Origin of the sequence: Serratia sp. 4542 (genome assembly GCF_016805595.1) — a bacterium.
GTDB classification, from domain to species: Bacteria; Pseudomonadota; Gammaproteobacteria; order Enterobacterales; family Enterobacteriaceae; genus Serratia; species Serratia nevei.
In genome coordinates this window covers 113,978-229,320 of record NZ_RXKV01000010.1, presented here as the reverse complement: position 1 = coordinate 229,320, position 115,343 = coordinate 113,978, and the positions used below count along the sequence as shown (strand labels likewise).

Genomic DNA, 115,343 nt, shown 5'->3' with positions numbered 1-115,343 from the left:
CAGCATGCCCCAGCACGGGAAGTTGAAGGCGTTGATGTGCAGCGCCACGCCGGGGCGCGAGGTCAGCACGTGGCGGGCGGCGAACTGCGCCTGTTTCGACAATGGGATCAGCTCGTCTTCCGGCCACAGGGTATCGTCCGGCAGATCGCGGCCGGCCATGCCGGCATAGGCGAACAGCGTGGCGATACCGCCCTCAATATCAACCCAGCCGTCGCTGCGCGTCGCGCCGGTTTGATAGGAAATCTGATACAGCGCCTCTTTGTGCGCCAACAGGTGTTTCGCCACCGCTTTCAGCATCTGGGCGCGCTGCTGGAACGTCATGTGCGCCAGCGCCGGGCCGCCGTGGCTGCGCGCATAGCTCAGGCTCGCCGCCAACGGCAGGCCGTCGGAGCAGACCTGGTACAGCGCCTCGCCGGTCACGGCGTGGCGGATCTCGCGCCCCTCTCCCTGCCCGTACACCCAGGCGCCAGAAAGATAACTGTGTAACTGCTGCATGTGCCCTCCAAAATTCATAAATTTTCACCCTATAGCTTAATTACGTATCACATAAATACCAGTCCGCGCCAAACCAAATTTTAACAAAAAGAAAACAAAAGACGCTTTCAGGGCATTTAACCTGCTATAAACAAGGAATCAATCACTTTATTTATCAAATAAAATCAACAAAATAACAAATAACCTTGTGAGTAACCTCGCAAAACCACATGAATTACGTTTGATCTTTTTGTTATCAGTTTGTAGCCTTATGGTTAGTTAAAGTGATTCACATTTTTATGTTTAATGTGAAAAATACGAATCACCAAGAGGCAAGCATGACAACTGACGCACAGTATCAGCAGCATTTCGACGACAAGATCGCGGCGGACATCGCCATTGAGGCCAAAGACTGGATGCCGGACGCCTACCGTCAGAACCTGATTCGGCAGATTGGCCAACACGCCCACTCGGAAGTCATCGGCATGCTGCCGGAAGCCAACTGGCTGACGCGCGCCCCCACGCTGCGCCGCAAGGCGGTGCTGCTGGCCAAGGTGCAGGACGAAGCCGGCCACGGTCTGTACCTCTACAGCGCCGCCGAGACCCTCGGCTGTTCGCGCCAGGACATCTACCAAAAGATGCTCGACGGCAAGATGAAGTACTCCTCTATCTTCAATTACCCCACGCTCAACTGGGCGGATATCGGCGTGATCGGCTGGCTGGTCGACGGCGCCGCCATCGTCAACCAGGTGGCGCTGTGCCGCGCGTCCTACGGCCCCTATGCGCGGGCGATGGTGAAAATCTGCAAAGAGGAAAGCTTCCACCAGCGCCAGGGCTACGAGGCGGTGATGGCGATGGCCAACGGCAGCGACACGCAGCGCGCCATGTTGCAGGACGCTATCGATCGCTTCTGGTGGCCGGTGCTGATGATGTTTGGCCCGAGCGACGCCGACTCCCCCCACAGCGCCCAGAGCATGGCGTGGAAAATCAAACGCCACAGCAACGATGAGCTGCGGCAGAAATTCGTCGACAACACCGTGCCGCAGCTTGAGGCGCTGGGCATGACGGCGCCGGACCCGAGCCTTACCTGGGACGAGGCCGCCGGCCACTATCGCTTCGGCGAGATCGACTGGAGCGAACTGCATGAGGTGATCAAAGGGCGCGGTCAATGCAACCACGAACGCCTGCAGGCCAAACGCCGCGCCTGGGAAGACGGCGCCTGGGTACGCGACGGCGCCATGGCCCACGCCGCGAAAAACGCCGCCTCCGCCGCATAGCCAACATAAGGAACCGAGATCATGAGCCACGTTGAATGGCCGCTGTATGAAGTGTTTATCCGCAGCAAACAAGGGCTGGCGCATCGCCACGTCGGCAGCCTGCACGCCGCCGACGACCAAATGGCGCTGGAAAATGCCCGCGACGCCTATACGCGCCGCAACGAAGGCTGCTCGATCTGGGTGGTGCAGTCGCGCCATCTGATCGCCTCGCAGCCGGAAGATCGCGGCGCGTTCTTCGATCCGTCCGAAGACAAGATCTACCGTCATCCGACGTTTTACACCATTCCCGACGGCATCAAGAACATGTAGAGGCGACCATGACGGTTAACGATCCGCGCATCAGCTATTTGCTCCGCCAGGGCGACACGCCTCTGATCCTCGCCCAGCGCCTGTGCGCCTGGTGCGGCCACGCGCCCGAGCTGGAAATCGATCTGGCGTTGGCCAACATCGGGCTCGATCTGCTCGGCCAGGCGCGCAACTTTCTGGGTTACGCCGCCGAACTGGCCGGCCCGCCCTGCAGCGAAGACAGCCTGGCCTTCGGCCGCGACGAGCGCCAGTTTCATAACCTGCTGTTGGCGGAGCAGCCGAACGGCGGTTTCAACGACACGCTGGTGCGTCAGTTCCTGCTCGATGCCTACCACGTACAGCTGCACCAGGCGCTGAGCCGCAGCCTCGATGTGCAGATCGCCGCCATCGCCGCCAAATCGTTGAAGGAGGCCGATTATCACCTGCGCTTCAGCCACGGCTGGATGATCCGCCTGGGTGACGGCACCGACGTCAGCCACCGCAAGATCCAGCAATCGCTGGATAACCTGTGGCGGTTCACCGCCGAGCTGTTCCACGCCGACGCGCTGGAGCTGGAACTGGCAGAACAAGGCATCGCCGTCGATCCGCGCGAACTGCAGGCCCCCTGGCAAGCGCAGGTGGAAGAGACGCTGCGCCAGGCGACGCTGGCGCTGCCTGCCGAGCAGGCGTTCCGGCACGGCGGCAAGCAAGGCCGGCACAGCGAACACCTCGGCCCGCTGCTGGCGGAAATGCAGTTCCTGCAGCGCGCCTATCCAAACGGTCAATGGTAGGAGGCCACGATGAACGTCACCCGTTTGCAACCCGCCGAAATCCCGCAGATTTGGCACTGCCTGCAGCAGATCAGCGATCCCGAACTGCCGGTGCTGTCGATCACCGATTTGGGCATGGTGCGCGACGTAGCGCGCGACGGCGCGGGCTGGCGCGTGACCTTCACCCCAACCTATTCCGGCTGCCCGGCCACCGAATTTTTGCTCAACGCCATCGAGCAGCGGCTGGCGGCCGCCGGCTTCAGCCCGGTGCAGGTGGACATTCGCCTCAGCCCGGCCTGGACCACCGACTGGATGAACGCCGACGCCCGCGAGCGGCTGCGGCAATACGGCGTAGCGCCACCGCAGGGGCACACCTGCGATCGGCCGCACGCCCACGGCCCGGTAGCCTGCCCGCGCTGCGGCAGCACCCACAGCGAGAAGATCAGCGAGTTCGGCTCCACCGCCTGTAAAGCGCTGTACCGCTGCTGCGACTGCCGGGAACCGTTCGATTATTTCAAATGCATATAGGAGCGCTGACACCATGACGGTCTTTCATCGCCTGAACGTCGCCGCCATCGAGCGCGAAACGCCGGACGCCGTAGCCATCACCCTGCGGGTGCCCGAAGAGCTGCAAAACCAATACCGCTATACCCCCGGCCAGCACCTGACGCTCAAGGCGTTGGTCAACGGCGAAGAGCTGCGGCGTTGCTACTCCATCTGCAGTTCGCCGCAGGAAGGCCTGCTGCAGATCGGCGTGAAGGCGATTGACCAGGGGCGCTTCTCCGGCTTCGTCAACCGCATGCTGAAGGTCGGCGACGCGCTGGAGGTGATGGTGCCTCAGGGGCGCTTCGGCTACCAGCCGCAGGCAGAGCGCCACGGCAACTACCTGGCGATCGCCGCCGGCTCAGGCATCACGCCGATGCTGTCGATCATCAAGGCGACGCTGCTGCTCGAACCGGGCAGCAGCTTCACCCTGATCTACGGCAACCGCAACAGCCGTTCGATGATGTTCAAAGAGGCGCTGTCGGATCTGAAAAACCGCTACCCGCAGCGTTTTCAGCAGCTGTATCTGTTCAGCCAGGAAAGTCTCGACAGCCCGCTGCTCAGCGGCCGCATCGACCGTGAACGCCTGACGGCGATCGGCGGCGCGCTGCTGGATTTCCGCGACTATGACCACGCCTTTATCTGCGGGCCGGAATCGATGATGGACGACGCACAAACCGTGCTGGAACAGGCCGGCGTCCCGGCCAACCACATCCACAGCGAACGCTTCAACACCAGCGGCCTGGTCGCCCGCCCGCGAAGCAGCGGCGATCGCAACGCCACCCGGGTGGCGATCTTGCTCGACGGCCGCCGGTTGGATATCGAGGTCGGCGAACAGGACGACAGCATTCTCGACGCCGCGCTGCGCCAGGGCGCCGACCTGCCCTACGCCTGCAAAGGCGGCGTATGCGCCACCTGCAAATGCCGTCTGAAGGCCGGCCAGGTGGAGATGGGCGTCAACTACAGCCTGGAGCCGGATCAGCTGGCGGCAGGCTACGTATTGAGCTGCCAGTCGTGGCCGAAAGGCGACGGCGTGGTATTGGACTTCGACGTCTAGGAGCCGCGATGGACACCCCCTTTATTTTGCATCAGCAGCAGCACCGCGTGGTCACGCTGACGCTGCATCGCCCGGAGGCGCGCAACGCTCTGAGCACGCCGTGCCTGGAACAGCTGGTTGCTCGCCTGGAGCAGGCCGACGCCGACAGCGGCGTGGGCGCCGTAGTGATCGCCGGTGCGGTGCGCTTCTTCGCCGCCGGCGCCGATCTGCGCGAACTGCAACAGCAGGATCTGCCGGCCGCGCTGGCGGATCGCCGTCCGCAGCTGTGGCAGCGGCTGGCGCAGTTCAGCAAGCCGCTGCTGGCGGCGGTGAACGGTTATGCCCTGGGCGCCGGCTGCGAGCTGGCGCTGGCCTGCGACATCGTCATCGGCGGCGAAAGCGCCCGCTTCGGCCTGCCGGAGATCACCCTCGGCCTGATGCCGGGCGCCGGGGGCACCCAGCGTCTGATCCGCTGCGTCGGCAAGTCGCGCGCCAGCCAGATGGTGCTGACCGGCGAGCCCATCGACGCCCGCACCGCGCTGCAGGCCGGCCTTATCAGCGAAGTGTGCGTCGATGCCCTGACGCTGGAACGCACGCAGCAGATTGCCGATCGCATCAGCCGTCAGGCGCCGCTGGCGCTGCGCGCCGCCAAACAGGCGCTGAAACAGGCCGAGGAAATCGGCCTTAGCCAGGGGCTGACGATGGAGCGTCAGCAGTTCGTCACCCTGGCCGCCACCGACGATCGCCGCGAAGGCATCGCCGCCTTTTTCGAAAAACGTACGCCAAACTATCAGGGGCGCTGATTTATGGATAACGCATTGATTCTCAGCCATCTCGACGCCGGCGTGTTGACGCTGACCCTCAACCGGCCGGATCGGCTCAACAGCTTTAACGACGAGATGCATCGCCAGCTGAGTGAAGCGCTGACGCAAGCCGAGCGCGACGACAGCGTGCGCTGCCTGCTGATCGCCGGCGCCGGGCGCGGTTTCTGCGCCGGGCAGGATCTCAACGATCGCAACGTCAGCGCCGATCAACAGGCGCCGGATCTCGGCCTGTCGGTCGAACGTTTCTACAACCCCCTGATCCGTCGCCTGACCGCCCTGCCGAAGCCGGTGGTGTGCGCGGTCAACGGCGTGGCGGCCGGCGCCGGCGCCGCGCTGGCCCTGGCGTGCGATATCGTCATCGCCGCCGACAATGCCAGCTTCATTCAGTCGTTCTGCCGTCTGGGGCTGGTGCCTGACTCCGGCGGCAGCTGGTTCCTGCCGCGGCTGGCCGGCCACGCCCGCGCGATGGGCATGGCCATGCTGGGTGACAAAATCAGCGCCCAACAGGCGCTGGCGTGGGGCATGATCTGGCAGGTAGTGCCGGCGGATGAATTGGCCGACCGCACGCAAACGCTGGCGCGCCATCTGGCCACCCAGCCGACCTACGGTCTGGGGCTGATCAAGAAAGCCCTCTACAGCTCGGCCACCAACAGCCTCGATCAGCAGCTCGATCTGGAGCGCGATCTGCAGCGCCTGGGCGGCCGCAGCGACGACTATCGCGAAGGCGTCAGCGCGTTCTTTGCCAAACGCACGCCAAACTTCAGCGGGAAATAGCCATGAACGCGCCCCTTCTTAACGGCCAGGTGGCGGTGATCGGCGCCGGCACCATGGGCATCGGCATCGCCCAGGTGGCCGCCGCCGCCGGCTACCCGGTGCGGCTGTTCGATATCGCGCCCACCGCCGCCCAGCACGCGATCGACGATCTCGCTCGCCGCCTGCGCCAGCGGGTCGACGACGGCAAGGCCGACGCCGCGCCCACCGAAGCCCTGCTGGCGCGCCTCGAATGCGCCGACTCGCTCGAGCAGCTGGCCGACTGCACGCTGGTGATTGAAGCGGTGGCGGAAAATTTGGCGATCAAACAGGGCCTGTTCCGCGATCTGGAGGCGCTCTGCTCGCCCACGACGCTGTTCGCCAGCAATACCTCTTCGCTGTCGATCACCGCCATCGCCGGGGCACTGCAACACCCGGCCCGCATGGCCGGGCTGCACTTCTTCAACCCGGCGCCGCTGATGAAGCTGGTGGAGATCGTCAGCGGCCTGGAGACCGGCGCCGAGACCCTCGCCGCGCTGCAGGCCCTGGCACAGCGCTGGGGTAAGCAGAGCGTCGTGTGCCGCTCGACGCCGGGATTTATCGTCAACCGCGTGGCGCGGCCGTTCTATGCCGAAACCCTGCGCGCGCTGGAGGAACAGGTGGCCGACGCCGCCACGCTGGATGCGGTATTGCGCGACGCCGGCGGCTTCGCCATGGGCCCGCTGCAATTGACCGATCTGATCGGCCAGGACGTCAATTACGCCGTGACCGAATCGGTGTATCAGGCCTTCTATCAGGATCCGCGCTTCACGCCCTCACTGGTGCAGCAGGAGTTGGTGGCCGCCGGGCACCTCGGCCGTAAATCCGGCCGCGGTTTCTACCGCTACGACACGCAGATCCCCACCGCCGAGATCGCTTTTGCTCCACCGGCGCAGGCCGCACTGCCGCAACGCGTTACGCTGCACGGCGACTGGTCTTCGCTGGCCGATTTGGCGCAGCTGTTAAGCGAAAATGCGGGGGCGATCAAACAACCTGGCCAGACCAGCCCACACGTCACGATCGACGACGTTACACTGATGTTAACCAATGGTAAAACCGCCGGCCAACTGGCCGACGAACGTGGAACGCCCGTGGTGCTGTTCGATCTCTGTGCCGACTATGCGCACGCCTCCGCCATCGCCATCAGCTGCGCGGCGCAAAACGATGCGCAACACAATGCCAAAGCGATTCGCCTGCTGCAGTCCCTCGGCAAGCAGGTCATTCCGTTGCCGGATTACCCCGGCCTGCTGACGATGCGCACCCTGGCCATGCTGGCCAACGAAGCGCTCGACGTGGTGAACAAAGGCGTCGCAAACGCCGAAGATACCGATCTGGCGATGCTGCGCGGCGTCAACTATCCGCGCGGGCCGCTTGCCTGGGGCGCCGCGCTCGGCTGGCGCCACATTCTGGCGACGCTGGAAAACCTGCAACGCTATTACGGCGAAGCGCGCTATCGCCCGATGCCGCTGCTGCGCCGCTACGCTTCCCCCGCCTCTTTTCCAGGAGCCGAACGATGAACGCCAATACGCCGCGCGCGCTGGCTCAGCGCTGCGCCGAACAGATGTTCCAACAAGATACCTGCGCTCAGGCGATGGGGATGCACATCGATGCCGTCGACGCCGGGTACGCTCAGGTCAGCATGACCGTCGGCCCGCAGATGCTCAACGGCCACCAGACCTGCCACGGCGGCCAGCTGTTCAGCCTGGCGGACACCGCCTTCGCCTACGCCTGCAACAGCCAGGGGCTGGCGGCGGTGGCCTCCGGCTGCAGCATCGACTTCGTCCGCCCGGCGCTGGCCGGCGATCGCCTCACCGCCAGCGCGGAGATGCGCCATCAGGGCAAAGCCACCGGGCTGTATGACGTCGAAATCGTTAACCAACGGGGCAAAACCGTCGCCTGGTTCCGCGGCCGCGCACACCGCCTCGGCCACAGCATTTTAGGAGATCAGGCATGAATCAGGCATTTATCTGCGACGGCGTGCGTACCCCGATCGGCCGCTATGGCGGCGCGCTGGCCCAGGTGCGCGCCGACGACCTCGCCGCCCTGCCGCTGCGCGTGCTGTTGGAACGCCATCCGCAGGTCGATTGGGCGCAGCTGGACGACGTGATCCTCGGCTGCGCCAACCAGGCCGGGGAAGACAACCGCAACCTGGCACGCATGGCGCTGCTGCTGGCCGGCGTGCCGGTCGGCGTGTCCGGCACCACGGTGAACCGCCTGTGCGGTTCGGGCCTGGATGCGCTGGCGATGGCGGCGCACAGCATCAAGGCCGGTGACGCCGGGCTGCTGCTGGCGGGCGGCGCGGAATCGATGACCCGCGCGCCGCTGGTGATGGGCAAGGCAGACAGTGCCTTCAGCCGCCAGGCGCAGCTGTACGACACCACCCTCGGCTGGCGCTTCGTCAACCCGCGGATGCAGGCCGAGTTCGGCACCGATTCAATGCCGGAGACCGCCGAAAACGTCGCGGCGCAGTTCAACATCAGCCGTGCCGATCAGGACGCCTTTGCGCTGCGCAGCCAGCAGCGCGCCGCCCGGGCGCAGGCGCTGGGCCACCTGGCGCAGGAGATAGCCCCGGTCAGCCTCACCGGCAAAAAAGGCGCAGTGATGCTGTTCAGCCAGGATGAACACCCGCGCCCCGACACCACCTTTGATCAGCTGCAGGCGCTGAAAACCCCGTTCCGTCAGCCCGGCAGCGTCACCGCCGGCAACGCCTCGGGCCTGAACGACGGTGCGGCGGCCCTGATCGTCGCCTCCGAAGCGATGGCGGCGCGCCAGGGGCTGACGCCGCGCGCGCGCATCGTTGCCACCGCCACTTGCGGCGTGGAGCCGCGGCTGATGGGCATCGGCCCGCTGCCGGCCACCCGCAAGGTGCTGGAAATCGCCGGGCTGAGCCTGGCGCAGATGGACGTTATCGAACTGAACGAAGCGTTCGCCGCCCAGGCGTTGGCGGTGATGCGCCAGCTTGGCCTGCCGGACGATGCCCCGCAGGTCAACCCCAACGGCGGCGCGATCGCCCTGGGGCATCCGCTGGGCATGAGCGGCGCGCGCCTGGCGCTGGCCGCCCTGTTTGAACTGGAACGGCGAGCCGGCCGCTACGCGCTTTGCACCATGTGCATCGGCGTCGGCCAAGGCATCGCCATGATCATTGAGCGTGTCTGACCCCTGAGGCTAACCATGACAATAAATCCACAGCCCCTCGAAACGATCGAATTCGCCTCGCGCGATGAGATTGAAGCGTTGCAGCTGACGCGTCTGAAGTGGACGCTGCACCACGCCTACGACAATGTGCCGATGTACAAACGCAAATTTGACCAGGCCGGCGTGCACCCCGACGATCTCAAACAGCTGAGCGATCTGGCGCGCTTCCCCTACACCACCAAGCAGGATCTGCGCGACAACTACCCGTTCGACACCTTCGCGGTGCCGATGGAACAGGTGGTGCGCATCCACGCCTCCTCGGGCACCACCGGCCGCCCGACGGTGGTGGGTTACACCCAGCGCGACATCGATAACTGGGCCGATATCGTCGCCCGCTGTCTGCGCGCCGGCGGCGCCACCGCCAAAGATAAGGTGCACGTCGCCTACGGCTACGGCCTGTTCACCGGCGGCCTGGGCGCACACTACGGCGCAGAGCGGCTCGGCGCGACGGTGATCCCGATGTCCGGCGGCCAGACGGAACGCCAGGCGCAGCTGATCCTCGATTTCAAACCCGACATCATCATGGTGACGCCGTCCTATTGCCTGACGCTGATCGACGAGCTGGAGCGCAAGATGGGCGGTGACGCGCGCGGCTGCTCGCTGCGGCTCGGCGTGTTCGGTGCTGAACCCTGGACCGAAGCCCTGCGCCACGAGATCGAAACCCGCATGGGCATCAAGGCGCTGGATATTTACGGCCTGTCGGAAGTGATGGGGCCGGGCGTGGCGATGGAGTGTCTGGAGAGCGGCGGCGGCCCTACCATTTGGGAAGACCACTTCCTGCCGGAGATCATCTGCCCGGAAACCGGCATCGCCCTGCCGGACGGCGAACATGGCGAACTGGTGTTCACCACCCTGACCAAAGAGGCGCTGCCGGTGATCCGCTACCGCACCCGCGATCTCACCCGGCTGCTGCCGGGCGACGCGCGCCAGATGCGCCGCATGGGCAAGATCACCGGCCGCTCTGACGATATGCTGATCATCCGCGGCGTCAACGTTTTCCCGTCGCAGGTGGAAGAGCAGATCATGCAGTTCGAGCAGCTGTCGCCGCACTACCAGCTGCAGGTCAGCCGCAGCGGCCACCTGGACACGCTGGCGGTGCGCGTCGAGCTCAAGGAGTCGGCGCTCAGCCTCAGCCACCAGCAGCGTTGCGACATCTGCCACCAGCTACGCCACCACATCAAATCGATCGTGGGCGTCAGCACCGACGTCAGCATCGCCAACTGCGGCGATATTCCGCGCTCGGAAGGCAAAGCGCAGCGCGTGGTCGATTTGCGGCCGCGCTGAGGCGCACGGCGTCACGGATGACGCCGCCCCAAATTAGGCGTAATGTTATGGCTCATCGAAGGCTAACCCATGGAAAAATATGGAACATAAACTGGATGAGTTCATTCGCCATGCCGTCGACGCGCAGCCGATCAGCGGCACCTCGCTGATCATTTCGCTGTACGGCGACGCGCTCAGCCACCGCGGCGGCGAAGTGTGGCTCGGCAGCCTGAGCGCGCTGCTGGAGGCCTTTGGCTTCGGCGATCGCTTCGTGCGCACCTCGGTGTTCCGCCTGCAGAAAGAGGGTTGGCTGGCGGTGGAGAAAATAGGCCGCCGCAGCTTCTACCGCGTGACCGAGCAGGGGATGCGCCAGTTCCGCCACGCCGAATCGAAAATCTATCTGCGCGAGCAGCCCGCCTGGGACGGCAAGTGGGAGCTGTTGCTGCTGGAAAGCGCCGAAAAAAACGAGCGCGCGCGGCTGAAAAAAGAGCTGGGCTGGCTCGGGTTCGGGCAAATCGCCAGCAACCTGATGGCCGCCCCCACCCATGCGCAAACCGACGTGACGGCGCTGCTCGGCGAGCTGAACGCCAGCGAGCAGGTGATTTACTTCCGCGCCGATTATCCCTATAACCGCTCCGAGCAAACCCTGCAGAACTTGGTGGCCGACTGCTGGTCGCTAAACGAGGTGGCGGCCGGCTATCACGAGTTTATCGTCTCCTTCCGGCCGCTGATGGCGCTGCTGCGCGAAGTCGATCCGGCGGCGCTGACGCCGCTGCGCTGTTTCCAGATTAAGCTATTATTGATTCACTTCTTCCGTCGCGTGGTGTTGAAAGATCCACTGCTGCCGGACGCGCTGCTGCCCGCGCAGTGGGAGGGCCAGATCGCCCGCAACCTGTGCATCAATCTTTATCAGCAGGTCGATCGCGCCGCGACGGAGTATGTCAGCGCGCTGGCGGAAACCACCATCGGCGCCCTTCCCGCGCCGGCCGCCGGCTACTATCGGCGCTTCGGCGGCCTGCCGCGCGACCCTACATTTTAAGGAACTCACGCTATGCCTGTGTATCAGATTGACGGCCTGACGCCGGTCGTCGACCCCAGCAGTTACGTGCACCCGACGGCGGTGCTGATCGGCGACGTGATCGTCGGCAAGCACGTGTACATCGGCCCGAATGCCAGCCTGCGCGGCGATTTTGGCCGCCTGGTGATCTGCGACGGCGCCAACATTCAGGATAACTGCGTGATGCACGGCTTCCCGCAGCAGGACACGGTGGTGGAAGAAGACGGCCATATCGGCCACGGCGCCATCCTGCACGGCTGCCGCATTCGCCGCAATGCGATGGTGGGCATGAACGCGGTGGTGATGGACGGCGCGGAGATCGGCGAGAACACCATCGTCGGTGCGATGGCGTTCGTCAAAGCCGCGGCGGTGATCGAAGCCAACAAGCTGGTGGTCGGCAGCCCGGCGCGCGTGCTGCGCGATCTGACCGAACAGGAATTAGCCTGGAAGATCGCCGGCACCCGCGAGTATCAGGATCTGGTACAGCGCTGCAAATCCTCGCTGCACGAAGTGGCGCCGCTGACCGAAATCGAACCGGGCCGCCAACGCCTGAGCTTCGGCGACCACCTGATCCCGAAAAGCCAGCTGTAATCCCCGGGGCTGAGGCACGCCTCAGCCCCTTCCCTTATTACTCCACCTCCGGCGCCTTGAACGGCGACGGCACGGCCGCGCGGCGGCTCTGGACGTGATAAGCCACCACCAGCAGCAAGGTGAACGGAATACCGAACCACAGCGTCATGCGGAAGAATTCGGTAAACGCCGTCGAGATCATCAGCGCCGCCATCAACCCGGCACCCAGCAAGGTGGTATACGGGAACCCCCACATGCGGAACTTCAGGTGGGTCTGCCGATGCCGGCGGCGGAAGAACAGGTGGGTGACGAAAATCATCAGCCAGGTAAAGCAGGCGCCATATACCGAAATAGACATCATGGCGGCGAACGACGTTTCCGGTGCCACCAGGCTCAGCACGATAGACACCACGATGCCGATGCACGACATCGCCAGCGCATTGACCGGAATGCCGCGCCGGCTGACGCGCCCCAACGCCGCCGGTGCCTGCCCGGCGCGCGACAGCGAGAACATCATGCGGGTGGTGATATACAGCTGGCTGTTCATCGCCGACAGCGCCGCCACCAGCACGATAAAGTTGAAAATACCGGCGGCGGCGGGCAGATGGATCACGTTCATCGCCATCAGGAACGGGCTTTCGCCGGTGCCGGACTGCCGCCAGGGTACGATGGCCAGCATCAGGGCGATCGACAGCATGTAGAAGATGAACAGCCGCACGATGGTGCCCTTGAACGCCGCCTTCACCGCAATCACCGGATTTTTCGCCTCGCCGGCGGCCACCGCGATCATTTCAATGCTCAGATAGCTGAAAATGGACACGATCACCGCGAACCACATGCCCTTGACGCCAAACGGCATGAAGCCGCCGGCGGTCAGGTTGCGCAAGCCGTAGGCCGGGTTGCCCGAGAACGCCAGAATGCCGATGCCGATCAGAATGAACGCCACGATCGCCGTCACTTTGACGGTGGACAGCGCGTATTCCACCTGGCCGAACGACTTCACGCCGATCACATTGATGACGATCACCGCCGCCGAGAACAGCAGCACCCACGGCCAGGTCGGCGTCGCCGGGAACCAGAACTGCATGTACATGCCGATGGCGGTAACTTCGGTGCCCACCGCCAGCACCACGCAAGACCAGTAGGAATAACGCACCAGAAAACCGAACAGCGGGCCAAGATAGAATTCGGCGTAGTCGCCGAACGAGCCGGGCGTCGGGTGTTCGGAGGTCATTTCCGCCAGGCTGCCCATCAACAGCAGCGCAATAACGCCGCCGATCAGGTAGCTCAGCAATACCGACGGCCCCGCCATCTGAATGGCGTAGGCGCTGCCGAGAAACAGCCCGGTGCCGATGGCGCCGCCGATCGCCAGCATCGACATCTGCCCGGCGGTAAGATGCTTGTTCAACCCGTCCTGACGGCGGGCGATATGCTCAAAATCATTCATCTGTGGCATGGCTGTGTTCCCGAGCGAAGTTAGGCGGTACGGGTGACGTCGAGAATGGCGGCGGTCACGTAGTCGATATTGCCGGGGTTGAGCCCCGGCAGGCACATGCGGCCGGGCGAAACCAGATAGATGGCATAGCGCTGCCGCAGGGTCTGCAGCTGCGCTTCGTTCAGGCCGGTATAGCTGAACATGCCGCGCTGATCGCGTATGCGCCGGTGATCCAGCGAAGAACCTCCCCGCGCCAGGCCGGCGGCCAGCTGCTCACGCATCTGCTTGATGCGCACGCGCATTTCCGCCAGCTCATTGCGCCAAAGCTCACCGAGTTCGGCGTCGCCGAGCAGGGTTTCCACGATCTGGCTGCCGTGCGTCGGCGGGCAGGAGTAGCTGCGGCGGATCAGCGTTTTTAACGCGCCTTTGACGTTAGCGGCGTTTTCCGCATCGGCGCAGCGCACCGACAGCGCGCCCAGCCGCTGGCCGTACAGCGCCACGTTTTTGGAAAACGAGTTGCAGACCAAAAACGGCAGATCGGTTTTCAGCGCTTCGCGCAACGCCAAGCCGTCCTCCTCCAGCCCGTCGCCGAAGCCCTGATAGGCGATATCGAACAGCGGCAGCAGCTTACGCCGCTGCAGCACGGCGAGCGTGGCGCGCCACTGCTCCGCCGTCAGATCGGTGCCGGTCGGGTTATGGCAGCAAGGATGCAACAGGACTACGCTGCCGGGCGGCAGGCTGTCCAGCGCGTCGAGCATGGCGGCGAAACGCAGGCCGCCCGCCGCTTCGTCAAAGTAGGGATAGGTATTCACCCGCAGCCCGGCGCCTTCAAATATCGCCCAGTGATTGGCCCAGGTGGGATCGGACACCCAAATGTCACCGCGCGCCAGAAAGTGGCGCAAAAAATCCGCCGCCAACTTTAGCGCACCGGAGCCGCCGACGGTCTGCACCGTGGCGATCTCGGCCGCCTGTTGCTCGCCGAACAGCAGCGCCTGCACCTGGTGAGCGAACTGCGGCGAACCTTCGATCGGCGGATAACCGTGCGGGCGACGCAGCGCCAGCAACCGCTGCTCGGCGGCCTCCACCGCCTGCATCAGCGGAATATTCCCCTGCCGGTCGTAATAGAGCCCAATGCCTAAATTCACTTTTTTCGGATTGGGGTCCTGCAAATAGGCTTCCATCAGCGACATAATAGGATCGGCTGCAGAAGGTGCAATCTGTTTAAACATGACGCATCCTTAACTCGTTATTGAATTAATATGAAGACGGACTTAATAAAAATTAAATCAGGCGATGGCGCTGACGGTGATTTCTATTTTCATTCCCGGCACCACCAGTTTTTCGACAATAACCGTGGAGCGATTGGGATAAGGATAATTAAAGTATTTCCGGTAAATATCATCGAGCAATTTAACGTCGTTGACGTCGGTAAGATAAACGATCACCTGCAGTACCTTATCGCTGTGGCTGCCCGCCGCCTTCAACGTCTGCGCCAGGTTATCGAAGGTTAACGCAATCTGTTGCTCCGGCGCGCCGGTCTCGATGCTGCCGTCCGCCCGCACCGGGCCATGGGCGGTAAACAGCATGCCGCCGCCCCGGGTGGCCCAGGAAAAAGGCTGGCCGATGTCCGGCAGCCCGGTCTCTACGATCTCGCGCATGTCAGTGGTTCCCGTGGTGGTCAAGTTGGCGAAGCAGCGCGCCGTCGGCGGCGAACAACGCATCCAGAATGGTGAAATGATTGGCGCCGGGCACCGCGACCAGTTCGGCCGGCAACCCGCGTTGGCGCAGCGCCGCGTGATAGTGTTGCGACTGACCGATCAACTCCGGCAGCTCAGCTGCGCCGTAATACAGCGTGAGCGGCTTACTGCGCGCCGGCGGGTGGCGCGCCGGGCTTAGCGTTTCAATCTGCCGCTCGGTCAGCTGCAGCGCCCGATTGACATAGCTCTCTTGCAGCGGCGCCAGTTCGAACAGGCCGCTGATGGGAAAGACCGCCTCCACCAACGCATGCTGCTGCCAAAACGCCGCCAGATGCCCGCCGGCGGAATGGCCGCACAGATGCACCGGATGGGCATAGTGCGGCGGCAGACGGCGCTGAATAGCATCAAGCGCCGCCCCCACCTGGCGACAAATAGCGTCAAGATTAACCGCCGGCGCCAGCGCATATTCCACCAGCACCACGTCAAAACCCAACGCCAACGGCCCGGCGGCGATAAAGGCGAAATCCGCCTTATCGCAGAATTGCCAATAGCCGCCGTGAATAAAAATTAACGTCCCCTGGTGCTGCTTTGCAGAATAGAGCCAATCCATCGTCTCGCGTTCGCTTTCGCCATACGCAATATTCTTTTCATGTTTCGTCTGATGATAAATAGCCGCACTGCGGGTCTGAAATGAAGCCAAAATAGCGTCTTCATTATCCACCGCAGCGCCGTTGTCATAGCTCCCCGCAAGTTGTTTCATATATTAAACTTCGTTTATTATTTAAAATATGAATTAACTATTAGCACCGGCAACATTATTGTCAAGACGGGTCTATCAGCAATGCGCGCCCGGTAAAATAAAACAACACCGGCAGCGAAAAAGTTTAACCCATGAAACTTTTTGCGCTTATTTTCCCCGCCCGTCCGGCTGAATTTGCGGCAATGCGCTTAGCCGCTCAAACGCATAATCCCAAAAGGCACGCACCTTCAGCGGCATGCGCTGCGCCTGCTGTGCCACCAGCTGCACCGGCATCGGCAACGGTTCATGGTCCGCCAGCAGCCGCACCAGCGTACCGGCGGCCACATCGTCCGCCACCTGATACGAGAGCAGGCGGGCGATGCCTTTGCCGGCGCGCACCGCCAGCAGTTGCGCTTCCACATCGTTGAGCAACAGTCGGGGGGCCAAGCGCACCCGCTCGCCGTTTTCCTGCGGGCCGAAGCGCCATTCACGCAGCGACGGCCGCTGAGTGCCGACGATGGTGGCATGCTCCGCCAGCTGCGCCGGTGAGCGCGGCTCGCCGCAGCGCGCAAGGTAAGCCGGGCTGGCGACCGTCACCCGGCTGACCTGCCCCAGCCGCCGCGCCACGCGCGAAGAGTCCTGCAGATGGCCGATGCGCACCGCGATATCCAGCCCTTCGTCGATCAGATCGAGATTGCGATCGTTCAACACCATTTCGATCTGCATCTGCGGGTAGTCATCGAGAAACGCCATCACCACCGGCGCCACGTATCGGCGGCCGAACTGCACCGGCGAAGTGACGCGCAGCAAGCCACTCAGCTGCGCTTCGGCGGTATCCTGCACCACCGCCTGATAATCCTGCAGCAGCTGTTGCGCGCGCTCCAGCAACCGCACGCCCGCCTCGGTGGGCGCCAGCCGCCGGGTGGTACGTTCCACCAGCCGGGTGCCGAACCGCTGTTCCAGCGCGGCGATCGCCCGGGTGATCGCCGGCGCCGAACGCCGCAGTTTGCGCCCGGCGGCTGCCAGGCTGCCCTGCTGCACCACCGCCACGAAGATGGCCAACTCGTCTAACCGATCCATAGACTCTTCCGATAAGTGAAATTATCAATTTCCACATTGCCGGATTCCGCTCATTCACCGCAAGAGTATGCTGAAAAAAAACACTGAGGAGAAATGCCATGTCCACCATCACCCTCTACGGCACCCCGCTTTCCGGCCACGTTCACCGCGTGGCGTTGCTGCTGCGCATGCTGGCGCTGCCCTATGAATGGGTAGAGGCCTCGGCGGACGTGCGGCAGAGCGCGGCCTTTCGCCGGCTCAACCCGTTTGGCCAGATCCCGGTCTTGCAGGACGGCGATCTGACGCTGGCCGACAGCAACGCCATTCTGGTTTATCTGGCGAAACGCTATGCGCCGGACAGCCACTGGCTGCCTGAACAGCCGGCGGCGGCGGCGCGGGTGCAGGCCTGGCTTTCCAAAGCCGCCGGCGAAGTCCGCTACGGCCCGGCCTCCTGCCGATTGATCGCCCAGTTCGCGGTGCCGGAGGATTATCAGGCGGCGCGGGCAATCAGCGATCGTTTTCTGCCGCAGATGGAACAGCACCTGAGCGAGCGCGGCTATCTGGCCAGTGAACAGGCGACCATCGCCGATTTGGCCTGCTACAGCTATGTGGCGGTCGCGGCCGAAGGCGGCATTTCGCTGGCGCCTTACCCCGCCATACGGCGTTGGGTGGCGAGCATCGCGGCGCTTCCTGGCTTCTTCGCCATGCCGGCCCTGCCGGCACCGGCGGCGAGCTGACGCCATGATCCCGCAACGGTTCCACCCCGATGAGCTGCGCGCGCAGACGCTGGCCGGTTTCGATCGCGTAGGCGGAGGCATCTACCCCGCGATGCCAGATCAGCACCGTGCGTTTTTTGCCGCACTGCCCTACCTGTTCGTCGCCACGCTGGACGACCAGGGCTGGCCCATCGCCACCCTGTTCAGCGGCCCGCCCGGATTTTTACGCACGCCGGACGACACGCACCTGCGCATCAGCGCGCCGCGCCGCAGCGACGATCCCGCCCAGGCGCTGTTGCTGCCCGGCAAACCGGTCGGCGCGCTCGGGCTCGACTTCAGCAACCGGCGGCGCAACCGCGCCAACGGCACCGTCGGCCGCACCGACAAAAACCGGGTGGAGATCGTCGTTCACCAAAGCTTCGGCAACTGCCCGCAGTACATTCAGCGCCGCGAACTCTACCCGGTGGAGAGCCGGCCACAGCCGGTTGAGCATTTAGCGTCGCTCGATGCGGCGGCGCAGGCGCTGATCCGCACCGCAGACACCAGCTTCGTCGCCAGCGGTGCGCACCTGGAACTGACGCAGGGCGGCGTCGATATTTCCCATCGCGGCGGGCGCCCCGGCTTTATCCATCTGGAAGGCGACACGCTGTGGATGCCGGACTTTCGCGGCAACCGCTATATGAATACGTTGGGCAACCTGCTGGCCGAACCGCGGGCGGCGCTGCTGTTCATCGATTTCGATCGCGGCGACGTGCTGCACCTGCAAGGAAAAACGCAGATCCTCTGGCAGGCGCAAGGGGATCCCGGCGTTGAAGGGGCGGAACGCTATTGGCGGTTTGACGTTCACCGCGCCTGGCGTTTTGCGGCGGCGCTGCCGTGGCGGGGACGCGATCTGGAGTATTCACCGGCGACGCTGGCGACCGGAGTGTGGCACCGCTGAAATGAAAAGCCCCGCTGCGGCGGGGCTGAATCGGGAAATTACAGGCTGTGTTCGGCCGCCGCTGCGGCCTGATAAAGCTGACGAAAATAACTCAACCGCGCAAAGAACAGGCGGCTTTGCTGTTCCGACATATTGCCGGCCACCTGCCCGGCGTCAATCTGCCGCCCTTGCCATTCCATCAGGGCGATACTCGACGCCAAAAAATCCATTTCGCTGCCGTAGGCCGCGAGATGTCTGTCCACTGATCTCATCATTCGCACACTCCTTTTAATCACATCGAAAAGGGTCATATGCCTGCTCTTTCAGTATCGGCCCGACGGCGGATATTTTTTGTACAGAAGGTGCGCATGAAGAAAACGCTCATCTTGTCGCCACGCTGGCAAACGGCGACGGCAAAGTTTGCTAGGGTAAAGGGTAGCCGTATGGGATAGACCATTCTGTTGAACTCAGCAAAGGAAGAGACCAATGAGCACCAGCATCAGCGCTACCCTCAAGGACCCCACGCTGTTCCGCGAGGCCAATTACATCGACGGGCAATGGTTGCCGGCCAAAGCAGGCCACGCGATCGCCATCCATAACCCCGCCAACGGCGAGCTGGTTGGCCATGTGCCGGCCTTCGGTGCCGAAGAAACCGCACGCGCCATCGCCGCCGCCAAAAAAGCGCTGCCCGCCTGGCGTGCGCTGACCGCCAAAGAACGCGCCGGCAAACTGCGGCGGCTGTTTGAGCTGATGATGGAAAATCAGGAGGATCTGGCGCGCATCATGACGGCGGAACAGGGCAAACCGCTGGCTGAAAGCCGCGGTGAGATCGCCTATGCCGCCTCCTTTATCGAATGGTTCGCCGAGGAAAGCAAGCGGGTCTACGGCGACACCATTCCGCAGCCCCAGGCGGGCCGCCGCATCATCGTGCAGAAAGAGCCGATCGGCGTGTTCGCCGCCATCACCCCGTGGAACTTCCCGGCGGCGATGATCACCCGCAAAGCCGGCCCCGGCTGGGCCGCCGGCTGCACCGGGGTGATCCGCCCCGCCAGCCAGACCCCGTTCTCGGCGCTGGCGATCGCCGTGCTGGCGGAGCGCGCCGGGCTGCCCGCCGGGGTGTGCAACGTGATCACCGGCCCCAGCAAAGGCATCGGCGGCGAGCTCACCGCCAACCCGGACGTGCGTAAACTCTCCTTCACCGGCAGCACCGAAGTCGGCGCGCAGCTGCTGGCCCAGTGTGCGCCCACCATCAAGAAAACCAGTATGGAGCTGGGCGGCAACGCGCCGTTTATCGTGTTCGACGACGCCGATCTGGACGCCGCCGTGGCCGGCGCGGTCGCCTCGAAATACCGCAACGCCGGCCAGACCTGCGTCTGCACCAACCGTTTTCTGGTGCAGGACGGCGTGTACGACGCCTTCGCCGCCAAACTGAAAGCCGCCGTCGCCAAGCTGAAAGTCGGCAACGGCCTGGATGACGGCGTCACCATCGGCCCCTTGATTAACCCGGACGCGGTGGAGAAAGTGCGCGAGCATATCGCCGACGCCGTCGAGCACGGCGCCTCGGTGCTGCTGGGCGGCAAGCCTGACGCGCTGGGTGGCAATTTCTTCACCCCGACCATCCTGACCGACGTACCGCGCACGGCGAAAATCTTCCGCGAGGAAACGTTCGGCCCGGTGGCGCCCCTGATCCGCTTCAACCAGGAAGCGGAAGCCATCGAACTGGCCAACGACACGCCGTTCGGCCTGGCCGCTTACTTCTACAGCCGCGACATCGGCCGGGTGATGCGCGTGGCCGAAGCGCTGGAGTACGGCATCGTCGGCATCAACGAAGGGCTGATTTCCACCGAGGTGGCGCCGTTCGGCGGCATGAAGCACTCCGGTTTGGGCCGCGAAGGCTCAAAATACGGCATCGAGGACTATCTCGAGATCAAATACCTGTGCCTTGGCGGTTTGGGCGCTTGATGCGATCGGCCTCCGCGTCTGCGGGGGCCCTGTCTGGCGGATCCGGGAAGCCTTTGCTACCTTTAGGCCTCTCGTTCGAACGGTTAAAAGGAATTTCCAGTATGCAACCTCTCGTGGTACAGCTACCCGGCTTTTACGTCGCCGGCCAAACGGTCAGAACCACCAATCAGGACGAAACCCAGCCCGAGACGGCAAAAATCCCGGCGCTGTGGTCAGACTTTTTCGCCACCTCGCCCGCCACGCCGGTCTATGTGGTCTACTCCAACTACGCCTCCGACGCCGGCGGGCCGTTTGACGTCACCGCCGGCAGCGCGGCAGAGAGCGGTTTGCACATCCAACCCGGCCGCTATCTGGTGTTCCAGGCCCGTGGCGCCATGCCGGCGGCGGTTATCGCAGGCTGGCAAGCCATCTGGGCCTACTTCGAGCAACACCCGGAAATCGAACGCCGCTTCCTGACCGACTTCGAAGCCTATACCGGCCTCGAGGCGGTCGATATCCATATCGGCTGCCGCTAACGTAACAGTGAGATCGACGATGATCACCTTCTCCCCTGCCATTCCGATCCTGCGCATTTTTGCGGTCGACAAGGCCAAAGAGTTTTATCTGGACTTTCTCGGCTTCACGCTGGAGTGGGAGCACCGTTTCAGCGAAGATCTGCCGCTGTACATGCAGGTGAGCCGCGCCGGATTGACGCTGCACCTGAGCGAACACTATGGCGACAGCACGCCCGGCGCCGCTATTTTCATCCCGGTGCACGATATCGACGCGCTGCACCGGGAGCTCACGGCCAAAAACTACCGCTATGCCCGGCCGGGGTTGGAGGTTGTCGACTGGGGCAAAGAGCTGAACCTGACCGATCCGTTCGGCAACCGCCTGCGGTTTTGCGAGCAGAGCCACGAGGCCTGAGCGGCCTTATTGCCGGTACTCCGCCTCGCTGACCGGCTCCAGCCAGGTCACCGGACTGCCGTCCACCGCTTCGGCGATGGCGATATGGGTCATGGCGGTGTCCGGCGTCGCGCCGTGCCAGTGTTTGACGCCTGCCGGGATCCAGACGATATCGCCGGGGTGCATTTCCTGCGTGGTCTCGCCCCACATTTGGATCCACCCGCGCCCCTGGGTGACGATCAGCGTCTGGCCGAGCGGATGGGTATGCCAGGCCGTGCGGGCGCCGGGTTCAAAGGTGACGGTCGCGCCGCCCACCCTGGCCGGCGCGCCACCGGCGAACGGCGCGTCGATGCGTACCTGCCCGGTAAAATATTCTGCCGAACCGCGCTGTGAAGGGATCGAACCGCTGCGTTGTATTTTCATCTGTTGTGTCCTCCGCGCCGGCTCTCACCGCCGGTGCTGATCGTCATGAGTCAGTGATGCCAAGATAGCGCCATGCTTTTCCGGCGACTAGCGGGTAAAATGCGCAAGGAGCTATGAGCTCAATTCATAAATCTACGCGCGACAGTGCGCTCACCTTCCTCTTCGGTGCCGGTATGTTGAAAGAAAACTTTAACGATCTGATCGCTTTCCTGATGGTGGCCAGGGAGCGCAGCTTCACCAAAGCGGCGGCGCAGCTTGGGGTTTCCCAATCGGCGCTCAGCCACGCCATTCGCGGGCTGGAAGAGCGCCTGGCGCTGCGTTTGCTCACGCGCACCACCCGCAGCGTCGCCCCCACCGAGGCCGGTGAGCGGCTGCTCAACAGCATCGGCCCGCGCTTGGCGGAGATTGAAAGCGAGCTGAACGCGCTGGGTGAAATGCGCGATCGGCCCGCCGGCAACATCCGCATCACCGCCGGCGAACACGCGGTGGATGCGGTGCTGTGGCCGGTGCTGCGCACTTTTCTCGTCGATTACCCGGATATCAACGTGGAAATCACCGTCGACAACAGCCTGACCGACATCGTCGCCGGGCGTTTCGACGCCGGCATCCGGCTGGGAGAACAGGTGGCGAAGGACATGGTCGCGGTGCGCATCGGGCCGAACATGCGTATGGTGCCCGTCGCCTCCCCTGACTATTTCTCCCGTTACGGCCTCCCTGCCACGCCGCAAGCGCTGCAAAACCATCGCTGCATCAATATGCGGCTCCCCACCCTCGGCGGGCTGTATGCCTGGGAATTTGCCCGCGATGGCCGGGAGATCAAAGTGCGGGTGGAGGGGCAACTGACCTTCAACAGCCTGCGCCAGCGGATCGACGCCGCGCAGCTCGGCCTCGGCATCGCCTTCGTGCCGGAAGATACCGTCGCCGAGCCGCTGGCCGACGGCCGGCTGCAGATGGCGCTGGACGACTGGTGCCCGCCGTTTCCCGGCTATTACCTCTATTATCCGAGCCGCAGGCAGCACACCACCGCCTTTGCGCTGCTGATTGAGGCGCTGCGGCGCGGGGCTTAACGCCCGACGTTTTTCTGCAGATGCGCCGGGTAGCGATCGCCGATCACGTCGATCGCGCAGAGCGCGCGCTCAATCTCGCCCAGTTCGTCCGCTGCCAACGCGACCGCCGCCGCCGCGAGGTTTTCTTCCAGCCGATGACGCTTGGTGGTTCCCGGGATCGGCACGATCCACGGTTGCTGCGCCAGCAGCCAGGCCAGAGCGATCTGCGCCGGCGTCACGCCCTTGCGCTGCGCTATCTGCCCCAGCACATCCACCAGCGCCTGGTTGGCCCGGCGCGCCTCGGCGCTGAAGCGCGGCACCACGTTGCGAAAATCGCCGCTGTCGAAAGTGGTGTTCTCGGTAATGGCGCCGGTGAGAAAGCCCTTGCCGAGCGGGCTGAACGGCACCAGACCGATGCCCAGCTCTGCCAGCGTCGGCAAGATTTCACGCTCCGGCTCGCGCCACCACAGCGAATATTCGCTTTGCAGCGCCGTGACCGGCTGCACCGCGTGAGCTCGCCGAATGGTTTGCGCACCGGCTTCCGACAGGCCGAAATACTTTACTTTCCCTTCGCGAATCAGTTGCTGCACCGTACCGGCCACCTCCTCGATAGGCACCTCGGGATCGACGCGGTGCTGATACAACAAATCGATCGTCTCTATCCGCAAGCGCTTCAGCGAACCCTCCACCGCCCGGCGAATATGCTCCGGACGGCTGTTCAACACCTGTTGCCCCGCCGGCTGCGGCAGATCGAAACCGAATTTGGTGGCGATGACGACCCGATCGCGCACCGGCGCCAGCGCTTCGCCCAGCAGCTCCTCGTTCGTGAACGGACCATAAATCTCGGCGGTATCGAAGAGCGTCACCCCCTCGTCAACCGCGGCGCGGATCAGTTCGATCGCCTGCCGTTTGTCGGTGGCCGGGACGTAGCCAAAACTCAGCCCCATGCAGCCCAACCCCAACGCCGATACTTCCAGCCCTTCGCGCCCCAACTTGCGTGTTTGCATCTTCACTCTCCCGCTGATTGATACCGGCCCCGCCTGGCGCGGAGCCGCTCCGGTGTGGTGACTGTAAAACGCAACCGCCGCCATGACTATGGGGCGAAATACGCTTGGGCTTATGAGCCAGGCTCATGAATCAGAGACTCTCGTTAAGCGCTTGCCCGATCTTCGCCTCACACAGCAGGATGTTGTGGTGATGACAAGCCAGCGGGATAACCTGCAGCCGCTCGCAGGCGGCGCCAAGCCCATTATCTTCCACCGCCAGCAGCGGCGCCGTGACCGCTTCCGGCAACTGCGGGTTACCCTCCATCGCCTTGAACAACGTCACCTTCGTGGTTTGCAGCCTGCGGCTCAGACTCCCCTCAGACAGCCGTCGCTCCGCCTGCCCTGCGGCCATGGCGCGTGTCGCCGCCTCGCCCTCGATGCCCAACGCCGGCAACAGCTGCTCCAAAGGCAACTCCGCCGTGGCCTGCCGGTAGAAGCTGTCCAGCAGATACAGTTGCACGTTACGGCAGCCGCGCGCCTCCAGCCGGGCGGCAATCTCCAGCGCGATGATGCCCCCCAGCGACCAACCGAGAATGCGCACCGGCCCGGCGCCTTGCAGCAGGCCGGCGGCGATCATGTCGTTCAGATACCGTTCGGCCAGATCGCCGAGCGAGTCGATGGCCGGTTGATGGTAAAGGTTATGGTTGTCGACGCCGTAACAGTTGAATCGCCCCTGCAACGGCTGAGCGAAAGCGTGAAACGCTTCCGCCCCCACCAGCGCCGGGTGGATCATCCATACGACGGGCGCGCCCTCTGCCCAACGGTTAAGCGGCAAGACCAGGCGGCGTTCGTTGGCGGCCAGCAGGTTTTTCAGGGTGCGGCTTTGCAACAGCTGCACCACCGGCACCGGCGCGGCCATCAGTTCCCCCATGCCGACACACAGGGAAATGGCCTTGATCGAGGTGCCGCCCAGCAGGAAGAAATCGTCCGTCATGCCGACCTGCCCGCACTGCAGCGCCGCCTGCCACAGCGCGCACAGCTGCTGTTCCAGCTCGTTCGCGGGAGCGACATAGGCCTGCGGTTCGCTCGCCGCCGGCGCAGGCAACGCCTTGCGATCCAGTTTGCCGCTGGAGTTATATGGCAGAGCGTCCAGCCGCATCAGCGCCGCAGGCAGCATGTACAACGGCAGTTGCCCGCTCATAAAGGCCAGCAGCGCCGATTCATCCAGCGGCGCCTCGCTGACGTAATACAGCGCCAGGCGCTGCCGATGCGCCTCCGACAGCACGACCGCGCAGCAGGATTTGATCGCGCCGAACGCCAGCGCACATTGCTCGACCTCTCCCAGCTCAACGCGGTAGCCGTTGATTTTCACCTGAAAATCCATACGGCCGAGGAACTCCAGGTTGCCGTCCGGCAAATAGCGGCCGGCGTCGCCGGTGCGATAAAGCCGCTCCCCCAGTTCCGGATGGTAGATGAACTTCTCTTCGGTCAGCGACGGATTGCGGTAATAGCCGCGCGCCACGCCGGCCCCACCGATGTATTGCTCTCCCGGCAAGCAAGGCGGCAGTACGCGCTGATGGCGATCCAGCACGTAAAAGCGCTGATGCGCCATCGCCTGGCCGTAAGGCACGCTGGGCGCCAGGATCGGCGTTTCCGGGATGTCGTACAGGATCGACCAAATGGAGCTCTCGGTCGCGCCCCCGGCGCTGACGATCCGGCACCCTGGCCGCCATTGGCGAATACGCGCCGGCAGTTGGCGGGAGATCACCTCGCCCACCAGCACCACATTGCGCAGCTGCGGCCACTGCGCCTGCGACGCGGCGGACTCCAACTGCTCCACCAGCAGCGTCATCACTGAAGGCGCGGAATTCCAGAAGGTTACGCCCTGGGTCATCAACAGCCGATGCCAGGCCTCAGGCTGGTAGCGTTCGGTTTCGGACGGCATCACTATGGCGCCCCCCACCGACAGCAGGCCGAAAATATCGAACACCGAAATGTCGAAACTCAACGCGCTGAGCGCCAACCCGCGATCGTCCGCGCCGAGTTCCAGCTGGTGCAACGTATCGATGATGCTGTTCACCGCGCCGCGATGTTCTATCGCCACCCCTTTCGGCGCGCCGGTAGAGCCGGAGGTGAAGATCACATAGGCCAGCGCGGAAGGTGCCGGCAAAACAGCCTCGCCCGGCGGAGCCGGCGGCAACTCCATGACGGCCCCCTGCGGATCGATCGTCAACAGCCTGGCCTCACCGCTGGCCCCCCACTCCCGGCTGCTCAGAATCACCCGGGTCTGCGACTGCGCGACGATATCCAGGCGGCGGCGTTCCGGCCAGGCGCCGTCCAGCGGCAAATAGGCCTTGCCGGCCATCAGGATCGCCAGCACTGCAATGATTTGCGCCCGCCCTTTGTCCACCATCACTGCGATGGTCTCGGCGCGCATGTCCGCGTGCTCACGCAGCTGCAACGACAACGTCAGCGCCCGCCGATACAGCTCACCGTAGCTCAGCTCGCCCCATTCATCGACGATTGCCACCCGCTGCGGCTCGCGCTCAGCCTGGCGGATGAAGTCATGATGGATGGCGCGTTCGAAATCGTAGGCCGGCGGACAGGATTGATGGAAGGCGCGCTGCCGCGCCATTTCACTCTCCGAGATCAGCGCCAATTGGCTGACGCGCTGCTCCCCGTGATTGACGATCTGCGTGAGGATCGTCAGATAATACTCCCCCAGCAGCGCCAGCGTAGCCGGTGCAAACAAGGCGGTGGCATAGTTGAAGATCGCCCGCCCGCCCTGCGGCGCCGACTGGATGCTCAGCGTCAAATCGAATTTGGCCGCCTGGTAGTGCGCCAGCAGATCCTGCGGCGCCAGCCAGGCCGGCGCGGCCCCCGCCTCCTCCAGCGCGAACAGCGCCTGGAACAGCGGATGGCGCGACAGATCGCGCGGCACCTGCAGCAGTTCGATCAGCTGATCCAACGGCAAATTCTGATACCGCTGCGCCTGCAGCACGCCGTCAAAGACGCGATGCACATAATCGTTCAGCGACGCCGCATCGTCTATTTGCGAGCGCAGCGGCAGCGTGTTGACGAAGAATCCGATCGCTGAGCGGGTCTCTGCCGCCGGTCGGTTGGCAACCGGCGTACCGACCAGAATGTCTTGCTGGCCGCTGAAGTAACCGAGCAGCAAATTAAAGGCCGCAAGATACAGCGCAAACGGCGTGACGCCCTGCTGCCGGGCGAACTGCGCCGCCTGCGCCACCAGCGCCTCCGGCAGCGCGATGACGTGGTTGGCGCCACGATGATCGAAGCGAGCCGGCCGCACGAAATCGAGCGGCATTTCCAGCGCCTGCCACCCCGCCAGGGCTTGGCGCCAATAGGCTTTCGCCTCATCCGCCTGAACGGAATCCAGCCAGCGCCGCTGCCAGACGGCATAGTCGCCATAGTGCAACGGCAACGCCGCCAGCCCGGCCTCTCGCCCTTGCCGCTGCGCCTGATACAGCACGTCCAGCTCCTGCAGCAGCACCGGCTGCGACCAGCCGTCAAACGCCAGGTGATGCACCAGAATCAGGCTGTAATTCACCCACCCACCATCCGGCTGCGCCACCCGGTAAACGGCCGCCCTGATCGGCAATTCCGCCCCCAGCGCGAACGGCCTGTCGATATCCTGCCGCAGCCTGTCCGGCCAGTGCGCCGCCTCCAGCGTCACGCGCTCCAGCGAAAGCGTCAGTTCACAGGCTCGGGATACGGCTCTTTGGGATGGCATCTGGACAATCAGGCTGTGTAAAACCTGATGTCGGGCGACGACCGCCTGTAAACTGCGCTCGTAAGCCGCCAGACACACCTCGTCGCCGAGACGGAACAGCATCGGCACATGGTAAAGATTGCCGCCGCCGTTCAGATTCTCGATAAACCACAGCTGCAGCTGTGAAGAAGAGAGCGGATACTCGCGTTGCCGCAGCGGCGGGATCGACACCGGCGCGGCGCCCTGCTCCTGTTGCTGCAACACGCGACACAGCGAACGGATCGTCGGGAACCGCCCCAGCTCGCTCAGCGTTACCTCACGCGCCAGCCGCCGGCCGATCTGATAACAGGCCTGAATAGCCAGAAGAGAGTTGCCCCCCAGCGAGAAGAAGTTGTCCTCCACGCCGATATCCTGCCGCTGCAGCAAATCGCGCCACACCGCCAGACAGGCGTTCTCCCATTCGCCCTGCGCCGCGACGAACTCACGCACCGCCCTTTCCGGCTGCGGCAAGGCCTGTCGGGCTATCTTGCCGTTTTCGGTCAGCGGCAGCTGCGCCAGCTGCATCAGCGCCTGCGGCACCATGTACGGAGGCAGTTGGCTGCTCAAGTGCTGAGCCAGCGCCTGGGGGGCGATCGTCTCATCGGCAACGTAGTACGCGGCCAGGCAGGGCTGCGGTTGCGTGACGAGCACGCAGCAACAGGCGGTCACGCCCGGATAGGCGAGCACCGCATGTTCTATCTCCCCCAGCTCGATGCGATAGCCGTTCAGCTTGATCTGCTGATCGAGACGCCCCATGAACTCCACGTTGCCATCCTCCAGCCATCGGCCCGCGTCGCCGGTGCGGTACACCCGCTCCTGCAGCTCGTCATGCCAGAAAAAACTCTCGGCGGTGCGTTGCGGATCGCCGTAATACCCGCGCGCCAGGCCCTCACCCGCCAGATAGATTTCCCCTCGCACCCCCGGTGCGGCGGGCCGTCGCCCGGCGTCCAGGATATAGCAACGCTGGTGCGGCAACGGTTTGCCGTAAGGAATGCTGACCGACCGAATGTTCTGACCGCGCGGGACCTCGTACAGCATGGTGAAGATCGCCGCCTCCGTCGCGCCGCCGGCGCTGCAAAAACGGCCGTGCGGCGCCCAGGCCAGGCAGCGTTCCGGCAGCGAGGTGGCGATCCAATCGCCCCCCACCATCACCGCCCGCAGCGCCGGTGCCGGCCCTGCCGTTAACCCCGCGCCGTTCACGTAATCCAGCAACAGCTCCATCAGCGCCGGTGCGCTCAGCCATTGCGTCACCCGATGGGCCATCATCAATTGATACCAGGCCTGCGGATTGCTCCTGTCCCGCTCGGCCGGCATCACGACCGCACCGCCGGCGCTCAGCGGGCTGAAAATGTCGAAGATCGCCAGATCGAAGCTCAACGCGCTGAGGGCCAGGCTGCGATCCCGCTCGTTGAGGCCGAAATACCGCCGCACGCCCTCCAGCATGTTCACCGCGCTGCGATGTTCGATCGCCACGCCCTTCGGTGTGCCGGTCGATCCTGAGGTGAAAATGATATAGGCCAGGCTGTCAGGCCCGGCATCCAGCGCTGGCAGGCGCTGTTCCGGCAGCGGCAGCTGCGCCGCCAGCCCTGCGGCATTCAGTTCGATCAGGTTGATCTCGGCGCAGGCCCAGGGCGCATCGCTGAGCAGCGTATTGATGCCGGCCTGCGCCATCACTTTCAGCCGCCGCTGCGGTGGCCATGCCGCCTCCATCGGCAAGAACGCCTTACCGCACATCAGCGCCGCCAGCAGGGCTACCGGCTGCCGGCGCCCTTTGTCGGCGATGACGGCGATGGCGTCGCCGGTCACCCGTCCTTGCACGCGCAGCTGAGTGGCCAGCGTCAACGCAGCCTCGTGCAGCTCACCGTAAGTCATCTCCCCCTGCTCGTCGACAACCGCCACGGCCTGCGGATTGCGCCGCGCATGCTGCACGAAATCCTGTTGCAGGCTGCGTTCAAACGCATAGCCGAAGGGGGATCCGGCCGGTAGCGCCTGGCTTTGCGGTTGCAAGCGGATGTTTTCCAGCGGCCAGTCGTCGTGGTGAGCCATCTGCTGCAATACGGCGAGATAGTAACCGGCCAGCCGATCCATCGACGCCTTGCTGAACAACGCCGAAGCGAAGTTGAAGCGCGCACGCATCTGCTCGCCCTGCGGCGTCAGCGTGAGCGTCAGGTCGAACTTGGCGGTGCGCTCATAAGCGCTCAGATCGACCACCGACAGCCAGTCCGGGCGCGCCTGCGCGCCGCCCTCGCTCTCCAGCGCGAACATGACCTGGAACAGCGGATGGCGAGAAAAATCGCGCGGCAGCGCCAGATCGTCCACCAGCGCTTCCAGCGACAGCGTCTGATGCTGCTGCGCCTGCAGCGTCGTGGCCGCCACCTGCCGCACAAACTCGGCGACGCGATGACGCGGATCGAGCCGCCGGCGTAAAGGCAGCGTATTGACGAAGAACCCAATCAGATTCTCCAGTTCGGGGCGGTTGCGGTTCGCCAGCGGCGTACCGACCATGACATCGTTCTGGCCGCTGTAGCGGGACAACAGCAGCATGAACCCCGCCAGCATCACCGCATGCAGCGTCACCCCCTCTCTGCGCGCCAGCGCATCCAGCGCCTTCACCAGCGCCGCCGGCAACGGTACTTCGCTGTTGTCACCGCGCTCGTCGAAGACCGCCGGCCGCAAAAAGTCCAACGGCAGATCGAGTTGCTGGCAACCTGCCAGCGCTTGCCGCCAAAAGGCCAATTCATCCGCCCGGCGCTGCACATTTTCCGGCGCTTGTTGCCAGCACGCATAGTCGAGGTATTGCAACGCCGGCTCTGTCGCCTCACGCCACGTCCCGCGATAGCGCGCGTCCAATTCCTGCAGCAGCACCTCAAGCGACCAGCCGTCAAAGACGATGTGATGGAACACCAACAGGCACACGGTCGTTTCCCGCTCCGCCGCATCGCGGTAACGGTAGCGCGTGGCGCGCAGCGGCAGCTCGCGCGTCAAATCCATCGGCTGGCTGCAGGCTTGCGCCAGCGCAGCGTCAAATTCATCGGCGCTCAGCGTCAGCAAAGGTACCGGCAGCACGGTGTCGCTGACCCACTGACTGGCTTCGCCCCGGTCATTCTGGCGGATCAGGCTGCGCAAGATCTGGTGGCGCTCGACGATCGCCTGCAGACACGCCGCAAAGCGTTCGTCATCGACATCCGGCGGCAGCCGCAGCAGCACCGGCGACAGATAATGCGTGGCATTCACCGACAGTTGCTGAACAAACCACAGCCGCGACTGCTGAAGCGACAGCGGCGCCTCCCGCAGCCCGCCGGAGAGGATCGGCAGCTCATCCGGCGGCGCCTGCCGTTGGGCGGCGATGTGCTCGCTCAATGCGGCCACCGTCGGATGCTGATTCAACGTCAGTACCGAGATCTTTGCCCCCGGCAGTTTATTCACTTCGTGGCACAGCCTGATGGCCATAATGGAGTTGCCGCCGAGGCGGAAGAAGTTGTCGTCCACGCCAACATCGCCCCCCAGCAGCCGGTTGAACAGCGCCGACAGACGGGTCTCCAGCGGCGTGCCCGGCCGGCGAAACGCCGTTTGCGGCTCGACCGGCAGCGGTTCCGGCAATGCCCGGTAATCGACCTTGCGGCTCACCGTCAGCGGCAGCGCCGCCAGCGCCCGCATCGCCGAAGGCAACATGTAGTGCGGCAGCTGCGCCGCCAGGCGTTGCAAGATGTCGCCGGCCTCCGGCTCCGCGCCAGCTTGCGGCACATACCAGGCCGCCAGCTGATCCGTAGTGCCGGGACGCAGACTTACCACCGCCTCGGCCACCTCAGGCAGCGCACGCAGCTGCATTTCTATTTCGCCCAATTCGATGCGATAGCCGTTGATCTTGATTTGCTGATCGTGCCGCCCGAGATACTCCAGACCGCCGTCGGCCAAGCGCCGCACTCTGTCACCGGTGCGATACAGGCGCCGGTACGGTTCCCGCAGTTCAAATGGGTTGGCGACGAACGTGGACGCCGTCAGCGCCGGCAGGTTCAGGTATCCCCGCGCCAACCCCACGCCGGCCAGGCACAGCTCGCCTTCTACGCCCAACGGTAACAAATTATCTTTCTCGTCAATCACATAACAACGCATATTGGCGATAGCGTGGCCGATATTGCGCGCGCCGTTGCGGCGATAGATATTCAGGCTGGCGCTGACCGAGGCTTCGGTCGGGCCATACATGTTGGCGACCTGCATGCCGCTGGCCAGGTAATGGTCGAGCGCTTCCTGCGCGGTCGCCTCACCGCCGGTCGCGAGATAGCGCACCGAAGCCGGAAGTTCAGGCAAGGTGCCAAGCAGCGCCGGCGGCAGGAAGCAGGCCTCGATGCCCCAGGCCGCCATCTGTTCGCACAACTGCGCCGGATCCCGCCGCTGCGCTTCGCTCGCGATGAACAGCCGGTGACCATTGTCCAGAGCCACGAACACTTCGAAGACGTGCGCGTCAAACACCAGCGACGCGAACTGCAGGCAGTTGAGCGCATCCGGCTCATTGCACAACAAACGCTGCGTGTGGCCCCGCACCATATTGGCCGCGCCCCGGTGCTCGCACAGCGTGCCTTTTGGCCGCCCGGAAGTGCCGGAGGTGTAAATCACGTAGGCCAACTGCCGGGCGTCCACACTCGGCAAGGCTGCGGCATCCGCGTCGGCGAGCGGTTCATCTGCCGACAGGCAAAGACCGCCTGGCGCCAATCGCTGCGCCGCAGCCTGCAACGCGTTTTCGGTCAAGACGATCGGGCTGTTGACCTCTTGCAGGATATAATCCAGCCGCTGTGCCGGCGCGGCGGGATCCAGCGGCACATAGGCACCGCCCGCCTTCATGATGGCCAGCATCGCCACCACCGCCTCCGCGCTGCGCTGCAGATACAGCGGGATCAGCGTCTCCGGCGGCATGGCCACGCCGCACAGCCGTTGATACTCCGCCCGCAGCCGCAGCGCCAGACGATCGCTGCGCTGCGCCAGCTGGCGGTAGCTGAGCGATCCTTTGGCATCGGTCACGGCGACGCGATCCGGGTGACGGCGCGCCTGTCTGGCCACGCCCTCGAGCAGCGTCGCTTCCGCATCGGCCGTTGCCGGCCCGCTCTCCCAGCCGTCGCGGCAGCGTAAAACCTGCTGCGCCGTCAGCTGCGGCCAAGCGGCAATCGGCGCGTCCGGTTCGGTTAACGCGCGCTGCAACAGCCAGAGATACTGCTCCGCCATCTCCGTCATTTGGGTCGCGTCGAACAGATCGGGGCGGTAGCGCAGACGAAACTCAAAGGCCTGCTCGGTAGGCTGATACTCCAGCAGCAGTTCCGAACCGGCCAAATCGACGTTGAAGCGATGATTGACGCCGATGCGACAACCGTCGAGCGCCAGCGGCGCATCTTTCAGGTAAGCTTGGGTAAAGTTGACGTTCAGCTGACGCACCGGGCTGAGGCTCAGCATGTCATAAACCGGCAACTGGCTGTGCCGCAGCTTGCCTGCCGCCTTGAGCGCTTTGCTGTAGGCCAGCGTCGCGCGGTACAGCTGATTGAACGTGGCCCCCGGGGCGAGGGTCAAGGGGAACACGGCGGTATTGACCTGTGCGCCGAAGAACAGCGCCTCGCCGCCCTCCGGCGCGACGGGATAACCGATATGCACCGTTTCCTGCGCGGATTGCCGGGCGATCAGCAACGCCCACAGCGTTTTGAATATCAGGAAAGGATTGGCATACCTGACGCCGGATTTCAGCGCCTGCCACTCGGCGAACGGTAACCTAAAGCGCACTTCACCGGCACCGGGCGCTTCGGGGGCTGCGCCGGGAAGATAAGGCAACGCCACGCGCGGAGCGCATTCAGCCAGCATGTTGCCCCAGAATGACGCAGAGCCGAACTCGTGCTTCAGCGTCGCGACATCCGCCTCATAACGCTCGTACAATGTGCAGATGTCCGTTTCATCCGCCTGCGGCGGCGCCACCGCCGCGCCGCGATTGTAATAGGCAGAAACGGCGCTGTAGAACTCCTGCCCCGACAGGCCGTCGATCAGGATGTGATGAACGACAATGATCAGGTTATAGCGCTGAGGGGCCAGCTCAATCAGGTAGAAGCGGCACAGCGGTCCTTCCCGGAGATCGAACGGCGTGTTGATTAACTTACCGACATCACAATCGGCATCGAGCGTTTCCAACGCAATTTTTTTCGCCGTCTTTACCCAGCGCAGTGGCGAGGAACTGTCATCCAAAACGTGGTGAAACAGAATATAGTCCCGGCAAACCCCGTCGATCGCCGCGCGCAATCGTCCGACGTCCAGCTCTCCCTCAATCGTCTGATCCAGCACCAGGTTGTACTCGCAGGAGTGTGGATTGAGCACGTACTCATTCCAAAACGTGTGGGTATAAGGTGAAGCGATGAGCACGTTCATAAAGCAATTCCCTTTTAATATATTCCAAAAATATATCAACCACTACTTATGCATTAAATAAATAGCGTGGCCGTTATGCGATTGAGCTGTTAGCTGAAAAACCAAAAACATAAGTGCGAATATTATTTTATTTTTATAAAAAATAAAGCCACAAAAATACAAATAAATAAACATCATAAAAAACAATTAATTAGGATTGATTTTGATTTTCCATCAATGGATTAACCACATTGCATTCATTAATAAAATAAATGAAATGAACAAATTAAAAAAACAAATAGGATTATATTTAAGATAAGTGAGGGTAATTTAAAAACGCCCGGCAAATCACTATTGAATAGAGAATTTTCTTAATTAAAAACACACCTCTTTCTGCTGCGCTATTCCAAAGCGCACGATGTCGGAATATCCTATACTCTTTGCAGGATGCAGTTTCCTTCCCATTGAATGCCAGTACAGGGAGTCAAAAATGGCTATTTTCGCCCCTTTGCGGGCAACTCTTTCAGCATTATTGGCAGAATTATCTGATGAATAAAAAACGTCCCGCCTTGACCCCGGCAACCCTGTTATTGCTGCAGCCGATCTGTATCGGCTCGGCCCTGGCGGCGGAGCAAAAAGACAGCGACACCCTGGTGGTGATGGCGCAACCCACCGGATTGACCGAGCTGGGGTCGCCGGTCTCCGTTAGCGTGATCGACGGCGAAACCCTGCGCAACGCCGCGCCGCAGATTAACCTGTCGGAAAACCTCGGCAGCGTGCCGGGCCTGCAGATCCAAAATCGGCAAAACTATGCGCAGGATCTGCAGATGTCGATACGCGGGTTCGGCAGCCGTTCGATGTTCGGCGTGCGCGGGGTGCGCATGTACGTCGACGGCATTCCCGCCACCATGCCCGACGGCCAGGGGCAAACCTCCAATATCGACATCAATTCCGTCGAACGCATCGAGGTGCTGCGCGGCCCTTATTCCGCGCTGTACGGCAACGCCTCGGGCGGGGTTATCAATGTTGATACGATAACCGGCACCCAGCCGCCGACGCTGGAAGCCGGCGGCTATTTCGGCAGCGACAACACCTGGCGCTACGGGGTGAAAGCGACCGGCGCCACCGGCGACGGTACCCAGGCCGGCGACGTCAACTACGCCATCTCCGGCACCCGCTTTACCACCCAGGGCTACCGCGATCACAGCGCCGCGCGGAAAAACCTCGGCAACGGCAAGCTCGGCGTGCGGCTGGACGACGTCAGCACCCTGACGCTGATGTTCAACAGCGTCTCGATTGACGCCGGCGATCCGGGCGGCCTGACCGAGGCGGAATGGAAGGCCAACCCGCGCCAGGCGCCGCGCGCGGATCAATACAACACCCGCAAATCGCTCGACCAGACCCAGGCCGGCCTGCGCTATCAACGCCAGATGAGCGAGCGCGATGAACTGACCCTGACCGCCTACCACGGCGAGCGCCACACCACGCAATACCAATCAATCCCGATGGGGCCGCAGCTCAACCCCACCCACGCCGGCGGGGTGATCGTGCTGGAAAGAAAATATCAGGGCATTGACACTCGCTGGAAGCATGAGGATACTCTCGCATCGTTACCGGTAACACTGATCGGCGGTCTGGATTATGAAACCATGACCGAACGCCGCCAGGGGTTCGAAAACTTTATTCTGCGAGACGGCACAGTGGACTACGGCGAGAAAGGCGACCAGCGGCGCAACGAGAAGAACCGCATCTGGAACCTGGATCCTTACCTGCAAACCTCCTGGCAACTGACGCCGCACTGGACGCTGGACGCCGGCCTGCGCTACAGCACGGTCAGCTTCGACTCGACCGACTACTACATCACGCCGCGCAACGGCGACGACAGCGGCAGCAAACGCTACCACCAGTGGCTGCCGATGGGCTCGCTCAACTACAAGATCAATCCGGCGTGGAACGTTTATCTCTCCGCCGGCCGCGGCTTTGAAACCCCCACCATCAACGAGCTCTCCTACCGTCCCGACGGCCAGTCAGGCCTCAACATCGGCCTGCAGCCTTCCACCAGCGATACCGTCGAACTGGGCAGCAAACTGCGCCTCGGCAACGGCCTGGTGAGCGCGGCCCTGTTCCAGACCGATACCGACAACGAGCTGGTGGTGGCGGAAAGCAGCGGTGGACGCACCAGCTATGCCAACGCCGGCAAAACCCGGCGGCGCGGCCTGGAGCTGGCGCTGGATCAAGAGTTTGCGCTGGACTGGCGCCTGCATATGGCCTGGACGCTGCTGGACGCCACCTACCGCAGCGATATGTGCGGCAAAGCCGTTTGTACCCCGGCCCAGACCATTCCCGCCGGCAATCGCCTGCCGGGCATCGCGCGCAACATGGGCTACGCTTCGCTGGCCTTTGCGCCGCCGGAAGGCTGGCACGCCGGCGCGGAGCTGCGCTACATGAGCGACATTCAGGCCAACGACGCCAACAGCGCGCAGGCCCCCTCTTACACCGTGGCCGGCGTAAACGCCGGCTATCGCTTTACCTGGAACCGCTGGGCGCTGGACGTGTTCAGCCGGGTAGATAACGTGTTCGATCGCCGTTACGTCGGTTCGGTGATCGTCAACGAAGGCAACGGCCGCTATTTCGAGCCGGCGCCGGGTCGCAACTGGGGTGGCGGCGCCACCTTGTCTTACCGCTTTGAATAAGGCAAAGCACCTTAAGGTTAAAAGACGGGATGGGTTTTACGTCACCCTAGCGGCTTCCCGCTGAAATATTAGGGAGAAACCGCGTGTTTTTTCCGATTTGGCTTAATCTCTAAATCGGGGACTTTCATTTTTGGTAAGGGTATTGCTATGCAAAATAAAGCGTCACTATCGCCGCTTATCGTCATAACGGCGCTGTTTGCCGCCCTGAGCGGGCTTTATCTGCTCGGCGGCGGCATTTGGCTGGCCAAGTTGGGCGGTTCGCTGTATTACATCATCGCCGGGCTGGTGCTGCTGGCGACCTCTTGGCTGCTGTTCCGCCGCCGCGCCACCGCGCTGCTGCTGTATGCCGTGTTCCTGTTGGGCACCACCGTTTGGGCCTTGTGGGAAGTCGGCCCGGACTTCTGGGCGTTGACGCCGCGTCTGGACGTCACCTTCTTCTTCGGCCTGTGGCTGGTACTGCCGTTTATCTACCGTAAGCTGGTGGCCAACGGCAAGTTCGCCTACGGTGCGCTGAGCGCGGCGCTGGTCATCACCGTCATTGCGCTGGCCTATGCCGTGTTCAACGATCCGCAAGAGATCAACGGCACCCTCGACGCCGCGCAGGTACAGCCTAAAGACACCACCGGCGCCGACTGGCCGGCCTATGGCCGCACCCAGGAAGGCACCCGTTACTCGCCGCTGAGCCAGATCAACGACAAAAACGTTGGCCAGCTGCAAGAGGTTTGGCGTTTCCAGACCGGCGATCTGAAGACCGCCAACGATCCGGGTGAAATCACCAACGAAGTCACGCCGATCAAGATCCGCGATACCCTTTACATGTGTACGCCGCACCAGAAGCTGTTTGCGCTGGATGCCGCCACCGGTAAAGAAAAATGGAAGTTTGATCCGCAGCTGAAGTACAACCCGACCTTCCAGCACATCACCTGCCGTGGCGTGTCTTACCACGAAACCGCTGCCGCCGCAGACGCTGCCGGCAACGCCGCACCGGCGATGTGCGCACGCCGCATCATTCTGCCGGTCAACGATGGCCGCCTGTTCGCGCTGGACGCCGAAACCGGCAAACCGTGCCCGGACTTCGCCAACAACGGCGAACTGAACCTGCAGAGCAACATGCCGTATGCGACGCCGGGCCACTACGAGCCGACTTCGCCGCCGGTGATCACCGATAAAGTGATCGTCGTCGCCGGCGCCGTGACCGACAACTACTCCACCCGTGAGCCTTCCGGCGTGATCCGCGGCTTCGACGTCAACAGCGGCAAGCTGCTGTGGGCCTTCGATCCGGGCGCGAAAGATCCGAACGCCATCCCGGCGGACGAGCATCACTTCGTGCCGAACTCGCCGAACTCCTGGGCACCGGCCGCTTATGACGCCAAGCTGGATATCGTCTATCTGCCGATGGGCGTCGCCACGCCGGACATCTGGGGCGGCAACCGCACCCCGGAAATGGAGCGCTACGCCAGCGGCCTGTTGGCGCTGAACGCCTCCACCGGCAAGCTGGCCTGGTTCTATCAGACGGTTCACCATGACCTGTGGGACATGGACGTGCCAGCGCAGCCGACCCTGGCGGACATTACCGACAAGAGCGGTAAAAAAGTGCCGGTCATCTACGTGCCGACCAAAACCGGCAACATCTTCGTGCTGAACCGCACCAACGGCGAACTGGTGGTGCCGGCGCCGGAGAAACCGGTACCGCAGGGGCCGGCCAAAGGCGATCGCCTGTCACCGACCCAGCCGTTCTCCGAGCTGACCTTCCGTCCTGAGAAGAAACTGACCGGTGCAGACATGTGGGGCGCGACCATCTATGACCAGCTGGTCTGCCGCGTGATGTTCCACAGCCTGCGTTATGAAGGCACCTTCACCCCGCCTTCCGAGCAGGGCACGCTGGTGTTCCCGGGTAACCTCGGCATGTTCGAGTGGGGCGGCCTGGCCGTCGATACCGATCGCGAAATCGCCATCGCCAACCCAATCGCGCTGCCGTTCGTGTCCAAACTGATCCCGCGCGGCCCAGGCAACCCGATTGAGCCGCCGGAAGGCGACAAGGGCGGCAGCGGTACCGAAACCGGTATCCAGCCGCAGTATGGCGTGCCGTTCGGCGTCACGCTGAATCCGTTCCTGTCACCGTTCGGCCTGCCGTGCAAACAGCCGGCCTGGGGTTACATTTCCGCCGTTGATCTGAAAACCAACGACATCGTGTGGAAAAAACGCATCGGCACCGTGCGCGACAGCTCCCCGCTGCCACTGCCGTTCAAAATGGGCATGCCGATGCTGGGCGGCCCGGTGACCACCGCCGGTAACGTGTTCTTCATCGGCGCCACCGCAGACAACTACCTGCGCGCCTTCAGCGTGACCAACGGTGAGAAACTGTGGGAAGCACGCTTGCCGGCCGGCGGCCAGGCGACGCCGATGACCTATGAGGTCAACGGTAAGCAGTACGTCCTGATCTACGCCGGCGGCCACGGTTCCTTCGGCACCAAGCTGGGCGACTATGTGGTCGCTTACGCGCTGCCCGATCAGAAGTAACCGCCACCGGTAATACCCTGCAAAGCACGCCGCAAGGCGTGCTTTTTCTTTTTACGCCCCGCCTGATGCGCCGCCCGCAATACCCTTAATTTTTTCATTTTCATTATTGATAATAATTATCATTCGCAATATTATGAGTGCGTGGCCCCGGCAGTGGCCCGCAATCCTTCTCCACCTTAATGGGCAATATGGCAGTCGGCCGCCTGCGGGCGGCCCTATTCGGAGGCGCATGGTCGACCACACGCAAAGACACCAAAAGAAGATCCTGCAAGCGGCGGTGAAGACGCGGCGCGCCGGCCTGCCGTTCGAGCCGGCTCACCCCGTCCATTCGCCCTTTGTCGGGCTTCCCCATCAAACAGAGGCCGTGCTGGTGCACCTGATCGGCCAAGATGACCCACAGGAGCCGCCGGAATGAATGTGCAGCCTTTTACCGCCATGCTGATGTTTGCCTACGTGCTACTGATGGTGCCGCTGCTCTACGTCATCGACAGCCGTCTGAGCGCCGGTAAGCTGGTGCGCAAAGCCACGCAAAACGTCATCATCATCGCGTTGACGCTGTTGTTCTTCAGCGCGATGACCCTGCTGTATTGACGCCGCAGCGGCTCAGGCGTAGGTCTGGCGCCTGAGCCGCGCCGTCACCCTCGCGGCCGCTCTACGGTTTTCAACCCGCCCATTCGCAGCCAGTGGTAGAGATCCGCGTTGCGTTTGAAACCCAGTTTTCTCATCGCCGCCTGTTTGTGGTTGCTGACGGTTTTCACGCTCAGGTGCAGGTTGCGCGCAATGGTGGTCTGCGGCAATTCACAGGCCAGATAGCGCATCACGTCCTGCTCGCGGCGGGTAATGCGCTGCCGTTCGCACCAATGGCAGCGGTGCGCTGCCCCGCTTTGCGCCCGCGCCGCCAGCGCCAGGTCCAGCTGTCTGACTACGCTGTCCGGCGAGTCATTGCGGAAGATCACCCCCGTTTCGCTGATGCAACGCGGCTTATCGCGCCAGCGAATATCGCCCGGCTCACGCAGCGCAAAGTTGATCGGTCGGCTGCCGCTCACTGAACGCAGGCAGAAACGCGCCTGCCAGTCTCGCTCCACGGACTGGAACACCATATCCGCCCGATGCGCCTGTGCGGCGTCCAGCAGCTGAACCCGCATGCCGCAGCGCGAGAAATACGCCAGCAGCAGCCGCTGCAATCCTTCAATAAAGAAACGGTCATTATCGATAAACGCCAGAGTGATGGTGCTTTCCATCGGCACGCTCCCTTTAAAATAATCCTTTCCGGCCGCCACCGAGCGTGAGCCATCCCCCCGATGGCGGGCGGCTCAACGACATAACGCGGCATCGCGCCGGCGCGCGGCGGGGGTAATGCGGCTACGGCAACGCCAGAATGGCGACCGATTGCCCCGAGTAATCGCCGGCCTTGACCGTTCCGGTCACGCCGAGCGTGGAAGTGATCGGCACCGTGACGCCGCGTGTATCCGCAGTGAACTGGTAACCCAGGTTGCCCAGAGCGCCATTGATGCGCAGCGTGCTGTAAACGCCGGAGTTCCCCAGATCCAGGCGGCCATTGCTGCCGACGCGGATATACATGACGATGTTCATCTTCTGCGAGCAAACCACGCGCAGGCTGCCACGCGCCGTGTTGCCCACCAGTTCGGTATCCGGCAACACCCCGTGGTTCAGATCGAGCTGTTGCTCATCGATGCCGCACACCCCGACCGGCGGTGGCGCGATGCCGCAAACGCTGCTCGGCATCAATCTCGCACTGGCCCCCTGAACAACGGAAGAGGAACTGGTGGTATAAAACAGCCCGACACACTCCTGAGTGATAGCGTCCCCCACATGAGAAGTCGCGCCGACAATCGGCAACGGATAGATGTTTTGGTAGAAGCGGCTGAGTTCGCCCATCGTCCTCAATTGGGTGATCTGTGGGTAGCGCCCTGAGCCGACGATAGAGGTCGACGGTGTCACCGCCGTACTGCCGCCGGTATTGGCACTGGTGTGGCGGTGGTTGATCCCCACCGCGCACATACTTTGCTGGTAACAGGGATTGGGCGACGAATCGTCCGTATCCCAGCTTTCGAGCACAAATTCATAGGACGCGTTGCTGGGGGAGCCGGTGCTCTTGGTCACGTACGAGTATATTTGCGCCGAGCACAGCCCCGGCAGCAGGCCAAACAGTAAGTACATCCATCTGAAGTGAACACGCTGCATCGCGTCATATCCTTATTCTGTGGTGCCGGAGCCCGGCGCTCATTGGTAATCCAGACTGAAAGTCGCAATGGCGCTGAAAGCGCCGCGACCGATAGCTCGCTTCGCGATCGCTTCCGGTTCGCCGCGCACATAAGCCTGTACGCCGATAACCGTGCTGCCGTTCTGCAACGGGTACTTGCCGCCGGCGCTGTTGAGCGGTAACGGCTGCCCCTGCGGCGTCTCCATGCCGATGGCGATCCCGCGCGCCTGGCTGCTCGCCGCCAGTGCCAGAAGCCCCGGCAGCTGCGCATTCTCCGTGCCTTTGAAGGTGATCGAGACCGTCTTGCCCAGGCTGAGATCGCACTCCGTCAGCCGCAGCTCGAACGGTTGCCCCTGCGTGCGCTGGTTCAGGTACAGGTATTTGTCGACCAGCGTGCCGAAATCCAGCTCGATGTCTTCGTCGCCCGGCTGGATGACGCAAGGCTCCGCCACCAGCGCTCCGTGCATGCGTAGGTTGTCCACCGCGTGCGCCGCGCCGTTCACGCCCAGCGTCAGCAACAGCAGACCGATGGCTCCGTGGCCGCCTGGCCGGCGGCGGGCTTGTATTGTCTTCACGCGCGCCTCCTTGTTCATTGGTAGTCGGCCCGCAGCGTCGCCGCGGCCTCGAATGCGCCTTCCGTCAAAGCTTCGCCCGGCTTGCCGACCGGCACCGCTTCCAGCACCGGCGGTTTGGCGGGATCGACGGGCAGTGCGCTGCCCACTTTGAACGGTTGGGCGTTCTGGTAAATGCGGATCCCCAGAGCGCGCCGATTGGTTTGCACCGCCGCTTCGTCGAACGTCGCGGCGGTGCCGGTCAGGCTCAGCAACATGTCCCATTTGCCGATCCCCGGTTCGCAGCGAATGCGGTAGCCGATGGTTTGTCGGTAGTTCACGCCATCAACCTTGTTGATGCCGACGCGATCGCCGAAGTCCACGTCGATGATCCCGTCGTCGTTAAGGGTGCAGGGCGGCGGCGCGATCAGCGTGCCGCGAAACTGCATGTCGACCGTTTTTTCCGCCCAGGCGAAAGGGCACGCCATCGCGGCGCACAGCAGCACGCTCGCCGTAAAACGTTGTTTCATGCTCTCGCTCCCGCGTTACTGGTAATCCACCTTCATGGTGGCGCCGGCGGTGAACTCGCCCGCCGTCAGCCTGGCGGAAGCCGATTTCACCGGCACCGCCTCAAGCGTCGGCGCGGCCGGATAGGTAAAGCTCAGCCATTGATTGACCGGCCAGCGGCGGCCGCCGTTCAGCAGCGCAATACCTAGCCCGTCCTTGCTGGTGCGCAGCAGCTGGCCGTCGAAACCGCTCGCCGCCCCCTGCACCTGCAGCTTGAGCCCGTTGCTGCTCTGCCCGCTGCACGTCAGCGTATAATTCACCGCCCGCCGATAATTGGCGCCGTCGATGCGGGTGGTCATCACCTCATCGCCAAAGTCCACCTCAATCGGGCGCCCGCCGTTGATGATGCAGGGGGGCGAAAGCACCGTGACCCGCACGTTCACCGTGGTCGCCTGCGCCGGCAGTTGGCCCAGCGCCAGCATCCCCGCCAGCCAGAACGCTGCCCGGCAACGCGTTATCTTCTGTGCCATCGCCTCGCCTCAGTCATAACTCAGCCTAAAATCCACCGTCGCCCGATACGCGCCGGCCATCAGCGGCGCCGCGGTTCGCTCCGGCGTCACGCTGTAGCTCAATGCATCTTGCCCCGGCGTCAACAGCAGCGGTTGCCCGCGGCTGCCCAGACGAACGTCGCGGCCGCGGCCGTCCAGCAGGCGCAGCCCCAGCCCGGAGGTACCCTGCGCTTTCACCAACTGCGGGTTGTCGCTGTCCGCCGTCGAGCCGAAGCTGACCGTCACCGCCGGCTGATTCGGCGCCCAGGTCAACGCGCCGGTGCGCGCATCACGCTGGCCGCCCGGGGTGCGCAGACAATCCTGCAAGCGCAGCTCGAACGCCACCGGCTGCCCGCGATCGCCGACCTGCCGCAACCGTGCGGTGCCGGTCTCACCCAGCCAGATGTCCTGCCGCGCGCTGGTCATCTCCAGCCGGCAGGCGCTCTCCGTCAGCGCGCCATACACCTGCAGCACGCCATTGGCGCCCTCTACCTGCCAGTTGTCCACCTCGTCAGCCTGCGCCGGCGGCATCGCTATCACGCCCAGACTGAGCGCCAGCAGCAACGCGCCTGCGCCGATTTTTTTCCGTTCTCGTTTCATCCTTTACCCCTGAATGGCTCACAGCGCGGGTTATGAAGCCGTCCGTTTCTCCGGCACCACCTTGCAGCTCGTGCCGCTGCAGTTGAAGATCAGCTGCGGCCGGCCGCCGTAATCGTTGATGTAGGTCAGCACCGGGCTGCCGCCCAGCGCCGCAGCGCCGACGGTCAGGCTCGCCTGGCTTTTCGGCGCGATCATGAAAGGCTCAAACCCCTTCACGCCCTCGCCGCCCTTTTTGCTGCCCGCATCGACGATGGTGATGTAGTACGGCGTCGGGTTATTGACCTGGTAGCGCTCTCCTTGCCGTGTCAGCGTCAGCTGCTCCTGCCACGGCGTCGCCATGTCGGTACGGCTCGGCACGATAGCCGCCGGGCGGTAGAACAGCTTGATGCGCGTCTGCAGCGCGATCTGCAGCGTATTGGGCTTGTTGCTCTTCGGCGGGATCTCGCGCAGGTTGAAGTAGTACAGCGTCTCGCGGTCCTGCGGCAGCTGTTTGGCCGCCGGCAGCGCCTGGATCTTGATCTGGCTCGGTTTGCCCGGCTCGATGCGCTGCACCGGCGGCAACACCACCAGCGGGCTCTGGATCTTGTTGCCCTGCTCGTCCTCCAGCCAGCCCTGCGCCAGGTACGGCAGCTGTTTGTTCTGGTTGCTGAGATTGAGGCTGACCGAGTTCTGGCCGCCGTCGAAGATCACCCGGGTGCGGTCGAGCGCGATCGCCGCCTGCGCGTGCTGCGACACCGTGGCGCCCAGCAGCACGAGCGCCGCCGTGGTTTTCAGAGAAAAAGTTTGCATGTTGTCGATAACTCCAAATTCAGGATGATGAATTTATTCAACCGGCTCCGCCGGCGCCGCGGCGATCGGCCGGCAAGGCAGCAGCAGCGTACGCGTGAGCATGTCGGCCGGCAGCGTGGCAGGCAGCTGCACCTGACACTGCGCCGCGCCGCTCCAGTGAAGCGTCATGATCTCGCCGGCGTTGATGCCGCTCAGGTAGACGCTGCCGCCGTCGTTGACGATGCCGGTTTCTTGTTTACGGGCGTTCAGCACCGTGGCGCCGAACGGCGGCGTGCTGCCGTCCGCCAGTTTGACGATCGCCATTGCCTTCTCGCCGGCGATGACGTCAAACTGACGGTAGCCGATCGCGCCTTCGGTCAGGGTGGCCTGTACCACCGAGCGGGTGGCTTCGGCGTTGTCGCCCAGCTTGTCCAGATCGATGCTGGCCTTGTTGCGGTAGTAGCTGTTGACGTCCGCCACCACCGCCTTGCCGAAGCGGTTGGTGCTGACGGTGCTGCCGTAGCCGCGCACCGGCACCCCGGCCACGCCGTTGGTGTCCAGCAGCAGGCGCGTGCCGCCAATCATGCCGACGCGGTGCAACGCGCCGCCTTCCGGCGTCAGCGTCATGCCGCCCTGCGCGGACAGCCCCACGGCGCTGTAGCGTCCTTCCTGATAGCTGGCGTTGGCGCTCAGGCGCGCCGCATCGCCCTCGTGGTTGTAGTAACCGCTCAGGTTGGCGCCGCGGCGCGAGCTGCCGGCACTCAGCTGATAGTTGTTGTGCTCATCGACTCGCTGGTAGTACCCCACCCGGTTCGTGTTGTCATTGCGGTTCACCGTGCTGTTGTAACTGAGCGTGGCACCGTTGCCCCACGGCATCGACAGCGACAGGTACACGCCGTCGTCGTTGGTTTCGTTGTAGCGGTTGCGGTAGGCCGACAGCGACAGATTCAGGTTTTTTATCTCGCCGAGATCGAAATAGCGCGACAGCGTCAGGTTGTAACGATCGTTGGACGGACGATCCCAATAGGTCTGGTGGCTGTAGTTGAGATAGCTGCTCAGCCCCCAGTCGCGGAACTGCTTGTTGAAGGTGATGGTGTACATCTCCTTGTTGTTGCCGACCCGGCTGCCGTAATAGCGCGCATCGAGGTATTCGCCCATGCTCATGAAGTCCTCCTCCGAGAAGCGATAGCCTGCGAAGGTGACCTGACTGTCCAGCTCGTCGAAGGTTTTCGAATAACTCACGCGATAAGAGCCGCCGCTCAGCGTCTCATCCCGCTGCGGCAACCGCGCCCGCGACTGGGTGGCGTCGAACGACAGCGCACCGAACATCATCAGATCGCGGCCTATCCCCAGCGACAGCGCGTTATAGTCGCCGCCCAGCAGCGCCCCGCCATACAGCGACCACCCGTTGCTGACGCCCCAGGAGAACTCGCCGGTGCCGAACAGCGGCCCGCGCGAATGGTGCTGCCAGTCCGAAGGTTTGCCGGCGGCCAGCTTGAAGCGCCACGAGCCGGGGCGCGTCAGGTACGGAATACTGGCGGTGTTGACCTTGAACGCCTGCACGCTGCCATCCTGCTCCTCCACCCGCACGTCCAGTTCGCCGCTGATGGCGTCGTTGATGTCCTGAATGCGAAACGGCCCCGCCGCCACCTGAGTTTCATAGATCACCCGCCCCTGTTGGCTGATCGTCACCTTGGCGTTGGTTTTGGCGACCCCGACCACCTCAGGCGCATAGCCGCGCAGGTTAGGCGGCAGCATGTTGTCGTCCGACACCAGGCTCACGCCGGAGAAGCGGAAGCTGTCGAAAATGCCCGAATCCAGATAATCCTCACCCAACGTCAGGCGCGAGCGCAGCGCGGAAACGGCCCGATAGGCGTAGTAACGGCTCCAGTCCAACCGTTTGTCGGTCGATTGCCCGCTGCCGGTCTGATGGTTCACCTGCCCCTGCCAGTCGGCGCGCAGGCGCCAGGCGCCGAGGTTGGCGCCGGCGGTGCCGTTGCCGCTGACGCTGTACCCCCGCGTACCGCCCTGCTGCTGCTGCCGGCTCTGGGCGTTGACGTTGTAATCGAACAGCAGGCCCGGAATGCCTTCATCCCAACGCGACGGCGGATCCCAGTCTTCCGAGCTGTATTCCAGGTAGGCCTGCGGCACGCTTAAATACAGCGCGCCCGTCGCCAGATCGCCGCGCGACACCATCCCTTTCAGGCTGGACTCATCCAGACACTCTCCCTGATGCCACCAGGTGAGCGTTTGCATCGCCGCCGATTTCAGCCCCAGCTGATCGACCAGCGCTTTGCCGACGCAGGCGCGGCTGCCGTCAGGTTCGTTGTCCGGCGGATAAAAAGGGATTTTCTGCTCGGGTAACTCGCTTTTATTGAGATGAACCACCATGCTGTAACTTCCCGGCATAATGTATCCACTGCGGGAAAATTGGCTTAGGTCGATATTTTTGCGATCGTTCACGTCCAAAATGTCGGCATTAAACTGAATACCGTCTTCGGCATATACCCACGTTGATGAACTTCCCAGCGCCAGCGTGATACATAACCCCAGCACCTGAAAACGAAATAGCTTCCCAGCAGGCGACAACATCATATCCCTAACCTTATATCGTATAATTCTGGCGTTGCGGCTCGCCGCAATCGCAGCGCTCAGTAATAATCCAGCTTAAAACGCACGGCGGAAAAATAATCCCCTGCACGCATCGGTTGATTATTGGCAACCAGCTTTATGGAATAATTAAGCGACATGCTGCCTGGCGTTATATCGCCAAGCGGCAACGGCCGACCTGGCGCGGCAATATTCCCCAGGCCATCGGATATTTGCAGCGCGATGCCTTTCGCTTCGCCGTGCACGCCGAATAAATCGCCCTCGGCATCACCGTCGAAAACTACCTGAAACTGCCGCCAGTCCGGTAAATTCGGCTTCGGGCGCTCAAGCGTGCAGTTGATTAATTCAATGGTGAAGGCATGTGTATTGCCCAAACCGTCACGCATCATATTTCCCGTCGGCATTACGGCCATATCGATAGTCTGTTCGCGGCTGCCGGCGGCGATCGCGCAAGCGGTATCAATAATGGCTCCTTGCATATTTACGCGCCCCCAGCCTTGAGAGCTGGGCGCCGCCGACACGGCCGGGCTCATCAGCGTGGCCATCAATATGCAAGGAGACACTAAAGGGTGAATAAATCGGCGCACTGAACCTCCTGACAACTGCCCTTCCATCTTGGAAAAATGCATGCGGGGAACCCCCGCATGCAAAAAGTCACGCCAATGGCGCAGGCTTACTGGTAAGCCAGCTTGAAGTCGGCTACGGCGGTGAAATCACCCGGAACCACGCTGGCGGAAGCGCCGTCGCCCTGCAGGTAAGCCGCAAAGCGCAGCGTGTTGGTACCGGCACCCAGGTTATGCGGAGCCGTGGCGGTGCCCAGCTTGATCGGATTGCTGGCGGTGTCGGTGATGGCGATGCTGGCGCCGCTGGCGGTGCCGACGATGCCCAGCAGATCCTTGTTGGCGGCAGAGGCTTTGCCTTCGAAGGTGGTCGTGACGGTTTTCAGCGTCGAGTTGTCGCACTGTTCCAGTTTGATATCGAACTGGCGTGGCGCCGATTTGCCGCCATTTTTCAACGCAACGTTGGAAACCTGGCCCATATCCACGGTCTGGTCCACGGTCTCAGGAGAAATGGAGCAAGGCGCATCAATAATGGAACCGGTAAACGTCACTTTGCCATGCCCCTGATCGCCGGCATGCGCCAGAGAAGAAACGCCAAACGCCAGAGCCGCTGCCAGCATGATTTTGTTCAGTTTCATAATTCACTTATTCCTTTAATTTATGTAAAAAGCGCAGGATCGCTCCCGTTCCTTTAACAGTTATTTATATAATCCAGAATGAAAACGGTATTATCCGCAGACAAAGCAAACCCTCACGATAATTAAATCGCGTATTTTATTTCATCATTACCCATTTTAGGTATTCAGCAAAACTCACGCTGACGAGAAAGAAAAAAATCAAATCTTTAAATTTCCACAAAATTTACTACCCATCATGAAAATTACACTAAGATTTAACTTATTCGCTTGTCTTGGCCCGAATATTGTTACAAAAACCGCGACAATTTGAAAAGTCATTTCCGGCAAAAGCAATAAATACGAGATATAAGCCCAAAAACCACAGGGCAAATATATTTTTGCGAAACAACAGATCGTAAAATTAACAACGTCAGTCAATTATCTCGTAAAATATATATCACGCGACATTATTGATCGCCTTTTTTCTATTTGCGTTATAATGATCCGGAAAAGGAAAGGGAGGCTTATCAATTCGGTCCGGTAAAAACCGGCACCGGGCAGTAAATAATGGAGAAAAGATATGAATTACAGCCATTACATACAGCAGGCTGAGCATTTAGCCACCCCGTTACCCCTTCTGATCGGTGAGTGCCGCGGGATTATCGCAACGGAAATATCGGGTTCAGGCAGGCGTTCGCGACCGGTTCAAGAAGGGTATTGCCGGAACAGAGCATTATTGTCCGGGAGACGCTTACCGTTATATCAAAACTCGGCTAAGGCTTAAGGGAGGCTGACATGATAAAACGCACGCCAAAACAACAAGAATTACAAAACCTGCAGCAGCATTTATTAACCACGCTGCACCGCCTCTGCCCTGTGGCCAACGGTGCGGCCCCCCCGCCCCCCGGCGAGTGGCCCACCACTCGCCAACTGGCCGAGTCTAACGACATCACCATCTATCAGGCGCGCAACCTGCTGTTGAATCTGGCCGGCAGGGGCAAAGTGTTGGTCACGCCGGGGCCGGTCAATAAGTCGTTGCGCTGGTACCCTTCCCTCTGAACGCGTTTTTTCTGCCGGAGTCCCTCAGGCTACCGGCAGGCTTCGCGCGGACGAGACTATCCGGCGTCCGTGCGCCTGACCCGCGGATATTTCCACAGCCAGCGCCCGCTGACCATGCGCCAGTAAAACAAAGCGCCGCGCACCGCCCAATCGAGGAACATCCCCAGCCAGACGCCCACCACGCCCATGCCCAGTTCAATGCCCAGCACATAGCCGGCCACCACGCGGCAGCCCCACATGCCCAGCATCGTCACCCACATGGCGAAGCGGGCGTCGCGCGCGCCTTTCAGCCCGGCGGGCAACACCCAGGAAGCAGCCCAGATCGGCATAAAGGCGGCGTTGAGCCAGATGAGGGTTTTCACTACCGTTTTTACGTCATCCTGCGAGGTATAGAACGCGGCAAAGACGCCGGCCAGCGGCGCCGTGCCCCAGGCGATGGCGGTCAGCCCGAGGGTCGACAGCCAGAAAATATGGCGCAGCTGCCGCTCCGCCTGGCCGATCTCGCCTTTACCGAGCCGCCGCCCCACGATGATGGTCGAGGCAGAGCCCAGCGCGTTGCCCGGCAAGTTGATCAGCGAAGCGATAGAAAAAGCGATGAAGTTGCCGGCGATCACGTTGGTGCCCATGCCGGCGACGAACATCTGCGTCAGCAGCTTGCCGCCGTTGAACAGCACCGATTCGACGCTGGCGGGAATGCCGATCCCCAGCACTTCCCACAGGATGCTCATCTTCAGCGGCGTGAAATAGCTTTTCAGCGTGATGTGCAGCGCCGGGTTAAAACCGATCGCCAGCACATAGAGAATGGCGATGGCACCGATATAGCGGGAAATCGTCAGCCCCAGCCCGGCGCCGACGAAGCCCAGCCCGTGCCAGCCGAGCATGCCGTAAATCAGAATGCTGCTGATGATGATATTGAGGATATTCATGCCGCCGTTGATCAGCAGCGGGATCTTGGTGTTGCCCGCGCCGCGCAATGCGCCGCTGCCAATCAGCGCAATCGCCGCCGCCGGGTAGCTCCACACCGTGGTCTGCAGGTAAGAGAGCGCCAGCGCCTTCACCTCCGGCGAGGCCGCCCCGGCGATCACATCGATGATCGGTTCGCCCGCCAGATGAATGCCTGCCGCCAACAGCAGCGCCACGCCGGTCATCAAGACCAGGGACTGACGCGCCGCCGCGCGCGCGCGCCGACGATCGCGCTTGCCGAGGCTGAAGGCCACCACCACGGTGGTGCCGAGATCCACCGCGGCGAAAAAGGCGATGATCACCATGTTGAAGCTGTCCGCCAGCCCCACCCCGGCCATCGCCTCTTTACCGAGCCAGCTCACCAGAAAGGTGCTCAGCACCCCCATCAACAGAACGCAGGCGTTCTCCAGAAAAATGGGCACCGCCAGCGGCGTGATTTCGCGCCAGAACAGCACGCGGTAGCTTTTCCGTTTGGCGTACCAGGGCGTATTTTCCACGCGCTGACGCAGGGCGGCATACAGGTTCAAGGTGGGCTCGATGGATAAAAGTGAAACATCATTTCAAATGATGAGCGATAAATCGTTATCCTGCAAAGAATTTTTGGGCGCCCGCGACGAGCGCCCGAAAGGCACACCGTCGCGCTACTCCATGTAGTCTTCCTGATCGGCCTGCGCCGCCGCGATAAAGCGTGCGGTGCTGCGGCTGAGCGTGGTGCATTTGTCCGTCAGCAGCTGATTGTCCTGCTGCAGAGTCAGGTAGCGCGCCTGGGTGAGCGCCGGCAGCTGCCGATACCCTGCCGCCTGCGTATCCCAGCCGCGATGCTGCGCCGCTCGCATCGCGGTGCGTTGCAATTTGACATCGTCCGGCACATCGCTGCGCCCGCAGTCCACGCGCAGGAAGTGCCCGCCGGCCAGCATCGAAGCGATGTGATCCAACTGCGCCTGCAGCGGCGGCGTCGGTTTATGCGCCGTTTGCTGACAGCCCGCCAGCAGCAGCAACGCCACCGCGCCGCAAAGAGAAGTGCGAAACAGAGTAGACATGGGAGCTCCCGGAAAACCTGTGGGTGATGCAATGATCTTAGGTGAGCGGATGCCGGGCGGCAAGGCGAGCAGCACGCGCTGCCCGCTTAACGCCGACCGCTGCTGACCTTGGTGGCGCGGGCGGGGTTGCCGGCGACGAACTCCAGCGTGGGGGAATAGTAAAACGGCAGCCAGGCGTTATAGCCGCTCTCCCACTCCCATTTGACCGGGCAGGGCCACAGCATGTCTTCATGCAGGATGTAATAGATCCACCGCCCGGGCGGACGGCGCGGTTTGCGCATTTTCATAGCGAGTACGGCGGCCTGATGGCGTGCGATAAGGTCAACTGCTGCATTTTACCGCGATTTTGGCCGCGGGGACAGCCTGGGTTGCCGGGCGAGCGTTAGCCCCCGCTCGCGGCCCCCAGCGCCACCACCCTATCCGCCGAGTCGATCGTCGATTTTCTGTGGGCGACAATCACGCGCGTGATATTCAGCGAAGATATCGCCCGATTGATCGCCAATTCATTCTCAACGTCCAGATGGCTGGTCGCTTCATCCATAAACAGCACGCTTGGTCGCCGGTAGAGGGCGCGTGCAATAAACAAACGTTGCTTTTGCCCTCCGGAGATGCCGTTCCCCAGCTCTCCGATCAGGGTTTCGTAACCCATCGGCATCTGCATGATTTCCTCGTGAATGTTGCTGTGCATCGCACAGGCCACAATCCACTCTTTATTGGCGTTGACCTCGAAGCCGCTGATGTTTTCCGCGATCGAGCCGGAGAATAACCGGTCGTCCTGCAACACGCAGGCGATCGCATTGCGGTAGTTATTCACGCCGATTTTATGGATATCCATCATGTCGGCCAGGATCTCTCCCGAGGTTGGGTTGAGCAAGCCGCACATGACCTTCAGCAAGGTGGTTTTCCCCACGCCTGACGCCCCGACGATGGCGACGCTCTCGCCGGCGGCAATGCGGATATCCAGGTCTTTAAAGATCGGCCGGGACAGCGCGTCATATTGATAGGTGAGGTTTTTAACCTCAACGGCAACCCCCTTGCCCGGTTCGAAGACCTGCCGCGGCGCGGACTCCGCCTCCGCATCGGTAAAGACGATGTCGGATATCCTCTCATTGTGCAGCGACAGCATGCGCAGGCCGATCGCCAGATCGATCAGGCTGGAAGCCCGCTGCGAGAACTGGCCGCGATAGGCGTTGAACGCCATGAACATGCCGAGCGTCATAGAATTGTCGATGACCATCATGGCGCCGAGCCAAAGTATCGCCACCTGATCGAGCGTGGTGATAAAGGTATTGATCCCGCCGAACATCATATTGAAACGGGTGATTTTGATATTGGTATTGGCGGCATCGACATTCAAATTGAGCCAATAGCTGGAGCGCGTTTCCTTGATGCCCAGCGCTTTGACCGTGGAAATACCGTACAGCGTCTCCATGAAGTGCGAGTTGGCCTTGGCCGCCTTGACGATTTGTTCCTCCGAGAATTGGCGGTAGGTGCGGTAGGTCATCATCCTGATGAGGATGTAGACCAGGGTGAAGCCTGACACCACCCAGACCAGCCCGCCGCCATAGACCATCATCATCACGAACAAGCCGACCGTCATGATGCCGTCGATGATCCCGCCGACGATATTATTGGTAAAGGTGGTTCTGATCGCATCCAATGAGGAAAACCGCGATTGGATATCCCCCAGGTGCCGCTTCTCGAAAAAGTCCAGCGGCAGCTTCAGCAGATGTTCGAACAGCGTCGTCTTCCACTGGATATCGGTCAGCGTCCCCAGCACGATGGAAATCCAGGCCCTGGCGATGCTGACCACGGCGCGAAACAGGGTGAAGAAGATCAGCCCCAAACAGATGACCGTCAGCAAGCTGTAGTCATGCGCCTGAATGACATGGTCGGTCACGAGCTGGGTCCCCACGGGCAGCAGCAGGTTGACCGACTCAATGACGAGCGATAAGGCAAAAATCTTGAGCAGCGTCCCCGGCAGCCCCTCGATGTTTTTCATCAAATCCAGCAGGCGTAAACGGGTCTTTAAGGTCTCTTGCTGAAAAGCCTTGTCGGGCCACAGCTCCAGCGCAATGCCGGTAAAATGGTTCGACATCTCTTGCAGGCCAATCACTCGGCGCCCGAAGGCAGGGTCGTGAATCACAAAGCCCGCGCGCTGAACCTTAACCAGCACCACGAAATGGTTCATGTTCCAATGCAATACGCAGGGCGTTTTCAGCTGATTGATTTCATCGATGTCCAGCGACAAGGCCCGCGTCTTCAGCTGAATTTGCGCCGCGATTTGTGACAGGGTGCCCAGGGTCGCGCCCTGGGTGGAAATGCCGAATCGCTGTCGCAGGCTCAGCATATCCACATTAAATCCGTAATAAGAAGAGATCATCGCGAGGCAGGCCAGGCCGCACTCCGACGACTCCGACTGCAAGATGCTCGGCACCCGTTTACGCAGAGAGAACGTTAACTTTTCGTTGATCCGTTCAAAAAGATTATGATCCTTCATCGACTCTCCCCACCACGCTGTTTTTTATGTCATACAAAGGCGCGACCGCCCATTGATAAAGCGGTTTCTTATCCAGGAACACAATCACCCTGGCCTGCAGCCCACTGCTGATCTCCAGATATTTCCCTTTGTCGCTGAATTGCGTGTCGCTGATGGACGCCAACACTTTGTAGTAGGCGTTTCGCTCCCTTTTATTGCCGCTGCTGTATTCCGCCATCTCCTGCGGAGAAGCCGGAACCGAAGAGATGGATTCAATGCGCCCCGGAAACTGGCCGAACTTGTCCGAGGGAAAAGCCTCGTAGCGAATGTTGATGCCATCGCCGATTTTCACGTAGGGCAAACTGTTATTCGGCAGCCACAACACCAGATAATATTTGATGTTCTCAATCGGCTTGATCTGCGCCAGGCTGCTGCCGCTCTCGACCACCTGCCCGGCGGTCACGCTCAGCGACTCGATTTTCCCCTTCAGCGGCGCCTTGATAATCACCTGGTCGCCGGCGTTGGATTCCGCCAATTGGCGTTGCAGCTCGCTGCGTTGCGATTCGCTTTGCGATATTTGATTGTCGTAATCGGCGGCGCGAATCAGCAGATCGCTGCGCAGCTGCGACAGCTGGATATTCTGCTGAATCTTTTGGCTGTTGAGCGCCTGATAGGAACTCTGCTGTTGCTGAAAGAGCGAACGCTGATAATTCAGCTGATCCTTGGTAATCAGCCCTTTCGTCAGGTAATGCTCATAGTTTTTCAAACTCTCCCTCATTTTTTCCATGCCGTCTCTGGCACTGAGGTTAAGTTTTTCCGTTTCTTTATACGCTATCTCATAGCTGTCGATCTGTTTTCTCAGGTTCTCCAGCATCGCGTCTTTGTTTTTTTTCAGCTTGCTGATGATCGAATCCAGATTGCCGATCTGCTTGTTGATTTCACCCGCGGCAATATGGCTGACATTACCCGAGGCCGTGCTTCTGGAAACATCGATGATATACAGCGGCTCGTCTTTTTCCACCACATCACCGGCCTGGTGGAAAGACCGATTCACATAGCCATATTGGGAAGAAAAAACGTTCGTCGAATGCGGAATACTGATCACCTCCCCCTCGACATCCACCCTGCGCGTATATTCACAAAAATAGAGCGCGCTCGCCAAAATAAGAATAAAAACGAGGCACGTCACGGCAATCACAGAGCTGGACGCGCCGGAAATCAGCAGCGCTCTGCCGGTCCATCTTTGACGTTGATAATTGACCGCCTCCTGGCGGAAAATATTTCTGCTCTTATTATCACTCATAGGAAGACCTGCGCATGCCTGACCGGGAGACAGCCGCAGCGCGAGCGCTGCGGCCTTGGACAGCAATATTGATTTAGCTGATGGTGCCGTTAATCAGCCCATCGAGGCCTTTTTTGGAGTATTCCAGGGTGGTATCCCAGCCAACAACGGCCGCGGCCACGCCGCTGGCCACGCCACCCAGAATACCCGCAGCGACCATGCCAACGCCCTGGCCAATGGAGCCGACGCCCAGCAGACCACCGCCGTCGCCGCCGTGCTTACCGCCGATGACGGCGCCCGCCATGCTGCCGACCGCGGCGCCCAAAGCAACGGACGAAACGGCTTCCGCGGCATTGGTGACGGCGCTGCCAATCAGGCCGGCCAGCCCATTGCTCATATCCCAGGAATAGGCGCCTGACACTTCATTCATTTCGATAACAGACAGTTCTTTCATTGGTTAATCTCCATATTTAAACGGACAAACACAGCCATACATGCGTGTTGTCATTGCATTGGCATCGGCCTGCAGCGCCGGATGCCACCAATAATGCCGCGGGAAAAGACGGCATTATATTTTTGATGCGGCTCCCTTAATTCTGCGTAATGGTGAATGTCATGACGGCATCGGCCTGCCCGGGGCTAATGTCCCCCGTCTGCTTATAACGCGCCATTAAGGGAATTCTGATCTCTTTTTCGGCAGCGGTGTGATAGTTAATCGGCCGGGAAAACGTGAGCGGATTACGGCTCTCGTCCAGGACCTCCACGGCAACGCCCTTTGCCGCATCAGAACCGTCGGCAATAGCGATCATGCCTACGCCCGGCGAATTTCCGGCCGCTTCAAACGTCACCTGTACCGGAATATTGTCTTCCTGGCATTGCAGGACCACGAAGAAGTTACGTTCGGAAGACACCGCGCTGCTGCCGACCCCATTAAATTCGCTGCGTTTTGGGCTGCCTAAGTCCACCGTTTGATTTTTATAATTCAAATCCACCAGGCAGCTTTTCTGAATGACCTTCATGCCGGAAATGCTCAAGTCCAATACCGAGGTCGAGTCCAGATAATATCTGGCGATAATCTTCCCCCCCATATCACCGCCGGTTTTAATCGGGCCGGTTTTGATAAACGTCAGCCTGACATCATTGCGGTTGATCCACGGCGTCAGCAGGTTGGGCGAAATCGCCGTATTGAAAGGCACGTTCTTATTGCTCTGCCACAGGTCCGAAATCGTCACGCCTACGCCGTCGATGCCCGTTTCAAACACGCCGGGCAGCGCACTCGGCGTCAGCGGCGACAGGGAACGATAGGCCACCGAGCCCGAGCAAAGAAAAGAAAACGTCGTGCCGCTGATGCTGTTTTCCGTACGGACAGCCAACTGTTCGCCGATTTCAATACGCGGATCCACGGCCAGCGTCAGCAACCCCATGCGGATGGTTTTCGCGTTGGTGGTACAGGTGCCGGCATACGCCACCGTCGTTAGCGTCGCCAGCCATAGCAGAGCGCCGTAACCGAATATCCTGATAAAAACGTTCATTTTCACTCTCACTTAACAAGTCATGATGGATACGGAGCGAGATCTATTGGCAAACGCCATTGAGGGTTTGGATCCCTGCGGCGGGTTTCTCCGCCGGCAGTTGATAGCTGATGCGGCACTGATGCTCGGCATTTCGCCCCCACTGCACGATGAGCCGGCCTTGTTCCGCCATGCCGGACAGATAAACCAACCCATCCCCGCCAATCAGGAACGGCTGCGCCGAATGATCCGCATCGCGGACGCTGGCCCCCAGAGGGAGAGGCACTCCATGTGGATCCGTGACTCTCATCAGGATCCTTTTGCCGACGTGCGCCTTGAAATTCGCCCGGCTTACCGCGCCGCGGGTAGGCGTGACCGACTGGTTGGTCAGCGCGAGATCGACATCATCCGGCAAACTCTCCACATCAAGACGAATCGAGTTGTTGCGATAAGGGGTGGCATAAGGAACGATGGCATAGCCGCGCCAATCGGTTTTCACCCCGACCTGGTTACCGACCGCCACATCGCTGGCGCCGGCCGCCGTCACCAGGGCGGCCGTCTCGCCAAAGGGCTGGCCGAAGGTGACGCCGTCTTCGTGGGCAATCACGCCCCCTTTTACGCCATAGTTGACGCGCTGTTGGCTGCGATCGTAAGCGTATCCCGCGACGAGTTCGCCGTAGGTGGCACGCCAGTCAAGGTTGGCATTGCCGCTGTTGCCCTGGTCCTGATTGCCATACCCTTCCTGTACGCTCCAGTTGAGGTTGTTGCCGGCCAGCGCCGTGCCGTTGAGCCCCGCCGTATGGCTGGTATTGCCTTTTTGGCTGGTATTGAGGCTATAGGTGGCGTAGGTGTTGCTCAGCCATTTCTCCAATGGCACGCTGATATTGAAGGCAAACAGTTGGTCGCGATCGTAAATACGCCGTTGTCCCCGGTCTGAGTCACCGTAAATAGCCTGTGAATTACGGTTGTAGCTGTAGTTAAAACCGTAACTGATGCCATTCCAGCTATTGTTGTAACCCGCGCTCAGCGATTGCATGTTGCGCTCGGAATTCCAGTAATCTTCGCTGACCGCGCTGAGGGAAAGCGAACCCGCCCCCTCCCATAAATTCTGGTTGAGCGTAATCTCGGCGCGGTTTTTACGGCGGTCTGTCAGGGCGTAGCGGTTGCCGCTGCGGTAGGTGTCCAGCACTTCCTGCAGCCCATAATAGCCGCTGGTCGAATAGCGGTAGCCGGCAATGGCGAAGTTCGTGCCGGTCGCTACGATGTTTTTGCTGTAGCGCACGCGCCACGACTGGCCGTCGCTTTTCGGCTGATGTTCCTGTTTCGCCCAGGCCTGAGTCGCGTCCACCGACAGGGCGCCGAACTCGCCCAGGTTTTTACCCACCCCCAAGGCCAAGGATTGATACGGGCCGGCGAATTGCCCGCCGCCATAGAGGGTAAAGCCGGCCGGCAAGCCGTAAATCAGGCTGCCCTGCGAGAAAACCTTTTTCTCCACGCTGTGATCGTAAGTGCGATATTGGCCGGACGTCAGCGCGTATTTCAGGCGCCCTTCGCGTTGCAATACCGGCAAGCTGGCAAAAGGCACGGTCATATGCTGTTCGCTGCCGTCCGCCTCTTTGATCGTCACGTCCAAATCGCCGCTGCCGCCGGTCGGATACATGTCAGAAATCTCGAACGCGCCCGGCGCGACATAACTCTGGTAGATGACATAACCGTTTTGGCGAATGACCACCTGCGCGTTGCTGCGCGCAATGCCGCGCACCACCGGCGCATAGCCGCGCAGGCTTTCCGGCAACATGTCGTCATCGGAGGCCAGCTGCGCGCCGCGAAACGACACGCTGTCAAACACATCGGACGGAGTGCTGCTTTCACCGAGCGTGAGCAAGCTCTTCAGGCTGATGATATTGCGCTGGGCGTAGGTATAGACGGTGTCCCAGCGATCTTCCGACTGCCGCCCGCCACCGCCGCTGTTGTAGCTCCAGGTGGTGTAATTCCGCACCCGCCAGGCCCCCAGATTGAACCCCGGCCGCAGGTTGAGGTAGTAGCTGCTTGCGCTCTGGGTAAAACGATCGCGCCCCTTGCTGTTGCTGCCGGTGAAACCGTAATTAAGCAGCATCGCCGGCATCCCTTCGTCCCACAGTTCGGGCGGTACATAGCCACGCACCCGATTTTCCAACGCCGCCTGGGGAATGCTCAGCACCAGCCGCTGGCGGTTAAATTGAAATTGCGCCGAGGCCTGCGGGATGGCGGCCAAATTCGCGCACTCTTCCGCGCGGTTCAATGCGGGAAACCGCTCGATCTTCACGCCGAGCCGTTGTAAATCCTCCCCCGTCAGGCAAGGCTGCAGGCCGGCTTTATCGTCGCCGCCGGGCTTGATAACAAACCGAACATCACGCGTCTCCATCAGCATGTCATTCACCCAAATATCCACCCGATACTTGCCGGGCACTTGGTTGCCGTTTTCAAACACCGACAGGTCAACAGGCTGTTGGCCCGAACGCCCCGTTTCCAGCAACGCCGGATTGAAATAGTCACGGGAAAAGGCGGGGTTGGCCATGTTGCCGCATACCGCCGTGGTTGCCGTGAATAAGACGATGCGCTTCAGCCAAGCATCCCGCTTCGCTGCTCTACGCTGACGAGTTATCATTCATTAGCTCCATTATTGAATTCGTTATTCCCTTCTGCCGCCCATCCCCTGGCGGTTAAATACCTGACTGATGCTCCTTGCCGGTGCCGCCGTAGTCGTTAATTAATTTCCAACTGACCGACGACGCGCCAGAAACCGGCAATGAAAACATTTCACTACTCATCGGCGCGATATAAGTCACCTCTTTCATTTCGCGCCCGCCGATGCGAACATAATGAAAATTCATATAATACGGCGTGGGGTTGGTGAGTTTTAATTCCTTGCCGACGCGCTGCCACGTCAACCGTTGAGTCACATCCTCGGGAACCTGTTTGAGCAGCGCCGCAGGGCGATAAATCAGTTTGAGGCGCGTTTTTACCGCGATTTGCAACGTGTTCGACTTACCCGTGTGTTCTGTCGAAGGAATGGACTTTATATTCATCCAATACAGGCTCTCTTTATCCTTCGGCAAGTCATCGCCGACGCGGACGATGCGCAGCATATTCTCCTGATGCCCATCCAGACGAAATAAAGGCGGCGTAATGATAAAGGCTATCTTATCCACGCCGCTCTGTTGATTATCCAGCCAGGACTGGATTAAATAAGGTTCGTTGTCCGGGTTGTCGACGCTGATTGAGGCTTCTTTTTTTTCACCGTTAAAAATTACTCGCGTTCCACCGACAACCACACCGGCCTGCGCCGTAGAAAAAAATAATAATAAAATGAATCCCATTAGGGCACTGCAGCGATTAAACCGCATAATATTATCTCCGAGGCAATACGGCCCGCTGGAAACCAGCGGGCAAGAAAATATTATCAGTTGTAATTCAGCGTGAAGGTCGCGACGCTATTGGCTTTACCGGCAGTCACATCTGCAAGCGTGGAAATATAACGCGCGGTAAAATCAAGATTGTTTTTCACGCCGCTGCCGGAAGCCAGCGGATAGGCCGTTGAGGCCGTGTAAAGCGGAAGAACATTATTAGAAATATCAGACAGCTGGATGCCAACGCCCGTGGCGACATCCGTTTCCTGGGTCAGCTGCAATACGTTGTTGTCACCATTATCGGCCGCGCCGTCGAACTTAACGGTGGCGCTTTTTACCGTATCCGGACAATCCGTCACTTCCAGCGTAAATTTAGTCGCCGAGGAAGTGGATCCCTTACCCCCCGCAAATGCCGTTCGGGCCACATCGCCCAGAACAACATTTAATGGATTACTCAAGTCATTTGTGACCTTGCACGCGGCATCAACAATATTCCCGGTAAAATTAACCTGCCCGTCTGCCGCCAGGGCCGGCAAAGCACTCGAAAAACTCGCCGCAACCAATGCCAACATAATCACTTTTTTTTCCATCATGGGTACTTCTCCTTTTGATTGGACAAACTTAAAAATATCCCTATCACGGCTAATCCGTGATAAGGCGAATAGGAGCTCCGCCCCTTTCACAGTTAATTATGCTTGGCTTTCCCTCTTTAGCAATACATAAAATCAATGTAAAGATGAGAAAAGATAATTACCCCGAATCGAATTGGCATCATTCTTATTTTTATTTTAAAAAAACCAAAAAAAAGGCGTTTCTTGATTCATTCCTCTGGCCGAAAAGGAAAGGTTTATCAGCGTGCTTCATACACCATCCACAAGATAAACCACTCATTTCCTCTTCAATGAATGTGCGTAAGGATGAGTTGTCACAAAAATGAAAGACGCCGCGCGGGAGCCAATGAATGGAGATTTTTTTGATTCTTGCTAAGGGGCAGCGGCGCGCCGACGGCGAAACCGGATGGGGCAATAAAAATTAAGCGTTCAGAATAGGTTAAATATGAAGGGAAGTTTTCTCTTAAATAAGAAAACGCCGACAATAAATCAGCGTAATAATACTGCAGAAAGGGCGCCGCCGATCATTAACGGTTCCCTTCTGACGCAGGTTAATTCAGCGATGTAGCCGCGTTCTCTTGACGTTCAATTCACAGTAAACGCTTTTCCGTCTTATTTTCAGTGGGATTAATCGTCATGGCGATAATCCTCCCCCAGCCCTCGACCCGGTAAGGTTTCACACGCCAGGCCATCGCCCGCCGGTGCGGCGATCGGGTAGCGATCGTCAGGGGTGATAAAGACCGGCGAGGTCGCGATATACCCGTCGCTAAACTCGGCTTCGATAAAGGTGGCCTCCCAACCCTGTGCAGGGGTGTTCAGCCGAAATTCACCGCGGTTCGCCTCCAGCGGCGCCGAGGTATAACGCACGCCGCACGAGTAGCGAAAATCTCGGGCCGTGCGGTTATGCGCAGTCCAGCGCAACACCCTGATCGGCGGCTCGGAAAAGCGGAGCGTGCGCAGCGCCGTCTCTGAGGCGTTGCTCTGCACCTCGATCGTCGGTAGCGCAATATCACGCTGACGACGGTTGACCAAGGCCAGAACGGCGCGTTCGGGGACCGTGCGCTCGTCGCCGGCGATGGCTCGCATCGAGACCTCCCCCGGCAGCTTATTCAAATAAAACCGCGTGCTGTCGGGCGGATAGCGTTCGTCGCCGCCGGCGACGATGAAATACTTCGGCGCCGGAGGCCGCCCGCGTTCGGCCAGAGGGGGATATTCGATGGGATCTTCAATCTGCATCAGCTTGTCAAACGCCGGGGTCTCTATGCGCCGATCGATGCCCAGTTGGTAATAAGGATGAAACGCCAAAGGCCAACGCCCGCCATACGTGCGATAGGTATGCTTCATCACCTGCCGCGCCGCGATCCCCTCAGGGAAAATGGCGGCCACGGCATCGATGCGCTCATCTGAAAGCGCCGTCAGCAAGGCCGTGGTTCCCCCCTCCGACACGCCCGCGACGATAAATTTGTCTATCCCCCACTGGCGCAATTCGCGCTGCGCCAGCGTCATGGTTTGCGACAGCGCCGCCGTCATCGGGATATGCAGCGGCATCATCAAATATTCATCGGCATCATCCAGGAACAATCGCCATCCCCTCGCCCGGCTATCCGCCCCTGAACGGCGCCGACCCTCATTTTGGTATTCCAGGTACGGGTAAGGCAGCCGATTGACCACCACCACCACCGTTTTGCTCTGCGCCGCCAGCGCCTCGGCGGAAAACGCCGGTTTTTGATTGCCCGACGTTCCCGGGCCGGCGGCGCTGCACGCGCAGTCTTCGCTCATCACCAGCAACGCTTTACCGGTGAATGCCCCGTTGGGAATATAAATGTCCACGTCGTGCCACCACTGCGTCGGCCGAATCGCGTCTTGCGGCGACCAGGATTGCGACATCAGCCGATAATGACGAATTTCCGCGTGTTGGCCGCTCTCCACGCTTTTTAACGAAAATGACAGGGGCAGCGTGGCCAGTTGCTGGTTATAGCAAGGGATCACCGTCTGTAATGCTGGGTGCTCATCGGCGAAGCAGGTGTCTTCCTCCTTGGCCGCGGCGTACCGGCAGACGGCCAACGCCAGCCAAATCAAGGTAATATAAGCGGAGATCTTTAACATTTTTCCCCCACGATAGTTGGCGTTGCCCCGCCCTCGCAGGCCGGCGCGGCGGCAAACGGGCATCAACAGCCTCACGAGGCGTGATGAAATAATATCGGGTAGCCGAAGCTGTCTTTTTCGAACATCACATCGTTCTCGTTTTCGCCCACCAGCACGCTATAGATGCGGTTCTCCTGATAACGACTCATGGCGACGTAGAGCACGACCTCGCGATGATCCGTCAGGGTGAACTGCCTGCGCTTGGCAGTAATTTCCAACGTAAACGCCACCACGGGATTGTTGTTTAAAAACACCGCGGTCTGTCTCATAGACAGGATTCTGGCCTGCGCTTTCTCCGCGACCTGAAAGGGGGTGGCGTCACTGGGGTAGCGGATATCCATCTTCTTTTGGATATAGATGACGTTAAACACCGCCAATGCCACCGCCACAAAAAGATTGATAACCATAATCAGCATGATTTTATTTGCCATTCATCCTCCCGCCCCGTTCCCTGCACCGCACTCGCGGTTGATTTAAAAGTGCCCTTGCGGGCACTTTTCATTAAAGGCTCAAGAGGATTTGCGGCCAAACAACTGCGAGAACGCGCTAATCCCGGCATCGATGACGGCGCCAATGCCTTCACCGAGTTTTGCGCCGGCGTTTGACGCATCCGCATGGATACCGAAAAGACCGGTGCCGGCATCCACGATGGCGCCAATACCCGTACCCAGGATTTTGCCGGCGTCGGAAGCGATGCCCGCGCCGGATACCGCCATAACTTCTGCTTCAGTCAGTTCTTTCATACTCGCTCCTTTGCATTAATCTAAGTGTTCCGTTTTGAGAAAATGAAACCCTCACTGTTCGTTCACCTCCTTTTGTCTGCCAATAAACCTCGCCCGGTGAAAACGTCAGAACAGACCGAATTCACGACAGAGATAGTCTGCGACGCCATTGCGGCTATTGGGCAACGCCACCGGATTCAACGGCAGAGCGCGTTTCAATTCGCTCATGGCATTGCCCATGACCACGCCCGTTCCGGCCCAGCGCAGCATGTCCAGATCGTTCATCGCATCGCCGAAAGAGAGGCAATCGCGCATCGCTATCTGTTTGGAATTCAAATAGTCGGCCACGCTTCTGGCCTTGGAAATATGCTTATCCATGATGTCTATCGTTTCCGTGGAGGACTTACAGATGGACAGCGTTTTGCCGAAGGCCTGGTTGACCTGGCCAAAGAGCGTCTCGATCGGCGCCGCGTCGCCATGCACCAGTACCTTCAATATCCGCTGCCGCTTCATGGCCTCAGGCTCGACATAGCGGCAGGCCACGCCCGACGTTTTGACGTAGTCAGAAAAATGCGGGTTCTCTTCGGCCATCATCCAGCCCTCTCGGGTGAACAGGGTCACGTGGAACGGGCTGGCGACTAAAAAATCGATCAGCCCGGTTTGCAGCTCTGCGGGCAAAAAATAGCTTCTATCCGCCACCGCCTGCCCTTCGATGTTGACCATCGCGCCGTTGCAAGAAACGATCACCGGCGAGAACCCCAACCCGTCCACGATCCCGCGCGCATCCGCATCGCAGCGCCCCGTTGCAATGACGATTTCCAACCCCCGACGCTGTAAAATGTTGAGCGTTTCCACCGTCACATCGGATAAATTCCCGGACGGATCGAGCAAGGTGCCGTCAAGATCGCTCACGATCGCCCGGTACTTTATTTTGCCGTCGACTGCCAGCCACATATCATGCCTCCTCAGCCTGGATAATCCCGTCCTCAGCGCAGATGTCGCTGTCGGGCGGGAGATTGGCGATCGCGAGCGCAATAATCAGAAAACGTCGGCCCAATTCGACGATGTTTTCCCGAGCGATCTCGTGGGAATCATAAAACAGTGAAATGGCGAGCCGTTCCGCCTCGGGGAACAGGCACAGCACCGTTTGGTGATTGCTGCCGCTGACGATATCCATCACGCGGCACTGAAACGGCAGCCGCGGATCCATCGCCGGTTTCGGCATGTTTTCGAACACGAACAGGCTGCCGAACGGCGAGGTGGGCACCCAATTCTCGTCGTATCGATTCAGTTCGGAAAAGGCGTATTTCTGCCGGAAGGTTTGTGAATCCGCGATGTCATCCAGCAGCTCATAAAGGGGGCGGCGGCGAATCGCCCGCAGCCGCAGCACCGGGCTTGCGACACACAGGCCAAACAGCGTCTGCACCTGCTCAATGTCGGCCGGGCGCTCGCTCATGGTCGTGCCGATGGCGATATCATCGCAAGCCAGCGCCTCGGCCAGCGCCAGCATCCAGGCCAGCTGCGTCAGTTGGTTGACCGTGATCCCCTGCCGCCGACAAAACGCGGTGAGGCGCGCCATCTGCGCGCTGGAGAATTCGTCGCCATGCTGACGCATCCGGCGCCCCTGCGGTACGAGCTGCGGTGCGGCAGTCAGCGGCAAGCGTTGATTGACCGGCGCATCCCGCAAATAGTCTGCCCAGAAGGCCCGCGCCTCTGGATCATTGCCGTGCGTGCGCACATGGGCGGCAAAAGGCTCGAATCGGTTAATCTCCAGCGCCGGCACCCGGCCCGCCAACAGGGCGAGGTAATCGTTGAACCACTGGCCGAACAAGACCCCCAGCGACCATCCATCAAACAGAATGTGGTTAAAGGTCTGCACCAGATAGTGCTCGTCCGCATGCAACCTGATGAGGCGCCAGCGAATCAACGGCGGCGCATCCAGCTCAAACGCGGTCTCCCTCTCCCGGGCCAGCAGCGCCTCCATCCGTTCCTCCAGAGAGGCTGGCGCGGCATCCGACCAATCGTCCATCGCGATCGGCGCCTGCAGCGTCTCGCAGATAAAGACGTTGGGCCGGCCGCGGCGGGTTTGATCGTCAAATCCGGCGCGCAGCATTTCAAACCGCTGCAGCGCCAGCGCCCATGCCTGATTCAACACCTCGGGCTGCAACGGCCCCGCGATCTCATAAACCGCCTGGTCGATCTGATACTCGCGGTTGAGTCGGTTGAAATACATCAACTCTCGCTGGGTTACCGTGGCTTCGAAAACGGCAGCGAGGCGATGCTTTTGCTGCCAGCGATCCAATTCGGCGAGGCTGACGTCGGCATGGGGGAAGTCGCCCGGGCTGGCGAGACAAACGCCGTTGCCGGCTTCGTGGCAGCAGTACTCGACCAGCGCCGACAGGCTGTCGACATAGTGCGACCCGATCCGCGACAGCGTTTCATGCGGCAGCAAACCTGACATGACGATGCTTAGCCGATCGTCGTGAACATAAAGCACCAGATCCAATACGTTGCCGCTGACCGGCATCGCGCCATTTTCCAAATCCGCCGTTTGGTCGATCAAGGCCCATAACGCGTCGTCGGCCTGCTCGTTGAACGCGCCGAGATAATTGAACGAAATGGCCGGCAGGCGGTGGCGCCGCAGGCAAGCCGGCACCTCATCGCCGGGTGCTGAAGCGTATTTCAGCGCCGAATAACCGATACCGTGGTCAGGCATCTTTCTCAGCCTGTCCTTGATGGCGCGCAGCGTGGTTTTTTGGCACTCGTGCGCGGTGATGCGCAAGGGCATCAAGGCGGTGAACCAGCCGACGGTGCCCTCAAGCCGGATCTTATCGTCATTGATATCGCGGCCATGGTGTTCCAGCGTGAGGTAACTGTCCGCACTGCCGTGCCATGCCTGCAGCACCGGCGCCAGGGCCGCTAACAGCACTTCGCGCACCGAGGTGTTGTAGGCCTGGTGGCAACCGTCCATCAGCAGCGCGGTCAACGCCACATCGCACTCGAAGCGGCAAAATTCAGGGGCCTGCGCCACGCCGCTGAGCGTGGCGTAATCGGGCTGCCCGGCGATCATCGCCAGCCAGTAAGCGCATTGGTCTTGCCGGGTTGCCGCGTATTGCCTTAACCGTTCTCCCCATTGGCGGTAGCTGGTGCCTTTTTCCGGCAGCGATTCCCCCTGATGCAACCGCTGCAGATCGCTGACGATGACGCGCCAGGAAACCACATCGACGATCAGATGATGAAACGCGCAGAACATCAGCGCGTAGCCGGGGGCGCGGCTGTCAAAGATGTAAACGAAGCGGCATATCGGCCCTGCCGCCGGATCAAACCCCGATTGCCATTGGCGCAGCAGCTCGGCGCGGCTTTGGCGACAAAGCGCCAGGTCATAGTAGCCCCATGAAGGGCCGCCGTCGGCCGCTGACAGGTAGCGCTGCGACACGATGACGCCGGCGTCGTCGACGCTAAAACGCGCGCGCAGCATGTCATGCTGATCCGCCAGCGCAGCCACCAGATCGGCGACCTGTTCGGCGGACATCGGCGGTACCCGCACCAAAAAAGTCTGGTTGAAGAAGGCGCTGCGATTCGGCGCCAGCTCACGGTACCAGCGTTGAATCGGCAGCAGCTCGAATTCGCCCTGCAGTTCACCCTGTTCGTTGAGCGCGGTAACCGCGTCTTGCTGCCGCAGAATGCGCTGGGCCAGAGCCCGCGCATTTCTGGTTTCGAACACCGCACGCGAGTTGCTGTGGTAACCCGACTTGCTCAATTCGCTGGTGAACACAATGCTTTGGATCGAATCGCCGCCCAATCGGAAAAAGTCGTCGTCGATGCCCACGGTCTCCACGCCAAGAATGTTCGACCACAGGGAACAAATCAGCGCCTCCAGCGGGTTCTCCGGCGCGGCATAACGCCCGCTTTGCGCGAATTGCGGCGCGGGCAAGGCCGAGCGATCCAACTTGCCGTTAACCGTCAGCGGTATCTCGTCAATCTCGACATAGCTGGACGGCACCATATAATCCGGCAAACTGCGCTCAAGCCGGGAGCGTAATTCGGCAGGATCCCAGGCCACGCCCCGCGCCATCAGCAAATAGGCGGCAAGGCGCTTGCTCTCCCGATGGACGACATCCACCACTACGCCTTTCTCGACGCCCTCCAGGGCATTGATCGCATTTTCTATCTCGCTGAGTTCAATCCTGAATCCGCGAATTTTCACCTGGCAATCATTTCTGCCGAGATATTCCAGATTGCCGTCGCGCAGCCAACGCACCCGATCGCCGGTTTTGTATAAGCGCCGGCCGTGCAACTCGATGAAACTCGCCTGGGTTTGCTGCGGCTGGTTGAGATAACCGCGCGCCAGCGCCGAACCGCCGATATACAACTCGCCGGCCAAGCCCGGCGGCAGCGGTTGCCGCCAGCGATCCAGCACGTAGAGCTCACGCCCCGGTATCGCCCTGCCGATGGGAATGCTGCTGCGCGCTTCGTCCTGAGCGATAGCGTACATCGTGGTAAACGTGGTGCATTCGGTGGGGCCATAGCCATTGATGACCCACTGCGGACGGTGAGGTTGCCGCACCAGGCGCTGCATCAGCGTGGCGGTCAGCGCCTCCCCGCCCACCAGCAGATAGCGCAGCCCGGCAAACAGATCGGGGTTGCTGAGGTAGAGATGATCGAACAAGCTGCGCGTGGCCCAAAGAATCGACACCTGCTGCCGACGCAGCAGCGCTTCCAGCTGCGGCACATCGCCGGCGATATCTTCCGTGTCGCGGATGACCACCAGTTTGGCGCCGTTGAGCAAGGCGCCCCACACTTCGAACGTCGCCGCGTCGAACGCCGGGCTGGACAGGAACAACAAGACATCTTCGGGTGTAATTGCGATGCCGGACGCGGTCGCCAACCCGCACATCGCCTGTTGCTCGAGCATCACGCCTTTCGGCACTCCCGTCGACCCCGAGGTATAAATGATCGCGCCAAGCCGTTCGGCGGCGGTGACCACCGGCAGATTATGCCGTTCATGCGGCAGGCGGCTCAGATCGCCCAGTGTCAGCACTGCCTGGGGATGCGGCATCATCGCCGCCAACGCTTCCGCCGCCGTCTGCATAGAGGGCCCGGCAATCACCAAGGCCGCCCGCGTTTCCGCAAGAATATGTTGAATACGCGCCTGGGGATAATGGCAGGAGATCGGCACATAGGCCGCGCCGGTTTTCAGCACCGCCAGCAGCGCCACGACCATTTCCAGGCTTTTTTCGCTGTATAGCGCGATCGGCGCGTCGGCCTGGGGCTCGGCCCCGGTCAGCGACGCATAGCGAAGCACGATCTCGCGCGCCAGGCTGTTCGCCATGCCGTTCAACTCACGGTAGCTGACGCGCAGCCCCTCATACTCCAGCGCGATGTTTTCCGGATAGCGTTGCGCGATCGCTTCAAAACGGGCGCTGAGGGTCTCCCCTGGCAGCGGGAGACTCTCATTATCCGGCGGCGACCTGTCGGCGGCGGGATAGAAGGCCATGTGGCTTAACGGGGCGTCAGGCGCGCTCATCGCCTGTTGCATCAGGCGAGTAAAATGCGCCGCGCAGTCGCGCATGTCTTCCTCGTCAAACATGCCCTGGCGAAAGCGCAACCGGAACTGCAACGCATCAATATCGGCCCGGTCTTCGTATTCCAGCGAGAGCGCCGCGCTGGCCATATCGTGATTGGCTTCGAATAGCGGCCAGGTGGCGCAATCGGCCAGCGGCAATGCCGCATCGCGCAAGTTGGTTTGGGCAAAGGAGATCGGTAACGCGCGGATCCCCAATGCCCGCACCACCTCTTGCGTGGGCAGCTGGTTAAAACGTTGGCGCGACTGCGGCGGCGCGGCGGTAATAAATGCCAGCGCCCGTCGATAAACGTCGGAAAAACTCGCGCCGTCACGCAAAGAGAGAGGCAACACGCTGGTGTTCACATGGCCGCCCAGCGCAAACTTTTGCCCCTTCTTTATCGACACCGGATAGCTGATGTAGACCGTTTCCTGATTGCCACTGCGCGCCATCAAGATGCCCCACAGTACCAGCAGCGCCAGAAAGTCATTAACTCGCCGTATCCCCGAGGCCTGTTTCAGCGCTTTCCATTGCGCTTTGGGAAAGTGGAAGCGCAGCTCGCCCGCTTCGTCTTCACGGCCGGCGCCGCTTCGCTCAAACGGCACCTCGAGCGCGCCCAAACTTTCCGCTTCGGCGCGCCAATGCGCCAGCGCCCCCTCGGCGGCCAGTTGCTTCACCTCCTGCTGCAGTTGCCGGTTAACGGCGGCGATCTCGGCCGCCTCGACGCGCGTCGCCAGCCGCTGCTGGCGATAGTACTGGCTCACCAGGGAGAAAAACTCGTCGGAAGAGGCGCCGTCAATCACCAGATGGTGGCCGACCAACGCCAAGGTATAGCGCCGCTCCCCCTCGGCGAATAGTGCCCAACGATAAAGCGGCCCGCGGTAAATATCGAAGGGCCGGCGAATCACTTGCGTCAGCAGCGTACGGTCCGTGTAATGCTGCAACGGATGGATTGCGTCATTGCGGCGCCAATACAGCTCGCCATCCTGTTCATGAATATGGCTGTTCAGCAGAACATGATCTTGCACCAGCGCATTCAGCGCGGCTTGCAACCGGATGGGATCCAACGCGCCCTCAATTCGCTGCAGCACCAATACGTTGTAATTGCAGCCTTCAGGATGGCGATCATATTCATCGATAAAAACTTTTGAGTAGGGTGATACAGGAATTTCTTCCATGACAAACACTCCATTTAGAAGACACAAGCCCTGCTTAACGGCGATCCATGCGGCATACCCAAACCTCTTTCGGCATCAGATCGCTTATCTTTTGTGAGTAATAGCCGATAAGCATGTTGATGCGTTTTTCTGAAATGACCTCCGCCGCCTGAGCACAAACCGACTTATAAAAAGCGAGGGGGATCATTACTTTGCAACGGCTATGCAGATGCCGACACACACCGATGGCCCAGGAAAAACACTCCCTGGAAGGGTTGGAAATATCCAAGAGTTCGGCACATTCATGAGAACAGCCAATCACGGCGTAGTGGCTGCCTTTGTTGATATAATGAATTTTATGGTACAGGGGGTGTTTTTCAATATACTCAAAGGCGCGGCGATCTTTTTCCCGCCCTAAATTATTGATGAAGCTTGCCTGCTGTGCGAGCCCACTTTCAGCAAAACGAAATGCCATAAACTTGTCAGGCTTTAAGGTTAATTCGACATAAGGATAGATTTGGGTATTGGTTGTTAAATACTTTCTAAATATTTTTTCGTAAACCCGGATCTTCCTGTCATCGGAAAAGCAGATATCCGCCGCCACGTCCGGCCGTCTGGCCTGCAGGAAAAAGTCTTTCAATACGGTAGAGGACTTTACCTGACGATGGATGCCAAGATCGCCAAGCATATTGACATTGACATTAACCCCGTTGATCTTAAAGGGATAAAAGCTTGAAACGAACATCCCGAGATAACGTTCCCGATCCTTGTAGAATATGCCCGTCTTCTCCCTTGGCGCGCCACAATGCGGATCGAGCAGATGCTTCCAGTGCAGGAAACGCTCCCCGCCCAGATCTCTGCCATAAAGGTCCTGCAATAATTTGAAATGATTTTTGGAAACCGTTTCCCTTACAAAATCAGCCATGTTTTATCTCCCTATAAAACCTATTCCATGCCAGGCGGCAACCATGAACGATCGCCGCCTGCGCCGGTAAAAATACCGAATCAGATCGTCACTTTCCCCCTCTCCATTAACAAGAGTCGCTGTGCATTTTTAACCAGCGCAAGAATTCAATATTGTTATCGATATTCAGTTTTCTCATCGCAGAGCGTTTATGAATGCTGACCGTTTTCGGGCTGATGCCGAGCAACATCGCAGTTTGATTTTGCGAGTATCCCAGATGAATCAGACGGCACACCTTCCCTTCGCTAAAGGTCAACTGGGTGCGGCAACGTGGGCAATAGCTTGAAACCAAACTGTTTTTCTTGCGATAGCAAAACATGACCTTATCCACGATCGCCGCCACACCGTCTTTGCGCGTAATGCTTCCGGCCTCTAGATTGCAATGGATTTTTGGAAAAATCGTTTTATGCTCCAGTATTGAAAAATAGAGCGGAATAGAAGAAAAATTGCCCTGCAAAAGCTGGGTATGGCAAAAATTGATGGACACCCGCTTATCCGGTGCCCGGAATATAATGTTGGCCCGTTCCTCTCCCGTGATCTTGGCCTTGACACCATTCTGGAGAAAACCCTCTTGCAAGGCGAGCCCCAACCCAAGCTTGAAAAATTGATTTTGATCGACGATAGCAATATTGACGCGCTCCATTAACAAACCTCCCTTTTGACTACGCTTGCCCACTCTCCTTACTGCAATATGATTGCTGTGATTATTTTTTAGTTTTGAGATGCTTTTTAATAAAAAAGCGTTATATGCGATGCGGAAACGTCTTCGCCTCGCAAAAAGTGTATTTTATATATAATGATATAAACTCATCAGCCCTGGAGAGCACACAAAAGCAAGACGCGGGGAAGTACCGCGTTTTACAAGGTAATGGGTTACCGTAAGTTATATTTATAGTGCATCATTGCCATCCGTGATACGGTGCCAAGAATTTTCTCTGATAAGTTAATTTTACTCCAAGAGCGCAATATATCCAGATAAATATCGAAAAAAAACATAATATAGAACATAACACGGCTCTGTATTGATTGTTAAGAGCATCCGATTATGGTTTAGGACTTTACTTAGAAGAAAGGCGGGATAATGCTTTATCTCGAGATGTGCCGTAATCCTGGCAGGCCATATTAAAAAACCCTCTATAACCATATTAATCCGATTGTAAAAAAAATGCATAAAGAAAAGCTACACTTTATGACGATAAGTGATTCCAAAAAAAATGCGTTGATGGGTTGAAAAAAGGCAAACGCATCGTCCGTGGATATAAGAGAATCCAGGCAGGGACAGAGATTATTCAGCGGTGTGACGAAAAACAAGAAGAACTCAATCGGTGTTGCCGATGCGGAACATTGTTTATATCTTTTTTAATCTCACCAATTTTTTAGCCTCCAGGCAGGCGATCAGCCCGAGGTGATCTTTTTTTAACTGCTTATGACTTCCGATGGGGAGAATCAGTTTCACCGTTTGCAACTTACCGTGATTATTATAGATATCAAAGACAATCACCGGCGGGCCATACCCCTGGATCAGGCAGTCTAAAAACCGCAGAGCGGCGCAGCCCAAGCGGCTTCTGGCCTCGGTGACAATTTTTTCCGCCAGATCTTCATAGCGGAAAGGTCTTTCCGGTGTCGTCAAAACCTTCATAAATTCCCCTTCAGATATAGGTCATTCAGATTGAAAATAAAAACCGGCATCCCTCATTCAGCACGAACGGGGGAGACGAAAATCAGGCTTCGGCAATATATACTCTAACGATACGAAATTAAAATAACAGACAACAGAATAGTATAAAAAATAGTAATACTTCTGTTGAAAAAAAGACCTGATTTGCAATAATGAAATTGCCTGAAGTAAAGGGCTAACTGAAAAAGGAGTTTCAATCATGAAAGAACTATCCGCAATTGAAATTGAACAAGTGAACGGTGCTGGTTTTTTTGGTGACGTAGGGACACTGATTGGCAGTGCAGTGGGAACCGGTATTGATACCCTTTCCGCGATTGCCGGTGTTAACCCGGATGCCAAAACCGTTGTCGGCACCATCGGTAAAGGTATTGGTCTGGCCGTCGATGCGCTGATCTCCAGCGGATTGCAGATCATTTCAAAACTGTAATAACGCATTTTCATCCCTTCCTATTTTTTTAATTCGTTTCACTTTAAGCACCTTAGCGGGTGCTTTTTTTTACCTCAAAGAATCAAAAAAGATAAAAGGTCAGAAAAAGCATCATCCAAAAAAACAGGCTGGGGATCACCACAATAAAAAAGCCCATGCGTTTGTTGGCATTTTTTAACATCCATTCGTTGATCATCTCACCTCTCCTTGTGAATACCAGGGGGCATTTCGGCCCCCCCGGTAAATTACCCACCGAGTTGCAGATTACAGTTTCGGCACTTTGGAAAAGAAGTCCGCCATTTCGTGCGGGAACCCTTTCGCAATCGCCGGGCGAAGATCGTCCATAGAAACATTAAAATCTTTCGGCTGTTCGCCCGTTTGCATTTTTTGGTGTGCGTTCACATTCGACTGCAGCCCATTAAAAATGCCCTTCATATTGCCGAACATATCATCGCAAGATTTTGTCACGTTACTCATGACCGACTTGGCCGCATCCGGCCCCGACATTTGAATATTGCTGACGCCTTGCATAAACGGCTGGCTCAGCGACGATTGGGAGTTGGTGCCCAAATTGCCGCCGGCCTTCATGGTTTCTAAAATTTTGGCTGGATCTAACATGTTTATCACCTCTTTACGGTTGTGTTTACATCGCTTTCGGGCACGAGAATCCTCGCAACGCCCGTGACCAAAGTGGGAAATCTTTCATCGTCGAGCGCAGTTCCAGTTTGAGCACGCCCACCACCGAAGACATCGACATCGTCAGCTCTCGCCTGTCGCTGGAAAGCGGCACGGGATTGCTGGCGTCGAACATCCGGAACAGGGCCCAGGGCCCGTCGAAACTGGCGACCTGGATCTGGCCGGTGCCGGTGCGGAAGGTCAGCCGAACATAGCTGCCGCCTTTCGGGCCGGGCCAGTCGATACGCGTGGGTTGGCTAAAACCATGGCTGTAGTTAATCACCTGCCCATCGATGTCCAGGGTCGCTTCCGTGATGGTCGGCGTCAGGGACAGCGGCCTGATGAACATGGAAAACGAGAGTTTGTCGCCGGCGGTGAAGAAGGTGTCGCGAATCAAACGGGCATTTTCAAATGCGCCGAGCGTGCTCGCATTGACGATCCCCTCAGACCCCGGTTTGGCATTCCATTTCTGCGCGTTGACATCCACGTAAGCGGCCAGGTTTTCATCGAAGAACTGCTGCATGGCGCCGTTTTGCCCAAACATGCGCGAGAAGTCCTCGATGCCGACCTCCGCTCTGGCGTTGCGCGAGAACGGATAGCGCCCGCTGATGCTGCCCTTGCACAGCCCGGAAGCCAGCGATGAAGCGCCTTTGCTCAGGTTCTTCTGGCTCTGCTGGATCGTTTGGCTGTCGCCGACCTGCAACAGATCCATCATGACGCTGCGCACCGGTTCCGGCTGACGCGCCGCATCCAGCTGCAGCCGCTTCAGCGTGCCGCCGGCGGGCACCACCTGGCCACCGCGCAATGAGGTGGAGAGCGTGGTCAGCTGGCTGTACAGCGCTTCGAAACTGCGGCTCAGCGGATCGTTGCTGGCGTTGGTGGTCTGCAACAGCTGATACCCCAGGCGGCGAAGCAGCTCAAAACGGTCTTCCACCGCGCGTTCCGGCGTGAGACGAAAACGCGCGCGTTCGCCGGAAATCTCGCCGAGAATGTCACGCCGCTGCTGTTCAATACGATTGCGCTGGCGATCGAACCAGCTCGCCGCATCGCCCTGGTTGGTGCCGGTCATGCTGGTTTCACGCGCGGCAAAACGCACCAGGTTGGCCAGCGGGGATGAAGGATCGGACAGCTGGCGCGCCAATATCGCCGCATCCTCCAGCCCGTTGACCGGCCGGGCGCGCACGTCGCGCATGAAGGCATCCCATTTGTCCGCATACTCGATGAGGTAAAGCTTCCTCGCCTCGTCGGCCAGCTTCTGCGCCGAGGCCAGCGAGTTCACCGCGTTTTTCCCTTCCGCGCTGTCGCGCAGCACCCAGGACTCTTCTTCGATCATGTCTTTGGCGGCGTCATCGAGCTGTGCCAGGAAGACATCGCGGTAGCTGGCGCGGGTATAGAACCCCGGCACGGCGGTATCGGTGACCGTCGCCTGGCTCTTGCGGCGCAGCATCAATGACACGTTCGGCCCCGCGGCATCGGCCAATGAAATGTCGTTGATCGCCGCCGGTAGCGGTTTCTCTTCGATGCGGCGCACCACCCTGACCTGCATCGGAATATTCATCGCTTTCACCCGCGCCAGGCGCAGCAGATCACCGTTCATTTTCATGACCGGCGCATTCGGCAGAGAGAACATTTCCCGCAGGTGGTAAGCGAAAATGCCTTTGTTCATGTCGGTGTAGCCCTGCGGCATAAAGCTATCCCAGCGCGTCATGAACCAGTCGACCAGCGCCTCGGCAGAACGGTGCGAGGGTTCGCCCATCATCAGATACACTTTCAGCGTGCCGTAGACGTCCTTGTTGGACGCCGAAACGTCATTCTTGAGTTCGTCCGCGATATAGTTTTCCACCGCCGGCCAGAAGATCTGCAGCAAATGGCGTTGGTAGGTCTTTTGCGCCGCGCTGTTGATCAGCTTGTGCTCGAAATAGGGATTCGGCACCGGCGAAACCTCACCGCCCAGCTGCGCGTTCATGTATCCCAGCTGCTCATAGGCGGAGATGACATCGTCGCTGACGCGGTTCGTGACCGGTATTTCGCGCACGATGCGCTTCGTTTCGTCAAAGCGCGCCGCAATGTAAGAGATGTAATCGCTCTCCCACAGGTAACGCATCGCCAGCAGGTTAAAAGAGACCGCCAGCAGCACCAGCACCAGCACATACCGGCCCAGGGAACTCATGCGGCTGCCGAGCGGCCTGGCGTGAGAAGACTGCTGCAGCACCCCGCGCTCCTGCCTGGCGTAATTCAGCTCTGGGTGGTAAATACGCCCGGTGGGACGGGCTTCATAGATATCCGCCGCTTCCGCGTTATAAATCGCGCCCTGCGGCGGCAAGGCGATGGTGCTGCCCAGCCATACCTGTTGCAAATGGCAGGCGTAGCCCACCGGCGTTTGCGGGAAAATCTGCTCCAGCAGCGAATACAGCGGGTTGCCCAGCGATCCCAACGACTCGGTGAAGAACAGCAGCTGTTGGCGGTTCTGGCCGTCCGGCGCATCGTGCAGCAGTTCGAGCACGTGATGGCTGACGCGCGCCACCATCTCCCGGTAGAGATCTTCATACTGCTCGAACGGGGTTTCGCCCTGTTCGGCCCGGTTCAGGCTGAACCCCATCCCTTTTTGCAACAGGTCGTCGCCCAGCATCGACAGGAAGGTCTCGCCGCCGACCAGTTGATCGAGGTGGCTGATGGTAAGATAGACCGGCAGCTCGCAGCGGAACCATGAGGCCATTTCCAGCAGGCGCACGCGCAGCGCATCGGCGACGGATTTTCTTTCCGTCAGCGAGGCATGCAGCAGCCAGCGTGCATCCAGGCACAGCATGATGCCGTCGATGCCCGGATGGCGGCGGTGGCGCCGGATCAGTTTGAACAGGGTATCGCGCGCCCTGGCGCCGTCTTCGCCAAGGCCGTTCAGCTGCAGCCATTCACCGGAGGTGTCCACATACACCGAGTTCTCCGCCAGCCACCAGTTGCAATCCTGGGTCGGCCCGACGTCCACGGTCTGCTGCAGGCCATAGTGTTCAGCCAGCAAGAAACGTTCGCCGCTTTCGCCGATCAGCGAGGTTTTGCCGCTGCCCGGCGGCCCAATGACGAGGAACCAGGGCTTTTCACTGATATAACGGCGCGCCAGGCGGTATTTGAAACGCTGCCAGGGGGTGCGCTGCTTCGACGTGCCGACGTATTGCAAGGTGCGCAAGGCGTCGTAAAAACGCGAGGTCACGCGATCTCGCTGCGCGGTTTTTCTTTTAGCCGGGGCCGGCGCCCGCGCGTGGCGGAACACCCAGGATAAAAACGTCGCCACGAACGGCCACAGCGCCCAGCACAGGATCAGGGCGATGATGATGCCTCTGACCCAGACCGACAGCAGCGGCCGGTAGGTGCCGATGGCGATCAGCGGCCCAATCCACCACACCACCGCACACAGCAGCAAGGCAATCACCAATATGAATGATCTACGTATCATATAATTTCCTTATTATCTCTACGCCGACGGATGTCTTAGTTATCCTCGGGGACCTCGGCGGCTACCCCTGCCTGATTCAACGTGGCAGACGGTGAAGCCATCTCCCTCTCGCCGATTTTCCAAAGGATGTCCACCCGGCGGTTGCGGCGGCGCCCTTCTTCCGTCGCGTTGTCGTCCAGCGGCTCCTGATCGCCCTTGCCGACCGACGTCACGGTGCGGTTGTATTTACTGTTGGCCAATGATTCCCGCAGCTTGTCGGCCACCGTCTGCGCGCGGGCTTCCGACAGTTTCAGGTTGGAGTTGTTGGAGGTGTTGCGATACGGTTTGTTGTCGGTATGCCCGATCACCTCCAGATCGCCTGGCCACGGCGCCAGCGCTTCCCCCAGACGCTCAATATTGCGTTTCTTTTTAAACTCTTCCGACAGCTTCGACTGCCCGGTGGCAAAGGCGCCGTCGGAGGTGAAGATCAACAGCCAGCCGCGCGGATCGGCGCGCACCTCCAGCCACCCTTCGCTGAGGATTTGCGGCAGCGGCTGCGGCAGCGTCTCCATAATGTTGATTTTGCGCGGCTGCGGCGGCGTCCAGGCCAGAATGGCGTTGCGCAGCGCGCGGGACTGGTCATGCAGATACCAGGCGGCCGAGGCATACGCCAGCAGCGCTATCGCCAGGCCGTAGCACAGCAGTTTGAGCGGCGTGATACGGGTGGCCTTGCGCACCACTTTGCTCGGTTCGGCATCGGCCAGCGTCTGCGTCGGATTCTGGCTGTACAGATAACCGTCAAGGCGATTGCGCACGTCGGCCAACAGCACCGCGCCGCGCTCCATCACGTGGAACTGCCCCTCAAACCCCAGCGACAGGATCAGATCGTAAAACGCCAGGATCTCCTTGTTGCGCGGCGAGGCGGCCAGATACTCTTGCAGGTGCTCGAAGCATTTTTCCCCGCCCCAGGCATCGCGATAAAACTCCACCAGCAGGCTGAGGTTCAGTTCCCCGGACTCCAGCGTGCTCATGCAGCACTCGTCCACGTAGGAACACAGCAGATAGGCCAGCTTGTCCACATCGCCCGGCGCAACGTGATCCGCCAGCAACGTCTGCTGGAATTGTTGGATCTCCCGCACAATCTGCGCACGCACCGCCGCCGGGTTAAGCTGTTTCTGATCGCGCACTCGCTCCACCTGCAGCAATACCGGAATGGCGGCGGCGATCAGCGGGTTGTCCCAGTGGCCCATCATTACGCCGGGCTTGCTCAGCGCGGCGCGGCCAAACAGCCCGCTCGAGGTCGGCGCCGCATCGGCCTGGCGATCGCCAGGCGCGGGTTCGACGCTTTCCGGGACGGCGGTTTCTGCTTCATAAGGTTTGGGTTCGGGGGGCGCCGCCACCCCGGCGCTTCCCGGCCGCAGCTTGGCGGCCAACGCCCGCGCGCCGAAGGACAGCGCGGCGATTTCCGCCGTGGTTTTGCCCACCGAGCCGGACGTGGGGAGACGCGGGGTCGCGTTGTTGCGCGTTACCGCCATCGCCTCGCGGATTTTCCTCTCGAATTCGTTCATCCCACCCTCCCTTGCCTTAATCCCCAGACGTCAAAACGCAGGTCCGGGAAATCACCCACGATGCTGAGCGCCATCGCCGAGCCGCCCATCATTTCCTTGTAAATCGGGTCGGCATGATCCACCTCGAAATAGATGCTGTTAGGGTAATACGGTATGTGCCGCGGCGGCGAAGCCATCGGCAGCAAGCGAGCGCCCGGTAATTGAAGATCGATCAGCTGAATGATTTTCTCGACCGGCCCCAGCTTGACCTGCGCGGGGAAGTACGAACGCAGATGCTCGATGGACAAACCGCAGCTGACGGCAAACACCAGTTTTTCCAGCCGCAGCTGCGAGTCGTTCGGGCACAGGTAGATGCTGTCGCCGCGATCGATAAACGGCAGCGCCACCGCCGGCGCTTCGATCACCAGTGACAACGCGCGGCGAATCGAGGCGAACAGCTGGAAATAGCAGTTGTGCGGCTCATCGTGCAGATACACCAAATCGGCCCGGTCCCAGAGCCGCTCGCCGCCGGGAATGATGCTGAGCCGCCCCAGCAGGCTCAACAACGTGTCGAACAGGGTTTCTGGATGCACCTGCGGGCTGGCCAACAGTTGGCTGATGCGCAAATTGAATTCGCTCAAGGTTTGCAGCAGCAGCAGTTCCAGCAGCTCGGACAGCCCGCCGATCGTCATATGCACATCCGGACGGAACACCGACTCCAGACGCTGGCTGATCAGCCCAAGCAATTCGGTGGTGAACGCGGGCAGCCAGCCGATGGCGCGGAAGTCCAGCATCGGCGGCAGGGCGCGCTCATCCAGCAGCACCCGACGATCGCTGGTGAGTTCGCGCACGAAGCCGACCGGCAGCACGCTTTCCGCGCTGCTGACCGCATCTTCCAGGCTTAGCCGCGTCACCAGGCTCCCCAGCTGCATCGTGCACACGCGCGGTGTTCCCTCCAGGCTGACGCCGTGGTTGCGATCCGGCACGTCGGCGTCCATGGTGCGAAAACGGCTGCTTTTCCGCTCATCCTGGATAAGATCGATCTGGGCATTGCCGGCAATGTCCATCAGCACGGACAGGCACACCACTTTCCCCTGGCAGCCCTCTCCCAGCACCAGCGGTGGCGGCAGCGGAATATCCTCAGGCATGCTGAACGCCGTGCCGTCGGGGAAAACGCCCTTGGCTTTCTTCAGCGCAAACTTGCCCTGCTCCAATAGCCCGTTGTCGATTTCCAGCGTCAGGAACCCCCAGGTAAAGGTTTCGACGCTGCGCAAGCGCGCTTCAATCAAGTGCTCGAAAAAACGTTCCTGCTGCTGGAAATGCTGCGGTTCCATCAACATGCCTTCTACCCAGGCGACGCGTTGTTTAGGTAACATGTCATTCATCCATTTTGTCGTTAGTCACTATGCTGAGTGACGTCATCCCCACCATCACCTTCATTTGCGAATCAGCCTGCGCGGGCGATTTTTGCTCGGCGAGCGGCAATACCCCGCTGATTTGCTGAAATTCCGCCCCCACGACGACCCATCGCTCTTGCCCCGCCGGCACCTCGAAGCGATAACGCAGCGTCTCCCTCGGTTGCAAAATGCTCTGGTGCCGGCTCAGCGCCCCTTCCGACGGTGCCGTCTCCCGGCAAGGGGCGCCATCGCCAATCCCCTCGGGCATCCACCCCGAGCGATTGGTTTCGATGACGCACACCTTGACCGGCTGCGCCTCCCCGGCCGCATTCGGGTTCACGTTGTCGTTGGCGGTCACCTCGACATCGATAAACCGCAATCGACGCCCCGCATCGGCAGCCTCGTCGTGAGAAAACCAGCTGCACCCGCTCAGCATCCCCACCGCCAACAGTCCCCCTGCCGCGATCCCCCGGAGCGTCTTCACCATGCTGAACTCCTATGCATTAACGAAACATTTGGTCTGGCTCGGCGCGACCTGAGTGGCGACCATGTTGTTGTTGTTCGTCGTGCTGGAATCACCTAACCGCGTGACCGGCATGCCGCCGGTGAAATACTTCCCCGACCCCTGCATCGGCTGCATCTGTGCCGAATGCGTCCCCGAGGCGGCGCCGATCACCCCGCCCGAATCGACGGTGGCCACGCGAATGCTGCCGATGTTCTGTTCATTGCCGCCGCAAAGGAAATAGTTAGGCACGTTCGGTATGCCGGTATTGTTGGGCGCGGTATTCGGGCCCGGCGCCGGGATCATCGGGTCACAGCCGGCGAAGCTGATCCCGGCCGTGTTGTTGTTGGCTGCGGTCATGATGACTTACCCCATATGTATCTGGCCGCCGTCGATCTTCAGCACCGCCGAAGACTTCAGGGAACCAATTTCACTGTTGATGACGAGGGATTGCCGGGCATCCTGAATGATGTGCTTCGCCAGCACCTCGTCGGTTTCCTCCACCCGCCGGCTTGCGTGCTTGCTGCGCACAAACAGGCGTTGAGAGATTTGGTGCAGCGTTTCGGCGACCCAGCGGCTGCTGCGCGTCAGCAGCGTAAAGTGCGGGCTGCGCAACGTCAGCCGCTTGCCGCCTTGCAGTTCGATCTCCGGCGCCACGATGCGCAAGTTGGCGCTGCGGCTGTCCAGCGTCATGACGGCGTGCGCCTGTTGCCGCGACAGGATCTCGGTAATGACCAATTTGTCGCCGTCGACGATGACGCAAACGCGATCGCCCGCCAGCGGCTGAACCAGGCAGCTGGTGGCGACCGCCAGGCAGTGGGCGCGCATGCCATCGACATACAGGCCGCCATTGGCGTCGGCCGCCAGCGTCACCACCTTGCGCCCCCCTTGTTCGGCAAGCGGAGCGCTGCGCACCAACTGCAAAGGCGTCACCCTGGCGTTGGCATAGACCTTCTGATGCTCTCTTCTGGACTTATACATATCTGCTTACTCCTGTTGGCCGTTGATACGACGGTTGCCGCGGTCCCGGTTGTTGATGCGCATACCAGGCGTCGATCGCACTCAAGAACGGATCGGCGGTAAGCGGCACATTTTCGGCGCGATGACGCTTCGCCCCATGCAGGCGGGCGCTCTGTTGCTGGGCGGCGGTCAACGGCTGTTCCATCAGGTTCGCCTCCCGCATCTCGGCCTGCTCCATGTTGGCCAGCGCCAGATCGCACGCCCTGAACTCCGCCTGCGTCAGCCTGGCGCGCCCCCAGTGGGCGCCGTTCATCGCGCATTCGCTGAACCGGGCCTTCTGCGCCTGCGCCAGGGTCAGCGTCGCGCGCTCGAAATCGCAGCGCAGCGCCTGCACTTCGGCAAAGATCGCCGACGTCAGATCGCTGTCGGCGAACGAGCACCCTTCCAGCTCGCTGCGGTGAAAGCTGGCGCCCTGCAGCCGCAGCTGGGCCAGGTTGCAGCCCGACAGGCGGCAGGTGAACCAGATGCGCGCCTGCCCCTCTATCGTCTGCCAGCTGCATTTCTCCAGCCGGCAGCTCCCCATGATGTGGCGTTCGAGGGTCGATGCCTGCCACAGGCACTGCGTGAGTTGACAGGCATACCAGTTGGCGTCCTGAATGATGTCCTGTTGGAACATCATGTTGGTCAGGATGCTGGACTGCACGGCCAGGTGCCCCAGGCTGCTGCGCTCGACTTCCGCCCCGTTGACCTCGCACTGGATCAAACTGCAGTCGTCCAGCAGACAGTCGCCGATGTAGCACCCACGCAGCGTGGTGTCGTTGCACGCCAGATTGCACAGCAGCCCCCGTTGCAGCGTCAGGTTGTCAAACCGGCATTCGTTGAACGACAGGCGCAGCAAGCTGCCGCCGACCACGTTGACCTGGTTCAGGGTGCAGCCCTCAAAGCGCACCGCCCGCAAATCGCATCCTTCAAACGTGACGCGCTCGAAATGGCAGTCGATGAAAGAACAGTCGCTCAGCGTCAGCCCTTTCAGCTCGCGATCGTGGAAGCGCCGCTTTTTGAAGGTTCGCGGCAGGGGCGGCGTCTGCGACACCGCCTGAGCGACCTCCAGCTCAATCACCTCGGTGTCAGGCAGGGCCTGCTGAATCACGCGGCTTTCAGTTTTCATGCGCATAGTCCCCCTGAATAATTCTGCGCGGCACCCAGCACGCCCGCTCCAGCAAACACCCGCTGAAACGGGTGCCGGCGTCCTGCCAGGTCATCGCCAGATTCGCCGCCGCCAGGTTGCACTGCTCAAATCCCGCATCGCGCAAATCGGCGTTATAAAACATGGCTTGCTGGGCGCTGCTGTTTTGCCAGCGGGCGTGCGCCAGCACGCTGTCTTTAAACCGCACGCCGGCCAGGTCGCAGCCGACGATCGCGCAAGCCGTCAGGTCGGCCTCGTCGAAATTGCATTCGGTGAAAACGCTGTACTGCAGCTGACACCTCTCCATACGCGCCGCTTTCAGCCCCACTTTGGTGAAGCCGCAGTCGCTGAACACGCCGTGGGAGAAATTCACCTGCATCCCCGCCGTCATGCTCTCGATTCGGCAACGTTCGAAGCGCACGCCGCGCCAATTGCCGCCGAGGAACGAGTTCTTGGTTAACGCCATATCCAGCGCCACCGCCCCCTCGGCCAGGCAGCGGTTGAAGACGCAGGCATCCAGCTCCCCTTGCAGGAATTGCGCGCGGATCAGCGTCGAGCCGTTAAACATGCCGTTGCCAATCGCCCCGCGCTCAAAGCGGCTCGCGGTGAAATCTCCCCGCTCGAAGACGCAGTAATCGAGCTTCACGCCCTCGGCCCGCATGCCTTGCCCCTGCGGCTCTTCCAGCGTCACTTTTTCGAGCACCGCCTCTTGCCATGCGCTTTCCGCCATCAGCGGCTTTTGCAGGGTGCACGACACCATGCGGATCCGGCGCAGCGCCGCCTGCGTCAGGTTGACCGCATCAAAAACGCAGTTTTCGAAGGTGCAGTTCTCCAGAACGGCCTGTGAAAAATCGCAGCGCTCAAAACGGCATTGCAGAAAATGCTTGTCCGACAGCGCAGGGCCGCGCAATCCGGTGAAGGTTTTCCCTTCCACGGTCGCGCTAGCGGGGAAAAACGCGTCGTTACCCTCTTCGGCAGGCAGATCCGGCAAATCGGGCAACGTCACGGGGGCGGGCTCCGCCGCCGTCTGTTGCTGGTGCAAGGCAATCGCCTCGCGAATGCGTTGATAGAAAACGGCGGAGTCGCCCAAAGACGTGGGCGACGGATCGTAACGCAGATCGCTGGGGTGATCCGACGCCGCCTGGATGACGTTCAGCCCCATCTCCGCCGGCATCAGATCCGGATCGAACAGGAACTCGAAAGGCGAAGCGTCGTCGTCGCTGCGCTTATGGTGCACCTGCCGGAAATAATCGAACGGGCGCGGCGCGTCGCAACGATCCAACGCCAGCATCAGGGACTCGATGGATTCGTCCAGAAGATGCGTCAGCGGCGCGTTGCCGGTGAAAATAATCAGCGCCATGTCGCTGTCGGGCAGGAACCACAGCGTTTTTCGCTGCAGTTCGATTTCCTCGAGGCCTTCGCTATCGTGGCGGCGTATGAATGCCCGCCCGCGCACCGCCGGCAGCTCGCCGCGAATCGCCTGGCTCTGCGCGCCGACGCCCTGCAGTTCGAAGGGCACCCTATCCGGCCACGCCGCTTCCGGCAGCCACTGCGCCGGCGGCGCCATCTGGTAATAGCGCCGATCGATATCGGCCGGCAACCCGGGAAACGCCTTCTCCAGATAGGCTTTGCTCGCGATCTGGCCCGCCACCTTATCGATATGCGCCTTGCGCAGCGAAAACTCGTGTGGCACCGGCGCCGGCGCCGCCAGCGGGGAACGCTCCTGTGCGGAACCTTCGGCGGACAAGGTCATCAGCAGCGGCCGCAGCCCATCATTGCAACCGCGCCCCACCGGGTTCTCCTTGCTGTCTTTACCGCCCCAGGCCGAGGTGTGGTCCAGCGGCACGCTGAGGAACGGTTCCGCCCCCATCGCGCCGCGTCGCCCTTCGCCCTCCACCCGCCAACGGCGCTTAAGCCCGCCGATGTCGGCGCTGACGTCCAGCGTTTTTACCGGCTGCCCGACGCCGGCATGGCCGGCGATCAGGTATTCGGCGAACGGCTTCGGCTCAGCAACGTCCAACACCGGCAGACTGAGCGGCGCACGCTTCCACGCCTCCCAGATTTCGGCTTCGTTCACGAAGTGTTCCGGTCGGGACAGGTAGCATCCGGCCACGACGCTGATGCCGAGCCGGCTGTCTGCGCCGATCTGGTAACCCCCTTTAATCACTACCAATTGCTGTGGCCGTATGATTCTCATTGCCGCGCCTCGTTAGTTTTTGCTTTGCATCCCGACTTTTTTCAAATCGACGCCGGTCTCGGACAGTGACGCGCCGGTGTAGCTGATGGACACCCCCGTCGTGCTGGTGCTGCTGCCGGTATTGCTGACGCTGCTGCCGGTATTGCTGACGCTGCTGCCGGTGCTGCTGACGCTGCTGCCGGTGGTGCCGACGCTGCTGCCGGTGGTGCTCACGCTGCTGCCGGTGGTGCTGATGCTGCAGCCGGTGGTGCTGGTCGAGGAACCGGTGGTGCTGATACTGCAGCCGGTGGTGCTGGTCGATGAGCCGGTGGTGCTCACGCTCACGCCGGTAAAGCTGGTGCTGCTGCCGGTCTGGCTGGTACTGACCGTGGTGTAGCTGTTGCTTTCGCCGGTCATGCTGTTGCTGATGCTGGTAAAGGAGTTGCTTTCGCCGGTCATCGAGTTGGAGACGCCGGTGCAGCTGGTGCTCTGCCCGGTAAATGACGTGCTCAATCCGGTGAACGACGTGCTGACGCCGGTAAACGAGGTGCTCACGCCGGTGAACGAGGTGCTGACGCCGGTAAACGAGGTGCTGACCCCGGTGGCGCTAAGACTGACGCCGGTCAGTGAGGCGCTGACGCCGGTGATCGACGCGTTAAATCCGGTAATGCTGAAGACGTAATCCTTGTAAGAAACGTGGTTGGTGAACCAGTCCGTAAAGGTGCGGCGGATGATGTCGAACTTGTCCATCCCCACCTCGGTGGCCTGGTTGCGCTCGACCGTGGTTTGCAGATCGCGTTCGGCGTGCAGCATGACGCGTTCGTTGTTGCGGTTGTCGTCGAAAGTCAGCTGGCTGGCATGCTGCGGTTTGCCGAAGCGCAGCGAACGCGACACCATCCCCGAGTAGTTGATGTATTCAGGCAGTTGATAAGGCGGCGGGTTATCGCCGTTATAAACGATACCTGTCACCATCGGGCGATCGAGATCGCCGTCGACATAGGTCACCAACACTTCCTGGCCGACGCGCGGCATGGCGATCACGCCCCAGCCTTTCCCCGCCCAGGCCTGCACCACGCGGATCCAGCACGAGCTGTCTTCCTCGGTGGTTTTGTAGCGATCCCAGTGGAAGTGCACGCGAATGCGCGCAAACTTGTCGGTATGCACTTCGGAATTGGGCGCGCCGACCACGGTGGCGCTCTGGATGCCCGGCATCTGCGGCTTGGGCGTCTCGCGCAGCGGGCGGAACGCCACGTCGTCGTTCAAGGCGTTGAAACGGCAGGTCACGTTGCGGCCGTCGCTGCTGCTGTCGGGGCCATCTTGCACGAACACATAGTCGCAGCGGGTCAGTTTGAAGCGGCGGTTGCGGTTGGCGTCCGGGTGCAAAATCAAGGAGAAGTCCTTGCCGGCCATCAACCCGACGGCGTTGCTCTCGCCAAACAGCAGGTGGCCGTCGCTTTGCATTTCTTCCAGGCGCAAACGCGCCAGATTCTCGCCGCGTTCAGTATCCACATAGCCCGCCGCGTAGTCGTACCACTCCAGCGGCGTGTTCTGCAGGCCGAGGCGGCTCTCTTCCACCTTGGTTTGCAGGTTCTTGCGCGGGTTCTGGAAGTCGAAGTCACGCAGCACGATTTCATTCGGACGCACTTTGCGGGAACGCTGGATGCGCTGGATCCCTTCGCGGATGGCGCGGTTTTCTTCGCTGTCCGGCATGAACGGCAACACGGCGTAACCGAAATCCAGATCGTCGAAATCCTGCCGGTCGGTGATCACCAGCGTGTGCTTATCCTCGGCGTGATCGAAGTAATACCAGATGCCTTCGTCTTCCAGCAGGCGGCTGATAAACGCGAAATCCGTTTCAGAAAATTGCACGCAATACTCACGCGTCGGATAGGTGCCTTGAATATCCAGACGGTAGTCGGCAAAGCCATAGCGAGAGAAGATTTGCTCGATGATGTCGAGCACGTTCAGATCCTGGAAAATACGGCTGTTGCGGTTCTGCATCAAAAACCACAGCCAGGTGCTCAGCTCCAGTTTGTACACGAACTTATCCTGATGCTGCCCCGCATCGGACGCGCCGATCACGTAAGCATAGAAAGGCCGCGAGCCGAAATCCGGCCTTTCTATCTGGATGCGGATCCCTTCACCCAGCAAGGATTCATAATCCACGTCCGCCTGTTCGCATTCGAATTCGAGCGAATATTGCGAATTGCTCGACAACCCTTCTTGGGTGGTGAAGCTGAGTGGAAACGCATTTAATTCGGCTAACACCGGGTTATCAATTTCGATTAAAGGCATAACAACCTCTCTGATCCGATATCGAACCCCGCCCCGCGTTTGCGGGCCGGCGGTAAATTAAAAATCAGTCGAAATAAACACTTAAGCTATCGTTCTCGACCATGAGTTGGATATTTTGCAGTTCCTGTCCCGTCCGTTTGCGCTGCAGCACTTCATTGCTGATCGGCGGCAAGATCGCCTGCTGCAGCAGCGACTCGACCGCTCTTCCGCGCGATGGATGGGCGCTGATGCGTTTGGCGATCCAGCCTGGGATGTCGCCCTCCAGCACCAGCGACACGCCCACTTCTTTGTGCAAACGCTGCTGTAAACGTGAAATCTGTTTGGTGGCGATATGGGTTATCGCTTCGGTGGAAAGCGGCACGTAAGGAATGACGTTCATGCGCGCCAACAGCGCCGCCGGGAAAAAGCGCGCCAGGACGTCGTGCAGCATCGGGCGCAGCGCCTCGGTTTTCAGCTCCGGCGTTTCCGCCAGCGTCGCTTCTATTTCGCCGGCGCCGATGTTGCTGGTCATCAAAATAAAGCACTGGCGGAAGCTGATCATGCGGCCCTCGCCGTCCTCCATCACGCCCTTGTCGAAGACTTGATAGAACGCTTCATGGATATCGGGATGCGCCTTGTCGAATTCGTCGAGCAGCACGATGGAATAGGGTTTGCGGCGCACCGCCTCCGTCAATTTGCCGCCCTTGCCATAGCCGACATAGCCCGGCGGCGCCCCCTTCAGCGTGGAGACGGTGTGCGACTCTTGAAACTCGCTCATATTGAAGACGATCAGGTTATGCGCGCCGCCGTACATCGCCTCCGCCAGGGCGAACGCGGTCTCCGTTTTGCCGACGCCGCTCGGGCCGGACAGCATGAAAACGCCCAACGGCCGATCGTGCGCCTGGATGCCGGCGCGGGAGATCCTCACCGCCTGCGCGATTTCGTCGATCGCCGTCTGCTGGCCGAAAATCTGGCGACTCAGCAGTTGGTTGAGGTTGAGCGCATTGTCCAGATCGCTTTGCAGCATGCGGCCGGTGGGGATGCCGGTCCAATCCGACAGCACCTCCGCCACGACGCGATCGTCCACCCACGGATACACCAGCGGCAGACCGCCGCCCTGCAGCTCGCCCAACTCGGTAGCCAGCTGCGGCAAACGATCCGGCGACTGCTGCTCTGCATCGAGCAAGGTGGTGACCGCCTGCTGCTCCTGCGCCTGCCGCTGACGCAGCGCATCCAGCTCTCCTTCCATCTCGCTGAGCGTCTGCTGCAATTCGCTGATGCGGGTGAGCGCCAGCTCGTCGAATTTGCTTTCTTCCTGCAGGCCGTGCATTTCGGTACGCTTCACCGCCAGCCCGGCCTCGAGCGACTCGATTTTTTCAGGCTGCGCATGCTGGCTCAGCGCCACCCGCGCGCAGGCGGTGTCCAGCAGGCTGATGGCCTTGTCCGGCAGCTGCCGCGACGGCAGATGGCGCAGCGATAAATGCACCGCCGCCTGCAGCGCCGACTCGCGGATCTTGACGCTGTGGTGCTGCGCAAAATGCGGGGCGATGGCGCGCATCATGTTCACCGCATTCTCTTCGTCCGGCTCTGAAACCAGCACGTACTGGAAACGGCGCGTCAGCGCGGCATCCGGCTCGATGAACTGTTTGTATTCCGACCAGGTGGTCGCCGCCACCATGCGCAGCGCGCCCCTGGCCAGCATCGGTTTCAACAGGTTGACGGCGTCGCCGGTGCCGGCCTGCCCGCCGGCGCCCACCAGCGTATGCGCCTCGTCGCAGAACAAAATCACCGGCACGGCCGAATGCGCGATGGCGTCGATCAGCGCTTTCAGGCGCGATTCGAATTCGCCCCGCATGCTCGCCCCGGCCTGCATGCGCCCCAGATCCAAAGACAGCAGCCGGGCGCCCTGCAGCAGCGGCGGCACCTGCCCTTGGGCTATCTTGCAGGCCAGCGCTTCCGCCACGGCCGTTTTGCCGACCCCGGCTTCGCCCACCAAAATCGGGTTGTTCTGCCGACGGCGCAGCAAAATGTCGATCACCTGGCGCAGCTCCGATTCGCGGCCAATCACCGGGTCGATTTCACCGTCGCGCGCCTGACGAGTCAGGTCCGCACACCATTTATCGAGTATCTCGACCGTCTCGGGCGCATCCGGCGCCTCGCCGAGCGCGCCGTAGCTTTCTTCTTCCTCCTCCTCGTGTTCGACAGACTCGGCCAGAATCGCCGGGTAGTCGTCGAACAGCTGCGGGATCGGCAGTTTTTTAAACTCTTCGCTCAGCCGGTACAGGCTGCGCTGCAGCGTGGGATCCTGCAAAATGCCGACCAGGATATGGATGGTGCGCACGCCGCCGGACGGCGTTTCGGCGAGCTGGCTCATCAGCAGCCCTCTTTCCACCACCGTTTCCAACTGCGTCGACAGATCCACCACCGCATTCGTCCGGTTTGGCAAGGTATGGAGAATGCGATCCAACGCATCGCTTACGCGCTGAATATTGATCGCGTAGTGCGCCAGGATCAGCGGCAAGTCGCCGCGTTCTTTGTCCACCAGAACTTTCAGCCAGTGTTCAAGCTCCACGTATTCGTGCCTGAAGGTCCGGCACAGCTTGGTGGCTTCAACGAAGGACTGATAAGCAAAGTGGCCCAATCGCGAAAAAAGACGTTCTCGTTGATACACCTTAAATTTCCTTATATTAAGTTGTTGATTGATAAACCAGCTGCCTAAACGTCCCTGTCTTAGGTTTCAGCCAGCTGTCTTTACTCAGCGACTTGCCGCCCAGCTGCGCCGCCATGCCCGGCTCCGTGGCGATCAGCAGGCTGACGTCCAACATCAGCTGATGGCTCGTGAAGTCATGGCAGATGCTCACCAGCGCCTGCAGCCGCCGGCTGCCGCGCTGATACTGCTGATAATGCGGGGCCCCCAGCGGCCCGATTTGAATATGCGCGCCGTACTGGGCATCGAAAAAGCGGCTACCGATGCGCGTGCTCCCTAGCTTACCCAGCTTTTGGCTGCCGTTTTTTTTGCCGTCGTCGATCCATTTGGCGTAGCGCGGCGTAATTTCGATGGGAACGGCGAAGTAGGCCGCCAGCATCTTGTTAAGCTGGCGCAGCGAGCGGCGGCCCGGCAGATAAATGCCGGGGTAGGCTTCGCGCAGGCGCTGGATATGCGGGTTCACGGCCAACGTGGTGTCGACGCCCACCGTCTGCCGCAGATGATGCAAGAACGGGTTTTTGTCATCGTCATGGTCATGCCCGATCATCGCCTTCAGCTGCGCCCAGGCCCGGTAATGCAGTACGGCGAAGCGCTGGCTGACGATGCCGACGAACTGCTGGAACGCCTGATTACGCCTGGCGATGACTTCGGTGCGCGCATGCTCGGTCACATGGATCGGCAGCGGGCCGTAAGGGGCGAACATGCCGAAATGCCGCGCCTGAATCAGCACCTGCGTAGGGCGTTGTACGATGGAGGCGATTTCACGCGAGGCAAAGCCCATATCCGCCGGCTGAGTGATGCAGAGCCTTTCGCGGCTGCGATCGTTGGAGACGCCGAGCCGCGGCGCATCCGGCTGCGCACGCTCGATGCGCCGCAACAGCTCGAAGAAATCCTGCCGATTGGACAGCCCGCGGATTTCGGCCTGGCCCACGCTTTCGCCTTGGGCCCCCGGCGCCGGCGCCTGTTCCAACGACAGCGCCGTTTCGCGCATCAGCGACATATCAGCCATAGTAGAGCGCCCCCCAGTCGGCGTGGGTTTCCCCATCCAGCAACAGCTTCATGCTCAACGTTTGGTTCAGATCGCCGTATTGGCTCAGCGCGTGGTGCAATATTTTGCCGAACAGATAGGCGCCGTGATCGGCATGATGGTTGGCGCTTAGGTTGACGGCGATCTCGGCCCCGCGGATCCAGGCCAGCGGCCCCGGCCCCTGATTGCGTTCGAAGTGGTGCTCCACCCAGGCGTTTTTGATGCTGGCGATGCGTTTGCGCTGGCTGGAGTCGTCCTGATGGCAGAACAACGACAGCCAGTCGCGCAACAGCGCCGAGCAATCCTGCACGTCAGGGCGCGCATGGCGCAAAGGATTGGAGGCCAGCATCTGGATCGCTTGCCACGCCTGGCTGATGTTCGGCACCGCGACGGGGTTGCTCGGATAGCGGACGATCTCCACCTGATGGATCGGCATCGCCGTTTCCAGCTGGAAATGCGGTTGCTGCAGGTGCGCAGGCACCAGATGCCGTTCGCAGACCAGCGCCTCGACGCTGAGCGACGTGATGTCATCGATGTCGATGCCGCTTTTGCCCGGCGAAATGGCGATAAAGGTATCTTCGTTGGGCAGGTGCGGGTTGTTGTATTTGGATGGCGACGGTTCCCGGCGGCGGTGCAGCGTATAGCCGGCCGGCTCCCGCTCGCAGTCGTAGTGCACGTCGGCCTGCAGCGAAGAGAAAATCACCGGGTTGCCGTCGGGCAGCATGCCCTTCACCTGTTTGACGCTATGAATCTCATACAGCGAGGTGTTCAAACGATCGACCACCAGCTGATGCTCCGTGCGCTCTCCCGTCAGCAGCACCGGCGAGCAATGGCGGCGATACAGGTTGATGACCGGGGTCGCGAAAAGATGAAAATCCCTGGCGTTGACGCGACCGATCAGCGTAAGCGGGCGTTGCTCAAGCGCGAACAAAATCTCGAACTCATGGACGCGTTCACATTGGCGCAGAAAATCCCGCACGCCATGCAGCTCCAGGCTGAAGAAGCGGCTCGGCGCCGCAAAGTACTCGCGCATCAGGCGGTTGCCGGGCAATTCCCCCACCGCGGTGGGCAACAGCGCCTCTTCGTCGCCGACGCCGCCCAGACGCAGGCTTTCCGGTTGCAAGACTTTGATGACCGGCCGATCGTCGTTTTTCGCCCATAGCACGATGCGCAAGGTGCGATTAAGCAGCGCGGCCATCAGCTGGTTGGCCCGCACCGTATCTTCCGCCAACGTCAGGTGCAACGGCTCGAGATCCAGTTCCGAGATGGGCAACACGCCGTGCGTGGTCAGGCCGATTCTGACGTAGGCCGAACAGTCTTGCATATGCCTGGCGGCACCGTCGGGCAAATGGTGAGGCGGCAGGATTTCGCATTCCGCCAGTGCAATCTCAACGGGCTGCACTTTAATATGCCGCGCCGTGGTGAACGTGGCGGGTTTGTTGTTCAGCGAGATATCGTTCAGGGTCATTCGGCTCCCGCGCGGCAGGTCGACCTGGCTATGCCACTGGGGAAAAGAGAGATCGGGCTTAATCGCGACGGTGGCGATCGCGGGAACCGGCGTGTACCACAAGGGCGCCAGGCGCGAAAGCATTTGCAAGGCGAATTCTGGCTGTTCGTTGTTCAGCTTTTCCTGGATGCGGGTGCAAAGAAAAGCAGAGCCCTCCAACAGGCGCTCGACGAAAGGATCCAGCACGCCGTCGATATGCATGCCTAAATGCTGAGCGACCTGGGGATGCGAAGAGGCGAACTGACGGCCGGCCTCGCGAAAATAACGCAGCTCATCATTATATAATTGGAGAAAACGCTCACTGAACATAGTCACCTCTATTAATCAAATACGTGTACGGCGCCACAGGAATAATCAAGAGCTATGCGCAAATTCACCAGCATTTCGTCACCCGGTAATGAGCAGGTGCCATAGATATCGAATAAGATCGCCAATACATACGATTGACGCTCATTCACTACCGGCACCACGCGAATCGTTTTCGGATCCAGCCGTGGCTCAAAAGACGTAATGATTCTTTGTATATGTCTCGCCAGCGTTAGCGGATCGGTATTAATCGGTATTCGTTGGCTCAGCGACGGCAGGCCATAATTCAATACCGAGCTTTCGCTGTGCGCATAATCGTGAAGTTTTAAATCTGCGCTGCGCGATGCGTCATTCAATAAGAATTCGATATCGCGCACCAGGACGCGCCGCCAATTATCGGCGCTGCCGCTTTGACTTCTCACGCTGAGCTTATCGAATAGCATGGGTAATGACGCTTTCATTTAACACCTCGCGGTAATGAGTGTGTCTGCCCGCAAGATCTGCGGGCAGACGGCCTGCAATAAGTGTTACGACATCAATGATCAGATGCGGGCGTTAAGCTTGAGGTCATACCCCGTCTTAATCACCGCACCCATGGAGCCATCGTTGTTTTGCTCTTTGTACTCAACTTCGATACGTGCGAAATTCAGCTTGATAACATCGGTGGGCAGCACGGTATCGATTTCAGTACCGATGGTGGAGTTCAGCGGCATATTACCCACGGTCTTGAATGAGGAAACCAGGCAGTTACTGAAGGTCACGGCAATAAAGTCTTGCTGACCCTGGCCTGATTTACGGCAAACAAGTTTTGCCTGAGGAATATGCTCGCCGGTGGCGCACATCAGAAACAGCTTCGGCGAAGCCTTATTGCTTACCATACGGAATTCAAAGTCTTTCATTTCGACTTTGCCGGAACCACCGCCGCTGCCGAATCCCCAGCGCCCGGCATTTTCCTCCGCCCATTGCCAGGCTTGCAGCTGAATCCATCCCGGATAAGTTTGGTCAGGGGATTCACCGTCAACACCTTCAATCTTCAAAAAATAGTCTACTAAAGCTTTAGTGCTCATTTTTGTCTCCTTGACTGATAGGTCCTACTACGTTAATTGAAATGTCTACTCAGATAAGTCGTTATATTGCCTACGCAATCATTGAAATAGCGACAATGGGAACCCATTAGCCATTAATAAATAGCCATGGCGCAGAGAATAACGCCGCTAAATTTCAATGAAATATCAATTCTCACCCACGCCATTTAATAATTAACGTCGGCAATATCCAAACCAATGACCAGCCGTGACTTATCTGCTCCCATCTTTTTTGGCTGACGGAAGTTTTGATACCAATCGCAAGGACACGGTCATGCCTTCCAATTGGTAATGCGGGCGCAAATAGAAATGTGCGCGGTAATAACCCGGATCGTCTTCAACATCCTCAACGCGAACTTCGGCGGCGGCCAATGGACGACGCGCTTTCGTCGCTTCCGTCGACACGGAAGGATCGCCATCCACGTAATTCATCAGCCAGTCATTCAGCCACAGCTGCATATCGTCTCTGGAACGGAAAGAACCGATTTTGTCGCGTACGATGCATTTCAAATAGTGTGCAAAGCGGCACGTGGCAAAAATGTACGGCAGCCGGGAGGAAAGCTTGGCGTTGGCCGTCGCATCCGGATCTTCATATTTCGCCGGGGCATGCATGGTGCAAGAACCGATAAAGGCGGCGAAATCAGAATGTTTGCGATACACCAAAGGCAAGAACCCGGCGTCTGACAGCTCTTGCTCGCGCCGATCGGAAATGGCGACCTCCGTCGGGCACGTCAGCTCATAACCGCCCTCATCGGAAGGGAACGCGTAGGCGGGCAGTTCCTCCACCGAGCCGCCGGATTCGATGCCGCGGATTTTCGAACACCAGCCGTACTCATGGAAGGCGCGATTAATGTTGACGCCCATCGCATACGCCGAGTTGGCCCAGGAGAAATCATCATCCATATCCGGCCTGACGGCCTCCTCGAAGGCGAACTCTTCGATCGGGTTGGTCTTCGCACCGTAAGGCAAACGCGACAGGAAACGCGGCATGGTCAGCACCAGATAACGCGAATCGTTGCTTTCGCGCAGGCGGCGCCAGGAAGCGTATTCCGGCGTGGTGAAAATCTTGCCGATATCCCGCGGGTTGCCCAATTCGTTCCACTTGCTCATCTGCAGCAGCGACGGCGAAGCGGCGGAAATAAACGGACAGTGCGAGGCGGCGGAAATTTTCGCCAGCTCCGTCAGCAGCGTCACGCTCATCGGGCTGTGATCGAACTCAAAATCGCCGATGATGCAGCCGAACGGCTCGCCACCGAACTGGCCATACTCTTGTTCATAAATTTGTTTGAACACCGGGCTTTGATCCCAGGCCGATCCTCGGTAGCGCCGCAGATTGCGCGTCAGCTCATCCTGGCTGATGTTCAATACCCGAATCTTCAGCGTTTCGCTGACGTTGGTATTGTCGACCAGATAACTCAGACCTTGCCAGGCGGACTCCAGCTTCTGGAACTCCTTATGGTGCAAGATATTGTTCATCTGCTGCGAAAGCTGCTCGTCGATCTGGGCGATCAGCGATTCAATGGTCAATACGACATCCTGGCTGACCTTGACCTTGCCCTGGTTGGCATATTCGGACAGCGTGCCGATGGCCCGACGAACCGCTTCTGAGGCCTCGTTCGTTCTGGGCCGGAACGAACGCTTGAGCAGACCGTCAAGCTCGTTTTCCGTTTCCTGCGTTTCAACTTCAGCGACCGCCGTTGCCTGCTGCTTAGCTGAATAGCGTCGTTGCCTCGCTCTCATTCCTCATCTCCTTTATTCCCGGAATCCTGCACATCCTGTTCCGCATCCGCGACCGTTTTACGTGCATCCGTCACCAAACGATGCAGAAAATCGGGCTTCTCCAGCAGATTCTTCACCACCTCTTCCGCGCTGGATTTGCCATCCATATACGTGATCAGTTCCGTGAGATGTTCGCGGGCCTCCAGCAGGCGTTGCATCTGCGGAACCCGTTTGGCGATGGCGCCGGGCGAAAAATCCTCCATCGATTCAAACTCTAATTCCACGTCCAGCAGCGCATCGTCCTCACTCAAGGTATTCTCCACGTAAAATTGAAGACGAGGTTTAATGGCCCGCATGCGATCGTTGAAATTGTCCTGATCGAACGTCAGGAATTTTCGCTCTTCGATCGGCAGCAAAGGTTTTTTCCGATGCCCAGAGAGATCGGACATGACCCCCGTGACAAAAGGTAACTCTACTTTCTTTTGTGAACCGTAGAGCTCTACGTCATATTCAATTTGCACGCGGGGCGCGTTATTTTTACCGATAAATTTCTGAGAGCTTGAGTCCTTAGCCATTGGAAAACTCCTTTGTGAGAAAAATTACTTCCCGGACAATTGATTTAACGAGGCCAGAGATTCCGGCAAAAGCTCCTCAACAATCGTCGCGAAGTCCATACCGATCATTTTTTGTGAACGTCGAATAAGAATGGGGGCCGGATGGCTGGGCTCATAGTTTTGGAAATAGTCCAAAACCTGGTCCAACAGCAAGATGACATCCTGCCGGGAACGGATATATTTGCCAGGCAGGGTGGCCGGCGCCTCCGCCGCTTCCGCGTCGGCCGGCGCAGCGCCGATCTCCTCCGGCAATTCCTGCTGTTCGAGAGAGAGCAGTTGGCGGCTGAAGAGCGCTAAATAGTCGCGTACCTGGCGGCAGTCCAGCCGGTAATCTTCAGCCTGCAGGTTGGCGTAGTTTTCCACGCGCTCCAGGGCGTCGATTCCCTGCGACAGCTGTTCTTTTAATGACGGCATATTTCTGCCGGCAAAATAGCTGTCAGCCTGCCCCAACACCTTCACCACTTCCGAAAAATGCAGGCTTTTGCCTTCCTGCTCGTCCATTCGCATATTGAGCAGTTCATCGGTGGTTAACGGCGTATCGGGGAAGATCTTGCTGTTTTTGATTTCGTGCAGGCAGGACGAGGTGGCTAGCCAGCCTAACGCGGCCGCATGGAAGCTGTCCGTCGCCGGCTCCATATCGGCCTGAGGGAAAATGGTGCTCCCCTCTTCGGCATATTTGCCGTCGATAGTCGTGATGCCTTGATAGACAGCCGAAAAACCATCGATATGAAGGTTAGCGCGCATAAACCACAGCACGACATGTAAATCGAAGCACTGTTCAAGTAAGGCGGCGGATTGCTCGCGAATAGCATGCCAATTGATGTCGCGTGCATTATCCACGGCATTCAGCGGATCGGTTTGGCTGTCAAATTCCGATAACGTGAATTCAATTTCACTGTATCGAGGGTCAAATTCGACGCCGTTAACTGCTGTTGAGATGACTTCATTCATGGCCTGATATCCTTTTCATCAGCACTACAAACATAAAGCCTATAAAAATGGGCTTTTACATTCGCCAGTCTTTCCCAGAGTCCTTTTAGCGTAATTAGTCGTCACCAAGCCCGCAAATTGTTTAGATGTATTAATATTAACAACAATAATAGATTAAACCTATCAATAAAAACTCAGTGATCGGTTTAAACTATTTTACATTTACATATTTATTTTTCCATTTTAAAATCAATAAGTTAAAAACAATAATTATGCAAGCTAATAATAGGAAAAAAATCAAAAAATGCCCTAAAAACAACGTTTCTCCGTTGGTAGGATAATTCCAATAAAACCTCAGAATACAAATAATTTAACAATCAAATGGTAACTATGGTAAATAGTGAAATTTTTTCATACAAGCATGACAGTCATTCGTTTCTTGCGATCGGGTAGCACGCAATGATCATGAGAACACGATGACAGTGTGACTTTCATTTCCAGCACTCAGTACTTACAAATGCGAAACCTGGTGTGAAAATAAACAATTTGGCGAGAGTTTTGATTATTAATTTTAAAGCTTAGGTTCTGAGTTAACATTCCGCCGTGGCGCACCTAACACGGTATTGGCGCGCAAACAGCTGGGTTGATAAAGCACATTTTTTATAGTTAACCCAGGGTAATGATCAGATTAACTTAAGATTCATCCCCCATTCACCGACCTATTCTTTTACGCCAGGCCAGCACTGAGTCAGCATCTAAAAAATCGCTGGGTTCGATAAAGTGGTATGAATAATATCATTTCACCTGCCGGCAAAATAACCACTTCAATCTTGTGACGGCGATAACCCCGTTATGGCCAGCGATCCACTCCATGCTCAAGGGATGTTTTCCTAACTGATAAGACCACTAATTTGATACTAGCAAAGCCAAAACCAATATCAAGGAAAAATATTATTTTTTTAATAAAAAATTAACAAAATAATATACAATTATTAAACAATTCAATAACTTGAAAAATCAGTATTTCTATTATTTTTAGTCTGATAAAAATAGTTCACCAAAGTTTACAGCCGATCATAATGCCACTCATAAAATCAGTCGGAATCTCTTCACCGTTGAATTCACATCAAAAAACAAGGAAAAAATCGGAAATAAATGCAACGGGCAACATTCCTTCCCACAGGATCAACTTTCGCAAAACAAAATAAGCAAGATAATTCCCAATAAGATGGCGAAAAAGAACCGCTAATTAGTTAGCAGTACAAAATAAAAACAAGATTAACCCTATAGGGTTATATCACACGCGAGTCGTCGATTATTATTAAGGAAAAAAACCTTATTGATCTTTATGTTGCCGCCATCCTCACACAGTGCCGCCGCCGCGACTCCGGGGGTAAAAACAGACATAAAGAGAATGTGCGGCGGCATAACCAGGTAACGCATGAAAACGGCCCAGAGACTTTTTTTACCCTACGTTCAGCCGGTGTGAGAATGTTACTGCGGGTGAAAAAGCGGAACGTAACCTCCCCTGCCGCCTTGAACGTGCGCACCCTGAGAGAGCCGCCGCCTTTCAACTATCCCTCCACCTCACGCGAAAAGTCGGCGCGAAGCCCACCGTTTTACTGATCCAGGACATCTTTCGCATTCACCTGACTGGTACATTGATTGAAAATCATTCCTATTCAGGAGAAAAGGCCATGGTTAAATCACTGAATGCGGCATTCACTCGTCTTTTTGATCGCCCGGACGCCGGCAAGTTGGCGCTCAGATTGACCTTCGGCGGGCTGATGCTGTTTCACGGCGTAGCGAAAATTCAGCATGGCGTCGGCTGGATCGCCGGCGCGCTGCAGGAACAGGGGCTGCCCGCCTTCATCGCCTATGGCGTGTACGTGGGCGAGATCCTGGCGCCGATACTGATCATTTTGGGGCTGTTCACCCGCCCCGCCGCGCTGGTTTACGCCTTTACGCTGGTGGTGGCGTTTTTGATGGTGGGCACAGGCAAGGTATTCACCGTTACCGACGTCGGCGCCTGGGGCATTGAAAACGAACTGGTGTTCTTTATGGGCGGGCTTGCCATCCTGCTGCTGGGCAGCGGCAAATACGCGATTGCGCGCAATGAAGCCTATCGGTAAGCGGTACCATGATTAAGGAGGTTCCTGATTCGAACCACCTCTGTGCGGAAACGACAATTAACTCTCGGCCAGGCGGTACACCGGGACCTTGCGCGTGGTGCCGGTCAGGGTGTCGAAGATCTCCGTTTCCGCCGTCACGATCGCCATGCCGGTTTTTCTTAGCCTGCGCACCTCGGCGGCAATGCGCTGGATGCCGAACCAGAACAATCCGTCCAGCGCCGTTACCGGCAGCCCTTGCTCGAGCGCCAACCTGAGCCGCTCACGCGGCGCCTTGAGCGCCTTGGCGATTTCCCGGTATGGCAGCGCGTCCACGCCCGATGCCGCCCGGCGGTGAATGCGGGTCGACAGGCTGTACTGAAAGGCCTCCGGCACGCCGCTCAAATCGCTTTTCAGGCTGTAGACGCAGCCGAAACGCTTGCCGTTGAACACCACATTCTTCTGGCTGAGCGGCAGCTCCTCACGTATTCCGGCGATCAGCTGCGGCGCCCGCACCAGCAATAACCGGAAAGGCAGTTCGAAACTGGTCACATAATCCACGTTGAGCAGCGCAATGCGCAGACGCTCCTCCGCTCCGGCCTGCGTCTCGCGGCACTCGTTCAGCACCTCGCTCCACTGGTGCGCGAGTCTGGGGGCCTCATCCAGCGGCGCGAAATGGTATTTCTCGATGTGATAGTCGATTTTCTCGTTCATGCCCGTTAGCCCCCGCGTCAGTCATCATTGCCATCAGCAAATTACCTTACCCGCGGGCAACAGTACACTATCACCGCGTTCACTGTGCAGAGGACAGCCGGGGCGAATCATCAAGCATGAGGGAAAAAAGCCCAATATCGTGCTGGGTGAAAGCAATGTGCATCATGACGGCACGCCATGCGTCGATGGGACCACCAGCCCAGATTCCAGCTTGATGATGCGATCCGCCAGGTAGAAATAGCGATCGTCGTGAGTAATCGCGATGACCGTTTTGCCTTCGGCCTTCAGCATCGGCAAGAGTTCAAGATAAAACACCGCCTTAAACTCCGGATCCTGATCGGCGGCCCACTCATCAAACAGATAAACCGGGCGCTCTTCCAACCACACCTGCAGTAAAGCCAGCCGTTTTCTCTGCCCTTGAGAGAGCGCGATTGTTGAAAAACGGCCGTGGGCAAAACTGACTTTATGGCTTAACTTCAGCAGGCGCAGCAGATGTTCGACCTGCTTTGGCGTGCGCTCAGTGACGAACGCCACATCGTCAAAAAGAAAGAAGTCGTTGAACACCACCGAAAAATGCCGACGGTATATTTCCAGAAGATCGTCGCTGACCGGCTCGCCGTTAAGCAAAATCGCGCCGTTATCGGGAGGATAAATTCCCACCAGCAGATTCGCCAACGTCGTCTTGCCGCTGCCATTGCCACCGACGATAAAAATGAGTTCACCGGGCGCAATGTGCATATTCAGCGGGCCAAGGGTGAAATGCTCCCCTTCTTCGTTCTGATATTGGTAACGGACATTATCCAACGCTAACGAAGCAAAAGGAGGGGGCGTAAAATGGCGCTGTGGAACTTCGGGCCTGAGTTGCGCGCGCAGCGACTGTACCCGCTGCATGGCCACCCGCGCACCGGCCAGGGTGGGCAGCGCGGATAACAGCCCTTCGACCGGCACAATCATATACAGAAACACCATGATATAGCCGGTAAGCGCCCGCTCGTCCAAAGCCAGCCCGTCGCGCAAGCTGAACAACACCAGGCCGATGAAAGCGAAAAACAACGCGCTTCCCCAACTGCTCGCCAAACCGTACAACACATAACCGCGGGTTCTCTCCCGGCGAACCGCGTCAATATTTTGCGCCAGTTCACCGCTGACGAATTGACGGCGACGCACCGCGTTAAGCCGAAACTCCCTCGCGCCGTCAAACAATTTTTTGCATTGCTGAATCAGCGTATCTTCCCGCTGACGCGATCGGCGCAACAAACGCATCGCGGGGCCGTGCGCGGCGCGGTAGCCCAAGCTGCCGCAGACAATCACCGCCAATGCCAGCGCCAGTACGCTCAATGACAGGCTGCCAAGGTAAATCAGGCAGCCAACGATAACGGCGCCGAAAATCAGCAGATTGGGCAGGTTGACGAAAAACACCACCAGCGTATCGAGATCCTGTGTCAGCACGGACAGCGTTCTTGCCATTCCCGCTTTCTCCAACAGCAGCCAGCGCGTTTCGCTGACGTCTTGCACCAGTTCGCTGCGCAAGCGCGCCTTCACCTTTTGTCCCAGCGCCATAAACGTGGTTTGAGAAACCACGCGCGCCGCCAGCATCAACAGCGTCAGTAACGCAAAATCGCCTCCCGGACTCAGCCATGAAGCCTCATTGGATTGCGTCAGACCGTGATTGATCATCGCCAGCAAAGAGGCATTGCACAGCCCGCTGACGACACCGGCGACCACGGCGAGCAGTAGCCAACCGCGCACCATACGAAACAACATCATTAATACCGACATGCAAATTCCTTGCTCATACTCACACTTTTTATGGTTTTGACCGGGATGTCTTATTACGAATTAACGGCCATACCAGCAGGGGGACGCCGATCAGCGACGCCACCAACCCGACCGGCAGCTGGCGCGGGTAGAGCGCATTGCGCCCCAGCCAGTCGGCAACGGTCATGATGGCGGATGACAACAGCGCGGCGGTATAGAGCTGCATCAGCGGCCCTTTCGCGCCCATCTTGCGCGCCAGATGCGGCCCCAGCAGGCCGATGAAAGACACAGGGCCGACCAGCAACGTCGCCAACCCGGTCATGACTGCCGCCATCGCCAACACGCTGAAACGTGCGCGCGGCAGTGGCACCCCGAGCGCGCCGGCGACGTTGCCCATCGGCAACAGCACCAACCAGCGGCGGAACAGCGGCATCAGCGCCAGGAGAAGCAGCGTGATGACAAACACACCTTGGGCCAACGACGCGCCGACGTAATAGGTACTGCCCGTCATCAGCGGCAACAACACCGCACTTGCGGCAAGATTGTTGAGCATAACGATGCTGACCGCGGCCTGGCATAGTGCATTCAGCGCCAAACCATTGAGCAATACTCGCTGCGGATTAAAGTCGCTTCGACGGCTGTTCCACAACGTCAGCAACAGGCTTATCAGCGCGCCCCCCAGGCTACTCGCCAACAGCCAGCCACTGCCGCCAGCGGGAAGCAAAAACACGAAGGCCGTAACCCCCATGGCCGCGCCACCGCCGATACCCAGCACTTCCGGGCTGGCGAGCGGGTTCCCGCTCACCCGCTGCATCAACACGCCGGCCCCCGCCAGCAGCGCACCGGCGCTCACCGCCGCCAGCAGTCGTGGCAATCGCAATGGCAGCAGGTTCGCCAGCTCCCCTCTTTCCGCCCAGTGCCAATGCTGCAATCCATGGCCGAAACATAAAGAGACCACGATCCCCGCAGCCAGAATGCCGGCCGACAACCAGATGAACCGTCGTTGATGCGAGGTCTGCGACACCGGCAACGGCGGCGCAAGATCGATGCTTTGCTGCCGTGCAAAACGCGCCAACAGCATCAGCAACGGGCCGCCGGTCAGGGCGGTCAGCATGCCGACGGGCAGCAGCTGACCGCTCTCCAACGACACGCGAGAGACGCAAAGATCGGTCAGCCACAGCAGGCCCGCTCCGATGAGCGCCGTATGCAGCACCATTTGCCGGGATGTTCGCGCGCCGCCAAAGCGCGCCAGATGGGGCGCTGCGAGCCCCAAAAAACCGATGACGCCGACGGCGTTAATGATGAGGGCGCTCATGGTCAGCGCCAGCAGCACCGCGGCGGCGCGGATGCGCACCGGCGATGCACCGAGGCTGCTGACCACGGTTTCCGGCAGTTGCAGCAGTTCAAGCGGGCGCAGCAAGAACAACAGGCCCACTACGCAGACGGCGAGCCACGGCAACATCCGCAGCAGAATTTGCCCGTTTTCCACCGCCAGCGAACCGCCTCCCCACATCAGCACCTGAAGTAAAAAGCGATCGTTGATAATGGCGATCAGCAAAGTCAGTGCCCCGCACCACAAATTGATCATGATGCCCGCCTGCACCATCGCCAGCGGCGACATGCGCTGACGCCAGCTGAGCGCCAGCACGCACGCGAGCGCCGCAATCTCACCGACAATCACCACGGCGGTGCGCGCGCCGACCAGCAGCGACGGCAGCCACAACGATGCCAGCCCCATCGCCAACGTCGCTCCGGCGGTCATGCCGAGCGTCATCGGCTCCGCCAAGGGATTGCGCAGCGCACGCTGCATTAACCAGCCGCACAGCCCCAGCGTAGCGCCCCCCACCATCGCCATACCCTGACGCGGCAACCACATGCTATGCAGGATAATGGCCGCCGGATCGAGATTATGCTCGGAGAACAACGCGACAATGCCGCCCTGCCGATGAATATCGGTCAGCGCCAACGGCAACGACGTCAGCCACAACGCGGCGATTACCCCCCAGGAAAGACGGCGGGAAAAAGATTCATGCATCACGCCACCTCATCATCATCCCGGTAAAAATATCGGCAAAGCGCCCAGCGGTTATCAGGGCGCCGGCATCGCTGATGTTTTCTTCTATCAGGTTCAGGTTGTGCGCTGCGGTCAGCGGCAGACGTTGCCACAGCGGGCTTTGGCGCCATTGAGACACCGACTCCCGCTGATCGTCAGGCGTCAACAGCATCAGCCGCGCATTCAGATCGGCAATGCGGGTCAGCTCCACCAGCACGCTGCCTTCCGCTCCCGCGCCGCCATGCCATCCGTTGCGCAGCCCGCAGGCGGCCAATACGTCGCCGGGAAGACTGCCTGCGGTGTAGACCCGCAGGTGCAGCGCATCTACCGGGGCGGCAAGCAGCGCCGGACGTTCAACCTGCCGCGCCAGCAGCGAGGCGCGGCTCAGCTTGCCGTTCAGGCTGGCCAATATCTGCGCGGCCTGAGGCTGCCGCTGAAGCCGTTCGCCCAATTGCCGGGCGGCGCTGATGAGTTCCGCCAGCCCATGAGCCGGCAGCGCGATCGTCGGCGCGATGCGTTCAAGCGCCGGCTTCAGCAACGCATGCTGCGGCGTGATGACAATCGCGTCCGGCCGCAGTGCGTACAGCGTTTCCAGATTGGGCTGGAACAGCAGGCCAAGATCCAACGCCGACGCAGGCAGCGCAGGCGTCGGGATCAGCTTGCGATACCAATCCGGCGCCGAGACGCCCGCCGGAGTCACCCCCAGCGCCAACAGAATTTCCGTCAGTCCCCAATCCAACACGGCCAGCTTTTGCGGCGGCCGGCCGGCGTCGGCCCGCGCGTAAAGCGGGGCCAACAGGAGAGCGGTCAACAACCTGCGTCGCGACAGCATCAGTCACCACTTATAGCTGAGGGTCGCGATGTACTGGCGTTTCAGCGCATACTCGCAGCCATTGTTGGAGCAGGAAGCCAGATAGGTTTTGTTGCCGAGATTGGCGGCATTCAGCGCTAGCTGCCATTGGCGCCACTGATAGCCGACGCGCGCATCGTAGACCGTGGCCGCCGGCACCTTCAGGCCGTTGTCCGTGGTGGCGTAGCTGGTGCCGACATAGCGCACGCCGCCGCCCAGCGTCACACCGTCAAGCGCGCCGTCAAAGGCATACTGGCTCCAGAGCTTGGCGGTATTGCGCGCAATGCCCACCGGACGCTTGCCCTGCGTATCGTCGTTGGCACTCAGCACTTTCGGATCGGTCAGGTTGTACGATGCCAGCACCGACCACGCCGGCGTGATATTGATGCGGCCATCAAGCTCAACTCCGCGCGAGCGCACTTCGCCGGTCTGCACGCTGAAGTTCGGGTGATCGGGATCGGCGGTCGCCACGTTGGTTTCCCGCAGGTCGTACAACGCCAGGGTAAACAAGGCATCCAGCCCGACCGGATCGTATTTCAACCCCACTTCCGTCTGCTTGCCTTCGGTCGGTTTAAAGGCGTGGCCGTAAAAGTCATTGCTGCTGCTCGGCACAAACGACGTGGAATAGCTGATGTAAGGCGCCAATCCGTTATCGAAGTGGTACAGCAGCCCGGCGCGCCCGGTCGTTGCATAGTCACTGCGCTCGGTACGAGCGTCGTTCAGCAGATCGATACTTTTGGTTTTCGCCGCGTCGTAGCGGCCGGCCAGGTTCAGGATCCAGCTCCCCAGTTCGAGTTGGTCCTGGAGATAGAGCCCGGTTTGATCGAGCGTATTGTGCGTACTGCTGTCGAGCGGCGGTATGGCCACCGGCACGCTATAGTCCGGGTTGAGGAAGTTAATCGGGCTGGCGTCGCCGTAGCCCGACTGGCTGCGCACCGAGGTATGCATGCGATCAATCCCGGTCAGCAGCGTATGTTTCACCCGACCGGTATCAAAGTGGAATTCAGCCTGGTTATCCACCGCGAAGTTGGTCATGCTCTCCTTCAGGTTCATCGAATAGCGATCGATGAGCGGCGCATCCGCATGCACACCCCATGGATAGACCATCAGATAGTCGCCGGTGCTGCTGAGGTAACGCAGATTCTGGCGGAAAGTCACCGTATCGTTGAAATCGTGCCGGAACTGGTAACCGATGCTGCCCTGCTGGCGTTCGTACTTGTCGAAGCCCGGCTGGCCGCCGTAAAAACGGGTCGAGATGTGGCCGTACGGGTTGGGCGTCAAGGTGCCGGAAAGCGGCATCTGGTTGTAGAATCCGCTGTCCGGATCTTTGCGCAGCTGCGAAATAATCGTCAGGCTGGTGTGCGCATCCGGCTGCCACGTCAGCGACGGCGCGATGTCATAATGCTGATAGCGGGTATGATCGACCTGGGTTTCGGTATCAAAAAAGGTCCCCGCCACGCGCCCCAACAGCGTGCCGTTATCGTTCAGCGGCCCGGTGGCGTCGACGCCGGCGCCAAACTGATTTTCGTTGCCCGCGCTGACATACACCTCACCGGACGGGGTCGCCTGCGGCGTTTTGCTGACCAGGTTGACGATCCCGCCGGGATTCGCCTGGCCATACAGTACCGAGGAAGGGCCTTTGACCACTTCGATGCGCGACAGCAGGAACGGATCCCACGCCGGACGGCTCCACCACGCTTCGCGCGGCAGCCGCAGGCCATCAAGGTATTCGTCGGCTTCAAAACCGCGCACGATGATGGTGTCGAAACGGGTATCCGGCCCGGCGCTCTCCGAGTTGACGCCGGAAACATAGCGCAGCGCCTGCGGGACGTTTTTCGCCGCTTGCGCGTCAATCTCTGCTTGCGTCACCACAGAGATGCTCTGTGAAGTGCGGCTAATCGGCTGGTTTGACTTCGTCGCGGAGGCGGCGCCGTGCGCCACCAGCGTGCTCTCGTCATCCTGATCCTGAGACGCCGCCGCGCTCACCACCAGCGTCTCTTCTTTTGTGGTATTCTGCCCGCCATCCGCGGTAAAGGCTTGCCCGCTATAGCCTGCGATTATCGTATATACCAGCACTTTCAACGGTTTTTCCCTGAAAAATTTGCCCATCTGTCTCTTCGCCTTTCCGACTGTTAGTAGAATTTGATGGAAATGATAATTATTCAACTTTAAAAGAGAAGCCCGTTCATGGCAGAATGGCGCTACCGACAGTCAGGATGTCGCCAGACGGACAAACGTTGTCCGTTATCGCAGCAATAGGCACAAATGGTGAGAACCGGACAGAGGCAGGTAAACATGACATCCCATCACGGTATTGAAGGCCTGCGTCAACTGCGCTACAGCCCCGGCAGCCAAGAGCCCGTCCATCAGCATGAGCAGGGGCAGCTGATTTTGCCGCTGCGCGGCGTGGCGAAAATCGCCACCGCGCAGCATATCTGGCTGCTCTCGCCGGGCCGCGCCATTTGGCTCCCCAGCGGCACACCGCACGGTTTGGAAGCCATCAATGACGTCGTGACGCACAACATCTATTTTACGCCGCCCTTTTCTCGTCGCTATGGCGCACGCCCCCAGGGGTTGAGCGCCACTCCCCTGCTACATCCCCTGATTGCCGCCGGGCTTGAAAACACCATTTCCGCCGAACGGCTTACGCTCATTCAAAATCTGCTGAGCGATGAGTTTCAACGCATGCAGACAGGCCAACTGTGTCACGTGACCCTGCCGAGCGACCGGCGCCTGCGCCAGGTATGCGATGCTTTGTGCCGCGAATTGGGCCATGGCGAAACGCTCGCCTGGTGGGGGAAAAAGGTCGGCGCCAGCGAACGCACCCTGGCGAGGCTGTTTCGCGAAGAGACCGCGCTGAGCTTTTCCGAATGGCGCCAGCAAATTCGCCTGCTGGAGGCGGTATGCAATCTGGCGCGCGGCGTAGCCGTGGGTCAACTGGCCCACGAACTGGGTTACGCCAGCCCTAGCGCGTTCATCGCCATGTTTCGCAAAAAACTGGGCGTATCGCCGCAACGCTATATTCACAGCGCGCTGGAAGCGTGAAAGTCGGGCAAGCTTCAGATGACGGAATGCCAATATGGCGCGCAAATACACGCTGAAAATCAACGGCAGGCAGTGGATTGTCGTTCAGTGATTTGGCGCCAGGCCAGCGCTATCTGTGATGGGGATCGTTGAAAGATTTATTCGTAAGTGATTGAATAGTGGCGGAGAGAGGGGGATTTGAACCCCCGGTAGAGTTGCCCCTACTCCAGTTTTCGAGACTGGTCCGTTCAGCCGCTCCGGCATCTCTCCTAACAACGCTTGCTATCATGCCCGCTTTTACGGCATTTTTACAGCATTAGCATACCGCTGAACGTTCAAGTGATGAGTTTACGAGCAACCTGATGATTAAATGGCCGTGGAAAGCGACTCAACCCTCTCAACCCCAGGCAGACACTCAGGCCCAGTGGCAGGACGCGTTGGCGATCCCGCTGCTCTCGCCGCTGAATGAGCAGGAGCAGCAGCGGCTGGTGGCCGTTGCCGGGCAGATCTTGCAGCAAAAGCGCATCGTGCCGCTGCAGGGGCTGCAGCTCACCTCGCAAATGCAGGCGCGCATCGCCCTGCTGTTCGCCCTGCCGGTGCTGGAACTCGGCGCGGAGTGCCTCGACGGCTTCAACGAAATTCTGCTCTATCCCACTCCGTTCGTGGTGGAAGACGAATGGCAGGACGAAATTGGCCTGGTGCACTCGGGGCCGGTGGTGCAGTCCGGCCAAAGCTGGGAACAGGGGCCGATCGTGCTCAACTGGCAAGACGTGCAGGACTCTTTCGATCTTTCTGGTTTCAATCTGGTGATCCACGAAGCAGTGCACAAACTGGATATGCGCAACGGCGGCGTCGCTACCGGCGTGCCGCCGATCCCGCTGCGCGAGGTGGCCGCCTGGGAGCACGATCTGCACGCCGCGATGGAAAGCCTGCAGGACGAGATAGACATGGTCGGTGAAGAGGCCGCCAGCATGGATGCCTACGCCGCCACCGATGCGGCCGAGTGCTTCGCCGTGCTGTCGGAGTATTTCTTCAGCGCCCCCGAGCTGCTGGCCGAACGCTTCCCGGCGCTGTATCAGCACTTTTGCCGCTTCTACCGCCAGGATCCGCTGGCGCGCCTGCTGCGCAGCCAGGCGGAGAACGACGCGCAATGGGCTGATTGATGGACACATTGCTCAGATACCGAGCAGTCGCACCACTCAAGGCAATTTAGCGTTGACACACCCGGGGCCGCTGGATATCATGCGCCCCGTTCACACGATTCCTCTGTAGTTCAGTCGGTAGAACGGCGGACTGTTAATCCGTATGTCACTGGTTCGAGTCCAGTCAGAGGAGCCATATTTAGAGAAGCCCGCTTAAGGAAACTTAAGCGGGCTTTTTGCTATGGGGCATTTACAACCCGCGTTTTTCCATCAGCAGCGCCAGATCGACCAACCGATTGGAGAACCCCCATTCGTTGTCATACCAGGCGAGCACTTTCACCAGGTTGCCGCCGATGACCAGCGTAGACAAACCATCGATAATCGATGAGCGCGCGTCGCCCCGGTAGTCGCTCGACACCAGTGGTTCATCGCTGTAGCCCAAAATTCCTTTCAGCGGGCCGGATGCCGCCGCCGCGCGGAAAGCGGCGTTGATTTCCTCCACCGTCGCCGGGCGTTTCAGCGTCACCGTCAGATCGACGATCGAGACGACCGGCACCGGCACCCGCAGCGAGTAACCGGTCAGGCGGCCGTCGAGATCCGGGATCACCTTGCCGAGCGCCTTGGCCGCGCCGCTGGAGTAAGGCACGATCGACTCTGCCGCCGCCCGCGCGCCGCGCAGATCTTTTTCCGGCTGATCGTGCAGCGCCTGGCTGTTGGTATAGGCGTGGGTGGTGTTCATCAGTCCGTATTCGATACCGAACGCCTGATGCAGCACCTGCGCGGCGGGTGCCAGCCCGTTGGTGGTGCAGCTGCCGTTGCTGACCACTTTATGCAGCGCCGGATCGTAGAGCTGGTCGTTAACCCCCATGACGATGGTGATGTCGTCGTTCTTGGCCGGCGCCGAGATAATCACCCGCTTGGCGCCGCCGTGCGTGATGTGCACTTCCGCCTTGGCTTTATCGGTAAAGAAGCCCGTCGCTTCGATCACCACGTCCACGCCCACGCTGCTCCACGGGATCTCGGCGGGATCGCGCTGCGAAAACACCTGAATCGGCCGGCCGTCCAGCAGCAGCTGGTTGTCACCGGCTTCCACCCTGGCCGCCAGCGTGCCGGAAAGCGTGTCGTATTTCAGCAGGTGTGCCAGCGTTTTGCTGTCCGTCAGATCGTTGATCGCCACCACTTCAAAATCGCTGCGCCCCAGCGCCGCGCGCAGCACGTTGCGCCCGATCCTGCCGAAGCCGTTAATGCCTACTTTCACCATGATGCTCTCCTCGTTTTGGGCTTTGCCTCAAATCTAGCCCTGCCACGAGGCGGCGTAAATGACGTTTACCGATCAATTTACGCCAAATTGCGCGCGTGGAAGCGTTCGCGGTATTCGCTCGGGGTCAGCTGCAGTTTGCGCTCAAACACCCGCCGCAGGTTAAGGCCGTTGCCGAAACCGGTGGCCAGCGCGATCTGTTCGATGCCCTCCGCACTCTGCTCGAGGCGCTGCCTGGCGGTATGCAACCGCCCTTCTTCGACGAATTTGGCGGGAGAAATGCCCGTCTCGCGGGTGAACACCCGGGTAAAGTTGCGCGGGCTCATCGCCACGCGTTCGGCCAACCGATCGACGCTGAGATCGTCGGCGAGGTTTTCCAGGATCCAGGACTGCAGGTCGCGGATCGGGCCCGGCGATTTGGCCTGGTTGAGCGGGTAGCGGCTGAACTGCGCCTGCCCGCCGGGGCGACGCAGAAACATCACCAGATCCTGCGCCACTTCGCGCGCCTGCACGAAGCCGTAGTCGTCCTCCACCAGCGCCAACGTCAGGTCGAAGCCGGAGCTGACGCCGCCGGAGGTCCAAATCGGCCCATCCTGCACGTAGATCGGGCCGTTCTCGACCTGCACCCGCGGGAAGCGCGCCTGCAGCGTTTCCGCCAGCCGCCAGTGGGTAGTCGCCCGCCGCCCGTCCAGCAATCCGGCTTCGGCCAGCAGCAGAGCCCCGCCGCAAACGGAAGCGATACGGCGCGCCTGCGGGGCCGCGCGGCGCAGCCAATCCGCCACCAGGGCGCCCTCTTCTTCGGTCGCCCCCTTGCCGGCGACAATGACGGTATCGCGCGGCAGGGCCGGATCGAGATCCGCCAGGCGATGGTCGGCCAACAGGCTCAGCCCGGACAGGCCGTGTACCACCCGGTGGGATTGCGTGGTGGCGACCGCGATCTGATACAGCGGCGCTTCGGCAGGGCTCAGACGGTTAGCCTGCATCAGGATATCGGCGATGCCCGCCGCTTCGAACAGCATGCCCCCTTCAGGGACGATAATCAGGAATGTATGCATGGCGATAATAAGAAGAACGAGCAAAACAGGTCAGACAGCCACTGTATAAGAAAAGCCTCGCCGGTTCACCCTGCAAGCATAAAAAAGCCCGCCGGCAAGCACCGACGGGCCAACAAAGCACTGCCCTCAAGCCTGCGGCAGGTTCACCCCGCCGGCGCGCGCCAACTGCGCCAGCAGCGCCGTTTGAAACGCCTCGTCGTGCACCGCCGCGTGGGGATCGAACCGTTGCTGATGGTGCCAATAGCCGCCGGACGCCAGGACCTGCGGCTCATCGCTGGTCACCAACCACGCCTGCGTCACATGCCCCAGCGCCAGATCGTCGGGCGCATCCGCGCCGCCCATTTTGGTCGGCACCCAGCCGGGATCGACCGCGCTGCTGATCACGTCAGGCCACAGGCGCGCCACGGCGGCGGCCAGCGCGGTGACGAACAGCTTGCTGTCCGAATAGGAGCCCGCAGCGCCGCCGAGCCAGTCTACGCCGTTCAGTTCCGGCACGCCGTCAAAGTGCATGCTGCTGCTCAGGTAGACGATACGCTTGGGGCGTTCGATCAGGGCCGTCAGCAGGTAAGGCGCAATCACGTTCACCGGCATCACCTGCGGCCCGGTAAACATACCGGCGTTGTGGATCACCGCGTCCGGGCGGCCGAGGCGATTGACCTGCTCGGCAAGCTGCCGGATCTGCTGCACATCGGACAGATCGCCGATCGCCGCCTGCGCACCGCGCTCCAGCAGATCGCGCACCGCGTCCAAACGGCCGGGCTCACGCGCATGCAAAATCACCTGATGCCCTTCGTCCAACAGCGTTTGCGCGGCGGCGCGGCCCAGCCCGTCTACCGAACCGGTAATGAAAATGCGTGACATGTCACTCCTCCGTTTAGCGCCAGCCGAGCGCCGGCGCGACATGGGTTAGAATCGATTCGATCACGTGGGCGTTGTAATCCACGCCCAGCTGGTTAGGCACGGTCAGCAGCAGCGTATCCGCTTCGGCGATGGCCTCGTCCTGCGCCAGCTGCTCGATCAGCACGTCCGGCTCGGCGGCATAGCTGCGGCCGAAGATCGCCCGGGTCTGCGCGTCGATATATCCGAGCTGATCGCCCTCCTTGCCACCGCCGCCGAAGTAGTTGCGATCCCGCTGATCCACCAGCGCGAAGATGCTGCGGCTCACGGAAACCCGCGGCTCATGCGCGTGGCCGGCCTCTTGCCAGGCGGCGCGGTAGGCGCGGATCTGCTTGGCCTGCTGGATGTGGAAGGGTTCGCCGGTCTCGTCGTTCTTGAGCGTCGAGCTTTGCAGGTGCATGCCGAGCTTCGCCGCCCAGACGGCGGTGGCGTTCGAACCGGCGCCCCACCAGATGCGATCGCGCAGCCCGGCGGAAAACGGCTCCGGCCGCAGCAGCCCGGGCGGATTCGGGAACATCGGCTGTGGATTGGGCTCGGCGAACCCTTCGCCGCGCAGCGCTTCCAGGAACACTTCGGTATGGCGACGGGCCATGTCCGCGTCGGTCTCGCCGTCGGCCGGGGCATAGCCGAAATAGCGCCAGCCGTCGATCACCTGCTCCGGCGAGCCGCGGCTGATGCCGAGCTGCAGCCGCCCGCCGGCGATCAGATCCGCCGCGCCGGCGTCTTCCACCATGTACAGCGGGTTTTCATAACGCATGTCGATCACGCCGGTGCCGATCTCGATGCGTTGGGTTTTGGCGCCGATGGCGGCCAGCAGCGGGAACGGCGACCCCAGCTGGCGTGCAAAGTGGTGTACGCGAAAATAGGCGCCGTCCGCCCCCAGATCTTCGGCGGCAACCGCCAGATCGATGGACTGCAGCAGCGCATCCGCCGCGGAACGGGTGCCGGACTGGGCGGAAGGCGACCAGTGGCCAAACGAGAGAAAACCAATCTTTTTCATCGGGAATCGTCCTCAAAGGCAAAATCATCGGCCTACAGTGACAAAAATCGCGCGCTCTGCGCCAGCAAAATCGCCCCCGATCGCACTAAACGAACCGATTGCCGCTGCGCCGCCCGGCGATTGTAATCAAAAAACAAATGTCGTATAACAAGCAGCTCCGAGGGGTGTCCTGTTACGGGCTGAGATGGCGCAAGCCGAACCCTTTGAACCTGATCTGGGTCATGCCAGCGAAGGGACGGTTAGGCAACAACGCTCTCACCCGTTGCCTGTTCATACCCCAGCGTGCCCGGATCTCCACTGACTCAAGGAGGTCCCATGTCCATCACCACCCTGTTCGAAAGCGGTCTTTACGGCCGGTTGCGCCAACAAGCCGGCAGCCACTGGCAAGATTACGTCGATCACCCGTTTCTGCAGCAGCTGGCGGCCGGCACCTTGCCCGAACGCGCTTTTCGCCGCTACCTGACCCAGGACTACCTGTTCCTGCTGCACTTCGCCCGCGCCTACGCACTGCTGGTCAGCAAGCTACGCACCCTGCCGGAAATGCGCGCCGCCACGGCGTCGCTCAACGGCATCGTCGCCGAACTGCCGCTGCACGTGGCCTATTGCGCCGAATGGGGGCTGAGCGAAGCGCAGATCGCCGCCCAGCCGGAAGCGGCGGAGACCATGAACTACACCCGTTACGTGCTGGATATCGGCCATGCCGGCGACGCCCTCGATCTGCTGGCCGGCCTGCTGCCCTGCGTGGCCGGCTATGCCGAAATCGGCCTGCGGCTGCTGCACGACCCCGCCACCAAAATGGAGGGCAATCCTTACGCCTCCTGGATCCGCAACTACGGTGACGAGGGCTATCTGGCCGGCGTGCGCGCTGCCATCGAGCTGTTGGAAACCGTCGGCCACCAGCGCGGCGCACCAGGCCGCTTCACCGAGCTGGCGCAGATTTTCACCACCGCCACCCAGCTGGAATCGGCATTTTGGCAGATGGGGCTGAACGCCTCATGACCTCCCCGCTTCTCCCGCCCGGCATCCAGGTGCGGGATCTTAGCCTGCGTTTCGGTCAGCAAATCGTCTTCGACCGGCTGAGCTTCGACATCGCCGGCGGCAGCTTCGTCGCCCTGCTCGGCGCCAGCGGCGCCGGCAAAACCAGCCTGCTGAAGATCATCGCCGGCCTGGAACGGGCGACCTCGGGCACGGTGACCGGCAGCGACGGTTTGCCGATCGCCGGGCGCATCGCCTACATGGGGCAAAAAGACCTGCTCTACCCGTGGCTGACCGTCGAGGAGAACGTCGCCCTCGGCTCGCGGCTGCGCGGCGAAGTGACGGATCGGGCGTGGGCGGCGCACCTGCTGGAGCGCGTGGGCCTGGCCGCGCATGGCCGCAGCCTGCCCGCCGCGCTGTCCGGCGGCATGCGCCAGCGCGCCGCCATCGCCCGCACGCTCTACGAACGCCAGCCGATCGTGCTGATGGACGAACCCTTTTCCGCGCTGGACGCCATTACCCGCGCCGAGATCCAGAGCCTGGCCGCCGAACTGCTGGCGCAAAACACCGTGCTGCTGATCACCCACGATCCGATGGAGGCCTGCCGCCTGAGCCACCGGCTGCTGGTGCTGTCGCCCTGGCCGCTGGGCCTCGACGATAGCCACCGCATCAGCGGGCAACCGCCGCGCGCGCCGGATGACGCCGACCTGCTGAAAAGCCAGGCCGAACTGCTGCAACAGCTGGTGAGGGCCGCGCAATGAAGATTGCCAAAGAGCGTGGGCTTACCCGCCTGCGGCGTGGGCTGACGGTGTTTGCCGGCCTGCTGCTGCTGTGGTGGCTGGCGGCGCAAAGCGGCATTCCGGCCTTTCTGCTGCCCACGCCGAGCGCGGTGGCGCAGGCGCTGTGGGACGGGCGCGGCTACTTCGCCTGGCACACGCTGGTCACCGCTTCGGAGATCGTCAGCGGGCTGGCGCTGGGTGTGCTGCTCGGCGCGGCGCTGGCGCTGTGCATGATCTTCTCGCCGCGCCTGCAACGCTGGCTGATGCCGCTGGTGCTCACCAGCCAGGCGATACCGGTGTTCGCCCTGGCGCCGCTGCTGGTGCTGTGGTTCGGCTTCGGCATGAGCGCCAAGGTGGCGATGGCGGTGCTGGTCATTTTCTTCCCGGTGGTATCGGCCTTTTTCG

Annotated in this window: 96 protein-coding genes, 2 tRNA genes and 1 riboswitch (2 of these 99 running past the window's edge); of the genes, 32 read left to right on the top strand and 66 right to left on the bottom strand. The window is 60.2% G+C overall.

The genetic code is table 11. The features are described from left to right. Positions 1-495: the 5' portion of a phenylacetic acid degradation bifunctional protein PaaZ gene (gene paaZ / locus EKL15_RS13280; protein WP_038872147.1), read on the bottom strand. 1,572 nt of this gene lie to the left of the window's left edge; 495 of the gene's 2,067 nt are visible here — the first part of the coding sequence; it begins with the start codon at positions 493-495; its stop codon lies beyond the left edge, outside the window. A 317-nt stretch (positions 496-812) separates the two neighbouring features. Between paaZ and paaA the strand changes: the two genes are divergently transcribed. The 13 genes from paaA (at position 813) to paaY (ending at position 12,104) form a co-directional block, all read left to right on the top strand. After that, a complete protein-coding gene (gene paaA / locus EKL15_RS13275) occupies positions 813-1,751 on the top strand; it encodes a 1,2-phenylacetyl-CoA epoxidase subunit PaaA (protein ID WP_033647856.1) in 939 nt (312 codons plus the stop codon). 21 nt (positions 1,752-1,772) lie between these two features. Further along, on the top strand, positions 1,773-2,060 hold the full coding sequence (gene paaB, locus EKL15_RS13270; RefSeq protein WP_004935173.1) for a 1,2-phenylacetyl-CoA epoxidase subunit PaaB: 288 nt from the start codon (positions 1,773-1,775) through the stop codon (positions 2,058-2,060). Between the two features lie 8 nt (positions 2,061-2,068). Continuing rightward, positions 2,069-2,827 carry a 1,2-phenylacetyl-CoA epoxidase subunit PaaC gene (gene paaC, locus EKL15_RS13265; RefSeq protein ID WP_187322540.1) on the top strand — a complete coding sequence of 253 codons (759 nt, stop codon included), beginning with the start codon at positions 2,069-2,071 and terminating at the stop codon, positions 2,825-2,827. 9 nt (positions 2,828-2,836) lie between these two features. Then, entirely contained in the window at positions 2,837-3,334 is a 498-nt protein-coding gene (gene paaD / locus EKL15_RS13260) for a 1,2-phenylacetyl-CoA epoxidase subunit PaaD (protein ID WP_033653577.1), read from the top strand. Between the two features lie 13 nt (positions 3,335-3,347). Beyond that, positions 3,348-4,406, top strand: coding sequence for a 1,2-phenylacetyl-CoA epoxidase subunit PaaE (paaE, locus tag EKL15_RS13255; RefSeq protein WP_087763111.1), 1,059 nt, complete (start codon positions 3,348-3,350; stop codon positions 4,404-4,406). 8 nt (positions 4,407-4,414) lie between these two features. Next, positions 4,415-5,188 carry a 2,3-dehydroadipyl-CoA hydratase PaaF gene (gene paaF, locus EKL15_RS13250; RefSeq protein WP_187322541.1) on the top strand — a complete coding sequence of 258 codons (774 nt, stop codon included), beginning with the start codon at positions 4,415-4,417 and terminating at the stop codon, positions 5,186-5,188. Between the two features lie 3 nt (positions 5,189-5,191). Further along, complete coding sequence (gene paaG, locus EKL15_RS13245; RefSeq protein ID WP_033635102.1) at positions 5,192-5,983, top strand: 2-(1,2-epoxy-1,2-dihydrophenyl)acetyl-CoA isomerase PaaG; 792 nt, start codon at positions 5,192-5,194, stop codon at positions 5,981-5,983. A 2-nt stretch (positions 5,984-5,985) separates the two neighbouring features. Beyond that, positions 5,986-7,515: a 3-hydroxyacyl-CoA dehydrogenase gene (locus EKL15_RS13240; protein WP_203089737.1), complete on the top strand. Its 1,530-nt coding sequence runs from the start codon at positions 5,986-5,988 to the stop codon at positions 7,513-7,515. After that, on the top strand, positions 7,512-7,952 hold the full coding sequence (gene paaI, locus EKL15_RS13235; protein WP_047730362.1) for a hydroxyphenylacetyl-CoA thioesterase PaaI: 441 nt from the start codon (positions 7,512-7,514) through the stop codon (positions 7,950-7,952). The genes EKL15_RS13240 and paaI overlap by 4 nt, the downstream gene beginning before the upstream one ends. Beyond that, the gene (gene pcaF, locus EKL15_RS13230; protein ID WP_203089734.1) at positions 7,949-9,154 is read left to right on the top strand and encodes a 3-oxoadipyl-CoA thiolase; all 1,206 of its coding nucleotides are present in this window, start codon (positions 7,949-7,951) and stop codon (positions 9,152-9,154) included. The genes paaI and pcaF overlap by 4 nt, the downstream gene beginning before the upstream one ends. A gap of 15 nt (positions 9,155-9,169) precedes the next feature. Then, on the top strand, positions 9,170-10,477 hold the full coding sequence (paaK, locus tag EKL15_RS13225; protein ID WP_049201370.1) for a phenylacetate--CoA ligase PaaK: 1,308 nt from the start codon (positions 9,170-9,172) through the stop codon (positions 10,475-10,477). 79 nt (positions 10,478-10,556) lie between these two features. After that, positions 10,557-11,495, top strand: coding sequence for a phenylacetic acid degradation operon negative regulatory protein PaaX (gene paaX, locus EKL15_RS13220; protein ID WP_060439657.1), 939 nt, complete (start codon positions 10,557-10,559; stop codon positions 11,493-11,495). Positions 11,496-11,507: 12 nt separating this feature from the next. Further along, entirely contained in the window at positions 11,508-12,104 is a 597-nt protein-coding gene (paaY, locus tag EKL15_RS13215) for a phenylacetic acid degradation protein PaaY (RefSeq protein ID WP_021505794.1), read from the top strand. Between the two features lie 37 nt (positions 12,105-12,141). Here the strand turns inward: paaY and EKL15_RS13210 are convergent, their stop codons facing one another. The 5 genes from EKL15_RS13210 to EKL15_RS13190 form a co-directional block, all read right to left on the bottom strand. Further along, the gene (locus tag EKL15_RS13210) at positions 12,142-13,539 is read right to left on the bottom strand and encodes an amino acid permease (RefSeq protein WP_060420565.1); all 1,398 of its coding nucleotides are present in this window, start codon (positions 13,537-13,539) and stop codon (positions 12,142-12,144) included. 20 nt (positions 13,540-13,559) lie between these two features. Continuing rightward, positions 13,560-14,747 (bottom strand): amino acid aminotransferase, encoded by a 1,188-nt coding sequence (locus EKL15_RS13205; protein WP_203089731.1) that lies wholly within the window; start codon positions 14,745-14,747, stop codon positions 13,560-13,562. Positions 14,748-14,804: 57 nt separating this feature from the next. Then, the gene (locus tag EKL15_RS13200; RefSeq protein ID WP_060420560.1) at positions 14,805-15,176 is read right to left on the bottom strand and encodes a RidA family protein; all 372 of its coding nucleotides are present in this window, start codon (positions 15,174-15,176) and stop codon (positions 14,805-14,807) included. 1 nt (position 15,177) lies between these two features. Further along, positions 15,178-15,975, bottom strand: a complete 798-nt coding sequence (locus tag EKL15_RS13195; protein ID WP_203089728.1) for an alpha/beta hydrolase — start codon at positions 15,973-15,975, stop codon at positions 15,178-15,180. A gap of 147 nt (positions 15,976-16,122) precedes the next feature. Then, the gene (locus EKL15_RS13190; protein WP_047730355.1) at positions 16,123-17,034 is read right to left on the bottom strand and encodes a LysR family transcriptional regulator; all 912 of its coding nucleotides are present in this window, start codon (positions 17,032-17,034) and stop codon (positions 16,123-16,125) included. 98 nt (positions 17,035-17,132) lie between these two features. Between EKL15_RS13190 and EKL15_RS13185 the strand changes: the two genes are divergently transcribed. After that, on the top strand, positions 17,133-17,750 hold the full coding sequence (locus EKL15_RS13185) for a glutathione S-transferase family protein (protein WP_060439647.1): 618 nt from the start codon (positions 17,133-17,135) through the stop codon (positions 17,748-17,750). A 4-nt stretch (positions 17,751-17,754) separates the two neighbouring features. Then, positions 17,755-18,669 carry a pyridoxamine 5'-phosphate oxidase family protein gene (locus EKL15_RS13180; RefSeq protein WP_060439645.1) on the top strand — a complete coding sequence of 305 codons (915 nt, stop codon included), beginning with the start codon at positions 17,755-17,757 and terminating at the stop codon, positions 18,667-18,669. A gap of 38 nt (positions 18,670-18,707) precedes the next feature. Here EKL15_RS13180 and EKL15_RS13175 read toward each other — a convergent pair whose 3' ends face one another. Then, the gene (locus tag EKL15_RS13175) at positions 18,708-18,923 is read right to left on the bottom strand and encodes a glycogen synthesis protein (protein WP_087763118.1); all 216 of its coding nucleotides are present in this window, start codon (positions 18,921-18,923) and stop codon (positions 18,708-18,710) included. A gap of 211 nt (positions 18,924-19,134) precedes the next feature. Between EKL15_RS13175 and gabD the strand changes: the two genes are divergently transcribed. The 3 genes from gabD (at position 19,135) to EKL15_RS13160 (ending at position 21,516) form a co-directional block, all read left to right on the top strand. After that, positions 19,135-20,610, top strand: a complete 1,476-nt coding sequence (gabD, locus tag EKL15_RS13170; RefSeq protein ID WP_087763119.1) for an NADP-dependent succinate-semialdehyde dehydrogenase — start codon at positions 19,135-19,137, stop codon at positions 20,608-20,610. A 101-nt stretch (positions 20,611-20,711) separates the two neighbouring features. Continuing rightward, the gene (locus EKL15_RS13165; RefSeq protein ID WP_203089725.1) at positions 20,712-21,125 is read left to right on the top strand and encodes a GyrI-like domain-containing protein; all 414 of its coding nucleotides are present in this window, start codon (positions 20,712-20,714) and stop codon (positions 21,123-21,125) included. A gap of 22 nt (positions 21,126-21,147) precedes the next feature. Beyond that, positions 21,148-21,516: a glyoxalase superfamily protein gene (locus EKL15_RS13160; RefSeq protein WP_164550840.1), complete on the top strand. Its 369-nt coding sequence runs from the start codon at positions 21,148-21,150 to the stop codon at positions 21,514-21,516. A gap of 6 nt (positions 21,517-21,522) precedes the next feature. On the opposite strand, the gene EKL15_RS13155 is transcribed toward EKL15_RS13160, so the two are convergent. Beyond that, positions 21,523-21,918 carry a cupin domain-containing protein gene (locus EKL15_RS13155; protein ID WP_203089706.1) on the bottom strand — a complete coding sequence of 132 codons (396 nt, stop codon included), beginning with the start codon at positions 21,916-21,918 and terminating at the stop codon, positions 21,523-21,525. A 173-nt stretch (positions 21,919-22,091) separates the two neighbouring features. Here EKL15_RS13155 and EKL15_RS13150 point away from each other — a divergent pair, with 173 nt between their 5' ends. Next, positions 22,092-22,985 (top strand): LysR family transcriptional regulator, encoded by an 894-nt coding sequence (locus EKL15_RS13150; RefSeq protein ID WP_203090071.1) that lies wholly within the window; start codon positions 22,092-22,094, stop codon positions 22,983-22,985. Here the strand turns inward: EKL15_RS13150 and EKL15_RS13145 are convergent. Together EKL15_RS13145 and EKL15_RS13140 are read right to left on the bottom strand one after the other, a co-directional pair. Continuing rightward, a complete protein-coding gene (locus EKL15_RS13145; protein WP_203089703.1) occupies positions 22,982-23,971 on the bottom strand; it encodes an aldo/keto reductase in 990 nt (329 codons plus the stop codon). The genes EKL15_RS13150 and EKL15_RS13145 overlap by 4 nt on opposite strands. A 130-nt stretch (positions 23,972-24,101) precedes the next feature. Next, complete coding sequence (locus tag EKL15_RS13140; RefSeq protein ID WP_203089700.1) at positions 24,102-34,118, bottom strand: non-ribosomal peptide synthetase; 10,017 nt, start codon at positions 34,116-34,118, stop codon at positions 24,102-24,104. Between the two features lie 527 nt (positions 34,119-34,645). Here EKL15_RS13140 and pqqU point away from each other — a divergent pair. The 4 genes from pqqU to EKL15_RS13120 all read left to right on the top strand — a co-directional run bounded on the left by pqqU (position 34,646) and on the right by EKL15_RS13120 (position 39,901). Further along, positions 34,646-36,790 carry a TonB-dependent receptor PqqU gene (gene pqqU, locus EKL15_RS13135; RefSeq protein ID WP_060420512.1) on the top strand — a complete coding sequence of 715 codons (2,145 nt, stop codon included), beginning with the start codon at positions 34,646-34,648 and terminating at the stop codon, positions 36,788-36,790. A gap of 147 nt (positions 36,791-36,937) precedes the next feature. Then, positions 36,938-39,310 carry a glucose/quinate/shikimate family membrane-bound PQQ-dependent dehydrogenase gene (locus tag EKL15_RS13130; RefSeq protein ID WP_060420510.1) on the top strand — a complete coding sequence of 791 codons (2,373 nt, stop codon included), beginning with the start codon at positions 36,938-36,940 and terminating at the stop codon, positions 39,308-39,310. Between the two features lie 229 nt (positions 39,311-39,539). Continuing rightward, on the top strand, positions 39,540-39,725 hold the full coding sequence (locus EKL15_RS13125; RefSeq protein WP_060420507.1) for a hypothetical protein: 186 nt from the start codon (positions 39,540-39,542) through the stop codon (positions 39,723-39,725). Continuing rightward, positions 39,722-39,901: a hypothetical protein gene (locus EKL15_RS13120; protein WP_038872213.1), complete on the top strand. Its 180-nt coding sequence runs from the start codon at positions 39,722-39,724 to the stop codon at positions 39,899-39,901. Before EKL15_RS13125 ends, EKL15_RS13120 begins: the two co-directional genes overlap by 4 nt. 44 nt (positions 39,902-39,945) lie before the next feature. Here the strand turns inward: EKL15_RS13120 and EKL15_RS13115 are convergent, their stop codons facing one another. From EKL15_RS13115 to EKL15_RS13070, 10 genes are all read right to left on the bottom strand, one after another. Further along, entirely contained in the window at positions 39,946-40,551 is a 606-nt protein-coding gene (locus tag EKL15_RS13115) for a LuxR C-terminal-related transcriptional regulator (protein ID WP_084827590.1), read from the bottom strand. Positions 40,552-40,672: 121 nt separating this feature from the next. Then, the gene (locus tag EKL15_RS13110; protein WP_060439626.1) at positions 40,673-41,515 is read right to left on the bottom strand and encodes a hypothetical protein; all 843 of its coding nucleotides are present in this window, start codon (positions 41,513-41,515) and stop codon (positions 40,673-40,675) included. Positions 41,516-41,554: 39 nt separating this feature from the next. Then, a complete protein-coding gene (locus EKL15_RS13105) occupies positions 41,555-42,109 on the bottom strand; it encodes a fimbrial protein (protein ID WP_370592990.1) in 555 nt (184 codons plus the stop codon). A 14-nt stretch (positions 42,110-42,123) separates the two neighbouring features. After that, positions 42,124-42,615, bottom strand: a complete 492-nt coding sequence (locus EKL15_RS13100; protein ID WP_147839773.1) for a fimbrial protein — start codon at positions 42,613-42,615, stop codon at positions 42,124-42,126. 15 nt (positions 42,616-42,630) lie between these two features. Next, positions 42,631-43,122, bottom strand: a complete 492-nt coding sequence (locus tag EKL15_RS13095; RefSeq protein WP_060420495.1) for a fimbrial protein — start codon at positions 43,120-43,122, stop codon at positions 42,631-42,633. Between the two features lie 9 nt (positions 43,123-43,131). Then, complete coding sequence (locus tag EKL15_RS13090; protein WP_084827588.1) at positions 43,132-43,740, bottom strand: fimbrial protein; 609 nt, start codon at positions 43,738-43,740, stop codon at positions 43,132-43,134. Between the two features lie 30 nt (positions 43,741-43,770). Further along, positions 43,771-44,529 carry a fimbria/pilus periplasmic chaperone gene (locus EKL15_RS13085; protein WP_141959637.1) on the bottom strand — a complete coding sequence of 253 codons (759 nt, stop codon included), beginning with the start codon at positions 44,527-44,529 and terminating at the stop codon, positions 43,771-43,773. A gap of 33 nt (positions 44,530-44,562) precedes the next feature. Next, complete coding sequence (locus EKL15_RS13080; RefSeq protein ID WP_060420486.1) at positions 44,563-47,103, bottom strand: outer membrane usher protein; 2,541 nt, start codon at positions 47,101-47,103, stop codon at positions 44,563-44,565. Between the two features lie 56 nt (positions 47,104-47,159). Beyond that, positions 47,160-47,663, bottom strand: a complete 504-nt coding sequence (locus EKL15_RS13075) for a fimbrial protein (protein WP_080432905.1) — start codon at positions 47,661-47,663, stop codon at positions 47,160-47,162. A 128-nt stretch (positions 47,664-47,791) separates the two neighbouring features. Beyond that, complete coding sequence (locus tag EKL15_RS13070; protein ID WP_060420481.1) at positions 47,792-48,316, bottom strand: fimbrial protein; 525 nt, start codon at positions 48,314-48,316, stop codon at positions 47,792-47,794. A gap of 774 nt (positions 48,317-49,090) precedes the next feature. Here EKL15_RS13070 and EKL15_RS13065 point away from each other — a divergent pair. Further along, positions 49,091-49,354: a FaeA/PapI family transcriptional regulator gene (locus tag EKL15_RS13065; RefSeq protein WP_060420478.1), complete on the top strand. Its 264-nt coding sequence runs from the start codon at positions 49,091-49,093 to the stop codon at positions 49,352-49,354. A gap of 56 nt (positions 49,355-49,410) precedes the next feature. Here the strand turns inward: EKL15_RS13065 and EKL15_RS13060 are convergent, their stop codons facing one another. The 18 genes from EKL15_RS13060 to EKL15_RS12975 all read right to left on the bottom strand — a co-directional run bounded on the left by EKL15_RS13060 (position 49,411) and on the right by EKL15_RS12975 (position 72,820). After that, the gene (locus tag EKL15_RS13060) at positions 49,411-50,844 is read right to left on the bottom strand and encodes an EmmdR/YeeO family multidrug/toxin efflux MATE transporter (RefSeq protein WP_060439618.1); all 1,434 of its coding nucleotides are present in this window, start codon (positions 50,842-50,844) and stop codon (positions 49,411-49,413) included. Between the two features lie 114 nt (positions 50,845-50,958). Continuing rightward, a complete protein-coding gene (gspS, locus tag EKL15_RS13055; protein ID WP_060420474.1) occupies positions 50,959-51,357 on the bottom strand; it encodes a type II secretion system pilot lipoprotein GspS in 399 nt (132 codons plus the stop codon). Between the two features lie 86 nt (positions 51,358-51,443). Next, positions 51,444-51,644, bottom strand: a complete 201-nt coding sequence (locus tag EKL15_RS13050; RefSeq protein ID WP_016927170.1) for a hypothetical protein — start codon at positions 51,642-51,644, stop codon at positions 51,444-51,446. A 95-nt stretch (positions 51,645-51,739) separates the two neighbouring features. Beyond that, positions 51,740-53,857 (bottom strand): peptidase domain-containing ABC transporter, encoded by a 2,118-nt coding sequence (locus tag EKL15_RS13045; protein ID WP_203089682.1) that lies wholly within the window; start codon positions 53,855-53,857, stop codon positions 51,740-51,742. Continuing rightward, positions 53,844-55,139: an HlyD family secretion protein gene (locus EKL15_RS13040; protein ID WP_060439614.1), complete on the bottom strand. Its 1,296-nt coding sequence runs from the start codon at positions 55,137-55,139 to the stop codon at positions 53,844-53,846. Before EKL15_RS13040 ends, EKL15_RS13045 begins: the two co-directional genes overlap by 14 nt. A gap of 73 nt (positions 55,140-55,212) precedes the next feature. Next, complete coding sequence (locus EKL15_RS24795; RefSeq protein ID WP_060420470.1) at positions 55,213-55,572, bottom strand: hypothetical protein; 360 nt, start codon at positions 55,570-55,572, stop codon at positions 55,213-55,215. Positions 55,573-55,708: 136 nt separating this feature from the next. Beyond that, on the bottom strand, positions 55,709-56,650 hold the full coding sequence (locus EKL15_RS13030; protein ID WP_203089680.1) for a fimbrial protein: 942 nt from the start codon (positions 56,648-56,650) through the stop codon (positions 55,709-55,711). A 43-nt stretch (positions 56,651-56,693) separates the two neighbouring features. Continuing rightward, complete coding sequence (locus tag EKL15_RS13025) at positions 56,694-59,276, bottom strand: fimbria/pilus outer membrane usher protein (RefSeq protein ID WP_203089678.1); 2,583 nt, start codon at positions 59,274-59,276, stop codon at positions 56,694-56,696. A 55-nt stretch (positions 59,277-59,331) separates the two neighbouring features. Continuing rightward, the gene (locus tag EKL15_RS13020) at positions 59,332-60,015 is read right to left on the bottom strand and encodes a molecular chaperone (protein ID WP_060420464.1); all 684 of its coding nucleotides are present in this window, start codon (positions 60,013-60,015) and stop codon (positions 59,332-59,334) included. Positions 60,016-60,071: 56 nt separating this feature from the next. Next, a complete protein-coding gene (locus EKL15_RS13015; RefSeq protein WP_038872246.1) occupies positions 60,072-60,611 on the bottom strand; it encodes a fimbrial protein in 540 nt (179 codons plus the stop codon). A gap of 645 nt (positions 60,612-61,256) precedes the next feature. Then, positions 61,257-62,735, bottom strand: a complete 1,479-nt coding sequence (locus tag EKL15_RS13010; RefSeq protein ID WP_203089676.1) for a PhoPQ-activated protein PqaA family protein — start codon at positions 62,733-62,735, stop codon at positions 61,257-61,259. 71 nt (positions 62,736-62,806) lie between these two features. Next, positions 62,807-63,205: a hypothetical protein gene (locus tag EKL15_RS13005; protein WP_060439610.1), complete on the bottom strand. Its 399-nt coding sequence runs from the start codon at positions 63,203-63,205 to the stop codon at positions 62,807-62,809. Between the two features lie 78 nt (positions 63,206-63,283). Then, entirely contained in the window at positions 63,284-63,517 is a 234-nt protein-coding gene (locus EKL15_RS13000; RefSeq protein WP_038872255.1) for a hypothetical protein, read from the bottom strand. Between the two features lie 105 nt (positions 63,518-63,622). Beyond that, positions 63,623-64,450: a Cof-type HAD-IIB family hydrolase gene (locus EKL15_RS12995; protein ID WP_197808769.1), complete on the bottom strand. Its 828-nt coding sequence runs from the start codon at positions 64,448-64,450 to the stop codon at positions 63,623-63,625. A 1-nt stretch (position 64,451) separates the two neighbouring features. Beyond that, complete coding sequence (locus EKL15_RS12990) at positions 64,452-70,238, bottom strand: non-ribosomal peptide synthetase (RefSeq protein ID WP_100396946.1); 5,787 nt, start codon at positions 70,236-70,238, stop codon at positions 64,452-64,454. 34 nt (positions 70,239-70,272) lie between these two features. Continuing rightward, positions 70,273-71,142 carry a hypothetical protein gene (locus EKL15_RS12985; RefSeq protein WP_100396947.1) on the bottom strand — a complete coding sequence of 290 codons (870 nt, stop codon included), beginning with the start codon at positions 71,140-71,142 and terminating at the stop codon, positions 70,273-70,275. A 106-nt stretch (positions 71,143-71,248) separates the two neighbouring features. Then, on the bottom strand, positions 71,249-71,824 hold the full coding sequence (locus EKL15_RS12980; protein ID WP_070914592.1) for a LuxR family transcriptional regulator: 576 nt from the start codon (positions 71,822-71,824) through the stop codon (positions 71,249-71,251). A gap of 705 nt (positions 71,825-72,529) precedes the next feature. Beyond that, on the bottom strand, positions 72,530-72,820 hold the full coding sequence (locus EKL15_RS12975; protein ID WP_038872271.1) for a hypothetical protein: 291 nt from the start codon (positions 72,818-72,820) through the stop codon (positions 72,530-72,532). Positions 72,821-73,058: 238 nt separating this feature from the next. Between EKL15_RS12975 and EKL15_RS12970 the strand changes: the two genes are divergently transcribed. Next, on the top strand, positions 73,059-73,286 hold the full coding sequence (locus EKL15_RS12970; protein WP_089186148.1) for a hypothetical protein: 228 nt from the start codon (positions 73,059-73,061) through the stop codon (positions 73,284-73,286). 264 nt (positions 73,287-73,550) lie between these two features. Here the strand turns inward: EKL15_RS12970 and EKL15_RS12965 are convergent, their stop codons facing one another. The 18 genes from EKL15_RS12965 to EKL15_RS12880 all read right to left on the bottom strand — a co-directional run bounded on the left by EKL15_RS12965 (position 73,551) and on the right by EKL15_RS12880 (position 97,346). Next, a complete protein-coding gene (locus EKL15_RS12965) occupies positions 73,551-73,904 on the bottom strand; it encodes a DUF6277 family protein (protein ID WP_004935323.1) in 354 nt (117 codons plus the stop codon). Between the two features lie 25 nt (positions 73,905-73,929). Beyond that, positions 73,930-77,409 (bottom strand): type VI secretion system membrane subunit TssM, encoded by a 3,480-nt coding sequence (tssM, locus tag EKL15_RS12960; protein ID WP_060420450.1) that lies wholly within the window; start codon positions 77,407-77,409, stop codon positions 73,930-73,932. Between the two features lie 35 nt (positions 77,410-77,444). Further along, positions 77,445-78,956: a type IVB secretion system protein IcmH/DotU gene (gene icmH, locus EKL15_RS12955; RefSeq protein WP_089186149.1), complete on the bottom strand. Its 1,512-nt coding sequence runs from the start codon at positions 78,954-78,956 to the stop codon at positions 77,445-77,447. Beyond that, positions 78,953-80,311, bottom strand: coding sequence for a type VI secretion system baseplate subunit TssK (gene tssK / locus EKL15_RS12950; protein WP_038872282.1), 1,359 nt, complete (start codon positions 80,309-80,311; stop codon positions 78,953-78,955). The genes icmH and tssK overlap by 4 nt, the downstream gene beginning before the upstream one ends. A gap of 1 nt (position 80,312) precedes the next feature. Continuing rightward, positions 80,313-80,819 (bottom strand): type VI secretion lipoprotein TssJ, encoded by a 507-nt coding sequence (locus EKL15_RS12945; protein WP_060439596.1) that lies wholly within the window; start codon positions 80,817-80,819, stop codon positions 80,313-80,315. Positions 80,820-80,828: 9 nt separating this feature from the next. Continuing rightward, positions 80,829-81,194 (bottom strand): PAAR-like domain-containing protein, encoded by a 366-nt coding sequence (locus tag EKL15_RS12940; RefSeq protein WP_038872288.1) that lies wholly within the window; start codon positions 81,192-81,194, stop codon positions 80,829-80,831. Positions 81,195-81,200: 6 nt separating this feature from the next. Then, entirely contained in the window at positions 81,201-81,815 is a 615-nt protein-coding gene (locus tag EKL15_RS12935; RefSeq protein WP_019456420.1) for a DUF3540 domain-containing protein, read from the bottom strand. Next, positions 81,808-82,962 carry a pentapeptide repeat-containing protein gene (locus EKL15_RS12930; RefSeq protein ID WP_232734439.1) on the bottom strand — a complete coding sequence of 385 codons (1,155 nt, stop codon included), beginning with the start codon at positions 82,960-82,962 and terminating at the stop codon, positions 81,808-81,810. Before EKL15_RS12930 ends, EKL15_RS12935 begins: the two co-directional genes overlap by 8 nt. After that, positions 82,952-85,177 carry a DUF2169 domain-containing protein gene (locus tag EKL15_RS12925; RefSeq protein WP_198509112.1) on the bottom strand — a complete coding sequence of 742 codons (2,226 nt, stop codon included), beginning with the start codon at positions 85,175-85,177 and terminating at the stop codon, positions 82,952-82,954. Before EKL15_RS12925 ends, EKL15_RS12930 begins: the two co-directional genes overlap by 11 nt. A 12-nt stretch (positions 85,178-85,189) precedes the next feature. Then, the gene (vgrG, locus tag EKL15_RS12920; protein ID WP_060420442.1) at positions 85,190-87,451 is read right to left on the bottom strand and encodes a type VI secretion system tip protein VgrG; all 2,262 of its coding nucleotides are present in this window, start codon (positions 87,449-87,451) and stop codon (positions 85,190-85,192) included. Between the two features lie 64 nt (positions 87,452-87,515). Beyond that, positions 87,516-90,101 carry a type VI secretion system ATPase TssH gene (gene tssH / locus EKL15_RS12915; RefSeq protein WP_203089674.1) on the bottom strand — a complete coding sequence of 862 codons (2,586 nt, stop codon included), beginning with the start codon at positions 90,099-90,101 and terminating at the stop codon, positions 87,516-87,518. A 16-nt stretch (positions 90,102-90,117) separates the two neighbouring features. Continuing rightward, on the bottom strand, positions 90,118-91,146 hold the full coding sequence (tssG, locus tag EKL15_RS12910; protein WP_084827572.1) for a type VI secretion system baseplate subunit TssG: 1,029 nt from the start codon (positions 91,144-91,146) through the stop codon (positions 90,118-90,120). Further along, a complete protein-coding gene (gene tssF / locus EKL15_RS12905) occupies positions 91,139-92,980 on the bottom strand; it encodes a type VI secretion system baseplate subunit TssF (RefSeq protein ID WP_089186154.1) in 1,842 nt (613 codons plus the stop codon). Before tssF ends, tssG begins: the two co-directional genes overlap by 8 nt. A gap of 11 nt (positions 92,981-92,991) precedes the next feature. After that, positions 92,992-93,438, bottom strand: coding sequence for a type VI secretion system baseplate subunit TssE (locus tag EKL15_RS12900; protein WP_038872306.1), 447 nt, complete (start codon positions 93,436-93,438; stop codon positions 92,992-92,994). Between the two features lie 81 nt (positions 93,439-93,519). Beyond that, positions 93,520-94,044: an Hcp family type VI secretion system effector gene (locus tag EKL15_RS12895; protein ID WP_004935369.1), complete on the bottom strand. Its 525-nt coding sequence runs from the start codon at positions 94,042-94,044 to the stop codon at positions 93,520-93,522. Between the two features lie 231 nt (positions 94,045-94,275). Continuing rightward, positions 94,276-95,802 carry a type VI secretion system contractile sheath large subunit gene (gene tssC / locus EKL15_RS12890; RefSeq protein ID WP_019456177.1) on the bottom strand — a complete coding sequence of 509 codons (1,527 nt, stop codon included), beginning with the start codon at positions 95,800-95,802 and terminating at the stop codon, positions 94,276-94,278. Continuing rightward, the gene (tssB, locus tag EKL15_RS12885) at positions 95,799-96,356 is read right to left on the bottom strand and encodes a type VI secretion system contractile sheath small subunit (RefSeq protein ID WP_038872309.1); all 558 of its coding nucleotides are present in this window, start codon (positions 96,354-96,356) and stop codon (positions 95,799-95,801) included. Before tssB ends, tssC begins: the two co-directional genes overlap by 4 nt. A gap of 24 nt (positions 96,357-96,380) precedes the next feature. Continuing rightward, positions 96,381-97,346, bottom strand: a complete 966-nt coding sequence (locus EKL15_RS12880; RefSeq protein ID WP_060420436.1) for an ImpA family type VI secretion system protein — start codon at positions 97,344-97,346, stop codon at positions 96,381-96,383. A 1,676-nt stretch (positions 97,347-99,022) separates the two neighbouring features. On the opposite strand from EKL15_RS12880, the gene EKL15_RS12875 reads away from it, so the two are divergent. Beyond that, entirely contained in the window at positions 99,023-99,457 is a 435-nt protein-coding gene (locus tag EKL15_RS12875; RefSeq protein ID WP_060420434.1) for a DoxX family protein, read from the top strand. 57 nt (positions 99,458-99,514) lie between these two features. On the opposite strand, the gene EKL15_RS12870 is transcribed toward EKL15_RS12875, so the two are convergent. The 5 genes from EKL15_RS12870 to EKL15_RS12850 all read right to left on the bottom strand — a co-directional run bounded on the left by EKL15_RS12870 (position 99,515) and on the right by EKL15_RS12850 (position 106,884). Next, positions 99,515-100,147 carry a helix-turn-helix domain-containing protein gene (locus EKL15_RS12870; protein ID WP_038872328.1) on the bottom strand — a complete coding sequence of 211 codons (633 nt, stop codon included), beginning with the start codon at positions 100,145-100,147 and terminating at the stop codon, positions 99,515-99,517. Positions 100,148-100,309: 162 nt separating this feature from the next. Next, positions 100,310-101,911, bottom strand: coding sequence for a cyclic peptide export ABC transporter (locus EKL15_RS12865; RefSeq protein ID WP_255520544.1), 1,602 nt, complete (start codon positions 101,909-101,911; stop codon positions 100,310-100,312). A 43-nt stretch (positions 101,912-101,954) separates the two neighbouring features. Then, the gene (fhuB, locus tag EKL15_RS12860; RefSeq protein WP_203089654.1) at positions 101,955-103,940 is read right to left on the bottom strand and encodes a Fe(3+)-hydroxamate ABC transporter permease FhuB; all 1,986 of its coding nucleotides are present in this window, start codon (positions 103,938-103,940) and stop codon (positions 101,955-101,957) included. Then, a complete protein-coding gene (locus EKL15_RS12855) occupies positions 103,933-104,772 on the bottom strand; it encodes an iron-siderophore ABC transporter substrate-binding protein (protein ID WP_238423705.1) in 840 nt (279 codons plus the stop codon). Before EKL15_RS12855 ends, fhuB begins: the two co-directional genes overlap by 8 nt. 21 nt (positions 104,773-104,793) lie before the next feature. Next, positions 104,794-106,884: a TonB-dependent siderophore receptor gene (locus tag EKL15_RS12850; RefSeq protein ID WP_370593000.1), complete on the bottom strand. Its 2,091-nt coding sequence runs from the start codon at positions 106,882-106,884 to the stop codon at positions 104,794-104,796. 219 nt (positions 106,885-107,103) lie between these two features. Here EKL15_RS12850 and EKL15_RS12845 point away from each other — a divergent pair, with 219 nt between their 5' ends. Next, positions 107,104-107,853, top strand: coding sequence for a helix-turn-helix domain-containing protein (locus EKL15_RS12845; protein WP_203089626.1), 750 nt, complete (start codon positions 107,104-107,106; stop codon positions 107,851-107,853). A gap of 159 nt (positions 107,854-108,012) precedes the next feature. On the opposite strand, the gene EKL15_RS12840 is transcribed toward EKL15_RS12845, so the two are convergent. Next, positions 108,013-108,102 (bottom strand) — tRNA-Ser (locus EKL15_RS12840). Positions 108,103-108,194: 92 nt separating this feature from the next. Between EKL15_RS12840 and mtfA the strand changes: the two genes are divergently transcribed. Together mtfA and EKL15_RS12830 are read left to right on the top strand one after the other, a co-directional pair. Continuing rightward, complete coding sequence (mtfA, locus tag EKL15_RS12835; RefSeq protein ID WP_038872331.1) at positions 108,195-108,995, top strand: DgsA anti-repressor MtfA; 801 nt, start codon at positions 108,195-108,197, stop codon at positions 108,993-108,995. Positions 108,996-109,094: 99 nt separating this feature from the next. Next, positions 109,095-109,170, top strand: a tRNA-Asn gene (locus tag EKL15_RS12830). A gap of 54 nt (positions 109,171-109,224) precedes the next feature. Here EKL15_RS12830 and gap read toward each other — a convergent pair. The 4 genes from gap to EKL15_RS12810 all read right to left on the bottom strand — a co-directional run bounded on the left by gap (position 109,225) and on the right by EKL15_RS12810 (position 113,184). Further along, positions 109,225-110,235, bottom strand: coding sequence for a type I glyceraldehyde-3-phosphate dehydrogenase (gene gap, locus EKL15_RS12825; protein ID WP_102984427.1), 1,011 nt, complete (start codon positions 110,233-110,235; stop codon positions 109,225-109,227). A gap of 77 nt (positions 110,236-110,312) precedes the next feature. Continuing rightward, complete coding sequence (locus EKL15_RS12820; protein WP_049234372.1) at positions 110,313-111,287, bottom strand: GlxA family transcriptional regulator; 975 nt, start codon at positions 111,285-111,287, stop codon at positions 110,313-110,315. A 126-nt stretch (positions 111,288-111,413) separates the two neighbouring features. Beyond that, complete coding sequence (locus tag EKL15_RS12815) at positions 111,414-112,148, bottom strand: SDR family NAD(P)-dependent oxidoreductase (protein WP_203089623.1); 735 nt, start codon at positions 112,146-112,148, stop codon at positions 111,414-111,416. Positions 112,149-112,161: 13 nt separating this feature from the next. Further along, complete coding sequence (locus EKL15_RS12810) at positions 112,162-113,184, bottom strand: LLM class flavin-dependent oxidoreductase (protein ID WP_060420422.1); 1,023 nt, start codon at positions 113,182-113,184, stop codon at positions 112,162-112,164. Between the two features lie 150 nt (positions 113,185-113,334). Next, positions 113,335-113,437: riboswitch (TPP riboswitch) on the top strand. Positions 113,438-113,499: 62 nt separating this feature from the next. On the opposite strand from EKL15_RS12810, the gene EKL15_RS12805 reads away from it, so the two are divergent. The 3 genes in view from EKL15_RS12805 to EKL15_RS12795 are tightly spaced (each overlapping or abutting the next) and all read left to right on the top strand, a layout consistent with a single transcriptional unit that may run on beyond the window. Beyond that, entirely contained in the window at positions 113,500-114,183 is a 684-nt protein-coding gene (locus EKL15_RS12805) for a TenA family protein (protein ID WP_087763138.1), read from the top strand. Further along, complete coding sequence (locus EKL15_RS12800; RefSeq protein WP_060437755.1) at positions 114,180-114,920, top strand: ABC transporter ATP-binding protein; 741 nt, start codon at positions 114,180-114,182, stop codon at positions 114,918-114,920. Before EKL15_RS12805 ends, EKL15_RS12800 begins: the two co-directional genes overlap by 4 nt. Then, positions 114,917-115,343, top strand: partial view of an ABC transporter permease gene (locus EKL15_RS12795; protein ID WP_060420416.1) — the 5' portion only. It continues 341 nt past the right edge of the window; 427 of the gene's 768 nt are visible here — the first part of the coding sequence; it begins with the start codon at positions 114,917-114,919; its stop codon lies beyond the right edge, outside the window. Before EKL15_RS12800 ends, EKL15_RS12795 begins: the two co-directional genes overlap by 4 nt.

Bases quoted from the DNA above. Each gene is read 5' to 3' on its own strand.
- paaA (WP_033647856.1), top strand. From the start codon at position 813: ATGACAACTGACGCACAGTATCAGCAGCATTTCGACGACAAGATCGCG.
- paaB (WP_004935173.1), top strand. From the start codon at position 1,773: ATGAGCCACGTTGAATGGCCGCTGTATGAAGTGTTTATCCGCAGCAAA.
- paaC (WP_187322540.1), top strand. From the start codon at position 2,069: ATGACGGTTAACGATCCGCGCATCAGCTATTTGCTCCGCCAGGGCGAC.
- paaD (WP_033653577.1), top strand. From the start codon at position 2,837: ATGAACGTCACCCGTTTGCAACCCGCCGAAATCCCGCAGATTTGGCAC.
- paaE (WP_087763111.1), top strand. From the start codon at position 3,348: ATGACGGTCTTTCATCGCCTGAACGTCGCCGCCATCGAGCGCGAAACG.
- paaF (WP_187322541.1), top strand. From the start codon at position 4,415: ATGGACACCCCCTTTATTTTGCATCAGCAGCAGCACCGCGTGGTCACG.
- paaG (WP_033635102.1), top strand. From the start codon at position 5,192: ATGGATAACGCATTGATTCTCAGCCATCTCGACGCCGGCGTGTTGACG.
- EKL15_RS13240 (WP_203089737.1), top strand. From the start codon at position 5,986: ATGAACGCGCCCCTTCTTAACGGCCAGGTGGCGGTGATCGGCGCCGGC.
- paaI (WP_047730362.1), top strand. From the start codon at position 7,512: ATGAACGCCAATACGCCGCGCGCGCTGGCTCAGCGCTGCGCCGAACAG.
- pcaF (WP_203089734.1), top strand. From the start codon at position 7,949: ATGAATCAGGCATTTATCTGCGACGGCGTGCGTACCCCGATCGGCCGC.
- paaK (WP_049201370.1), top strand. From the start codon at position 9,170: ATGACAATAAATCCACAGCCCCTCGAAACGATCGAATTCGCCTCGCGC.
- paaX (WP_060439657.1), top strand. From the start codon at position 10,557: ATGGAACATAAACTGGATGAGTTCATTCGCCATGCCGTCGACGCGCAG.
- paaY (WP_021505794.1), top strand. From the start codon at position 11,508: ATGCCTGTGTATCAGATTGACGGCCTGACGCCGGTCGTCGACCCCAGC.
- EKL15_RS13210 (WP_060420565.1), bottom strand. From the start codon at position 13,539: ATGCCACAGATGAATGATTTTGAGCATATCGCCCGCCGTCAGGACGGG.
- EKL15_RS13205 (WP_203089731.1), bottom strand. From the start codon at position 14,747: ATGTTTAAACAGATTGCACCTTCTGCAGCCGATCCTATTATGTCGCTG.
- EKL15_RS13200 (WP_060420560.1), bottom strand. From the start codon at position 15,176: ATGCGCGAGATCGTAGAGACCGGGCTGCCGGACATCGGCCAGCCTTTT.
- EKL15_RS13195 (WP_203089728.1), bottom strand. From the start codon at position 15,975: ATGAAACAACTTGCGGGGAGCTATGACAACGGCGCTGCGGTGGATAAT.
- EKL15_RS13190 (WP_047730355.1), bottom strand. From the start codon at position 17,034: ATGGATCGGTTAGACGAGTTGGCCATCTTCGTGGCGGTGGTGCAGCAG.
- EKL15_RS13185 (WP_060439647.1), top strand. From the start codon at position 17,133: ATGTCCACCATCACCCTCTACGGCACCCCGCTTTCCGGCCACGTTCAC.
- EKL15_RS13180 (WP_060439645.1), top strand. From the start codon at position 17,755: ATGATCCCGCAACGGTTCCACCCCGATGAGCTGCGCGCGCAGACGCTG.
- EKL15_RS13175 (WP_087763118.1), bottom strand. From the start codon at position 18,923: ATGATGAGATCAGTGGACAGACATCTCGCGGCCTACGGCAGCGAAATG.
- gabD (WP_087763119.1), top strand. From the start codon at position 19,135: ATGAGCACCAGCATCAGCGCTACCCTCAAGGACCCCACGCTGTTCCGC.
- EKL15_RS13165 (WP_203089725.1), top strand. From the start codon at position 20,712: ATGCAACCTCTCGTGGTACAGCTACCCGGCTTTTACGTCGCCGGCCAA.
- EKL15_RS13155 (WP_203089706.1), bottom strand. From the start codon at position 21,918: ATGAAAATACAACGCAGCGGTTCGATCCCTTCACAGCGCGGTTCGGCA.
- EKL15_RS13150 (WP_203090071.1), top strand. From the start codon at position 22,092: ATGTTGAAAGAAAACTTTAACGATCTGATCGCTTTCCTGATGGTGGCC.
- EKL15_RS13145 (WP_203089703.1), bottom strand. From the start codon at position 23,971: ATGCAAACACGCAAGTTGGGGCGCGAAGGGCTGGAAGTATCGGCGTTG.
- EKL15_RS13140 (WP_203089700.1), bottom strand. From the start codon at position 34,118: ATGAACGTGCTCATCGCTTCACCTTATACCCACACGTTTTGGAATGAG.
- pqqU (WP_060420512.1), top strand. From the start codon at position 34,646: ATGAATAAAAAACGTCCCGCCTTGACCCCGGCAACCCTGTTATTGCTG.
- EKL15_RS13130 (WP_060420510.1), top strand. From the start codon at position 36,938: ATGCAAAATAAAGCGTCACTATCGCCGCTTATCGTCATAACGGCGCTG.
- EKL15_RS13125 (WP_060420507.1), top strand. From the start codon at position 39,540: ATGGTCGACCACACGCAAAGACACCAAAAGAAGATCCTGCAAGCGGCG.
- EKL15_RS13120 (WP_038872213.1), top strand. From the start codon at position 39,722: ATGAATGTGCAGCCTTTTACCGCCATGCTGATGTTTGCCTACGTGCTA.
- EKL15_RS13115 (WP_084827590.1), bottom strand. From the start codon at position 40,551: ATGGAAAGCACCATCACTCTGGCGTTTATCGATAATGACCGTTTCTTT.
- EKL15_RS13110 (WP_060439626.1), bottom strand. From the start codon at position 41,515: ATGCAGCGTGTTCACTTCAGATGGATGTACTTACTGTTTGGCCTGCTG.
- EKL15_RS13100 (WP_147839773.1), bottom strand. From the start codon at position 42,615: ATGAAACAACGTTTTACGGCGAGCGTGCTGCTGTGCGCCGCGATGGCG.
- EKL15_RS13095 (WP_060420495.1), bottom strand. From the start codon at position 43,122: ATGGCACAGAAGATAACGCGTTGCCGGGCAGCGTTCTGGCTGGCGGGG.
- EKL15_RS13090 (WP_084827588.1), bottom strand. From the start codon at position 43,740: ATGAAACGAGAACGGAAAAAAATCGGCGCAGGCGCGTTGCTGCTGGCG.
- EKL15_RS13085 (WP_141959637.1), bottom strand. From the start codon at position 44,529: ATGCAAACTTTTTCTCTGAAAACCACGGCGGCGCTCGTGCTGCTGGGC.
- EKL15_RS13080 (WP_060420486.1), bottom strand. From the start codon at position 47,103: ATGATGTTGTCGCCTGCTGGGAAGCTATTTCGTTTTCAGGTGCTGGGG.
- EKL15_RS13075 (WP_080432905.1), bottom strand. From the start codon at position 47,663: ATGGCCACGCTGATGAGCCCGGCCGTGTCGGCGGCGCCCAGCTCTCAA.
- EKL15_RS13070 (WP_060420481.1), bottom strand. From the start codon at position 48,316: ATGAAACTGAACAAAATCATGCTGGCAGCGGCTCTGGCGTTTGGCGTT.
- EKL15_RS13065 (WP_060420478.1), top strand. From the start codon at position 49,091: ATGATAAAACGCACGCCAAAACAACAAGAATTACAAAACCTGCAGCAG.
- gspS (WP_060420474.1), bottom strand. From the start codon at position 51,357: ATGTCTACTCTGTTTCGCACTTCTCTTTGCGGCGCGGTGGCGTTGCTG.
- EKL15_RS13050 (WP_016927170.1), bottom strand. From the start codon at position 51,644: ATGAAAATGCGCAAACCGCGCCGTCCGCCCGGGCGGTGGATCTATTAC.
- EKL15_RS13045 (WP_203089682.1), bottom strand. From the start codon at position 53,857: ATGAAGGATCATAATCTTTTTGAACGGATCAACGAAAAGTTAACGTTC.
- EKL15_RS13040 (WP_060439614.1), bottom strand. From the start codon at position 55,139: ATGAGTGATAATAAGAGCAGAAATATTTTCCGCCAGGAGGCGGTCAAT.
- EKL15_RS24795 (WP_060420470.1), bottom strand. From the start codon at position 55,572: ATGAAAGAACTGTCTGTTATCGAAATGAATGAAGTGTCAGGCGCCTAT.
- EKL15_RS13030 (WP_203089680.1), bottom strand. From the start codon at position 56,650: ATGAACGTTTTTATCAGGATATTCGGTTACGGCGCTCTGCTATGGCTG.
- EKL15_RS13025 (WP_203089678.1), bottom strand. From the start codon at position 59,276: ATGATAACTCGTCAGCGTAGAGCAGCGAAGCGGGATGCTTGGCTGAAG.
- EKL15_RS13020 (WP_060420464.1), bottom strand. From the start codon at position 60,015: ATGCGGTTTAATCGCTGCAGTGCCCTAATGGGATTCATTTTATTATTA.
- EKL15_RS13015 (WP_038872246.1), bottom strand. From the start codon at position 60,611: ATGATGGAAAAAAAAGTGATTATGTTGGCATTGGTTGCGGCGAGTTTT.
- EKL15_RS13010 (WP_203089676.1), bottom strand. From the start codon at position 62,735: ATGTTAAAGATCTCCGCTTATATTACCTTGATTTGGCTGGCGTTGGCC.
- EKL15_RS13005 (WP_060439610.1), bottom strand. From the start codon at position 63,205: ATGGCAAATAAAATCATGCTGATTATGGTTATCAATCTTTTTGTGGCG.
- EKL15_RS13000 (WP_038872255.1), bottom strand. From the start codon at position 63,517: ATGAAAGAACTGACTGAAGCAGAAGTTATGGCGGTATCCGGCGCGGGC.
- EKL15_RS12995 (WP_197808769.1), bottom strand. From the start codon at position 64,450: ATGTGGCTGGCAGTCGACGGCAAAATAAAGTACCGGGCGATCGTGAGC.
- EKL15_RS12990 (WP_100396946.1), bottom strand. From the start codon at position 70,238: ATGGAAGAAATTCCTGTATCACCCTACTCAAAAGTTTTTATCGATGAA.
- EKL15_RS12985 (WP_100396947.1), bottom strand. From the start codon at position 71,142: ATGGCTGATTTTGTAAGGGAAACGGTTTCCAAAAATCATTTCAAATTA.
- EKL15_RS12980 (WP_070914592.1), bottom strand. From the start codon at position 71,824: ATGGAGCGCGTCAATATTGCTATCGTCGATCAAAATCAATTTTTCAAG.
- EKL15_RS12975 (WP_038872271.1), bottom strand. From the start codon at position 72,820: ATGAAGGTTTTGACGACACCGGAAAGACCTTTCCGCTATGAAGATCTG.
- EKL15_RS12970 (WP_089186148.1), top strand. From the start codon at position 73,059: ATGAAAGAACTATCCGCAATTGAAATTGAACAAGTGAACGGTGCTGGT.
- EKL15_RS12965 (WP_004935323.1), bottom strand. From the start codon at position 73,904: ATGTTAGATCCAGCCAAAATTTTAGAAACCATGAAGGCCGGCGGCAAT.
- tssM (WP_060420450.1), bottom strand. From the start codon at position 77,409: ATGATACGTAGATCATTCATATTGGTGATTGCCTTGCTGCTGTGTGCG.
- icmH (WP_089186149.1), bottom strand. From the start codon at position 78,956: ATGAACGAATTCGAGAGGAAAATCCGCGAGGCGATGGCGGTAACGCGC.
- tssK (WP_038872282.1), bottom strand. From the start codon at position 80,311: ATGTTACCTAAACAACGCGTCGCCTGGGTAGAAGGCATGTTGATGGAA.
- EKL15_RS12945 (WP_060439596.1), bottom strand. From the start codon at position 80,819: ATGGTGAAGACGCTCCGGGGGATCGCGGCAGGGGGACTGTTGGCGGTG.
- EKL15_RS12940 (WP_038872288.1), bottom strand. From the start codon at position 81,194: ATGACCGCAGCCAACAACAACACGGCCGGGATCAGCTTCGCCGGCTGT.
- EKL15_RS12935 (WP_019456420.1), bottom strand. From the start codon at position 81,815: ATGTATAAGTCCAGAAGAGAGCATCAGAAGGTCTATGCCAACGCCAGG.
- EKL15_RS12930 (WP_232734439.1), bottom strand. From the start codon at position 82,962: ATGAAAACTGAAAGCCGCGTGATTCAGCAGGCCCTGCCTGACACCGAG.
- EKL15_RS12925 (WP_198509112.1), bottom strand. From the start codon at position 85,177: ATGAGAATCATACGGCCACAGCAATTGGTAGTGATTAAAGGGGGTTAC.
- vgrG (WP_060420442.1), bottom strand. From the start codon at position 87,451: ATGCCTTTAATCGAAATTGATAACCCGGTGTTAGCCGAATTAAATGCG.
- tssG (WP_084827572.1), bottom strand. From the start codon at position 91,146: ATGGCTGATATGTCGCTGATGCGCGAAACGGCGCTGTCGTTGGAACAG.
- tssF (WP_089186154.1), bottom strand. From the start codon at position 92,980: ATGTTCAGTGAGCGTTTTCTCCAATTATATAATGATGAGCTGCGTTAT.
- EKL15_RS12900 (WP_038872306.1), bottom strand. From the start codon at position 93,438: ATGAAAGCGTCATTACCCATGCTATTCGATAAGCTCAGCGTGAGAAGT.
- EKL15_RS12895 (WP_004935369.1), bottom strand. From the start codon at position 94,044: ATGAGCACTAAAGCTTTAGTAGACTATTTTTTGAAGATTGAAGGTGTT.
- tssC (WP_019456177.1), bottom strand. From the start codon at position 95,802: ATGAGAGCGAGGCAACGACGCTATTCAGCTAAGCAGCAGGCAACGGCG.
- tssB (WP_038872309.1), bottom strand. From the start codon at position 96,356: ATGGCTAAGGACTCAAGCTCTCAGAAATTTATCGGTAAAAATAACGCG.
- EKL15_RS12880 (WP_060420436.1), bottom strand. From the start codon at position 97,346: ATGAATGAAGTCATCTCAACAGCAGTTAACGGCGTCGAATTTGACCCT.
- EKL15_RS12875 (WP_060420434.1), top strand. From the start codon at position 99,023: ATGGTTAAATCACTGAATGCGGCATTCACTCGTCTTTTTGATCGCCCG.
- EKL15_RS12870 (WP_038872328.1), bottom strand. From the start codon at position 100,147: ATGAACGAGAAAATCGACTATCACATCGAGAAATACCATTTCGCGCCG.
- EKL15_RS12865 (WP_255520544.1), bottom strand. From the start codon at position 101,911: ATGTTGTTTCGTATGGTGCGCGGTTGGCTACTGCTCGCCGTGGTCGCC.
- fhuB (WP_203089654.1), bottom strand. From the start codon at position 103,940: ATGCATGAATCTTTTTCCCGCCGTCTTTCCTGGGGGGTAATCGCCGCG.
- EKL15_RS12845 (WP_203089626.1), top strand. From the start codon at position 107,104: ATGACATCCCATCACGGTATTGAAGGCCTGCGTCAACTGCGCTACAGC.
- mtfA (WP_038872331.1), top strand. From the start codon at position 108,195: ATGATTAAATGGCCGTGGAAAGCGACTCAACCCTCTCAACCCCAGGCA.
- gap (WP_102984427.1), bottom strand. From the start codon at position 110,235: ATGGTGAAAGTAGGCATTAACGGCTTCGGCAGGATCGGGCGCAACGTG.
- EKL15_RS12820 (WP_049234372.1), bottom strand. From the start codon at position 111,287: ATGCATACATTCCTGATTATCGTCCCTGAAGGGGGCATGCTGTTCGAA.
- EKL15_RS12815 (WP_203089623.1), bottom strand. From the start codon at position 112,148: ATGTCACGCATTTTCATTACCGGTTCGGTAGACGGGCTGGGCCGCGCC.
- EKL15_RS12810 (WP_060420422.1), bottom strand. From the start codon at position 113,184: ATGAAAAAGATTGGTTTTCTCTCGTTTGGCCACTGGTCGCCTTCCGCC.
- EKL15_RS12805 (WP_087763138.1), top strand. From the start codon at position 113,500: ATGTCCATCACCACCCTGTTCGAAAGCGGTCTTTACGGCCGGTTGCGC.
- EKL15_RS12800 (WP_060437755.1), top strand. From the start codon at position 114,180: ATGACCTCCCCGCTTCTCCCGCCCGGCATCCAGGTGCGGGATCTTAGC.